This window comes from Gordonia aichiensis (assembly GCF_039946255.1).
In the GTDB taxonomy this organism is placed as follows: Bacteria; Actinomycetota; Actinomycetes; order Mycobacteriales; family Mycobacteriaceae; genus Gordonia; species Gordonia aichiensis_A.
On the sequence record NZ_JBCDWL010000003.1, the window covers coordinates 1 to 113,188 of the forward strand.

The window sequence follows — 113,188 nt, forward strand, 5'->3', positions numbered from 1 at the left end:
CTTCGTCCCACGCGGCAAGTCGAGGTACTCCTCAACAAGCAACTCGATCTCCGCGACCGACAAGTTCGGCTTAGCACTCATCACGTTCCTTCCTGGAACCGACTCACACACAGCTTGGCACGCATTGGAAATGCTGGTACCGGCCAGTAGAACCCGTATCGGGGATTGACTTACGACGCGAGGCGCCCGACTGCGGCGTCGATCCGCTCGTCGGTCCCGGTGAGCGTCATCCGGATGTGCTGCGCGCCGGCAGGGCCGTAGAAGTCGCCGGGGGCGACGAGGATGCCGCGCTGCGCCAGCCACAGCTGGGAGTCGCGGCCGTCCTCACCGCGGGTGGCCCACAGATACAGGCCGGCCTCGGAGTCGTCGATGCGGAATCCGGCACCCAGCAGCGCGGTGCGGAGCTTCTCGCGCCGGACGCGGTAACGCTCGCGCTGGGCCTCGACGTGGGTGTCGTCGGTCAGCGCGGCGACCATCGCACCCTGGATCGGGAACGGCACGATCATGCCCATGTGCTTGCGGACGGCGAGCAGTTCGGCGATCAGCGCACGGTCGCCGGCGAGGAAACCGGCCCGGTAGGACGCCAGATTCGACACCTTCGACAGCGAGTGCACCGCGATGATGCCGGTGTGGTCGCCGCCGCAGACGTCCGGGTGCAGCACCGAGTGGGCCGAGCCCTCCCAGGTCAGCCCGAGGTAGCACTCGTCGGAGACGACCACGGCGCCGCGCTCGCGTGCCCAGTCGACGATGCCGCGCAGCTGCTCGGCACTCTGCACCCGGCCGGTCGGGTTCGACGGACTGTTCAGGTAGATCAGGACCGGTTCCCGCCCACCGATCGCCTCGACGGTGTCGGCACGCAGGACCCGGGCACCGGCCAGCAGCGCGCCGACCTCGTAGGTGGGATACGCGACCTCCGGGATCACCACCGTCTCGCCTGCGGGCACACCGATCTGCGACGGCAACCCGGCGATCGCCTCCTTGGTCCCGATCACCGGCAGGATCGACGCCTCATCCAGGCCGGTGATCCCGAAGCGGCGGGACAGCGCCGCCGCGGCGGCGGCGCGCAGCTCTGCGGTTCCGACGGTCGCCGGGTAGCCGGGGAACTCGGATGCGGCGGCCAACGCCTCGCGGATCAGCGGATCGACCGGGTCGACGGGGGTGCCGACCGAGAGGTCGACGATGCCGTCCGGATGCGCCGTCGCCGCCGCTTTGGCCGCGGCGATGGTGTCCCAGGGGAAGTCCGGCAGGCCGGTGCTCACCGGCGTGAGGCGAGTGTCCGACAGTCGGTGCGCAGCAGCCACGGCAGCGATCAGTCCTCGTCGCCCATCGGCGGCAGCGCCTTGATGAAGGGCGGGTCGAACTCGGTCTTGCCGACCTTGCTGGCGCCGCCGGGCGAGCCGAGCTTGTCGAAGAAGTCGACGTTGGCGCTCACGTACGGTTCCCACTCGTCGGGCACATCATCTTCGTAGAAGATCGCCTCCACGGGGCACACCGGCTCGCACGCACCGCAGTCGACGCACTCGTCGGGCTGGATGTAGAGCATGCGCCCGCCCTCGTAGATGCAGTCGACGGGGCACTCTTCCACGCAGGCGCGGTCGAGGACGTCAACGCAGGGCTCAGCGATGATGTAGGTCACTACACGTTCTCCTTCACTGCACGATCAGCGCTCCGCACCCAGGGCTGATGGACGCAGAGGAATCATGTCGACCCTAAGAGTATCCACTGCGCCCCCGCCGACTCGACTCGCGCCCCGGCCCGGCCGCGCGACCTGGGACGAATATTGCGCAGCCTGAGGAAAATAGGGCGCCGCTCCCGCTCCACCCACCGCCACGTCCACTGCGAGGCACGTCACAACGGCGACAACTACCGACTTGATACCCCCTGGGGTATCGTCGTCTCATACCCCAGGGGGTATCAAGCGAGCAAAGGAGACAGCGAATGAGGATCGTCATCGTCGGCGGCGTCGCCGGTGGAATGAGCGCTGCGGCACGTCTTCGCAGGCGCGACGAGAACGCGGAGATCATCGTCTTCGAACGCGGCGAGCACCCGTCGTTCGCCAACTGCGGCCTGCCCTACTACGTGAGCGGCGAGATCAGCGAGGAGTCGTCCCTGCTGGTGCAGACTCCCGAGTCGCTCAAGGAGTCCCTCGACATCGACGTCCGCATCCGCCACGACGTGATCGGCGTCGATGCGAAGGCGCAGACCGTCCGGGTCCGCCACGACGGTCGAGTCGACGACTGGGAGTACGACGCGCTCATCCTCTCCCCCGGCGCCTCGGCGCTGCGGCCCCCACTGCCCGGCCTCGACTCACCGCGGGTCCAGACCCTGCGGACGGTCGGCGACGCGGTCGCCATGCGCGAGCAGGTCGACGTCGGCGCCCGCCGCGCCGTCGTGCTCGGGGCCGGGTTCATCGGCCTGGAGGCCGCCGAGGGCCTGCGCATGCAGGGCCTGACCGTCGACGTCGTCGAGCTGGCGCCGCACGTGCTGCCGCCGCTGGAGACCGAGCAGGCCGCGCTGATCGAGGGCGAACTCGCCGCGATGGGCATCACCGTGCACACCGGTGTCGCCGCGACCGCCATCGAACCCGAGACCGACCACGACACCGTGATCCTGGCCGACGGCACCCGGATCGCCGCCGACGTGATCGTCCTGTCGGTCGGCGTTCGCCCCGACACCGCGGTCTTCGAGGCCGCGGGCGTCGAATGCGACCGCGGCGCGATCGTCGTCGACGAGCACGGTCGGACCAACCTGGACCGGATCTGGGCCGTCGGCGACGCCACCGTCAGCACCGACGCGGTCACCGGCCTGCGACGCCCGGTGGCGCTCGCCGGTCCCGCCAACCGCGCCGGCCGACTGGTCGCCGACCACATCGTCGACCCGGCGTCGGCGCGTCCGATCCCGCAGCCGGTCGGCACCGCGATCGTCCGGGTCGGCGAGTTGACCGCGGCGATGACCGGCGCCAACCGCGCCGCGCTGACCGCTGCCGGCATCGACTTCGAGACCGTTCACCTGCACCCGGGCAGCCACGCCGGCTACTTCCCCGGCGCCGAACAGATCCATCTGCTGATGCACATGCGCCGCAGCGACGGACTCGTCGTCGGCGCGCAGGCGGTCGGCGCGGACGGCGTCGACAAGCGGATCGATGTGCTCGCGACCGCCGTCCGCAACCAGATGACCGGCCCGGACCTGATGGACCTCGATCTCGCGTACGCGCCGCCCTTCGGTTCGGCGAAGGACCCGGTGAATCTGGCGGGCATGCTCGCCGAGAACGTCCTGAGCGGGTCGCTCGAGCTGTGGCACGCCGACCGGTTCGACGAGCCCGGGTACCTGCTGCTCGACGTCCGCGGCCCCGACGAGCAGGACGAGGACCCCGTCGCCGATGCGCTGTGCATCCCGCACACGCAGGTCCGCGAGCGTCTCGACGAGATCCGCGACGCCGCGGCCGGCCGTCCGATCCGCGTGCTGTGCGCCAGCGGGATGCGCTCCTACCTGGCCTACCGGGTGCTGACCGCCGCGGGCCTGGCGGCGGCCAACCTGTCGGGCGGCCTGCTGACGCTGCGGGCCTACCAGCGCGGCCGCGCCGGAGAACTCACTCCCGCTTAACACCGCCCCGTCCGGGCGCCGACAATCCGCGAAAGACCACGAAGGAGATCCCCATGTGCCAGCAAGCGACCTGCCGAACCTGCGGAAAGACCACCTGGCGCGGCTGCGGCCGCCACGTCGATCAGGTCATGCGCGGGGTGCCCGCCGCCAAGCGCTGCGCCGGACACCCGAAGGAACCGGGCCTGTTCGCCCGTCTCTTCGGCGGGAAGTAGCCCCGGCCGCCGGGAGTCAGGCCAGGCCGACTCCCAGCAGCGGCGCATCGACCGACCCGTACTCGGTGGTCCGCTGTCGCGGATGGCGCCCGATGCCGGTGACGATGTCGTGCAGCTCCGCGACGGTCTTCGCCGACCCGTGCTGACTGCCCGCCATGCGCGAGATGGTCTCCTCCATCAGCGTGCCGCCGAGGTCGTCGGCACCGCCGCGCAGCATGATGCGCGTGCCCTCGACGCCGAGCTTGACCCAGCTGGTCTGCACGTGATCGATCCGGCCGTGCAGCATCAGCCGCGCCAACGCGTGAACGGCGCGGTTCTCCCGCCGGGTGGGTCCGGGCCGGGAGGCGCCCGCCAGATACAGCGGCGACGACTGGTGCACGAAGGGCAGCGGCACGAACTCGGTGAAGCCGCCGGTGCGATCCTGGATGCCGCGCAGCGTGTTCAGGTGTCCCACCCAGTGCCGCGGGGAGTCGACGTGGCCGTACATCATCGTCGAACTCGACGGGATGCCCAGCTCGTGGGCGGTGGTGATGACCTCGATCCACGCCGCGGTCGGGAGTTTGCCCTTGGTGAGGATCCAGCGGACCTCGTCGTCGAGGATCTCCGCGGCGGTCCCGGGGATCGAGCCCAGTCCGGCCTCCTTCAACGCCGACAGCCAGTCGCGGATCGACTCGCCGCCGCGGGAGGCGCCGTTGACGATCTCCATCGGGCTGAAGGCGTGCACGTGCATCGAGGGCACCCGATCCTTGATCGCGCGGACCAGGTCGGCGTAGCCGCCGACCGGCAGCTCCGGATCGATGCCGCCCTGCATGCAGATCTCGGTGGCGCCGTCGACGTGCGCCTCCCAGGCGCGGTCGGCGACCTCGGCGGTCGACAGGGTGAAGGCGTCGGCGTCGCCCTTGCGCTGAGCGAATGCGCAGAACCGGCAGCCGGTGTAGCAGATGTTGGTGAAGTTGATGTTCCGGTTCACCACGTAGGTGACGTCGTCGCCGACCACGTCGGCGCGGATCGAGTCGGCAAGGGCGGCCAGCGCGTCGAGGCCCGGACCGTCGGCTTCGGCGAGCGCCAGATAGTCGTCGTCGGACAGTCCGGCCGGATCGTTCTCGGCGCGCCGCAGGGCCGCCGCGACCTCCGAGTCCAGATGCGCCGGGGCCGACGCGCCCAGGCTGAGCACCTGCTCGCGGATGGTGTCCCAGTCGCCGAAGGCGTTGTCGATGTCGCTGCGGGTGTCGGTGTTGCGGCCGTCGACGTCGATCGCGGAGTTCAGGTCGACGCGCCCCGACGAGGCCCAGTCGTCGTCGGGCTCCTGCCAGGGCAGCCCGGCCGGGATGACGTCGGCGGCCAGCCCGGTGACCGGGTCGGCCAGTGCCGCCACGTGGGCGGCGATCCGCGGATCGATCCACGGATTGCCCGCCTTGACGTACTTCGGTTGCGCGGCGGTCCGCTCCACCAGCCGGTATCCGGCGGCGGCGGTGATCTCGGCGAGCGTGTCGAGATTGGGCCACGGACGCTCGGGGTTGACGTGGTCGGGCGTCAGCGGCGAGACCCCGCCCCAGTCGTCGACGCCCGCGGCGATCAACGCCAGGCACTCGTCGGTCGACACCAGGTTCGGCGGCGCCTGGATCCGCATCCGCGGACCGAGCACCAGCCGGGCGACGGCGATCGCGGCCAGGAACTGCGCCATCTCGGCGTCCGGTGCGCCGCGCATCGCCGTGTCGGGCTTGGCCCGGAAGTTCTGCACGATCACTTCCTGGATGTGTCCGAAAGCCTTGTGTGACTTACGGATCGCGAAGATCGACTCGGCGCGCTCGGTACGGTTCTCACCGATGCCCACCAGGATCCCGGTGGTGAACGGCACCGACAGCCGGCCGGCGTCGGTCAGCACGCGCAGCCGAACCTCCGGATCCTTGTCGGGGCTGCCGTAGTGGCATTCGCCCTTGTCGGTGAACAGTCGCCGCGCGGTGGTCTCGAGCATCATGCCCATCGACGGCGCGACCGGCTTGAGGCGGTTGATCTCCTGCCAGCTCATCACCCCGGGGTTCAGGTGCGGCAGGAGTCCGGTCTCCTCCAGCACCCGGATCGCGGCGGCACGCACGTAGTCGAGGGTCGAGTCGTAGCCGCGTTCGTCGAGCCACGCCGCGGCCTCGGGCCACCGATCCTCGGGCCGGTCGCCGAGGGTGAACAGGGCCTCCTTGCAGCCGAGCTCGGCACCGCGGCGGGCGACGTCGACGATCTCGTCGATCTCCATGTACATGCCCTTGCCCTCGCGCGCGAGCTTGCCGGGCACGGTGACGAAGGTGCAGTAGTGGCATCGGTCCCGGCACAGGTGGGTGATCGGGATGAACACCTTGCGGGAGTAGCTGACCTGCCCGGCGCGGCCGTCGGCCTCCAGACCGGCGTCACGGACCCGGCCGGCGGCGTCGCACAGCGCCGTCAGGTCGTCGCCGCGAGCGGCCAGCAGGACCGCCGCCTCGTCGACGTTGAGGACCGAACCGTCGCGCGCTCGCCGCAGGGCGCGACGCATGGCGGTCGCCGTCGGCGCCGCTTCGGCGGCGCCACCGCGGGCGGGTGGGACATCACTGGGAGAGATCGTCACTTCTCCGATGTTAGCCACGTCGCATTCATCGGGGCGGAGCGGCGCTGCTCAGGAGCCGGTCAGCTCCCGCATGCGCGCATTGGAGGCGTAGAACGCGGGCACGGCGAGTCCGCAGGCCAGCAGCAGCAACAGCCGCCAGTCGCCGATCAGGGCGCCGTTGCCCAGCAGCGGCAGCATCGCGGCGAGGGTGACCGCCGTCCACGCGACGAGCGGTGCGAACCGCCATCCCGAGCGCGTGTACGACGCCGCCAGCTTCAGGATCACCACATTGGCCACGCCGGCGATGACCGCGGTCACCGGAACCGGCCAGCCGCCGACCCTGATCATCAGGAAGGCCGCGGTCAGGATGCCCAGGAGGAGACCGCTGACGGTGAGGACCGCCAGCTCGATGCGACCGGCGACGCTCACCGGCCTGCCCCATCCGATTCGATCCCGTCCGGTTCGGCCCCGCTGAACTCCACCCCGTCGAACAGATCGGTCTCCCGTTCCCCGGCGGTCGCCGGGACATCGGTGCGGATGAAGTACTCGGTCGGCGCGACCGGCGTGACGATATTGTTGCTCAGCGCGTACTCGGTGCCCGACGGTGCGACCGTCACCTGGGTGGCGTGCGCCGCCAGTGCCCGCACCTTGCGCTCGAACACCTCGCTGACGTCGACCGCCGCGGTGATCTGCTCATCGGGATAGCTGGGCAGCTCGCCGTCGGCGGGCATCCGCCACCCGGCGGGCACGTGCGTGATCGCCGCCAGTCCCCGCTCGAGTTCGGAACGCTCGCTGACCGACTCGTAGACCTTGAAGCGCCGGCCGAGACGGTCCTGCGCCACCGGGATCGCCGCGCGCGTCACCTCGTGGACTCGCACATGGTCGGGATGGCCGTAGGTGCCTGCCGCGTCGTAGGTCACGACCACCTGCGGCGCGAACTCGACGAGTTCATCGACGAGGGCGGCCGTCAGGTCCGACAGCGGTGCGCGCGCCAGGGCGCGCGGATGATCCGCGGACGGCGTGCCCGCCATCCCGGAATCGCGCCAGCGGCCCGCGCCCCCGAGGAATCGTGGTTCGGGTCCGGCGACGCCGGGCGGGGTCAGGGCGGCGAGCGCCGCGCGCAGTTCGCCGATCCGATAGCCGCCGAGTTGGTCGGCCCCGCCGTCGGCGACCAGCTGCGCCCACTGGCGGCCGATCACCTCCCCCTGCTCGCCGAGGGTGAAGGTCACCACCCGCACCGCCACGCCTCGTGCCAGGTACGCGGCGATGGTCCCGCCGGTCATGATCGTCTCGTCGTCGGGGTGCGCGTGGACCAGCAGCAGCCGAGCCGGTTCGGTTCGCCCGCGCTGCGGGGTGCCGGGCCCGCTCACGGCAGCACCCAACGCTGGGCGTCGCCGAAGACCGCGACCTGAATCGGCCCGTCCAGACCGACCCCGGTGATCCGGTCGGTGACCGCGGAGAACACGGTGTCCTGGAAGATCGGCAGGTACACCGCCTGCTCGGCGAGCAGTTCCTCGGCCTCCCGCAACTGCGCGGTCGGATCCTCCGAGCGCATGGCCTCGTCGGAGAGGGCGATCAGCGTCGGATCGCACAGTCCGGAGATGTTGCCGGTGTAGCTCTCGTCGGCCGAGACCTTGGTCTCCGGCTTCGCCGAGGTGGTCGTCGGACTGCCCGACGGCGACGTGGGGAGCACGGTCTGCTCCGCCGAGCCGTCGCTGTCCGGCTCGACCGTGTGGGCGCCGGCCTCGGTGCCCTTCGGCGGTGCCTGGCAGGCCACCTGGGAGGCGAGCTCGGTGGCCGGGCTGCCGCCGACACCGGTCCACCCGACGACCAGGTCCACGCGTCCGGAGGTCAGCGCCTGACCGTACAGCTCGGTGTTCGACATGCCGATGACGGCCGCCCGCACCCCGCGCGAGCGCAGTTGGTCGGCCATCGTCTCAGCGGCCGACATGGTCCGCGGGTCGGTGTTGGTCGCACCGATCCGCACCACCAGGTCGGTGCCGTCGGACTGGATCGGCGCCGTGCCCGCCGGGAGGGCGGGAACGTCGGCGGGGACGGGCGCGGCGGACGTCGTCGGCGCGGCGGATGTCGTCGGCGCGGCGCTGTCTGAACTCGCAGGCGGCGGCGCCGGTGCGGGAGACGGCGGCGGGGCCGGCCGATAGCCCGCCGTCGCGAGCAGCGCCAGCACCTCGTCGGCCGACGGTCGCGCCCGATCGACGGGCGTGTACCCGGCGTCGGAGGGCGCGTAGACGGTGTTGGCGAAGGGGGTGACGACGTCGTCGCCGGCGGCCGCCGCGGTGATCAGACGGCCGTCGAGCATTCCGAGGATCGCCGTGCGCACGGACTTCGAGGCCATCGTCGCCGACCGGGCGTTCACGTTCACCGCCAGCGCGCGGGTGGTCGGCAACCGGGTGCTGTGCACGCCCGGGATGGCGCCCAGCTCCGCGGCCGACGCGGGTCCGATCGGCAGGGCGGCGAGCGTCGAGTCGCCGTTGCGGATGGTCTGGGCCATCTGCTGCGGGGTGCCCGCCTTCCGCAGCACCACCTGATCGACCTCCGGCGGCTTGCGCCAGTACCGGTCGTTGCGGATCAGCCGGACCTCTTCGCGGGCGCGGTCGATGGAGTAGATGGAGAACGGCCCCGCGGTGACCGGCTTGCCCTTGTCCATGCCCGCCTGGAATCCGGTCGGGTCCGACCGCAGGGTGTGGCTGGGCAGCAGATTGTCGAAGAGCTGCCGCCAGTCCGGATACTGATCGGTGAAGGTGACGGTGACGACCTTGCCGCCGCCGGAGGTCTGCACGTCGGAGATCGCGCGGTACCCGGCCGGCCGAATGACGTTGGGCTGACGCGACATCTGCTCCCACAGGTAGTGGAAGTCGTCGCCGGTCACCGGCAGCCCGTCCGACCACTGGGCGTCGGCGACGATCTTGTACTCCACCTGGAAGGGCTGATACGAGACCACCTCCGCCGAGGTGAGCAGCGCGTCGTTCATGCGCCACTGCACCCCGTCTGGCGTGTTGACCGGGGTGAAGGGGCTGGGCAGCGTCATCGCGGCGATCGCCGTCGTCACCGTGCCCTGATCGGCGCCCAGATGCGGGTTGAAGCCCGCACCGATCGCGTCGGTCGCGACGGTGACCGTCCGCTCGTCCGGGTACTCGTTGGGCGTGTGCGTCGGCAGCGTCTCGCGCACCGGGGGCGGCGGATCGGCCATGCACGCGGTGGCCGTCACCCCGACCAGTCCAGCCATTGCGATCGCGGCCACACGCGTCCGCACGGTCCTCATCCGCACTTCCCCTTCACTGCTTCACTGCACCGACGGTTTCATTGCTTCACTGCACCGACGGTGCCGACCGGCCCCCGGAGGGGCCGCCGCTCGTCAGGCGTTGGCGTCGCGCGCCTTGGCCCGCGAACGCTCGCGGGCACGGGTCGACGCGTCCAGATTGACCTTACGCACACGGCACACCTCGGGCGTCACCTCGACGCACTCGTCGGCCGCGCAGAACTCCATCGCCGCCTCGAGGTCGAGCTCCATCGGCTTGGCGAGGGTCTCCATGACGTCGGCCGACGACTGACGCATGTTGGTGAGCTTCTTCTCGCGGGTGACGTTGATGTCGAGGTCCTCCTGGCGGGGGTTGATGCCCACCACGTGGCCCTCGTAGCTGTCGTCGCCGGGGTTGACGAAGAATGTGCCGCGGTCGGCGAGCTGGATCATCGCGAAAGGCGTGACGCTGCCGGCGCGGTCGGAGACGAGCGAGCCGGTGTGGCGGGCCCGGATCTCCCCGGCCCACGGGCCGTACTCGTGGAAGACGGCGTTGGCGATGCCGGTGCCACGGGTCTCGGTCATGAAGTCGGTGCGGAACCCGATCAGACCGCGCGAGGGCACCTCGAACTCCATCCGAACCCAGCCGCTGCCGTGGTTGTTCATCTGCTCCATGCGGCCCTTGCGGGCGGCCAGCAGCTGCGTGACCGCACCCAGGTACTCCTCGGGCACGTCGATGGTCAGGTGCTCGAAGGGCTCGTAGGTCTTGCCGTCGACCTTGCGGGTGACCACCTGCGGCTTGCCGACGGTCAGCTCGAAGCCTTCGCGGCGCATCTGCTCGACGAGGATGGCCAGCGCCAGCTCACCGCGGCCCTGCACCTCCCAGGCGTCGGGGCGGCCGATGTCCTGCACGCGCAGCGAGACGTTGCCGATCAGTTCGCTGTCCAGGCGGTCCTTGACCATGCGCGCGGTGAGCTTGTGGCCCTTGATGCGGCCGGCCAGCGGCGAGGTGTTGGTGCCGATGACCGCCGAGATGGCGGGCTCGTCGACCTGGATGCGCGGCAGCGCGACGGCGTTCTCCGGGTCGGCGAGGGTGTCGCCGATCATGATCTCGGCCATGCCCGCGACCGCGACGATGTCGCCCGCGACGGCCTCTTCGGCCGGGGCTCGGTCGACGCCGAGGGTGACCAGCAGCTCGGTGATCTTGGCGCGCTCGACGACCTGCTCGCCGTCGACCTCGCGCATCCACGCCACCTGCTGGCCCTTGCGGAGCCGGCCGTTGTGGATGCGGACCAGGCCGAGACGGCCCAGGAAGGGCGAGGCGTCGAGGTTGGTGACGTGCGCCTGCAGCGGCGCGTCCACGTCGCCCTTGGGGGCCGGGACGTTGTTGATGAGGACGTCGAACAGCGGATCGAGGTTGTCGCCCTCGGGGACGTTGCCGTTCTCGGGCTGCTGGGTGCTGGCGATGCCCGCGCGCCCGGAGGCGAACAGGACCGGCAGGTCCAGGGCCAGCTCAGCGGCCTCGGCGGCCTCCTCGTCGAGGTCGGAGGCCAGGTCGAGGAGCAGATCCTGCGCCTCGGTGACGATCTCGCCGATGCGGGCGTCGGGGCGGTCGGTCTTGTTGACGACGAGGATGACGGGCAGCGACGCGGACAGCGCCTTGCGCAGCACGAAGCGGGTCTGCGGCAGCGGTCCCTCGGAGGAGTCGACGAGCAGCACCACACCGTCGACCATCGACAGCGCGCGCTCGACCTCGCCGCCGAAGTCGGCGTGGCCGGGGGTGTCGATGACGTTGATGACGTACTCGGTGCCGTCCGGCTGCCGACGATGCACAGCGGTGTTCTTGGCGAGAATGGTGATGCCCTTCTCGCGTTCGAGGTCGCCGGAGTCCATGACGCGGTCCACCAGTTCGGCGCGTTCTCCGAACACTCCGGACTGACGCAGCATCGCGTCGACCAAGGTGGTCTTGCCGTGGTCGACGTGCGCCACGATCGCGACGTTGCGGAAGTTGGTGACTGCGCTCACTAAGGTCTCTTTCGTATCTGGTCTGGGTGGTTGCAGCGCCCCTCGGCGGGGCGGGCTGATCAACCCGTTAAGGGTACGGCAAGCCACGGCCCGTCCGCGACGCACTCTTGCGCAACGATGGTTAGCCTGCGCTAAAATCTCGTCATGGGAAAGACCAGCCCGGCGAAGGTCGCAGATCTGAAGCCGAAGAAGAAGTGCTGCAAGAAGTCGACGCGCTGCCTGCGCTGCCCGGTGGTCATCCACCGGATGAAGAAGATCGACTGCGCGCACCTGTCGAAGAAGGACGCCAACAAGGCGCTCAAGAAGGCCCGCGCCGCCTGAGCCGCAGGTCATCGACCATTTCCCGCGCCCAGCCGAGATCGTTGGGCACCACCTCCCCCGCCGCGCACATGGCTTCGATCCGATCGGCGTCGACCCAGCGGAGTGCCCGATGCTCCACCGCGCGAGGCGTTCCCGAGACGATCTCGGCGCGCAGGGCGACCAGGGTCAAGCCGGTCCGCGGCCGCACGATGTCGGCCAGTGGCGCGCCGACGCGAACGACAACGTCGAGTTCCTCACACAATTCGCGCGCGAGCGCCTGTGCGGGCGTCTCGTCCGACTCCACCTTGCCGCCGGGCAGCTCCCACAGGCCTGCGACCTCGGCCGGATAGTCCCGCTGAGCCAGCAGCAGCCGATCGCCGCGCACGAGCGCGCCGGCCACCACCAGCACCTCCGCGCTCATCGGCCGGTCACCGCCAGAGCGCCCGCGTTCAGCGTCAGGCGCACGGTGTCGCCGACGCGCACCGAGCGCGCGCAGACCCCTTCGACGGTCTGCTCGCCCAGCCGGACCCGCACCCGCCACGCCGACACCAGGGCGGCGACCTGCTCGACCACTGCGGTGCCGTCCGGATCCGGCTCGACCACCACCGCCTCCGGCCGCAGGCCCACCCGACACGGGCCCGCCGCCGGGACGCCGAAACCCGCCTCGTCGTCGAGCGGCACCGCGCCCAGGTCGGTGCGCAGCATCCGTCCGTCCACCGCGCCGTCGATCACCGTGCGCGCACCGAGGAAGGCGGCGACCTCCTCGTCGAGCGGTCGGTGCCACAGCCTGGAGGTCGCATCGGTCTGCACGATCGAACCGCCGCGCATCACCGACACCGTGTCGGCCATCAGGGCCGCCTCCCGGTGGTCGTGGGTGACCAGCACCGTCGGGGTGCCCGCTTCGCGGACGATCGCGCCGATCGCCTCGGCCAGCGCCTCGCGCAGCTGCGCGTCGACGGCCGCGAGGGGCTCGTCGAGCAGCAGCAGCCGCGGCCGCGGCGCCAGCGCGCGGGCCAGAGCGACCCGCTGGGCCTGACCGCCCGACAGCGCCGACACCGGCCGGTCCTGAAAACCGCCCAGTTGGACGAGGTCGAGCAGCTCGGCCACCCGCCGCTGCGCCGCCGCACCCCGGATCCCCCGCCGGGCGAGTCCGTAGCCGATGTTCTGCCGCACCGTCCGGCCCGGGAACAGCTGGCCGTCCTGGAAGACGACGCCGAAGTCGCGGCGATGCGGCGCCACGCCGGCCAGGTCGCGACCGTCCCACGAGATCGTGCCCGCGGCAACCGGTTCCAGACCGGCGATCGCCCGCAGCAGCGTCGACTTGCCGCAGCCCGACGGTCCGAGCAGAGCGGTCACCGTGCGCGCGCCGGTGCCGACCTCCCAGCGCACGTCCCGCAGCGCCGTGAAGGCGCCGTACCGGACGATCACCCCGTCAATCGTCAGCATCCGTGTCCGCCCTTCCGTTCCGGCCCTCGCCGATCACCTCGATGGCGGCGATCACCGCCGCGCTGACCACGACCAGCAACACCGACGCCGCCATCGCCGTCGCCAGGTTGACCGCGCCCGGTCGGCTCATCAGCGAGCCGATCAGCACCGGGAGCGTGGTGGTGTCCGCGCGGGCCAGGAAGCTGGTCGCGCCGAACTCACCGACCGCCATGACGAAGGAGAACCCCGCTGCCGCGCCCAGCGAACGAGCGGTCAGGCGGAGGTCGACGGAGATCAGCACCCACCACGGGCCCGCACCGAGGGTACGGGCCGCGTCGCGCAGCCGGCCGGGGACCTGATTGAGCGCCGGGATCATGACGCCCGCCACGACCGGCACCGCCAACAGCGCCTGCACCGCGGGAATCACGAGCGGCGACTGGACCGCCGCGGTCGGCAGTGTGCCGATCACGAGCAGGTAGCCGAAGCCGAGGGTGACGGCGCTGACCCCCAGCGGCAGCACCGCCAGCACCGCGGTCACCCGGCCCGGCAGGCCGCCGCCGCGGGTCACCCCGAGGGCTACGAGCAGGCCGATCACCACGGCCAGGACCATCGCCGCCAGCGCGCTGGTCAGGGAGTAGCGCAGCGCGTCGAGCGCCGACGGGCCATAGGTGTCGTCGGCCAGCGCACGGTAGCCGGCCGCCGACCACGCCCGCCCGTCCGGGCGCACCGACCGCACCGCCAGCGCGATCAGCGGCAGCAGCAGCCACACCACGGCCCAGGCCAGGACGACGAGCACGACCACCCGCACCGCACCGCGCGGGCGCCGCCGGTGTTCGCGACCCAGCACCGGCGGTCTGCTGATCGTGCTGCGACCGGCGACGACGCGTGCGAGCAGCAGGGCGCAGGCCACCACGATGATCTGCAGCACCGACAGCGCCACGGCTTCGGGGATCCGGAAGTAGCCGATCGCCTGCTGATAGATCTCGGTCTCGAGAGTCCGCGCGGTGCCGTCGCCGAGAATGACGATCACGCCGAAGCTGGTGGAGCAGAACAGGAACACCAGGGTCGCGGCGGCGGCGGTCGCCGGCAGGATCCGGGGCACCACCACGTCGATGAAGGCGCGCAGCGGCGTCGCCCCCAGGGTGCGCGCCGCCTCGACCGTCCGCGGGTCGATCTGCCGCCAGGCTGCGGTGACCACCCGCACCACGACGGCGACGTTGAGGAAGATGTGCGCGAGCAGGATCGCGGGCCATCCGCCCCGGATGCCGAGGAAGTCGAGCGGGCCGGTCAGCAGCGCCCGGAAGGCCACGCCGACGACGACGGTCGGCAGCACGAAGGGCACGGTGACCAGGATGCGCAGCAGCGCGCCCCCGCGCAGATGCACGGTCGACAACAACCACACGAGCGGCGCCGCGACCACCACCGACAGCACCGCCGACGCCGCGGCCTGCGCCAGCGTCACCCCCAGCAGGTGCCACCCGTGGGTGCGGGCGAGCAGTTCGCTCGCCCCCGCGCCGTGATCGTCGGTCAGGGCCCGACGCACCAGCGCGATCAGCGGCCAGGCGAACAGGACGACGACGAACCCCGCGGGCACCGCCGTCGCCGCCCGGACCGCGCGTGAGGAACCCGATCGAGCCGACCCCGATCGAGACGACCCCGACTCGGTCATGCTCACCGTTTGACGATCGCGCGCCATTCGTTCAGCCATTGCTCACGATGGTCGTTGATGTACTGCGGCGACATGGTGACCGTCCACGCCGGGACGGGTGCGCGCTGGCGCCAGCCGCTGGGCAGCGCGATGCCCTTCTGCACCGGGTAGACGTACATGGCGGTCGGCAGCGCCGCCTGCACCTGCGGGGTGAGCATGAAGTCGACCAGCTTCTTGGCGCCCTCGGTGTTCGCCGCGCCCCGCAGGACGCCGATGTACTCGACCTGGGCGAAGCACGAGTCCAGCAGGGCACTGGTACCGGGCGTGGCGGCCGGGCTGGAGGCGTAGGAGACCACGACCGGCTTGTCACCGTGCCCGGCGCCCGCGCTGAACATCTGGTTGTAGCCGACTTCCCAGCCCGACACGATCTGGGCGCCGTTGTCGATCATCCCGCGCCAGTAGTCCTCGGCGCGGTCCTTGAAGCGGCCGATCGTCGCCAGCAGGAAGCCCATCCCGGGCGAGGACGTCGACGGGTCGAGCAGGACCGTCATGTCCCGGTAGGCGGGGTCGGTGAGCTGATCGAACTTCGTCGGCGGGGTGATGCCGTGCTTGTCGAACCAGGCGTCGTCGATGTTCATGCAGACGTCGCCGCGGTCGACGGCGGTGAGCTGTCCGGGCGCATCCTTGATGTTGTACTCGGCGGCCCCGTTCGCGGCGGCCGGAGAGACGTACGGCTCGAGCGCCTTCGCCTCGATCGGGCGGGCGGCGAAGGTGTTGTCGATGCCGAAGACCGCGTCGCCCTTCGGCGACCCGGGCGTCAACGAGACGACGGCCGAGAGCGCACCGGCGTCGCCGGAGCGCACGATTTTGAGCTCGAGTCCGGTCTGCCGGGTGAACTCGTCGACGAGGTTCGACGGGAGCTGGAACGAATCGTGGGTCAGCAGGGTCACCGTGTCGGCACTGTTCGTGCCGGACGCGCACGCCGCAGTCGATGCGATCAGGCTCACGGCCAGCGCCGCCACCACCGCTGACCTGCCACGTCGCCAGAACCGGGTTGTCATCTTCGGGTACGTCTCCTCACCTGAGCCGCCCCGAGAATTCGCGTCGGGGGCACCGACTCGTCACTGAGGCGAATCTAACCAGCTGACAGCGGTGTTCCGCATTTCGGTACCCGTCGACGTGTGATCCACGACAATCCCTTCAGTAACAATTGCCACACGCGTCTCAGTAGTTTCTCACAATTGCGGTTACACTCACCTCGTCAACACGATCTTCCGACGACCGAAGAGGACACCAGCTGTGCGACTCGCGCGCTCTCGCCGCACCGCCGCCGCCATCGCCGCGGCAGCAGTGATCACCCCCGCCCTGCTCGTCCCGTCGACCGCCGCGGCCGCTCCCGCCGCCGACGCGCCCTCGACCGCACAGGGTCTGCCGATCCCCGACGCCGAGCACGCGCCCGAAGTACAGCCCGAGGTGCTCGAATCGCTCGGCGCCCTCACCCCGGCGCTGATCGGCTCGGCCGCCACCCGCGACGCCGACGGCAAGGTCAACACCGCACTCCTGGCTCAGGTCCGCAATCTGGCCGACAACCCGGCCGTCCCGGAGCAGGCCCAGGAGGTCTGGCGATCGCTGATCGACTTCCTCGGCGAGCCCGGCGCCAAGCAGGCCGCCAAGACCTTCGAGCTCGAGGCCGCCCCGGCCGCCAAGAAGAGCGACGCGCCGAACATCCCGACCGGCCCGAACAAGCCGCGGATCCAGCAGTTCCTCTACCCGACACTCGGCCTGGGCTGCATGCCCGGCGGCGGCAACTCCGTCGGCATGGCCCTGGTGACCGCGGGCCCGCAGCAGGCCCCCGCCCCCGGCCCCAAGCGCGGCCAGGCCGGGTACGTCTACACGAGCCTGGGCACCGGCCCGGCCAAGAACTCGGCCCTGTTCGTCAGCTGGTTGAACATCGACAACGGCCGGACGGGCCAGCAGACCCTGCGCCCGAACCCGAAGATCAACGCCGAGAAGGGCCCCGGCACCTTCACCGCCATCGCGAACACCGGTCGCGGACGCATCGTGTCGACGATCTACGGCACGGTCACCACGAAGACCGAGGGCAAGGTCATCTCGTGCGGGATCGCCCCGACGATCGGCACCGCGATCATCTGATCGCCACTCTCCTCCGTGAGCCCCGGACCACCGGTCCGGGGCTCACTGCTTTCCATCCGCGCCAGGACGGCTGGCGTTCGAGCCCAACCGTGTTTCCCAGACCCGCCCTCCCCCAACGCATTCGGCGGGCGTCGCGGTGACCGATCACCGACCGGTCGCGTCCCGATAACAACTCGGACTCAGACCTTGCGATCCACCGACAATCGTTCCCATCATTAACTTGAGACACTTCTGTAACACCAGTCACACGCTCGGTGCTGCGCCGACACGATCGTCGGCCGCCCGCCCCGGAGACCACGGGAGGACCGCTTTGACCGCACGTCTGAACCGATCGGCACGAGCCGGGATCGTCGCCCTCGCGGTGTCCACCGCCGCACTCGTCGGCGCCGGCCCGGCCACCGCCGAGCCCGAGACTCCGACCGACCCTGCGGCGACGGCCCCCGCCGCCACCGCGCCGGCAGCGACCCCGCCGGCAGCCGCCCCGCCCGCGACCGCCGAGCCGGGCCAGGCGACGACCGTGCCGACCATTCCCGGCGACGCCGAGTTGGCGGCCCTGCTGCGCAAGCTCAAAGCCGATGGCGGCGCCGAGAAGGCCGTCGCGGCGATCACCGCGATCCTGGCCTCCGACGGTCGTCTGGATCCGGCCGAGTACCTCGGTGATCAAGGCATCCTCGACAGCGTCGGCCTCAGTCAGACCGTCGTCGACCAGCTCGGCCTGAACCGGCTCGGTCTGGACTCGCTCGGTCCGGGTGCGGCGCCGACCCACCCCGCGCCCGCCGTGCCCGCGCCGACCCACGCCTCCGCGCCGACCCACGCCTCCGCCGACGTCCTCGGCGTCCTCCAGAAGGCCACCGGCACCAACCTGTTGACCCCCGCGATCGCCCCGCTGTGCACCGAGTCGACGCCCGACAACCCGCTCGGCCTGGCCACGGCGCCCGCGATGGCCGTCCCCGGCCCGTGGCCCACGCTGAGCGCCCGCGCCCCGAGTGCGCTGTCGGCCTTGATCCCGGCCGACAGCAAGGACCTGCTGACGGCGATCGGCGAGAACCAGACGGCGTTCGCACTCGTGCCGCCGGGCACGCCCGAGTCCGACCAGTTCCGGGTCGCCTGGTTCAACACCTCGACTCTGCGCGGCGGTCTGGCCGACCTCAAACCGTTGTCGGCCATCGCCTCCCCCGGTCCGCTGAAGCAGTTGCTCGCCGGCACCGAGAACTTCCACGGCGTGCGTCTGGCCCGCGTCGACACCGGGAAGGGGACCATCCTGTCCGCGGTCTTCGGTTCGACCACCGACGCCGGCCGCACCTGCTATTTCCTCCCCGCCCTGGGCACCGTGAAGAACTGACGCCCGCTCGGCGACGAACCCGATGCTCGCACTCGCAGGCCACACCGGTCGGCGGGTGCGAGCCCCACTTTGAAGGATCCCGATGATGTTCACCGCCCGGAAGCGGTTCACCCGCACGCTCGTCGCGACCGCGGCGGCCGCCGCCGTCGTCGTCGCAGGCGGTGTCGTCGGCGCCCGAGCACTGGCCGACCCCGCCGTCGACCCCGCGCCCACCGCGACCGGCGGTCAGACCGCAGGCACGGTGTACGCCAACCGCACCGTGCCCGAGGGCCGGCTGGTGCCGGGGGCCGCGGCCGGCCAGCAGTACAGCTACTGGTCAGCCGGCGCCGACGAGCGGATGCACCTGTCGACGGCGGTCCTGCTCGAACCGCGCGGCGCCGCGCCGTCGGCCGGATGGCCGGTGGTGGTGTGGGCGCACGGCTCGGACGGGTGGAGTCAGGCCTGTGCGCCGTCGGTCCGCCGCGACGCCGCTGACGTCGCGGCCGTGTCCCGTCTGCTCAAGCAGGGTTTCGCGGTGATCGCCCCCGACTACGCCGCCGTCGGCACCCCCGGTTCCCCGCAGTACGCGGACTTCACCGCCACCGCGCACAACATCGTCGACGCGGTCCGGGCCGGCTCCGACGTCGGCGCCTCGGCGCTGTCGCCGAAATGGGCGGTCACCGGTCGGGGGCTGGGCGCCTCGGCCGCGGTCGTCCTCGCGGCGAAGGCGACCGCCTGGCAGAGCGGGCCGCTCGACTTCCGCGGCGCCGGCGCCGCGAGCATCCCGGCCGACTACCAGGACGTCGTCGCCGGGCTGAGCCCGTCGTCGGCGGCGGTGCCCACCGCGATGGTCGCCGATGTCCTGTACACGTTGGCCTCGCAGCCGGCCGACGCGCTGGAGTCCATTCTCTCCCCGCGCGGCTCGGCGCTGGTGACCAAGGCGCGCACGCTGTGCACCGACGCATTGATCAAGGAGATCGGCGGCACCGGTCTCGCCGATCTGGTCTCGCGCCCGCTGTCGTCGAATGCGACGCTGGCCTCGTCGTTGCGCAAGTCGCTGGCGATCCCGACCCGGGGCTTCAACCGCCCGATCCTGATGAGCCAGCGTCTCACCGACGACGCCGTCGTCGTGCCGAACTCCCTGCGATATGTCGCCGAAGCCCAGCTCAGCAGCAACAAGGTCAAGATGAGCACCTATCTGACGGGCAGTGAGGCCGACGCCGAGCGACAGGAACAGGCGGCGGTCGACGCCTTCCTGGCCGGCCTGTTCTGACCGGGCCCGCGGCGCGCGGCGGCAACTACCATGACCTCATGGGAAAACTCCAGATCGCCCAGGACCCTGTCGCCGACGAACTGCTGTCGACCGATCCGTTCGCCCTGACCGCGGGCATGCTTCTCGATCAACAGTTCCCGATGGAGCGGGCCTTCGCCGGTCCGGCCAAGATCCGCGAGCGGTTCGGGACGCTCGATCCGGCCGCGATCGCCGACGCCGAACCCGAGGCCTTCGCCGACCTGTGCGCGACCCCGCCGGCCGTGCACCGCTACGGGCGCTCGATGGCGGGCCGGATCCAGGAGTTGGCGCGAGTCGTGGTCGATCAGTACGACGGCGACACCGCGGCCATCTGGACCACCGCCAAGACCGGTGAGGAGTTGTACGCGCGGGTGCGCGCGCTTCCGGGCTTCGGCGACCAGAAGGCCGCGATCTTCGTCGCCCTGCTGGCCAAACAGCTCGGCGTGAAGCCGCGCGGTTGGACCAAGGTGACCGGTGATTATGGACGCAAGGGGTACCGCTCGGTGGCCGACGTCACCGATCCGGAGTCCCTGCAGCGGGTTCGCGACTTCAAGAAGGCGGCGAAGGCCGCGGCGCGAAAGTAACCCCCGCTACAATCTACGACCATGAATAATGGGGCGAAGGAAGTACGCGCAGCCGTCAAGATTCCGCTGCGAATCGGCTTCGCGACCGCCGGGATCGCACTGTCGACCGTCGAGTCGGTGCTCAACGTCGCCCGGCTCACCGCCGAGAGCATCGAGAGCGAAGTCAACTCGATGGTCGGCATCAACGACAACAGCGAGATCGCGACCGTGCGGGCACCGCTGACGATCCTGAGCCAGGTGGCCGACCTCCTCAGCCCCGACCGTCCCTTCGGCCGGATCCTGGCCAACGGCGGCCCCCTCGATCGACTCATCCAGCCCGGGGGTGTCATCGACCGGCTCACCGCTCCCGACGGACTGCTGGAGAAGCTGACCGAGCGCGGCGGACTGCTGGATCAGATGACCGACGAGAAGGGCATCCTGATGCGGGTCGCGGCCAAGGACGGCCCGCTCGACAGGCTCACCCGCGAGGGCGGCGTCGTCGACCAGTTCACCGAGAGCGAGGGCATCCTCGAACGTCTGACCTCCGAGGGCGGCATCGTCGACAAGCTGACCGCTCCCGACGGCGTGCTGGAGAAGCTGGCTCAGCCCGACGGGGTCCTCGACCGCGCAGCCAGCGACGACGGCCTGCTCGACCAGCTGCTCGGCGCCGACGGCGCACTGGAGAAGCTGATCGCGCCCGGCGGTCCGCTGGACAAGTTCACCGAACTGTCCGAGACCCTGGCATCCCTGCCGCCGAATCTGGCCGCCATGCAGGAAACCGTCGATCACCTCAACGAGGTGGTGGAACTGCTCAACGCCTCGGTCGCACCGATCGGCGGACTGGCCGACCGGCTGCCCAAGCGGCTCACCCGGGGAACGTACCCGGGCAACAGCGGCAACACTCCGGCGCCGGTCCGCCCGCAGTTGCCCGGCGACCCGAGCGACGACGCGGCCAGCCGCTACCCGGGCCGGTGATCGCCTCGCCGATCACGAGGTGAGGGCGGCGCGCAGGGCGGCCGCGTAGTCGTCGATCGTCTCGGCGGCGGCGCCGCGCGCAGCCACCGACACGGTGACCGTCTCGCCGATACCGTGCACGCCGTGGGTGAGTCCGTGCACCGGCGACAGCGCCGGAAAACCCGCCGTGAACAGCACCTGACCGCCGGCCAGCGTCAGGTCGGCGGGGCCGCGGTCGACCGACGAGACCACCGTGGCGCCGGCCACCAGCGGCGGCACGGGGGCAGCCGCGGCCAGCCGCACGCCCCACGACTCCACTATCGCCGGCGCCCACGCGGTGGCCCGCCGGGCGGCGCTCCGGCCGGGCAGTGCGTCGCGTCGCCGCGCTTCGGCGAGGGCGTCGGCCAGCACCGTGGCCCGCTGGTCGCGGCCCAGGTCGGACCGCAGGTCGATTCCCGCGGTGAAGAAGCTGTTGCGCTCACCGCCCGACCCGGGGCGCGCCAAGGTCACCTCGGCGACGGTCCGACCGTCGGCGCTCGCTCCCCCGAACTCCGGCAGCACCTCGGCGATCCGGACCAGCGCGCCGACGGTGACCGTCATGCCCGGTCGGCGAACCGACTCGCGGTCGACGGTGATCGTCTGCAGACGGATCGGACCCGAGCCCGGGCGATTGAGCTCGGTGGGCTCGATCGGCGCAGTCGGGGCGGTGGCAGTGAGGGCGGCGGTGGTCGAGTCGGCACGCCACGCCGCCGTCCCCACGGCGATCGCGGTCGCGAGCCGCAGCGGCGTCGTCAGCGCTCCGCGCAGCGCGGTTCGCAGCCCCGGCGGCGGTCCCGGGGCGGGCGCGTCACCGATGGCGCCGGTGTCCGACAGCAGTCGGCGCGCGATGGCCGAGACCGTTCGGCCGTCACCGAGCGCATGTGAGATCTGCAGGACGACGACGTGCGCGCGACCCCCATCCGTACCCGGTACGCCGACGAGCGAAGGGTGCAGGTGCACGCGCCACAACGACCCGGACTCCGGCAGCGCCCCGGACTCCCGCAGCGATCCCGGTCCGGCATCGTCGGCCGCCATGAGCGTCGCCAGATCGGCCAGGACCTCGTCCCACGTCTGCGCGTCCGATCGCCGGAACTGGTCGTCGGCGGCGGGGCGCGCACACCAGCGCGGATAGTCGAGGTCGCCGGGCACCCGCGCGATCGCCAGGTGCAGGTCGGCGATGCCTGCCGCGCGGCGCCGCAGTTCGGCCATCGGATCGCCCACGGACGCCGCCGTCGCGGCGAAGGCGTACACCAGGAACTGGTCGTTGCGGCCGACCAGGGATCGCCAGTACATCGCGGCGTCGGGTCCGCTCAGCGCACTCACCGGACGTCCTTGACATCGACCAATGGCAACGTGGGCATAATGCCTGAAAACGCAGATGCCGCGGGTGCGGCATGGAGAGGCGGCCGACGTGCCCAGTGATTCGACCCTCGACGGACTCGATCCCACCACCCCGGTCATCGTAGGCGTCGGGCAGGCGGCCCAGCGCATCGACGACGCGGACTACGAGCCGCTCGGCGAAGCCGACCTGGCGGCGCAGGCGGTGCGCGCGGCCCTCGCCGACACCGGCACCGACGTCGCCGAGCTCGCGTCGACGATCGACACCGCGGTGGCGGTGCGCTCCTTCGAGCGCTCCAGCCCGGCGTCGTCGTCGCCCTTCGGGCGCCCGGACAACATGCCGCGGGCCGTCGGGCGCCGCACCGGCATCGATCCGCGGCGCGCCGTGGCAGAGGTGACCGGCGGACAGAGCCCCCAGCACCTGGTGAACGAGTTCTGCGGCGAGATCGCCGCCGGGCGGAGCTCGTCGGTCGTGCTGTTCGGCGCCGAGGTGATGTCGACCGTGCGGCACGCGATGAAGAACGGTGCGCACCTCGATTTCGCCGAGACCGTCGGCGGCCAGTTGGACGATCGCGGCTACTCGATCGCCGGCCTGACCTCCGTGGAAGAGGTTCGGCACGGGGTGGTCCTGCCGATCGCGCAGTACTCGATCGTGGAGAACGCACGCAGGCACCGGCTGGGCATGTCGGCACCCGACTACGCGCTGTCGATGGGCGAATGGTTCGCCCCGATGACGGCGGTCGCGACGCAGAACCGGTTCGCCGCGGCACCCGGGATCCGGACCGCAGCCGAGCTCGCGCTCGCCGGCGACGGCAATCGACGGGTCTCGGTCCCCTACCCGCGGCGGCTGGTCGCCCGCGATCACGTGAATCAGGCGGCCGCGGTGATCCTGATGTCGGTCGGGGCCGCCCGCGCCGCCGGGGTGCCCGCCGACCGCTGGGTCTTTGTGCACGGGCACGCCGACGCCGTCGAGAAGCCGCTGCTCGCACGCCCCGACCTATCCCGGGCTCCAGCCTCGGCGGCCGCGGTCCGCGAGGCGCTGCAGATGGCGGAGCTGAGCGTCGACGACCTCGCCGACCTGGACTTCTACAGTTGCTTCCCCGTCGCGGTCTCGCACGTGTGCGACGAGTTGGGATTGGCCCCGGACGACCCGCGCGGACTCACCGCGACCGGCGGCCTGCCCTACTTCGGCGGTCCGGGCAACAACTACTCGATGCATGCGATCGCCGAGATCGTCGCTCGCGCCCGCCGCACGCCGGGCACCTTCGGTCTGGTCGCGGCCAACGGCGGCATCCTCAGCAAGTACTCGGTCGGGGTGTACGGGACCGCGCCCGCGCCGTGGCGCCGGTCGACGTCGGCCGACTTGCAGCGCGAGCTCGACGCCACCGGATCCGTCGCGGTGAACCGACACCCCGACGGTCCCGCGACCGTCGAGTCGTTCGTCGTGGTCGACCCCGACGGACCGCGACCGGCGGGCACAGTCATCGGCAGGCTGCCCGACGGCGCTCGCTTCGTCGCGGCGGTCGACGGCGCCGACCGTGCACTCCTGGACCTGCTCTCCGGAGACGACGATCCAATCGGGACACCGGTTCACGTTCGCGCAGGCACCGACCGCAATCACGTCGCCCTGACGCGACGCGATCTCGACGCGCGGCACCCGAGGCCTGCCGTCAGTTTCGCCGACCGCTACGAGCACCTCCTGGTGCGCCGCGACGGTCACGTACTCGAGGTCACGATCAATCGCGCCGAGGCGCGCAATGCGCTGAACGCGGCGACCAATGCCGAACTGGACGCGGTGTTCGACGCGTACTTCGCCGATTCGGAGCTGCGGGTGGCGATCCTGACCGGCGCCGGCGACCGAGCGTTCTCGGCGGGCAACGACCTCGCCGCCGGCCCGATGGCCGCCGGGCTCTCGGTTCCCGCCAACGGTCTCGGCGGTCTCACTTCGCGCCGGTCACTGCCCAAGCCGGTGATCGCCGCGGTCAACGGATGCGCCCTCGGCGGCGGCCTGGAGGTGGCACTGGCCTGCCATGTGGTCGTCGCGGACGCGGATGCCACCTTCGGGCTGCCCGAGGTCGGGATGGGTCTGGCCGTCGCGGCGGGCGGGCTGGTGCGGTTGCCCCGGACCATTCCTCCGGTGCTGGCGAACGACATGGTCCTGACCGGCCGCCGACTCGATGCGACCGAGGCCCTGGCCTGCGGATTGATCTCGCGGATCGCTCCGGCCGGCGGGGTGCTCGGGACGGCGCGATCGGTCGCCGCCGCGATCCTCGCGGGGTCTCCGGTGGCCGTGCGGGCTTCGCTGGCCGCCATGGCCGCCACCCGGTCCGAACCCGACGTCGTCGCCGCCGTCGGCGAGAGCGCCTCGGTGCTCGACACGGTGCTCGTCTCGACCGATCTCCACGAGGGCATGGCGGCCCTCGCAGAGAAGCGCGAACCGCGATGGGAGGGTCACTGATCCGGAACCCACCGCGCTGACCTGCATGGACAGGGAGATCCGAATAGAACCTTGAATTACTTGGACATCCAAGTATATCGTGGTTCGCGTCACCCCTCGGATGCCTCTGGAAGGATCTCGCATGACTGCGTTGCGGACCATCGATCACTACTTGAACGGCGCTCACGTCGCGGCGAGCGGCGCCACCGCCGACGTCTTCGACCCCAGCACGGGCCTGGTCCAGGCCACCGTTCCGCTGGCCACCGCCGACGAGGTCGACAAGGCCGTCGCCATCGCCGCCGAGGCGCAGAAGGTGTGGGCGGCGTTCAACCCGCAGCGCCGCGCCCGCGTCCTGATGAAGTTCATCGACCTGGTCAACCAAAACATGGACGAGCTGGCCGAACTGCTCTCCAGCGAACACGGCAAGACCCTGGCCGACGCCCGCGGCGACGTGATGCGCGGCCTGGACGTCATGGAGTTCGCCGTCGGCATCCCGCACCTGCTCAAGGGCGAGTACACCGAGAACGCGGGCACCGGCATCGACGTGTACTCGATGCGCCAGCCGCTCGGCGTGGTCGCCGGCATCACGCCGTTCAACTTCCCGGCGATGATCCCCCTGTGGAAGGCCGGCCCCGCACTGGCCTGCGGCAACGCCTTCATCCTCAAGCCCTCAGAGCGCGACCCGGGCGTCCCGGTCCGCCTCGCCGAACTCTTCACCGAGGCCGGCCTGCCCGACGGCGTCTTCCAGGTGGTGCACGGCGACAAGACCGCCGTCGACGCGCTGCTCGAGAACCCCGACGTCAAGGCAGTCGGCTTCGTCGGGTCCTCGGACATCGCGCAGTACATCTACGAGAACGCCGCCAAGAACGGCAAGCGCAGCCAGTGCTTCGGCGGCGCCAAGAACCACATGATCATCGCTCCCGACGCCGACCTCGATCAGGCCGCCGACGCCCTCGTCGGTGCCGGTTACGGTGCCGCGGGCGAGCGCTGCATGGCGATCTCGGTCGCCGTCCCGATCGGCGACGCCACCGCCGACGCGTTGCGCGCCAAGCTGGTCGAGCGCGTCCAGGCGCTGCGGGTGGGCCACAGCCACGACCCGAAGGCCGACTACGGTCCGCTGATCACGGCGGCCGCCCGCGACCGCGTCCTGGACTACATCGAGCAGGGTGTCGCCGCCGGCGCCGAGGTCGTCGTCGACGGCCGCGGCAAGGGCTCGACCGACGCCGAGTTCGAGGGCACCGACCTCTCCGGCGGCTACTACGTGGGCCCGACCCTGTTCGACCACGTCACCAAGGACATGTCGATCTACACCGACGAGATCTTCGGACCGGTGGTCTGCATCGTGCGCGCCCACGACTACGAAGAGGCCCTGGCGCTGCCGACCGAGCACGAGTACGGCAACGGCGTCTCGATCTTCACCCGCGACGGCGACACCGCCCGCGACTTCACCTCGCGCGTCGAGGTCGGCATGGTCGGCGTCAACGTCCCCGTCCCGGTCCCGGTGGCCTACCACACGTTCGGCGGCTGGAAGCGCTCCGGCTTCGGCGACCTGAACCAGCACGGACCGGCGTCGATCATGTTCTACACCAAGACCAAGACAGTGACCTCTCGATGGCCGTCGGGCATCAAGGAGGGCGCCGACTTCGCCATGCCGCAGATGCACTGACCGACCCGACCAGACAGCAGGACCGACACAGACACGGCAGACAGAAACCATGCCCTACCCGAAATTGTCCGACGACGACCGGATCGTCGTCGAAGCGGCCAGGGATTTCGCGCGCAAGCGGCTGGCCCCGTTCTCCCTCGAGTGGGACGCCGCCGCGCACTTCCCCGTCACGGAGATGCGTGAAGCGGCTTCGCTCGGAATGGCCGGCATCTACACCCGCGAGGACGTCGGCGGCTCCGGCCTCCGACGCCTCGACGGCGTGCGGATCTTCGAAGAACTCGCCAAGGCCGATCCGGTCACGGCCGCGTTCCTGTCCATCCACAACATGTGCACCTGGATGGTCGACCGGTACGGCACCGACGAGCAACGCAAACGCTGGGTGCCGAAGATGGCGTCGATGGAGTACATCGCCAGCTACTGCCTCACCGAGCCCGGCGCGGGCTCGGATGCGGCGGCGCTGTCGACGTCGGCCCGCCGCGACGGTGACGAGTTCGTCCTGCGCGGCAGCAAGCAGTTCATCTCCGGCGGCGGCGTCTCGGACGTCTACGTGGTGATGGCCCGCACCGGGGACGCCGGGGCTCGCGGCATCTCGACCTTCGTCGTCGAGAAGGGCGCACCCGGGCTCTCGTTCGGTCCGCCCGAGGCCAAGATGGGCTGGCACAATCAGCCCACCGCGCAGGTGATCTTCGACGACGTCCGGGTTCCTGCCGATGCGATGCTCGGCGGCCCGGAAGGCGAGGGCACCGGGTTCTCGATCGCCATGAACGGGCTGAACGGCGGCCGACTCAACATCGCCGCGTGTTCATTGGGCGGCGCTCAGGCCGCCTACGACCAGACGCTGCAGTACACGACCGAACGCGAGGCCTTCGGCAAGCCGCTGATCGCCGAGCCGACGATCGCGGCGACCCTGGCCGATATGGCGATCGCGCTGGAGGCCTCGCGCCTGATGCTCTGGCGTGCGGCGGAGGCACTCGACGCCGACGACCCGGACAAGGTGGAGCTGTGCGCGATGGCCAAGCGTTTCGTCACCGAGAGCTGTTTCACGGTCGCCGATCAGGCGCTGCAGTTGCACGGCGGCTACGGCTACCTGCACGAGACGGGTATCGAGAAGATCGTCCGCGACCTGCGGGTGAATCGCATCCTTGAAGGAACCAACGAGATCATGCGGATGGTGATCGGCCGCGCACAGGCGCAGCGTGCCACCGCCACGAAGAAGGGCACACGATGAGCACTATCGCTTTCCTCGGGCTCGGCCACATGGGTGGGCCGATGGCGGCCAACCTCGTCAAGGGCGGCCACGAGGTGGTCGGCTTCGACCTGATCCCCGAGCTGCTGTCGGCCGCTGTCGAGTCGGGTGTGCGCCCGGCCGACTCGGCTGAGTCCGCGGTGGCCGGCGCCGACGCCGTCATCACCATGCTTCCCAGCGGCGCTGCGGTCCGCGCGGTGTATGAGGCGGTGATCCCGCACGCCACGCCCGGCCAGCTCTTCATCGACTCGTCGACGATCTCGGTGGAGGATGCGCGCGCGGTGCACGAGCTGGCGGTCGACGCCGGTCTCATGCAGCTCGATGCTCCCGTCTCGGGCGGCGTCAAGGGCGCCACCGCGGGTACCTTGGCGTTCATGGTCGGCGGCGACGACGTGGCGCTCGCAGCGGCCCGCCCGATTCTGGCGCCGATGGCGGGCAAGGTCGTCGCATGCGGCGGTCCCGGCAACGGTCAGGCCGCCAAGCTGTGCAACAACATGATCTTGGCGGTCCAGCAGATCGTCGTCGGTGAGGCCTTCACCCTCGCCGAGAAGCTCGGCCTCGACGATCAGGCCCTGTACGACGTGGTCACCGGGGCGACCGGAAACTGCTGGGCGCTGCAGGCCAACTGCCCGGTTCCGGGTCCGGTCGAGGGGGCGCCGTCGGGCAACGGCTTCCAGCCGGGGTTCGCGACGTCGCTGATGAACAAGGATCTGCACCTGGCCATGGACGCGGTGTCGAAGACTGGAGCGAATGCTCCGCTGGGCACGCATGCCGCCAAGATGTACGACGAGTTCGCGGCCGAGCACGGCGGCCTCGACTTCAGTGCGATAATCGAAACCCTGCGCTGACGTCCATGCGGCGCAATGACTGTCGATAGGAGTGGCGTGGCCGGGGTTGATCATGAGTCGAGCGAGCACGACCCGATCGCCCTGGCCCGCCGCAATTGGGAGGACGCCGGATGGGGCGGTGACGTCGCAGACGGCATGGAGGCGGTCACCTCGGTGATGCGCGCGCATCAGATCATGTTGGCGCGCGTGGAACAGGAGCTGAAGCCCTTCGGCCTCACCTTCGCCCGGTTCGAGCTCCTGCGGCTGCTGGCCTTCACCCGGCAGGGGGCGCTGCCCATCTCGAAGGCCAGTGACCGCCTGCAGGTCCACGTCTCGTCGGCCACCCACGCGATCGGCAGGCTCGCCGAAGCAGGCCTCGTGGAGCGTCTGCCCCACCCCACGGACGGTCGGACCACGCTGGTCTCCATCACCGGCGACGGCCGCGAGTTGGTTGAGAAGGCCACCGCAGTTCTCAACAGCAGCGTGTTCGCCGATGTCGGAATGTCGGTGAATCAGTCACGGCAACTGGTCGACGCGATCCGCAGTCTGCGCCACGCGCACGGCGACTTCTGAGGCCCGACCGGTCAGTCCGGGCTGCCGATCTCGACGCCGAATTCCAGGAAGCGCACCGATCGTTGCGGGTCGGTGTTCCCCTGATTGGCGCGCAGCGCGTCCAATTCGGTGGCGAACACTCGCTCCACGCGCACCGCACCACTCGCGGTGTGAACGATGCCCCACACCCCGGGCTCCGCGTCGATCACCTCGGGTTCGCGCCGCGGCTCGGTCCGTGCCCGGGCGGCCGAGGTCGCGAGGTCGGCCCAGGTGGCGGTGGCTCGCGGGTTGTCGAGAGCCTGCTTCAACAGCTTGCGCAGACCATCGCCCGCCTCTCGCGCGAAGCGGTCGAAGTCGTCGGGGCCGAACTCACCTGTGGTTCCCATGCTCACCATGGTCCGCAGATTCCGGTCGGCGCGCCACCGGGTGCCCGCCCGTCTGCGCTCATGCGGCGGCGGTGGGTGCGGTGGTCATCGTGCGGCGTGCGTTGGAGCGGATCGGTTCCCGCGAACCCACCGGACGCGACGTGTCGGCCGGTGGCCGGAACCAGGGATGCCGGTCGTGGCCGATGAACACCTCCCAGCCGGTGTGATGGACGACGGTGTGGTGCATCCGGCACAGGAGCACACAGTTGTCGACCGCCGTCTCACCACCGGCCGACCAGGGCACGCAATGATGCGCATCGGTCCACGACACCGGCCGCCCGCACCCGGGGAACGCACACCCGCGATCACGCGCCTCGAGGGCCTTACGCAAAGCCACCGTCACCAGGCGATGCTCGCGGCCCACATCCAACGGCGCCGACTCCCCATCGAGCACGACCCGCCGCATCGCCGCCTCACACACCACCAACCCCACCGTCGAGGGCGAGACCGGCCCCGCGAACCCAAGCGAAGCCACCGACGACGCGGTGCTGGACACCGCAGTCGGCTGTCCACCCGTCTCGGTGCGGGCGGTCTCGGTGTGGGTGGGGACGATCAGCGTCACGTGCGGCAACACCCCACCCGAGGCGGTCGGCCGGTCGCGGCCGGTCAGGTAGCCGCGCACGATCTGCCCGAACGCCTCAGCCCGCCGCTGAGTCACCGTCCGCGGATCCCGCGACCCATCCGGCAGCGGCACCGGCCGACACAGCGGATCAAGCGCCTGATGCAACTCCTCCCCAGACAGCGCGTCCAGATCGAGCGTGGCGGTGGTGCGGCCATCAGCGCCGGTGGTCAGGGTCATCTCGTTGAGCTCGGACCTCTCAGCTACCGGCACCACCTCCGACTCTGGATCGGTGGGATCGGGGGCGGGCGCCCATTCGAGGGCGAGCTCGCGGGCTCGGGTGTCGACGTCGGCCGGCGTCACCTGCACGATGAGCCTGCGCGCCAGATCCTGCCGGGCCGGTTCGTCGAGCGGGACCCGCCTGCTCACGAACGCGACCCCACGCCCGACCGCATCACCATGCTCAAGCGAAACACCACCGGTCCGGGCCTGCCGCGACAGGTCCGGAAGAGAGGCCGCGGCCGCGCCGACCCGCGAGAGTCGGTAGGCGACGGCCGGTGGGTGCCCGAGTTCGCGCAGCAGATCGCTCGCGCGCTTGACGCGCTTACGGGCCGGGACCCCGGCCCGCTCGGCCGCCTCCGTCGCCGCAGCGAGGGTGGTGGTGCACAGGTTGAGCAGCCTGGTCACCTCCACCAACACCGCCAGAATCAGCCGATCATCGGCGCCCGTCGGCGACGGGGACGCGAACACCCGGGCCAATTCCCCACCCGAGGCGCCCGGTGAACCCGCCGACTCCGGCGGATCGAGTGCGTCACTGAGCAGGTCAGCGACGTCGGTGACAGCATCAACCACGGTCCTGGACATCGTCATGGTCATGACTCCCCCTCTCCACGACCCGGTCACGAACAGTTTCGGGATCGCCGAAAGCTGTTGGTGGCGGGCGTGATTCCGGTCTTTGAACTCCCCACAGGCCGGCGTGCCGGTCACCGACAACACCGTCTGCGAGGCGAAATACGGTTGAACGACAAAGCAGTTGGAAATACAGCTGTGCGTGGTCCGTCACCCGGATGTCAGACCGCCGCCGCCTCCGCGGGAAGGCACCTCGCCCCGGGGTCTCGATACGTCCTCGGCTAGCGCCTCGGACTACTCGACCACCCTAAAAAGGAGCGACCACCCAGCCCGAGAGTCCCTCCAGAGCCGGCGGCGGTCTGACATTTGCCGCCGCGTACCCACCCTTGCGCCCTCAGCGGTGCCGTGGGCGTAGTTGGTGTCGCCAGGTACGCGACGCGCTATCAAATTCTCAAAGAACGAGAAGCAATCCCTGAGGGCCACTCCAATCGATCATGTGTTCTATGATACACATCACATTCAACTAGGACAAGGGGCCGCTCGGGTAGAGTTCGCCGCGAAGCCCCTCCGGGGCTCCCGGACGAGCCCGCCGTACCCGGACTGCGACAAGACGGTGGTTCGGGAGCAACCATGCATTGGCTCGTCCTTGTCGTCTCCGGCGTGCTCGAAGCCGTCTGGGCCAGCGCGCTGGGCAGGTCGGAGGGCCTGCACCGCCTCACGCCGACCGTCGTCTTCTTCGTGGCGCTGGTACTCAGCATGGGAGGACTCGCCTACGCGATGCGCGAGTTGCCCACGGGCAGTTCTTATGCGGTGTGGGTCGGCATCGGCGCGACCGGCGCCGTGGCCTACGGCATGCTCACCGGCGCCGAAGCGGCGAGCCTGGCCAAGGTCCTCTGCATCATCGCGATCGTCGGCGGCGTCATCGGACTGAAGCTCGTCGGCTGACCGTCCGGCTCAGTCAGACGTTGCCCCGCGCGATGACCGCCACGGCCGAATCGAGTTGGTCGAACAGGTCGTCGTAGGCGATCAGACCCATTCCCGCCTCCAGCAGCGCACCGGAGAAGGCGAAGGTCAGCGTGCGAAGCAGGTCGGGCCGGGCCGCCTCCCCCAGCGCCTCCTGGAACAGCGCGTACCAGTGGCGACCGATCTCCACCCGGATCCGGGCGACATCGGGGTCGGCGGAGAGCAGGCTCTTGGTGGCGGCCTCGGTGACGGTCGGCGTCTGCCCGACCATGTCGGCGATGTATCGGACCGTCTGCCGCAGGCGGTCCGACACGTCGCCGGACAGATCGGGTCCAGGCGCCTGCGTCACCTGCCGCCAGAACAGGGAGGCGAACAGGTGATCCTTGGACGAGAAGTAGGTGTACGCGGTGGCCGGCGAGACTTTTGCCGCTGCGGCGACCAACCGCAGGGTCAGGTCCTCGTAGACGGCGTCGGCCAGCAGATCGGCACCGGCGTCGAGGAGCTTCCCGACCGTCTCGAGTTGGCGTGCGTTGAGGCTGCGGCGCGGCAGCGTGGACCCGAGACTGTACATGGATCCAGTCTAGAAGCCGCCCGCAACCCGACCTCCGGACGATCACCACGGAATGCGAGAAGGCCCGCACCTTTCGGTGCGGGCCTTCTCTTCTAGTAGCGGGGGCAGGATTCGAACCTACGACCTCTGGGTTATGAGCCCAGCGAGCTACCGAGCTGCTCCACCCCGCGTTGCACCACCAACGTTACACACCGATGAACACCCCACGCAAATCGGTTCGGCTTCAACGTGATCGGCAACCGCGTCGCGGATCGCGGTCAGCGCGGCCGCACTCCCATCAGCTTCGCAAGGCTGCTCGCGAGCGGATTGAGGTTCAGCTTGTCCGGGTCCTTCTTCGCCGCATCGTCCCACGGCTGGGCGATCGCCGGGTTGCCGAGGGCGGCATTGTTCGCGCCGCGGACGGCGGTCGGATTACCGGTCGGCACGGTGCATCGGGCATCGACGTTGAACGGGAAGTCGTCGTAGTTCACATCGAACCCGGGGTCGCGCTGCTTGATCCGCGCGAGCATCGCCGAGGTGGACTCGTAACCGCGCGTGCAGCTGGGCGGATTACCCGTCTCCAGCACGATTCCGAAGCGGATGGTGCCGTCGGGCGAGGACGGTGAATGACTGCCCGCGGCCAGCAACGACAGCATGGCGAAGGTCATCCCGGTGGCGTACGACGCGGGCGCGGCGGTGTGCACGGTGCCGCCGAGCTGACCGACGAGCGTGCTCGCGTCGTCGGCGTTGTCGCGAAGGAACTCCGACAGCGCGCCGGCCGCGCGGGGACCGTCGGTGAGGATGCGCCGCACGGCGGGATCCGCGGCCGCGAGCTGCGCGGTCACCGCATCGAGGCCGCGCGACCACGCGAGGATCTCGTCGGACTGAGCCGCCTGGGTGGCCAGGACCGTGTTGGATCGTCCGATCAACGAGATGGTCTGGTCGAGGCTGTCAACGCCGTCCTTGGACAGTCGCCCCAGCGAGTCGACCAGTCGGCTGAGATCGTCGCCGCGACCGTTGAAGGCCTGACCGAGCTCCTGGACGACGGTCCGCAGTTGGTCGACCGGGATCGTCCGGGTGAGGTCGATGGTGGAGGCCACGACGTCTTGCACCGCGGGCGGCAGTTGCGCCCCCTCGATCTCCGAACCTTCCCGCAGGAACGGGCCGGCGGCCGACGGCGGTTGCAGGTCCAGGTACTGCTCGCCGATCGCCGATCGGTTGGCGACCACGGCGACCGCCGACGCCGGGATCTGTCGACGATCGGATTCGAGGGTCAGTTCCACGTCGACCCCGCCGGGAACCAGCCGCATGTCGCTGACCCGACCGGCCGCGACTCCGCGATAGGTGACCTCGGCGTCGGTGAAGGTGCCGCCGGCCTCGGGCATGTGCACGACGACTCGATAGGCGCCGACGCCGAGCGCCTGATCCATCCGGGCATACCGGATGCCGGCGAAGATGGACGCCGCAAGCCCCAACAGGACCACGACGACCAACTGAATCCGGACCATTCTGCTGAGCGGCGGCACGCGAAGCCTTCCTACACGACTGACGGATTCGAGACGATCCGCCCCGTGAGGGTAAGTCGCGCCACGTGCACTCCGCGATTCCAGAGGCCCTCATGTGGCAAAGCCACTAGTCACATTTGCCCTGTGATCTTTCTCACCGACTGAGGTACGGTGAAAGTACACCAAAGGTGTCCTACCAGGTATTTCTCTGGTGATCCGACGCATGAGGAGGAGAGATGAGTAACCATTCGACCAAGAGGGAGGGCCACGGTAACCACTGGATGGGCATGGTGGCGTTCATCCTGTTGCTCTCGGGAGGCGCGTTCTCGGCACTGTGGCTCATCACCCTGGCCGACCTCCCGGCGAACAAACCCACGAACATCACCTACGGCGTCCTCGCCCTCGGCTGCCTGGTGTTCTCGGTGATGATCTTCAGCGCCCTCGTCCGGGAACTGCGTCATTCACCGGTGATGCCCGACAACACTCCGGCTGAGATCAAGCGCTACCTGTCGAAGGTCCGCCCGTCCTGACACCCGCCACCGACTGAACGAACCGGGGCCGACGATCGAATCTCGATCGTCGGCCCCGGTTCTCCTGTCTGGCGGGTTCTCCTGTCCGGCGGGTTCTCCCGCGTGGCGCCTGGGTCAGCCGCCGAGCGACTCGTACTTCTTGACGGCCTTGTCGAGACGGTCGAGCGCATCGCCGTAGGCCTTGAAGTCGCCGCTGGTCTGAGCCTTCCGAACCTCTTCCAGAGCCGCGCCGAGTTCCTTGACCGCCGCATCACGCGCCGGACTGTCCGGCGACGACTGCTGCGGCTGCTGCTGCTCCGGCTTGGCCGGGGCCGGCGACGTCGGGACGGTCTGCGCGTCCGGTTCGGTGGCCGCGCCCGGATCGATGCCCACCTGTCGCAGCGCCTCGGCAACGGTCGGCGCATAGCCCGCGTTGGCGCGCTTCTCGCCCGCCGCGGCGTTGTAGTAGGTCAGCACGCGGTACAGCTTCGGAATCGCCGAGTCGCCGCCCTTGGCCTGGTTGTACATCGGCTGCACGTACAGGATCCCGTTGTCGCCGACCGGCAGGGCCAGCAGGTTGCCGTAGGTCACCTGGCTGGAGTTCTCCACCAGCTGCCGGTCTCGGGTACCGGCCGGGCTGTTCTTCATCGCCTCGGTCGCCTGCTGCGGACCCACCGACTGGGTGGCCGTCGGCAGCGTCTTCACGGTGATCTTGCCGTACCCGTCGGGGTCGGAGTTCGCCGTCATGTACGCGGCCAGGTTGGGCCGAGCCAGCGCCGTCATCACCGAGGTGAGCTGGAACTGAGCCAGCGACTGCTTGCCGGGCGCCGACGCGGTGAAGAAGTACGGCGGCTGCGGCGCCGTCGTCTTGTCGACGGTCGGATCGGCGGGCACGGTCCAGAAGTTGCTCGACTTGAAGAAGGTCGTGCCGTCACCGACGTGGTACTTGGTCAGGAGCTCGCGCTGCAGCTTGAACATGTCCTCCGGATACCGCAGGTGCGCCCGCAGGTCGGCGCGCTTGTCGAGCTCCGCCTTCGGCTTCACCGTTCCGGGGAACGCCTTCATCCAAGTCTTGAGCACCGGATCGGTGTCGTCGGACTGATACAGCTCGACCTTGCCCGTGTACGCGTCGACGGTCGCCTTGACCGAGTTCCGGACGTACGAGACCTCCTCGTCGACCTGCGCGCGGCCCGTCGGCCCGGCATTGGACTGGCGGGAGTCCGCGGTCGCGGCCTGCAACGCCATCCGCTGCGCGTACGGGTAGTTCTTCAGCGTCGTGTAGCCGTCGACGATCCACTTGATGGAGCCGTCGCCCATGACCGCCGGGTACGTCTTGGAGTCGGTGGTCAGCCAGGGTGCGACCTTCTTCACGCGGTCGCGCGGGTCCCGGTCGTACAGGATGCGCGACTGGTCGGTCACCGCGCTCGACAGCACGAAGTTCCGCTCGCCGTATTTGAGCGCGTACAGCAGTCGGGTGCCGATGTTGCTCAGCGGCACACCGGAGTCGGCACGGTAGCGGTAGTTCTCGTTGTCGCCGTCGTACTCGCGTCCCTGGTCGCCGTCGCCGGTGCCGACGATCGCGTAGTCGGGGTTGACCTTCGCGATCATCTCGCCGAAGTAGATGCGCGGCTCGGTCACCTTGATCGGCGCCGACGCCTTGTACTCGGGGGTGTTGACCGTGTCGACGTCGGAGACGAGGAAGACCGGGAGTCCGCCGGAGTCGGAGTTGGTGTCGCCGGTGGGCGCCTCGTCGACCTTGTTCGCCTGAGCGGCGATGAACCCGTTGCCGTGGGTGAAGACGGTGTGTTTGTTCAACCAGTTGTTCTGGTTGCCGCTCAACCGCGACGGATCCAACTCGCGCGCGGCGACGATGAAGTCACGCTGTGCGGTCTTGCCGTCCTTGTCGGTCACCTCGTAGCGGTCGACGGCCAACTGCGACGGGAAGCCGTAGACGTTCTTGAGCGCCTGCCGCTGGAAGAACGCCGTCGACATCACGGCCGGATCGAGGATCCGGATGTTCGACAGGGTCGCGGCGTCGGAGTTCACGGTGGCCGGATTCGCCTCGCTGCGAGCCCAGTCGTTGTCGTAGAACACGTCCTTGCCGTTGCGGATCCGGTAGGCGTCGGTGGTCGCGGCGATGTTCCGCTCGATGTACTCCGCCTCCTTGGTGTCGGCGCTCGGTTTCACGGCGAACTGCTCCATCGCCGCCGGCCACGCCACCCCGATGATCAGCGCCGACAACAGCATCAGCACCGCCGCGAGCGCCGGGATGCGCAGATCGCGCAGGGCGATGGCCGCGAAGAAGGCCAGCGCGCACACGATCGCGATCGCCATCAGGATCAGCTTGGAGGGCAGCACGTAGTTGATGTCCGTGTACGTGCCGCCGGTGAAGATGTCACCGCGGCGGTCGCTGCTGAGCAGGTCGTACCGGTCGAACCAGTAGCCGACGGCCTTGGCGAGCATGAACAGTCCGGCGATCACCGCCAGCTGGATGCGCGCCGCGCGGGTCAACGAGCCCTGTCGGCCGCCGCCGCCCAGTCGGAGGCCGCCGAAGACGTAGTGCGTGATCAGGTTGCCGACGAAGGCGATGACCAGCGCGATGAACACGATGTCGAGGATCATGCGGTAGAAGGGCAGCGAGAAGGCGTAGAAGCCGATGTCGAGCCCGAACTGAGGGTCGGTGGTGCCGAACGGTTCCCGATTGAGGAACATCTGCACGGTGGTCCACGACCCCTGCGCGATCAGACCGGCCATCAAGCCGATGAAGACCGAGGGCAGCAGGAACGACAGTTTGGGTCGCATCCCGATCGCGGTGCGGTAGCGGGCCAGGGGGTCGGTCGGACTCGACAGCATCACGAAGTCCGGCCGGACCCGGTAGGCGGCGAAGATCGCGCCGAAGATGATCGCCGCCACCAGCAGGGTGACCACTGCGAAGATCACCACCCGGGTGCTGATCATCGTCGACATCACCTCGGAGTAGCCGAGGTCGGAGTACCAGAGCCAGTCGGTGATGAGCGAGACCACCCGGGGGCCGACCAGCAGCAGGATCAGAATGCCGACGCCGATCCCGATCAGGATCTTCGCCCGACGCGATAACGTCGGCCGATTGCCCGACCCAGTCATACTCACCACGTGTCTTAACTCCCTGACTCGTCACCTGCGCGCGCCCGTGCGAACACAATGCCGACCAGCTTACCGATTCGTCGTGGTCGCCTCAGTTCCGCGCACAGACCGGCCGGACGGCACAATGGTCCCGTGACGTCATTCCCTGATTCTGCGGGGTCGAGCGGTTCCCAGGCCGACCTCGGCAATGCGCTCGCCCAGTGCCTGACCTACGCCGCCGACCTGCCGTGGGGGTCGCAGCCGACGCTGTTCGCGCTGGTGCCGACCGCGGTGCTGGCCGCGCAGGCCCCGGGGCTCGTCGATCCGGACGACGATTCAGCGCTCAGCCCCGTCGTGCAGGAGACCGACACCGACGACCTGGAGCAACTGCTGACCACCGTGTCGTGGCCGCCGCAGGTGGTCGGCTGCGCCCTCGTCACCGAGATCACCCTCCTGCCGCCGGACGCCGAAGCCGATCTCGACGCGGCGCTCGAACCGCTGCTCGCCGATGCCGACGCCGCCGACGAGGCCGCCCGTCGTGCCGCCCACGCCCACCCGGACCGTCGCACGGCCCGGCTGGCCGCCGGCGTGCTCCGCAACGGGAAGCGGGTCGCGCTGCTGGCGCTGCGGGAGGGCGACGCCCAGGCGGCCGATCTGCAGACCCACCCGGACCTGGCACCGAACCTGCTCGACTCGCTCGCCGAGACCCTGCACGCCTGACCGACCGTCGGCCCGCCGCCGTCAGCAGTGCGGGCGGGGCGCCCCGGTCCGCAGGTCGCCGAGCGCGTCGACGGCCTGGGTCAGCGTGTCGACCTTGACCAGTTCGATCCCGTCGGGCGCATCCGCGCTCGCCGCGGCGCAGTTGCCCGCGGGGACGAGGAAGACGGTGGCGCCCGCGTCGCGGGCGGCCTGGATCTTGTGCGGGATTCCGCCGATGGTGCCGACCTTGCCCTGCGGGTCGATGGTGCCGGTGCCCGCCACGAACTTGCCGCCCGAGAGGTTGCCGGGCGTCAGCCGGTCGATGACCGCCAGCGTCAACATGAGGCCGGCCGACGGTCCGCCGATCTCACCGACGTTGAAGTCGATGTTGATCGCCGGGTCGGCGGCCATCATCGCGGGCGTCACCCCCAGATAGGCGCGCGTGCGGTCATCCGGGCGCGCCCCCAGGGTGATCTCCTCGGTCACCTGCTGCGGCCCGCGCTGCACGGTCACGGCGATGCGGTCCCCCGGCCGACGCTTGGCGAGCATCTCGGCCAGCGCCTTCGGATCGGGCACCGGCGTGCCGTCGACGCTCACCAGCCGATCGGCCGGACGCAGCTTGCCCTCGGCCGGACTCTTGGTTCCGACCTCCTCGACCCCGACCGCCAAGGGCTTGCGCAGATAGTTCAACGCCGCCATGGTCGCGTTGGTCTCGGAACTGCTCATCTGCGCGGTGTTCTGCTGCTGAACCTGCTCCACCGTCTGGTCGGGCGGATAGTAGAGCTCGCGCGGCTGCAGTTCGTAGTTTGTCGACGCCCACATGCCGAGCGCCTGGAACAGCGTCAGACCATCGTGGAGCGAGACCGTCGTCAAGTTGAGATGCCCGGTCGGATGGGGGTCGACGGCGCCGCTGACCTGCACCACGGGCTTCCCGTCGACGTCACCGAGGGTGTTGACGGTGGGTCCGGCCCCCAACGCGACGTAGGGCACCCGCAGCGTCATCCCGGCAACGAGGAAGGCGACGAGCACCACCACGCCCACGGTGATCGTGGCGATGCGGCGATGGGCTGGCTTGATGGTCACTCGGCCCAGGATAATGCAGCCGCCTGTGACATTCCCGCACCCAGCCGCCGGTGACGGGCCACCCGCAGCCGCCCGCGGCCGGTACCGTTGAGGGTATGAACGATCTGCCATTCGGCTTCTCATCGTCCGACGACTCCAACGATCGCGACAAGGGGAAGGGCAAGGACAACGGCGCTGGCGGCGACGGCGCTCAGGGCGGCCCCGGTCCGGGCAATCCGTTCGGCTTCGCGATGGGCGACGGCGGCGCCATCGACCCCTCCCAGCTGGGGCAGCTCTTCAGCCAGCTCGGCAACATGTTCAGCGGGATGGGCTCGGGCATGGCCTCAGGCGGTTCCGGCCCGGTGAACTACGAGGTGGCGGCCAACCTGGCGCGCCAGCAGATCGGGGCGTTCACCCCGATGCTCGAGAAGGAGCACCGGGCCGTCGCCGACGCGGTCCGCCTGGCCGAGGTGTGGCTCGACGAGCAGACCACCATGCCCGCGGGGATCACGACCACCGCGGCGTGGACGCCGGTCGACTGGCTGGAGAACTCGATGCCGACGTGGCGCCAGCTGTGCGATCCGATCGCCGAACAGATGGCCAAGACCATGGACACCGGCCTCCCGGAGGAGGCCAAGGCCTTCGCCGGCCCGATGATGGCGATGATCGGCCAGCTCAGCGGCACCATGTACGGCACCCAGCTGGGTCAGGGCCTCGGCCAGCTCGCCGGCGACGTCCTCACCTCCACCGACATCGGGCTGCCCCTGGCCCCCGACCGCACCGGTGTCCTGCTGCCCCAGGCGATCGCGAAGTTCGCCGAAGGCCTCGACCTGCCGGCGCAGGAGATCGTCGTCTTCCTCGCCGCCCGCGAGGCCGCGCACATCCGACTGTTCAGCCACGTTCCGTGGCTCAAGCAGCGGCTGCTGGCCACCGTGGAGGAGTACGCCCGCGGCATCCGCATCGACCTCGGCGGCCTGCAGGACATGGCGACCGGCATCGACCCTCAGGAACTGCTCACCAACCCGGGCAAGATCGAGGAGCTCATGGGGTCCGCCGCCTCCTTCGAACCGGAGACGACCCCCGCCCAGCAGGCGGCGCTCAGCCGGTTGGAGACGCTGCTCGCGCTCATCGAAGGGTGGGTGGAGCTGGTGGTGTCCAATGCGCTCGGCGACCGCATCCCCAGCACCGCGGCGCTCACCGAGACGATGCGCCGCAGGCGCGCCTCGGGTGGTCCCGCCGAGCAGACCTTCGCCACGCTCATCGGCATGGACCTGCGCCCCCGCAAGCTCCGCGAGGCCGCGGCCCTGTGGCGGTCGCTGACCGACGCCTCCGACCTCACGGTCCGCGACGGCATGTGGGGCCATCCCGACCTGCTGCCCGACGCCGACGACCTCGACAACCCGGCGGGCTTCATCGACCGGGTCATCGGCGGCGACGTCTCCGGCATCGACGACGCGATCGCCGAGTTGGAACGACAGTTCACCGACCGGGACGAGAACGACGGTGACAAGAAGGACGGCGACAAGAAGGACGGCGACAAGAAGGACGGCGACACGGGCGACGACGACGCCTGACCGGGCCCGGTGCCGGGCGGGCTGTGGATAACGTGTTCGCGCCCGACCCGCCCGCGGTGCGAGCGTGGACGGCATGCCCGCACGCGAGACCCTGCCGATCCTGAATGCCGGCACGCCGGTGCTCGTCCGCGCGGGCAACGGCATCCACATCGGATCCGATCCGCGCACCGCGCTGACCCTGGACTTCGCTCCGCCGGTCAGCGCCGCGCGCCTCGTGCGGGTCCTGCAGCGGCTGCGCTCACCGCAGCGCTACCCGCAGGTGCGTCGGGAGGTCCGCGCGGCAGGTATGACGGCCACCGCATTCTGGGCGCTGCTCGACAGTCTGGTGGCGGCCGGCAAGGCGACCGCACCGGCCGACGACCGGCGGCGGGCGCTCCGCGTCGGCGTCGTCGGGCACGGCGAGCTCGCCGAGCTGCTGCTGGCGGGGCTGCCGGCCGACGGACACCGGACCGCAGCCTGTGACCCGCGTGGCCCCCTCGGTCCACTGCCCGGGCGCCCCGACCTGGTCGTCATCGCCGACCAGCCGGTCGCCGACCCGGCCATGTGGCGGCCCCTCATGCAGGCGGGTGTCCCGCACCTGAGCGTTCACGTCGACGACGACGTGGGGATCGTCGGCCCGCTGGTACTGCCCGGGTTGTCGAGCTGCCTGCAATGCATCGAGCATTTCCGCACCGACCGCGACCCGCAGTGGCCGGTGCTTGCCGCCGCGCTGCAGGGGGTGGCGGGCGGAGCGAGCGTCGCCACCAGGCTGTCCACGGTGGCGCTGGCGCACGCTCACCTCGCCGACATCGCCGAACGGCTGCGCGCCTCGTCCCCGGTGCCGCCGACGACGGTGAACACCGTCATCGAGTTCGGTCGACGACCGTGCGTGGTCCGCAGCGTTCCGGCGCCGATTCATCCGCGATGCCGGTGCGTACCCGGCCATCGCGGTGAGCCGGTCGCAGCCGGATCCTCTATTCTCGAACTCGCGGCGAAAGGACACAATTGAGCGAGATCACACGAGGCCAGGGCCGTCGCAACGCCAAGCTGGCCACCCTCCCGCTGGGTGTTGCCGGGCGAGCAGCAGCAGGCCTCGGAAAACGGATCGCGGGCAAGAGCCGAGAAGAGGTCAGCGCCGAGCTGATGAACAAGACGGCCGAGCAGTTGTTCGCGGTGCTCGGCGAGCTCAAGGGCGGCGCGATGAAGGTCGGCCAGGCCCTGTCGATCATGGAGGCCGCGATCCCCGACGAGTTCGGCGAGCCCTTCCGCGAGGCGCTCACGAAACTGCAGGCCGAAGCGCCGCCGCTTCCCGCCGCCGCCGTCCACAAGGTCCTCGACCAGCAGCTCGGCACCCGCTGGCCCGAACGGTTCCGCGAGTTCAGCGATGCCCCGGCCGCGTCGGCGAGCATCGGTCAGGTGCACCGGGCGGTGTGGTCCGACGGCCGCGAGGTGGCCGTCAAGGTCCAGTACCCGGGCGCCGATCACGCCCTCAAAGCCGACCTCAAGACACTGCGCCGCATGTCGGGGCTGATCCAGAAGCTCTCGCCCGGCACCGACGTCAAGGCGATGGTCGACGAACTCATCGATCGCACCGAGGACGAACTCGACTACCTCGCCGAGGCCGACAACCAGCGGGCGTTCGCGCGCGCCTTCGACGGCGACCCCGACTTCCTGGTCCCGAAAATCGTGGCCAGCTCCCCGAAGGTGGTGGTTTCGGAGTGGATCGACGGCATCCGCCTCTCGCGCCTCATCACCGAGGGCACGCAGGAGCAGCGCAATGACGCCGCCGCGAAGATGACCACCTTCGAGATCAGCTCGCCGGCGCGGGTGGGCCTGCTGCACGGCGATCCGCATCCGGGCAACTTCTACGTCCTCGACGACGGGCGGTTCGGCATCCTCGACTTCGGCGCCGTCGGCCACTACCCGAACGGTCTACCGAGCAAGACCGGCCCCATTCTGGCGTTGGCGCGCGATCGCCGCTACGACGAGCTGCGCGCGATGATGGTCGAGGCCGACTTCATCCGTGCCTCGCACGCCGACCGGGTGAGCGCCGAAGATCTGGCGAAGTACCTGCAGCCGTATGTCGATCCGCTGTACACCGATACCTTCCACTTCACGCGGAAGTGGCTGCAGCGTGCGGCGGGCATGGCGACCGACTTCAACGGCGACGTCTACAAGACCTCGCGCAATCTGAACGTGCCACGCGAGTACGTGATGGTCTTCCGGGTCCTCATCGGCTGCGTCGGCATCGCCGCGCAGCTCGACGCCGAGGCCCCGTACCGGTCGATCCTGAACGAGTGGGTGCCCGGCCTCGAGGACTGACCGGCCGGGCACCTCACGCGACGGCGTTCTTCCGCGGACGGCCGCGCGGCCGCTTGCGGGCGATGACGACCCCGCCGGAGAAGATCTCGCCGCCCCAGACGCCCCAGGGTTCTTCGCGTTCGATCGCGTTCTGCAGGCAGGGATCTCGCAGCGGGCACTGCTTGCACAGGGCCTTGGCCTCCTCCAGCTGCTGCGGTTGGTCGGCGAACCACAGATCGGCGTCCGTCTCGGACTCTCGGCACGGGGTCTGGATTCGGGGAAGTGTTGATACAGACAAAACAGGTCGGCTTTCTCGTCGCAGATTCAGATCTCTGGTGAACCCGGGCCGGCCGGTCGTACAGACGAAGAAGGCCACGGGTCCGCTTTCGCGATTCGCCGTGGCCTTACAGGTTTCCGCTGGTCTCTAAGATCGAGAACTTCGGGTGGACGTGGGAACGTCCGTGCGGGCCACGGGGAATCGCAGGCGCGCTCGCGCCGCGGGTGCTGCTGCTGCAGCGTGATGTACGGTCTGCCAGTTCACTGTCCGATTCCCTTCTCTCGTTCGGCTCGCACGGCGCAGCCCGAAGCTGCACCGCGTGAAGTACTCTGCCAAGGCTATGCGCAGCGACGGTCTCGCACAACTTATTTTCTACCTGCGGTTTTGTCAGCCTCGCCGCTGTGCGACGGCGTCGCCGACCACCCGGAGGATCTGCGAGCCGATCCGGTCGGCGTTCTCGGCGCCGAAGCCGCGCACTCGCGCCAGTTCCTCGATCGAGGTCGGCACGACCGTCGCGATCGACCGGATCATCGGCTTGCTCATGACGTTGCCCGGCGTGATCTCCTCGGCGCGGGCGAAGTCCTCCCGCCAGGCCGTGAGCGCCTTCACCACGTCGGGATCGGGATCGGAGCGCTCGGGCATCGGCGCCAGTTCGGCGCGCGTCTGCGGAACCAGGCCGTCCAGGAAGCGGGAGCGGCGGCGTTTGGCGCCGCGGCCCTCCCCGCGCGACAGACTCCACGACAGGTGCAGGTGCTCCCGGGCGCGGGTGATGCCGACGTAGAACAGCCGCCGCTCCTCCTCCACCTCGTGCGTCGACTTGCTCGCACGTCCCAGCGGCAGTGACCCCTCGTGCAGCCCGGTGAGGAAGACCGCATCCCATTCCAGGCCCTTCGCCGCGTGCATCGACGACAGGGTGAGGCCGCCGCCGACCGGGGCGTGGCGCATCCGGGCGCGGTCCTCCAGCGCGGCGATCACCCCGGCGAAGTCGCGGTCGGGTTCGGCCGCGGCGATCGTCTCGACCAGTTCGACCAGCCGGAGCAGCTGCTGCCAGCGAGAGCGCGCGTTGGCGCCCTTCGGTTCGGCTTCGGTGAGCCCCACCGGATGCAGGGCGTGCCGGACCGCGTCGACCGGTGACATCTGCGGGGCGGGGCCGGCGGCGAGCGTCGTGAGCCGGCGCATGGCGGCCACGATCTCGGGGCGTTCGAAGAAGCCCTGCGCACCGCGGACCTGGTAGTCGATGCCCGCCTCCGACAACGCCTCCTCGTACGCCTGCGACTGTGCGTTGACCCGGTACAGCACCGCGATCTGCGCCGCGGGGACACCCGCGCGGATCAGCTTGCGGATCTGCGCGACGACGCCGACGACCTCGGAGATCTCGTCGTCGAAGCCCGCGAACACCGGCTCTGGCCCGGGGGGACGCTGCCCCACCAGCTTCAGTCGGGTGCCCGCGATCCGTCCGCGCGCCTTCTCGATGGCGGCGTTCGCCAGGCCGACCACCTCGGGCGTCGACCGGTAGTCGCGCTGCAGGCGCACCAGGGTGGCCTCGGGATAGCGGCGGGTGAAGTCGAGCAGATACGACGGGGTGGCGCCGGTGAAGCTGTAGATGGTCTGGTTCGCGTCGCCGACCACCGTGAGGTCGTCGCGACCGCCCAGCCAGGCGTCGAGCAGATCCTGCTGGATCGGGGTGACGTCCTGGTACTCGTCGACCACGAAGCTGCGGTACCGCGTCCGGAACTCCTCGCCGATCGACGGATCGGACCGCAGGATCGCGGTGGTGAAGATCAGCAGATCCTCGAAGTCGAGCAGGCGGTCGCCGTTGGGCGCTACCTTCGCCGCCTCGTAGGCGGCGAACACCTCCACCATCTTGCGGGGGTCGAGCGGCGCATCGCGGCCGACCTCGCGGGCCCGTTCGGCGTACTGGCCCGGACCGATGCCCGAGGACTTGGCCCATTCGATCTCCGAGGCGAGGTCGCGCAGCAGATCGCGGTCGGAGACGTCCAAGTGCAGCTCGCGCGCCACCCGACCGACCATTCGGAACTTGTGCTCGAGCAGCTCCCACCGGCGCTCCCCCATCGCCATCGGCCAGAAGTAGCGCAGTTGGCGCATGGCCGCGGCGTGAAAGGTCTGGGCGGCGACCCGATTGCCCGGCCCCGACACGCCGAGCACCGACAGTCGTTCGCGCATCTCGGCCGCCGCCCGGGCGGTGAACGTGACGGCCAGTACCTGCTCCGGATTGACCTGCCCGGACTCGACGAGGTGGGCGATCCGGCGGGTGATGGTCCGGGTCTTTCCGGTGCCCGCACCGGCCAGGACGCACACCGGGCCGCGCGGAGCGAGCACCGCCTCGAGTTGTTCGGGGTCGAGTCCGTCGGTGGCTGTCATGGCATCCACGTTCTCATGCCCCTCAGACAGGCGCGCCGAGCGATCAGAGCTTGCCGAGCTTGCTCATCACTTCGCCGACCGACGGATTGGTCGCGGTCGAACCGTCGGCGTAGCGCACGGTCGGCACCACGTGGTTGCCGCCGTTCACGCTGCCGACGAACTCGGCGGCCTCGGGCTGGTCCTCGATGTCGATCTCGGTCCACTCGATGCCGTTACGCTTCAACCCGGTCTTCAACCGGATGCAGAACGGGCACCACGAGGTGGTGTAGAGGGTCAGTTCCGGCTCGGCTGCCACATCACTCATGTCGCCATTTCAGCACAACTGCGCCGACCGCGTCGTCCCGGGCCGAGGTCAGCGACCCCCGGCGCGCGCCCAACCCGTGATCAGCCCGCGGGCGATGGAGATCGAGCCCGGCAGCATGAGCGGCGCGTCGGGGGCGTCGGCACCCCAGTCGTCGTCGCGCGCCAACGCGTCGAGGACCTCCTCGCGGTGGAACCACCGGGCCTCGCCCAGTTCGCCGTCCCGCAGGACGAGCGGCTCGGACGGGTCGCCGATCGCCTCGAAGCCGAGCATCAGCGATCGTGGGAAGGGCCACGGCTGCGAGCCGAGATACTGCGGCGAGTGCACCCGGATGCCCGCCTCCTCGAGCACCTCGCGGCGGACGCACTGCTCGAGCGACTCGCCGGGCTCGACGAACCCGGCCAGCGTGGAGAACCACCGGTCGGGCCAGACGGTCTGCCGACCGAGCAGCACCCGGTCGGCGCCGTCGTGCACCACCATGATCACCGCCGGGTCGGTGCGCGGATACTCTTCGGCACCGGTCGCCGGATCACGACGCAGCCAGCCGCCCTGCACCAGATCGAGCGGGCGGCCGTCGACGGGCGAGAACTTCGCGGTGCGGTGCCAGTTGAGGACGCCGAGCGCGGTCGCGAGCAGCCCGGCCTCGTCGGCGGGCAGCCGATGCGCCCCGGTGCGGGGCTCGCCGACGGGCGGGGCGAGGTCGTCGACCCGCAGCGCCCACGAGTCGACCTGTCCGACGCCGAGGAAGACCGCCCCGGCCACGGGTTCGGGGCCCAGGTCGGCGGCGGGCACCCAGCGCAGGGTGCCGCCGTCGGTGACCGCGTACCGGCCGCGCTGGTCGATCAACAGGACCCGCGCGGTGGGCCAGCCCGCGATCAGCCGCTGCGGATCCTTGCGGACCAGGTCGGCGCGGTCGAGGTAGGCGCGCGAGAGCAGCGGCGGTTCGAAGAGTTCGAAGGAGGCGGGCATCAGGCCGGCCCGCCCTGCCGCACGTACAGCAGTCGGTCGCCGGCTTCGATCGCCTCGACCTCCTCGTCGCCGACCCGGTACAGCTTGCCTTCGCGGACCACGCCGAGGACCAGGTCCCTGGTATGTGCCGGGGACCCGCCGGTCTCGGACGGCTCCACCTCTCGCTCGGCGATCGCGTAGCCCTCTTCGGGGCTGAGCAGGTCTTCGACGATCTCCACCACCGACGGGGTGATGGTCGCGATGCCGAGCAGGCGACCGGCCGTCTCGGACGAGACGACCACCGAGTCGGCCCCCGACTGGCGCATCAGGTGGGTGTTCTCGGACTCGTTGATCGCGGCCACGATCTTGGCGCGCGGATTGATCTCGCGGGCGGTCAGGGTCGCGAGCACCGCGGTGTCGTCGCGGTTGGCCGCCACCACGATCGCCGAGGCGTGCTGCACGCCCGCCAGCCGCAGGACGTCGGACTTGGTGGCGTTGCCGCGCACGGTGACCAGACCGTGCGCGCCCGCCGAGTCGAGGGCGGTCTGGTCGATGTCGACGACCACGATCTCCGAGGGCTTGCCGCCGTCGGCGATCACCGCGTCGACGGCGGTGCGTCCCTTGGTGCCGTACCCGATGACGATGGTGTGGTTGCGCACCCGGTTCCTCCAGTTCTGGATCTTGATCGCCTGCCGCGAGCGCTCGGTCAGCACTTCCAGGGTGGTGCCGATGAGCACGATCAGGAAGAGGACGCGCAGCGGCGTGATGAAGATGATGTTCACCAGTCGGGCGGACTCGGTGATCGGTGTGACGTCGCCGTAGCCGGTCGTCGACAGGGTGACGGCCGAGTAGTACAGCGCGTCGATGTAGGTCATCTCGCCCTCTTTGGCGTCGATGTACCCGTCCCGGTCGAGATAGACGACGATCGAGCAGACGATGAGCGCGGTGAGCGCCCACAGCACCCGGCGGCCGATGGCGCGCGCCGGACTCTTCTCGCTCTCCGGAATCCGGACTATGCCGACGAGGGCGTAGTCCGGCTCGTCCACCAGTCCCCCGCCGCGACGACGGCGCAGGTGCCTACGCACGTCGGGTCCGGGGTGCGCACTGAGATGTCGACATCACATTTTGGAGGCTACTTCATGGGTGTGACCGCCACCGCCTCAGCGGTCGGTGAGGATGGCCGCGAGCTCGTCGGGGCCCGGCAGGTGATCCGGTTCCAGGGTGAAGTCGTGCCGCACGTAGACGAATGCCGCGCGAACCCTCTCCAGCGGCAGCCCGGACAGCTGCGACCACGCCACCCGATAGGCGGCGAGCTGGATGAACAGCGGCTGGCGCCGAGCCGGTTCCGGTACCGCGCCCGTCTTCCAGTCGACGACGAGCGCGCCGTCGCCGTCGGCGAAGACCGCGTCCATCCGACCCCGAACCACGGTCTCGCCGATGACCGTCTCGAAGCCGACCTCGACCTCCATCGGGGTGCGGTGCGCCCACGGGGAGGCCAAGAACTTGCCGCGCAGCAGATCGAGGTCCTCCTCGGCGGCCCCCGGCACCGCGTCGGCGGCCCCAGGCAGTTCGTCGACGTCGAGCAGCCGGGTGGCGCCGAATCGGCGCTCCACCCACGCGTGGAAGGCGGTGCCGCGCCGGGCCATCGGGTTGGGCCGGTAGGGCACCGGGCGGCGCAGCCGGGCCGCGAACGACTCCTCGTCGGCGTCGAGCTCGACCAGCTGGCTCACCGACAGGTGATCGGGCAGTTCCACCGACACCGTCGTCTCGCCTGCCCGGGAACGCTCGTCGAGCAGCACCCGCACCTCCCGCTGCCATTCGCGGGCGTCGGGGTCGTCCGGATCGGCGTCGGCGATCGCGAACAGTGCCCGCTCCGCGCGCGCGGCGTCGACGAGCTCGGCGGCCGCGACCATCGGGGCGCGGCGCTCGCCCAGCAGGTCCACCGGCCACGGCACGCTGAGCTGCTGCTGGGTGAGCGGGTTGACCGCATCGGGTTCGGGGGCGGGTGCGTCGACGTCGATGCGCATCCCCGCGGGGTCGACGCCGTCGACCCCGCCCGCGGCCGCCTCGGCGACCAGCGCCGCGAGTTCGGTGTAGAACTCCGAACCGCCACGCGGCTTGTCACCGGTCTCGGACCAGTGATGCGCCGACACCAGCAGGGTCTGCTTGGCGCGGGTCAGCGCGACGTACAGCAGTCGCCGGTCCTCCTCCAGCCGGCGCTGAGCGATGGCCTCCTTGTGGTCTTCGATGGCGGTCTCGAGCTCCTTCCGGTCGCCGACCTCGGTCAGGTCGAGCGGCGGGAAGCCCTCGTCGCCGTCGCGCGAGAGGTCGCCGCGCAGGTCGGCGGGCAGCTCGCGCGCCGAACCGAGCCAGGTGGTCTCGGCCTTCCCGCTGGGGAAGATGCGCTCGGCGACGTGCGGCAGCGCCACCACATCCCATTCGAGTCCCTTCGCGGCGTGGACGGTGAGGATCTGCACCCGCTGCGCGGCGACCTCGACCTGACCGGCCTCGAGCCCCTTCTCGACCGTCTCGGCGGCATCGAGGAAGGCCAGCAGCCCGGGCAGGCTCGCCCCCGACCGGTCGGCGTAGTGGGTCACGTACTCGGCGAAGGCGTCCAGATGCTCCCGGCCGGTCACCTCGCTGCGCATGCGGCGCGCCCGGATCTGCGCCTCCACCGCCACGCCGATCGTCTGCTCCACGTCGGCCACCAGCTCCGGCAGCGGCTGGCCGAGTCTGCGGCGCAGGCCCTCCAACTGCTTGCCGAAGGTGCTGATCCGCTCGAATCCCGCCGCGCTGTACCGGCTCGGGTCGCCGGGATCGGCGAGGGCGTCGCATACGCCGGCCGAGTCCACCGATTCTCCGGGCAGTGCGGCGTCGAGCGCCTCGTCGAGCGCCTCACGGCTGGTGACCGCGCCGCCGGTCGGGTTGCCCGAGCCCGCGGCGAGCTCTCGCGCCCGTCGCCACAGGGCCGCCAGGTCGGCGGCACCGAGCTGCCAGCGCGCGCCGGTCAGCAATCGCATGGCCGCGGTCCCGGCCATCGGGTCGGCCATCAGCCGCAGGGTCGCGACGATGTCGGTGATCTCGGGAACGTGCAACAGGCCGCCGATGCCGACGACCTCGGCGGGGATGCCGCGCCGTTCCAACTCGGCCGCCAGCGGCGCCGAGTCCTCGTTGCGTCGCACCAGGACGGCGGTGGTGGGCGGCGCCGTCTGATCGCGTTCGGCGGCCCGGTAGTAGTCCTCGATGCGGTCGGCGATCCACTCGCGTTCGTCGATCACGGTGTCGGTGAGCGCCAACCGCACGGTGCCCGCGGGCGCGTCGGGCCGCGGGCGGAGCACGCTGACCGGGACGCCGCGCCGTCGGAGCTCCTCGGACGTCTGGTTCGCCAGATGCAGCGCACCCACGCAGTTGCGCCAGCTGGTGAGCAGTTCGCGCCGGTGCGCGTCGCGGCTGTCCGGGCGCGGGAAGTCGCGGGCGAAACGCGGCAGGTTGGCCGCCGACGCGCCTCGCCAGCCGTAGATCGACTGGATCGGGTCGCCGACCGCGGTGACCGCGATCGGCCGCCGCCCGCCGATGGTGTGTCCGCCGAACAACGAGGACAGCAGGATGCGTTGCGAGTGTCCGGTGTCCTGGTATTCGTCGAGCAGGACGGCCCGGATCCCGGCACGTTCGGCGTCCACGACCTCCGGGTGGCGTGCCACCAGTCGCGCCGCCAGCGACATCTGGCTGCCGAAATCGAGGGCGCCCTGCGCCGCCATCGCCTCCCGGAGCGCCAGGACGAGCGGAATCAGCTCCCGCCGTTCGTCGATGACGTGCTGGTAGCTGCGCAGCTTCGCGCTGGGCTCGGCACGCTGGCCCGGCCCGCGCGGCAGCGTGTCGATCATGCGGTACAGATCGGTTCCGGCGGCTTCCAGGTCCTCGACGTCGACGAGGTGCTCGGCCATCTCCGAGTACAGCCGCAGAACCGCCTCGGTGACCGAGGACGGCACCTTGGTGGTCTTCAGCTCGCCGGGCCACGCGGAGACGACCGAGAAGGCCAGCTGCCACAGTTCGGTCTCGCTGAGCAGCGTGGCCGTCGGTTCCACCGGCAGCAGCAGGCCGTAGTCGGCGATCAGCCGTCCCGCATAGGCGTGATACGTGCTCACCTCGGCGTCGGCGCTGCGCAGTCGGCTCGCCAGCTCCCCGCCCGGATCCCATTCCAGCAGCGCGGGACTGCCCGCGAGCATGGCGAGCCGGCGACGGATGCGGGCCGCCAGTTCGCTGGCGGCCTTGCGGGTGAAGGTGAGGCCGAGCACCTCTTCGGGGCCGACGAGCCGGTTGGCGACCAGCCACACCACCCGCGAGGCCATGGTCTCGGTCTTGCCCGCGCCCGCGCCCGCGACCACCAGCATCGGCTCCAGCGGCGCCTCGATGACCTCGACCTGCTCCGGGGTGGGCGAGGGCAGACCGAGCGCCGCGGCCAACGAACGTGCGCCGATCAACCCCGCCGCGCCTGCGGTCGGGCCTTCGTGGTCAGTCATCGATGACCGCCTTTCCACGCAGTTGGGCCGGACACGAGCGGATCAGCCCGCAGTGCCCGCAGCCGCTGTTCGGGGTCGCCGCGAACACCGGGCCGATGCTCGCGCGAGCGGCTTCGCGGACCACGGTGATCCACTCGTCCACCTGCTCGGGGGTCAGCGGTGACTGCACCCGCTGAGCGGCGCCGGTGGTCTTGTTCGCGTTGGCGACGTACACCAGCCGGCCGCCGCCGGGTTCGGCGCCGCCGAGCTGCAGCGCCAGCTGATACGACGCGAGCTGCGCGTGGTTCTGGGCGTCGACCGCCCGGATCGGGGTCTTTCCGGTCTTGACGTCGACGACGACCGGTCGGCCCTCGCTGTCGGTCTCGAGACGGTCGATCCGGCCGACGAGCCGTACCGGAAGCAGGGCGTTCCCCTGCTCGTCCACCCCGCCGGGCAGGGTGGCGTCGACCGACACCTCGACGCCGGCCTCGGTGAGTTCGGTGCGCGACATCCGCAGCCAGTCCCGGAAGTTGGTCAGCATGCCTTCGGCTCGTTCGAGTTCGCGAGTGCTGTACCACTGGGCGGGTGAGGCGACTCGACCCCACACCTCGTGCAGGGCGGCGTTGACCTCGGCACGATCGAGGCGACCGGCGACCGCCTGCACCAGCGTGTGCACCAGGGTTCCGGTGACTGCCTGCTCGGCGTCTCCGTCGCGCCCGCCGTGTCGTTCCAGCACCCACCGCAGCGAACAGGTGGTGAGCGCCTCGATGTTGGACGGCGACAGCGTCCGCGGCCCCTGCTCGGGCGTCCACAGCGGCGCGTCGGTGCTCGGTCCCACCAGCCCGAACCAGTCGGCAGGCGCGGCGCCCGGCACGCCCGCCTGCGCGAGGTCGGCCAGCAGCGCGGCCGCGACCCGGGTCCGTTCGTCGGGGTCCTGCGCGCCGGCGACGGTGACGGCGCGCAGTTCGGCGACCAGCGAGGGCAGCGACAGGACGCGGCGCACTCCGGCGTCGAGCGGGATCTCGTCGGCGGTCTCGGGCTCGGTCTCGTCCCCGTAGCCGCCGAGCGCCTCGGCGATCTCCGGGACGAACCGCGACGGCGAGGCGTCGCCGCTGCCGTCCTCGACCGCGGTGACCAGCAGGCGGCTGCGGGCCCGGCTGCACGCGACCAGGAGCAGGCGGCGTTCGTCGGCGAGCATGACCGAGCCGCGGGCGATCGTGTCGATCGCGTCGGCGCCGATGCCGTCGAGCAGATCCATCAGCGCCGGTGTGCCCAGGATGCTGCCGCGGCTGCGCAGGGACGGCCACAGTCCGTCCAGAACGCCGGGGACCGCGACCACCTCCCATTCGCGCCCGGTGGCGGCGTGGGCGGAGACCACGACCACCGAATCGACGCCGGCCGTCGCCATCCGCGACTCCCGCGGAATCTGCAGCTGACCGAGATAGTCGATGAACGCCAGGGTGCCGGCCGCGGGCAGGTTGTCGGCGAAGGTTCCCGCCGCCTCGAACATCCCCAGCATCGCGTCCAGGTCGCGGTCGGCTTGATCGCCGCCGCGTCCCCCGCGCAACGACTGCGCCGTCCACCGTCGTTCGAGTCCGCTGGCACGCCAGGCCCGCCACAGGGTCTCTTCGACCCCGACGCCGCCGGCGTGCGCGGCACGCGCCGCCTCGATCACCTTGCGAACGTGCTTGAGGGAGGCGGCCTCGAAGTCGGTGAGGCCCGCGAGATAGATCGCCATCAGGTCGGCGTCGCCGAGAGCGGCGGCCAGCGACTGCAGGGAGTCCGTGTCGTGCCCGCGCGCCTCGTCGATCCGCCGGACGCCGCGGCGCAGGCGACGCAGGTTGGTCGGGTCGGTCGCGCCGATCGGGCCGCTCAGCAGCTCGATCACATCGTCGGGTTCCAGCGGCCGGCCACCGGCGGCCACGCGCAGCACGAGGGTGAACGCCTGCACCGCGCGTTGCCGGTGGATCGGGATGTCGCTGGTGGGCGTCGCCATGGGCACTCCGGCCGAGGAGAAGGCGCGGCGCAGCGCGGGCAGCGCCCGCGGCACCGATCGCACGATCACGGCCATCTGCGACCAGGGGACGCCGTCGAACAGGTGGGCGCGTCGCATCAGGTCGGCGACGGCCGTGGCCTCCTTCGCCGGCGACGAGAACACCCGCACCTGTGCTCGGCCGGTGTCGGCGGCGTCGGGTTCCGGGTAGGCGTGCGGGCGGGCGCCGGGCAGCCGCCGGGCCAGGGCCGCGCCCACCCGGTTGACGGCCGGCAGCCCGCGATGGTCGACGGTCAGCTCGACGTCTCGGTCGGGGTCGGGGTCGGTGCCCGCGGGCGCGTCGGCGAACTTAGGGTCGGCGCCGCGGAAGCCGAACACCGACTGGTCGGTGTCGGAAGCGATGATCGCCGAATCCGCGCCGGTCCCCACCAGCCGCACCAGGATCGCGGCCTGCGGATCCAGGTGCTGGGCGTCGTCGACGAGCAGGTGCCGGATGCGCCGGCGTTGACCGCGCAGCACGTCGGGGTCGGTGGCGAAGGCCGACAGCGCCGATCCGATGAGCTCGGCGGCGTCGACGGCGCTGACGCTGGCCTCCGGGGCGTCGACCCCGACGGAGCTGCGCAGCGCCATCCCCTCCTCGTACTGGCGGAGGGCGTGCGCGGCGGCGACCCATTCGGGACGACCGTGCTCGTGCCCGAGTGCGGCCAGATCGTCGGGGCCCAGGCCGCGCTCGGCGGCACGCATCATGAGGTCGCGCAGGGCTTGCGCGAAGCCGTCGGTGGTCAGCGCCGGGCGCAGTGACGCCGGCCAGTAATGGGCGCCGTCCTCCACGTCGCCCGCCAGCAGCTCGCGCAGGATCACGTCCTGCTCGGAGCCGGTGATCAGGCGGGGCGGCGGATTGCCGTGCGCCGACGCCTGCAGTCGCAGGACCGCGAAGGCGTACGAGTGGACCGTCCGCACGAGGGGTTCGCGCAGCGCGCCGCCCAGACTGCCGCCCGCCGACAGGACCCGTCGGGTGATCTCGGCGCGCAGGTCGGTGGCGGCCCGGCGGTTGGCGGCCAGGACCAGCACCGACTCGGGAGCCACGTCCGGATCGAGGATGCGGGCGACGGCGGCGTCGACCAGCAGCGCCGTCTTCCCGGTACCCGGCCCGCCGTGCACCCGCCACGGCCGCCAGGGACGCTGAGGGTCGGCCCGATGGCCGCCGGCGACGAGCGCCGCAGCAGCCTCGGGCCACCGGCGGTCCGCATCGGCGCGTGGCGCGGCGGCGATGAGTCGGGTCCCCGGTCTGGTCATGCCCCCATCGAAGCACGCCCCACCGACAGGGCTCCTCCCCCGGCCCGCACTACAGTCGAGGCATGCCACGACCGACCGCGGGCGCACGTGCGCTGCACACCCATCTGTTCGGCCCCGCCACCGGCGGGGTGCCGCACGTGTTGGCCGTGCACGGACTCACCGGACACGGAAAGCGTTGGGAGCGGCTGTCCCTCGATCACCTGCCCGGGGTGCGGGTGGTGGCGCCCGATCTGCTCGGGCACGGTCGCAGCCCGTGGGAGCCGCCGTGGCGGATCGACGACCACGCCGCTGCGCTCGCCGAGGTCCTGGACCGACACGTGGCGGCCGACGACCGGCCGGTCGTGGTGCTTGCCCACTCGTACGGATCGGCGGTCGCCCTCGCCCTGGCCGAACGTCGGCCCGCCGACATCGCCGGACTCGTCCTGCTCGATCCGGCCCAGGGGCTCGAGCCGACGTTCGCCGGGACCGTCGCCGAATCCGCGATGACGCACTGGGGCAACACCGACGCCGAGGACGCCAAGGCCGCCAAACGGATGGAGGGGTGGGGTGCGGTACCCGCCGACATCCTCGAGCGGGAGGTCGCCGAGCATCTGATTCCGGCCCCCGGCGGCGGTGTCAGATGGCGGGTCAGCGCGCCCGCCGCGGCGACGGCGTGGAGCGAGATGACCGGCGCCTTCCGGCTGCCGCCGCCGGGCGTGCCGACACACGTGGTGGTCGCCGACCGCGTCGACCCGCCCTTCGTCCGGCCGGAGTTCCTGGCGGCCTGCGCCGCCGACCGCGCCGACTCGGTGACCGTGCACCACGTCGACACCGAGCACATGGTGCCCTTCCTGGTTCCCGAGTTCTGCGCCGAGCTGGTCCGAGAGCTGTTGGCCCGATGCCCGCGGTGACCGAGGATCAGGTGGAGCGGGTGCGGGCGCTGATCGCGGCGATCCCGCCCGGACGGATCCGCACCTACGGCGACCTCTCGGCGCAGGTCGGCCTGTCCAGTCCGCGCATCGTCGGGTGGATCATGCGCACCGACTCGGCCGATCTGCCCTGGCATCGGGTGGTGCCCGCCTCTGGCCGGCCCGCCGCGGGTCTGCGCGAGCGCCAGTTGGCGCGCCTGCGCGAGGAGGGCGTCCGCGTCGTCGACGGTCGGATCGACCTGCGGGCGCACCGGATGTAGCGAGCGGTTCGGTTGCGCTACACCATCATTCGGACCAGGTCGACGACGCGCAGCAGCCCCGGGAGGGCGCCGGCGGTCGACCGCGGGTGCATGGCGTGGACGGCCAGCCGGAACATCACCGCGCGCAGCAGCATCTGCGGCCACTCGGGATGGTCGGACCAGCGCTCGATCAAGTCCTCGCCGGCCCCTCCCCACGCGAGCGCGTCGACGACGACCACCGCCGCCGCCCACGACGCGGGACGCCAGTAGGGCACGATGTCGGTGATCGCCGGAGCCGCGGCGCCGGCGAACAGCACGGTGCCGAACAGGTCGCCGTGCACCACCTGTTGGGGCAGGTCGACGGGTTTGCGCAGGCCGCCGAGGATCTTCAGTTCCGCCGCACTGCGCTCGCTGCTCTCCCCCTCCGGGTCGGCCATGCCCGCGCCGCGCGCGGTGCGCAGCGGCGTCGCCTCCCAGGCGGCACGGTCGGCGGCGACGAAGACGTCGACGTCGGTGAACGGCGGGGCGGGCGGCTGCAGAATGAAGCGGGGCCGCTCCAGCTTCGCGGTCGCGCGGTGCAGCCGGTCGGCCAGGGCGACGATCTCGTCGTAGCGCGGTTCCGGACTGCCCGCGACGTAGGTGTCGGCACGCCAGCCGGAGACCACATATCGGCCGTCGGAGGCGCGGATCGGCCGGGCGATCCGCATGCCCTCCACGTACAGGTTCTCGCGGGCGGACGCCGACCAGGCGGCGCGCGCGTGATCGGGGACCAGCGTCAGCACCACCTCGCCGACCCGCCAGCCCGCCGAATCCATCGCGATCGGCGGGTGCGCGGTGAGCCCGAAGGTGGTCAGCACCTGCTCCGGAGGCTCGACAGTCATGGTCACAACCGTCAGATTACCCAGTCGGCGGCCCTGTGCCGGGCAGCGACACCGCCGTCACAGGGCGGCGACGGCCGCCGCGATGAGCACGGGCACGGCGCAGCCGAGCGCCATGCCGAGTGGGAACACCGCAGCCACCATCCGACCGGCCCCGCTCAGTTTGAGGCCGATCACCACCGCGGACACCACCACCAGCAGACCGCAGACCGCCGGGTACGCCCACGCGGGCAGTCCCATCGGCGTCGTCGACCGGGTGAGCAGCCACAGCGGTGCCGCCGCGGCCACACCGGTCACCGTTCCCGTCGCGCCCGTGAACGCGAGCGCCAGGAAGGTCGGCGCGAGTGGAGGCTGGGTTCTCGGCATGCGTGGATTGTGGCAGGTCCGGGTCAGTACATCGGCATCGCATGGTCGAGTTGGGCGGCCCACGCCACGATCCCGCCCTGCAGGTGCGCGGCGTCGGCGAAACCCGACTTCTTCAGCGACGCCAGCGCCTCCGCCGAACGGATTCCGGTCTTGCAGTACAGCACGATCGGCCGGTCGTGCGGGAGATCGCCGAGCGCCCGCCCGGAGACGATCTCGCCCTTTGGGATCAGCTGGGCGCCGTCGATGCGATTGATCTCGAACTCGACCGGTTCCCGCACGTCGATCAGCGCGGGCGGCCGGTCCGAGTGCAGTGCGGAATCCACCTCGGCGGGCGTCAGCGTCGATCCGACCGTCGCCGCCGCGGCCTCGTCGGACACGATCCCGCAGAACTCCTCGTAATCGATGAGCCGGGTGACGGCCTCGCCTGCGGGGTCCTTCCGGACGGCGACCGTCCGGTAGCTCATCTCCAACGCGTTGTACACCATCAGCCGCCCCAGCAGCGGTTCGCCGATACCGCAGATCAGTTTGATCGCCTCGGTGCCCATGATGGAACCGATCGACGAGCACAGGATGCCCAGGACGCCTCCCTCCGAACACGAGGGCACCATTCCGGGCGGCGGGGCCTGCGGGTACAGGTCGCGGTAATTGAGGCCGCGGCCGTCGGGGGCGTCCTCCCAGAACACCGAGACCTGGCCTTCGAACCGGTAGATCGATCCCCACACGTAGGGCTTGCCCGCCAGGACGGCCGCGTCGTTGACCAGGTAGCGGGTGGCGAAGTTGTCGGTGCCGTCGAGGATCAGGTCGTACTGCGCGAACAGGTCGACGGCGTTGCCCGGGTCGAGCCGAAGGTCGTGCAGGCGGACGTCGACGAACGGGTTGATCTCGTGGATGGAGTCGCGGGCGCTCTCGGTCTTGAGCCGGCCGACGTCGCCGGTGCCGTGAATGATCTGCCGCTGCAGATTCGACGCCTCGACCACGTCGAAGTCGACGATCCCCAGGGTGCCGACGCCGGCGGCCGCCAGATACAGCAGGGTGGGCGAGCCGAGGCCTCCGGCCCCCATCACCAGGACCTTCGCGTTCTTCAGCCGCTTCTGCCCGGTCATTCCCAGGTCGGGAATGATGAGGTGACGGCTGTAACGGGCCACCTCGGCGCGGGACAGTTCTGCTGCGGGTTCCACCAGAGGTGGCAACGGTGACATTCCAACGACCTTCCGAACGCGAGGGTTCATCGACTGAAACTGCGGCGCTCCCCGACGATATTCCCACGCCGGGCACCGGGCGGTGCCGGTCCGCGGTGAGTCAGTTTCCGGGGTAGGGCCACGCATTCGGTTTGCACACCAGCGTGCGATCGGCCTTCATGTCCGGGTCGAGCGCCAGAATCTGCGCGTTGGCGGTGCCGAAGCTCTGCTGCATCATGATCGGTGCGAGGGCGCCGTCCTCCTTGCACGGTTGATGCTTCTCGTAGCCGATGCCGTGCCCGACCTCGTGGTTGACCAGATACTGGCGGTAGGTGAGATCGTCGCCCGCGAAGGCGATCGCGCCGCGCACCCAGCGCGCCTCGTTCAGCACGACCCGATGGTCGGGCGGGTAGTAGCACGAGGTCTCGAGCTTGATCTGGTAGCCGCACAGTTCTCGGGTCGTGTCGGTCGACGACAGCGAGATCCGCAGGTCGGGCTCGCCCCGATCGATCCGCCGGAAGGCGACCTTCCCGTCACCGATCCAGCTCTTGGGATTGGCCAGGGTCGCGTCGACGAGCTTCGCGAAAGTCCGGTCGCCGCCGTAGTCCTGCGGATTGACGCCGTTCTCCACCTCGACGGTGTAGGTGAACACCTGCGAGCCGGTACCGACCTTGCCGGTCGTCCCCCGCACCGCGTGATAGGTGCGCTCACCCTTGGTCGTGAAGGGGCCGCCCGCGGGAAGGGTCCCGGCCGGCAGCGCGGCTTCCTGGATCGGTCCGGTGGGCGCGCCGATCGGCGTCGTCTCGTCTTGCACGTGCGTGTTGCGGACCTGTTCGCCCGCCGCCGCGACGCCCGGTGAGGAGTCACCGCCTCGCACGGTCAGGATGAGCAGGACCACGGTCAGCACGGCCAGCACCGGGATCGCGTACGCGCGCCAACCGTAGGTGCTCACGAACCGGCCGACGGCGCTGCGCTTGCGCCGCTCCACCCGTTCGGAGCGGGCCCTGCCGCTGTCGGCGATCGGATCCCAGCGGGCGCGCAGCGGCTGGTCGGGCCGCGGACGGCGGGGACGCTGCATCCCAGGAGCTGGTGTACCGGTCACCCGTCAACTTTCTCACAGATGCCCCGCGACCCCGGGCATCCACCCCGGTCGGCGGCGTCCTGATGGGTGTGACGCGTTGCGCTCCGAGTAGGATTCAGGAATGTCGTCTCCCAGTTCTCCGACGTCGACGCCGACCGGCGGCGGCCGTACCAGCACCCGTCTGCCGCGAAGTGCTCGGCGCCGTCAACTCCTCGATGCGGCCAGCGAGATCTTCGTCGAACGGGGCTACCATTCGGCCGGAATGGATGAGATCGCGATTCACGCGGGCGTCAGCAAGCCCGTCCTCTACCAGCACTTTCCGTCCAAGCTCGACCTCTACATCGCGGTGGTCGACTCGCATGCGGAAAAGCTCGTGTCCGATGTGAACCGCGCGCTGCTGACCTCCAGCGACAACCGCATCCGCGTGCAGGCGGCGGTCGAGGCCTTCTTCGACTTCATCGATGACGACAACTCGGGTTATCGGCTGATCTTCGCCTCCGACGCCCTGGATCCCGCGGTGATCCGGCGTGTCGACGGCGCGACCGAAGCGTGCGTCGACGCGGTCTACGGCCTGGTGATGCAGGACTCCGGCCTGGATCCGTACCGCTCGCGGATGCTGGCGGCCGGGCTGGTGGGCGCCAGCGTGATGAACGCCCGCTACTGGGTCGACGCGAGTCGGCCGATCGACAAGGCCAGCGCGGTCGATACGACAGCAGCCCTGCTGTGGGGCGGTTTGGCCGGCGTCCCGCGCCAGGACCCCGAAGACGGCCGCTGAGCCCTCGACAGCAGAATACTTGCGTCGCAAGTTCGTTTCCCAGGCCACAAGATCCGACGCAAATCTTGCGAGGTCTCGATACGCTCGCTCACTTCGTTCGCGGGCTACTCGACCACCCTGGAAGCAAGCCGAAAAGGCGCACACGCAGCACGGCCGATCGCGAAGCGACAGCCCGTACAGGCTGCCGAAGCGCAAGCCCCGTTCAGGCTGGTCGAGTAGGCCGAGGCGCTAGCCCCTTCAGGCTGGTCGAGTAGGCCGAGGCGCTAGCCGAGGACGTATCGAGACCACCGCACCAGGCCTCGATACGCTCGCTCACCCTGGAAGCAAGCCGACGAGGCGCACACGCAGTACGGCCGGTCGAAGAAACCCATAGCTCCGGCCCCCTCAGGCTGGTCGAGTAGGCCGAGGCGCAAGCCGAGGACGTATCGAGACCCCGCACGAGGTCTCGATACACTCGCGAACTCCGTTCGCGGGCTACTCGACCACCCTGGAAGCAAGCCGACGAGACGCACACACGCAGCACGGCCGATCGCCCCTCAGGCTGGTCGAGTAGGCCGAGGCGCTAGCCGAGGACGTATCGAGACCACCGCACGAGGTCTCGATACGCTCGCTCACTTCGTTCGCGGGCTACTCGACCACCCTGGAAAGCGCTCACGTCGGCCACCCTGGAAAGCGCTCACGACCACCCTGACAGACGCTCAGGCGGGTCACGACCACTCGCTCGGGCGGTCAGGCGGCGCTTCGGTAGGCCGCGGTTTCGAAGTCGAGGTAGGCGCGCAGGGCGACGGGGTCGGCGAAGGGCAGCAACTGGGTGGCCCAGATTCCCGCGAGGTCGGCGGTGCGGTCGATCCAGAAGTACACGTTGGCCAGCCCCGCCCAGCTCAGGGAGCCGGCCGAACGCCCGGTCGGCGCCGTTTCGTCGTTGACCATGAACGAATACGCCCACGACTTGCGCTGACCGGGGAAGAACTCGCAATCGGCGCTCACCACGGGATCGACGCTGCGCAGCGCGGTGACGCCCTGCTGCGGCGACAGGCCGCTGCGGACGGCCCACGCGATCGTCTCGGGAGCCAGAACCGAACCGCCCTCCCCGACCCCGTCGCGCAACCACATCCGCAGGAAGCGCAGGTAGTCGGGCACGGTCGAGTACAGGCCCTGTCCGCCCATCTGGACCTCCGGGTCCTGCGGCATGACGATGCCGGTCGCCTTGAGGGTGCCGTCCGGGCGACGCAGGTGCACCGCGGCCCGCACCGCCTTCATCGCGTCCGTCAGCCCGAATCCCGAGTTCTCCATGCCCAGCGGCGCGAAGACGCGGTCGGCCAGGACATCGCCGAGCCGGGCTCCGCGAACCGCCTCGACGACCAGTCCCGCCCAGTCCATTCCGCTGCCGTAGTTCCAGCGGGAGCCGGGCTCGAACAGCAGCGGCGTCATCAGCGAGGCCCTGGTGGCGGTCGCCACGTCGGGAGCGTGACCGTCGCGCACCAGGCGCCGGTAGTCCGCGTCGAAGAACGGGTACGCGAAACCTGCGGTGTGCAGCAGCAGCATGCGCGTGGTGATCGGCGTGCGCGGCGCCCGGACACGCGGGGCACCCGCCTCGTCGTATCCGTCGAGGACGCCGATCTCGGCGATCTCCGGCACGTAGCGGGAGGCGGGCGCATCCAGGTCGAGCAGTCCCTCCTGCACGCATTGGAGCACCGCGGTCGCGGTCAGCGCCTTGCTGGCCGAATACAGGGCGATCACTGATTCGGAGGTCATCGCCTCGTCGCCGCCCGCCGCCCGGACACCCGCGCAGCCGGTGTACACCGGCCCGTCGGAGGTGGTCAGAGCGGCGACGACCCCCGGCACCCGATCGGCGTCGGGCCCGACAGTCGCGAGGCGGAGCAGCTCGTCCAGGAGTCCGGTGTCAGTGCGGTTCACGGTCCGCTCAGGCCGCGCCGAATCCCACGCGACGGCTCTCGGCGCTGCCGACCTCGACGTAGGCGATCTTGGCCGCGGGCACCAGCACGCGCGCACCCTTGTCGTCGGTCAGGGCCAGCACCGAATCGGTTCCGTCCAGGGCGCGCCCGGCGGCCGCGTACACCTCGTCGGCCGACTGTGCGGACGCGAACGCCAGTTCGCGCGGGCTGTTCTCGATACCGATCTTCACATCAACGCTCATAACTGAAGAATCCTACTCGTCAGCCGAGACCGAGATCGGTCATGCGCTGTCCGTGGCGAGCCGCCATGTTGTCGAAGAAGCCCGCGGCGTTGGCGAGGGTCGCCGGCCCGTCGAACAGCAAGGTCATCACGTCCTCCTCCTCGGCGAGAACCCACTGCATGTGGGTGATGGCCTCACCGAGCAGACGACGGCCCCACAGCGACAACGGCCCGACGAGTGCCGGGTCGGCGGCGACCGCGGCCCGCACCTGATCGACCGCGAACTGCGACGAGCCGGTCTCGGCCATCACCGACTTCATCGTGGGTCGGACCTCCTCGGGCATCACATCGGCGACCTCCGCGTAGAAATCGGCGGCGAGCCCGTCGCCCACATGCATCTTGACCAGCACTTCCAGCCACGTGGCGGGCATCGTCATGCGGTGGTACTCGTCGAAGACCCGGCTGTGGGCGGCGACGGCGGCATCCGGATCACCGCCCTGGGTGCGGATCTGTTCGGCGAGGACCTCGAAGTGGCCCATCTCGGCCGCGATCAGTCGTGCGATCGCCACCCGGTCGGCGATCGACGGGGCCATCGACGACTCGTCGATCAGGCGATAGCAGGCCGCGAACTCCCCGGCGAGGAGGACTTCGTACAGCTTGCGGACGGCGGCGGCGTTGTTCGACATGCAAGCCAGAGTAGGCAAGGCGGTACACTGGCCACCAGACGTGTGGCCGATCCGCCCCGCCGATGGCATCGCAAGACGCGAAGACCCCGGCTCGGGACGGCGATTGCGAGCGGCACGTCGGACATTGAGCGCGCACCTGCGATCGGCCTCCGGGCCTGCCCGCCGAGGGTCCGTCCCATCCTGGACCCCGTGGTTTCTCTTGTGTGCGTGCGCGAACACCTTGACGCGAACACCTTGAGAGGCTTGAACTGCATATGACCACGAATTCCCCGGTGGCCGACGCCGCCGACGGCGATGTCCAGACGACGATCGTGCCCGAGGACCACACCTCCCCCACCTTCGCCGAGCTGGGCGTCGATCCGGCGATCGTCGCCGCGCTGACCGCCGACGGCAAGACGCACACCTTCGCCATCCAGGAACTGACCCTGCCGCTGGCGCTGCGCGGCTCGGACCTCATCGGCCAGGCCCGCACCGGCATGGGCAAGACCTACGGCTTCGGCATCCCGATGCTGCACCGCCTCCGCAACGCCGAGGCCAGCGGCATCCGCCCGCTCGACAACACCCCCCGCGCCCTGGTGATCGTGCCCACCCGCGAGCTGTGCGTGCAGGTGACCGAGGACCTCGAGACCGCGGCCAAGGGCGTCGACGTGACGCTCGCCGACGGCACCGTCCGCCCGTTGAAGATCACCTCGATCTACGGCGGTCGGCCCTACGAGCACCAGATCGAGGAGCTCCAGGGCGGCGTCGACCTGGTGGTCGGCACCCCGGGCCGCCTGCTCGACCTCGCGCAGCAGGGCCACCTGGTGCTCGGCAAGGTGGCGGTCCTGGTCCTCGACGAGGCCGACGAGATGCTCGACCTGGGCTTCCTGCCCGACATCGAACGCATCATGGGCGCGCTGCCCGCCGACCGGCAGACCATGCTGTTCTCGGCGACGATGCCCGGTCCGATCGTGACCCTGGCCCGCACCTTCCTGAATCGTCCGACCCACATCCGCGCCGAGCACGCCAACGATTCGGCCGTGCACGAGCGGACCACCCAGTACGTGTACCGCGCGCACGCCCTCGACAAGGCCGAGATGACGGCCCGCATCCTGCAGGCCGAGGGCCGCGGCGCGACGATGATCTTCACCCGCACCAAGCGGACCGCGCAGAAGGTCGCCGACGACCTCGCCGAGCGCGGCTTCTCGGTCGGCGCCGTGCACGGCGACCTCGGGCAGGTGGCGCGCGAGAAGTCCCTCAACCGCTTCCGCGAGGGCAAGATCGACGTGCTGGTCGCCACCGACGTCGCCGCGCGCGGAATCGACGTCGACGATGTGACCCATGTGATCAACTACCAGTGCCCCGACGACGAGAAGACCTACGTGCACCGCATCGGCCGGACCGGCCGCGCCGGGCGCACCGGTGTCGCGATCACCTTCGTCGACTGGGACGAGCTGCATCGCTGGGAGCTGATCGACAAGGCCCTCAAGCTCGACATGCCCGAACCCGTCGAGACGTACTCGACCTCCGATCACCTGCGCGAGGAGCTCGGGATTCCCGAGGACGCGAACGGCCGGGTGGGTGCTCCGGCGCGGTCGGAGGAACGACGGGAACCGCGGGCACCGCGTGCCGACCGGCCGAAGCGGGAACGGCGCCGCACCCGCGGCGGCAAGACCGTCTCGAGCGAGCAGACGCCCGCCGACGCCGCGGCCCCGGCAGCCGACGGCGCCCCCGCAGGCGAGGAGTCGGCCGCGGCCCCGCGGCCGCGTCGTCGTCGCCGCCGTCGCAGCGGCACCTCCTCCGCCCCGGCAGCGGCAGCCGAGTAATTGGCCCGGCAGGCTCCGGAACGGCGCACCCGCACCGACCTGATCGTCACCGCGTTGATCGCGGCGGCGGTGGTCGCTGCGGGTGTCGCGGTCTGGTGGACGGCCCCGGCCCGACACACCGAGTCGCTCACCGCGACCGGTCCGGCGCCGGTGCAGCTGCCGGCCGAGAACGTCCCCCGCGAACTCGCCGTCCGCTGGTCTGCCCCTTCCGCCGTCACCTCGGTGCCCCAACTGACCCGGGACTCGATCGTCTCGGCGAACGGCGGCGCGGTCGTCGCGCATGAGGTCGACGACGGTCGGACGCGATGGAGCTATCGGCGGGATCTGCCGCTGTGCGCGGCCGCCGCGGGCTGGTCGGGCGGCGACAACAGCGTCGTGGCCGTCTACCGCGATTCCCGCGGTTGCAGCGAGGTCACCTCACTGCGGGGCGCCGACGGTGGCCGACACGCGGCCCGCACGAGCGACGCGGACGCCGAGGTGCACCTGTCGATCGACAGCGACTACGCGCTGCTGTACGGACCGACCCGCCTCGAGACCTGGGGCTCGAACCTCGTCCGCGGCATCGAGTACGGGCGGGTTAGCGCACCGGTGAACCCCGGCGTCGCCCCCGACCGCACCGACTGCCGCCTGTATTCGGCGGCCTCGGGCGCCGACCGGGTCGCGATCGTCGAACGCTGCGACGGCGACGCCGGCTATCGGCTGACCGTCCTCAGCTCCAATCTGACCGGCGACGAGAAGATCCGGCAGTGGGGATCGACGCTGCTGACCACGTCGGCGCACGGACCGCCGCCGCGAGTGGTGGCCGCGACCGACTCCACGATCACCGTCTACGACGGCGGCGGCGATCCGTCCGGGGCCGTCGACGCCCCGACGGGTCCGCGGCTGCGCCTGTTCACCCCGCAGGCCGAGGTGCGCAGCGAGCATCCGGTGGCGGGCGACGCGGCGGCGCCGGCGCGCAGCGAGCCGATCACCGACCAGGGCGTGATCTCGTTCTGGACCGGTCAGGCGACGGTGGTCCTCGACGCCGCCAACGGCAGTCCGGTCTTCCAGGTCGCCGACGCGATCGGTCCGGGTTCGGTGATGGCCGGGCAACTGCTGGTGCCGATGCCCGGAGCGATCAGCGTGCGCCGCACCTTCGACGGCCACGAGGAGTTCCGCATCCCGGTCGACCGGGGCGCGGTCACCGGACCGGTGTCACTGCGCGTGCTCGGCACCACCGTCGTCGAGCAGCGCGGGAACGAGATCGTCGCGCTGAGCTGAGGCGCTCAGGCCTCGGCCTCGTACGTGCGGAGCTGTCCGCCGTTCCACGAGTTCCACAGGTTCTCCGACAGTTCGCGGTAGGCGGTGGCACCCTTGTTCTTCCGCCCGCGCATCACGGTCGCCCCGGAGGCCGACGCCTCGGCGAACCGCACCGTCCGCGGGATCGGCGGATCGAGCACCGGCAGGTCGTAGCGGTCGGAGACGTCGGAGAGGACGTCGCGACTGTGCGTGGTGCGTGCGTCGAACAGGGTGGCGACCACGCCGAGCATCGTCAGCTCGGGGTTGGTGATCTGCTGCACCTCGGTGACGGTGCGCAGCAGTTGTCCGACGCCGCGGTGAGCGAGGGTCTCGCACTGCAGCGGAACCACCACCTCGTCGGCGGCGGTCAGCCCGTTGAGCGTCAGCACGCCGAGCGAGGGCGGGCAGTCGATGAGGATCACGTCGTAGTCCTGCGCCACCTCGGCCAGCGCGCGTTTGAGCGCGTACTCGCGGCCGGGCCGCATCAGCAGCAGGGCCTCCGCGCCCGCCAGGTCGATGGTGGCGGGCAGGAGGGTCACGTTGTCGCCGGTGTCGAGGAGGACGTCGGCGATCTCCTCGGTGCCGATCAGCACGTCGTGCACCGATTTGCTGAGCTGGTCGGGATCGTGGCCGAGCGAGAAGGTGAGGCAGCCCTGCGGGTCCAGGTCGACGACGAGAACCGACACGTCCCGGTCGGCCAGCGCTGCACCGACGGACGCGGTGGTCGTGGTCTTGGCCACGCCACCCTTCTGATTCGCGATGGCTAGGGTGCGCGTCATGGCCACCACCATACGGTGGCGTCGGTCATGGCTCCGGGGCAGGCGTCGGGTCAGGCGTCCGGCGGGAGGTCGTCGGCGTTCAGCCAGGTCAACGATGCGGGTGCGAACAGCAGGGCCAGGATCGCCAGCGCGACGATCGCGACCGGGACACCGATCACGGCGAGCCCGCTGCCGGTGATCAAGGTGTAGGCGACGGGCAGCAACAAGATCTGCGCCATCAAGGAAAGTGCTCTGCCCCAACGCTTTCCGCGGGTGAGCGCGATACCTCCCGCGCAGACGCCGCCACCGATCACGGCGAACCAGACGGCGGTGCCGTAGCCGCTGATGGCGGCCTCGTGATGTCCGGCGGCCTCGCGGATGACCAGGATGACCGCGACGATCAGGCCCAGGGCACCCTGGACCGCCGTTCCGTACCCCGCCCAGCGGAGGGTGCTCGGAACGCTCGGGAGGCTGGTGGCGGGATCGGAACTGCTCATTACTCCAGGGTATTGCCGAACACCCCCGAGTCGTGAATCGGGCTCACGCCCGATATCGTGGTGCCTCGTGCGTGTCATGCTCATCACCAATCCGTTCGCCACCTTCACCACCCCGGAAGGACGCGACGCGCTGGCCAACACGCTCGATGCCCGATTCCACGTCGACGTGGAGCGCACCGCGCACCGCGGGCACGCCGGCGAGCTCGGCGCCCGCGCCGTCGCCGAAGGCTACGACGCGGTGGTGGTCCACGGCGGCGACGGGTCGGTGAACGAGGTCGCCAACGGCATCCTCGGCTCCCCCGACGCACTCCCCCGCGATCCGGCGAGCCTGCCCGCCTTGGGCGTGGTGCCCGGCGGCAGCGCCAACGTCTTCGCCCGCGCCCTCGGCATCAGCCGCGATCCCCTCGTCGCCACCGCCCAGTTGATGGCGATTCTGGACCGCCGCGAACGTCGCACGATCAGCCTCGGGCACACCGTCGGCCGCTGGTTCCTGTTCAATGCGGGAATGGGCATGGACGCGATCGTCGTGCGGCGCATGGAGGAGTTGCGCCATCGTGGTCGCAAGGCGACGGCCGGCCGCTACTTCCGGACCACCCTCGGCTCGTTCTTCCGGCCGTCGGTGACGCCGCCGGTCTTCACCGTCGAAGTGCCCGACCACGACCCCATCGAGGGCGTCCGGTTCGGGTTCGTGAGCAACACCGGGCCGTGGACGTACTTCGGCACCCGGGAGATCCGCACCAACCCGCACACCGACTTCGATCACGGGCTCGGGATCTTCGCAGCCACCTCCGTGTCGGTGCCGCGCAATATCGTGCTCGGGGCACGCCTGCTGGCAGGCACCGAACCGAAGGCCCGGCACCTGTACCGCAACGACGATGTGGAATGGGTCCGATTCACTTGCGCCGAACCCGCGGACGTCCAGATGGACGGCGACTACCTGGGCCTTTACCAGAAGATGGAGTTCGGCTACCGCCGCGGAGTCCTCGACGTGCTGGCCGCGACGAAGGGCGCGTAACCTGCTCGCTACTGGCTGGTAAGCATGACTTCGGCCAGATGCCAACCCCTTGTGATCTATCCGGCATTTCCCCGCCAGACTCTAGCCACAGGTAGTCACACAGTAGTACAACGGTTGATGACGCAATCACCCACCCCTGCCAAGCGACGTCCTGCGCCCCAAGCCAGGTGAATTCGGTATTGCACCCAAGTCAAACTGACGACGATGCAAACGTGCGTTGACCACGCCGCAAAAAGCTTTGAAGGAGTACGTAATGGATTGGCGCCACAAGGCCATCTGCCGCGACGAGGACCCGGAGCTGTTCTTCCCGGTCGGCACGTCCGGACCGGCGATTGCCCAGGTCGCGGACGCCAAGCTCGTTTGCCAGCGCTGCCCGGTGACCGCCGACTGCCTGGCCTGGGCCCTCGAGACCGGCCAGGACGCCGGCGTCTGGGGCGGCATGAGCGAGGACGAGCGTCGCGCGCTCAAGCGCCGCAACGCGCGCACCCGCGCCCGCAGCGCCGTCTGACACCCGCTGCACACTTCTCCGCGAGCCCCGGTCCCTCGGACCGGGGCTCGCGGCGTTCAACGCAGCGGGATGTCGAGCTGGACGCGGGCGCCCTCGCCGCCGGGACCCGCGGTCATCTCGATCCGGCCCGACAGATCGTTCGACACCAGCGTCCGGACGATCTGCAGTCCCAGCCGATCCGAGCGCGCCAGGTCGAATCCGTCGGGCAGCCCGCAGCCGTTGTCGGTGACGCAGACCTGCAGGCCCCGCACGTCCCGGACGGCGCTAATGACGATCTCGGCACCGTCCTGACCCGGTGAGAAGCCGTGCTCGATCGAGTTCTGGATGACTTCGGTGAGCACCATGACCAGGGGCATCGCCAGATCGGCGGGGAGCACGCCGAGGCGGCTGTCGCGCCGCACGCTCACCCGGGTGGCGCCGTCGGGCAGCCAGACGTCGACCAGGGAACTGCCGAGTCGGTCGACGACGGTGTCGAGGTCGACCTCCTCGTCGACGCTGCCCGAGAGCATCTCGTGCACCAGGGCGATCGACGACACCCGCCGGACCGCCTCGCCGAGCGCGGTGATGGTCTCCGGATTGCCCGACCGCCGTGCCTGCAGGCGCAGCAGCGCCGAGACGCTCTGCAGATTGTTCTTGACACGGTGGTGGATCTCGCGGATCGTCGCGTCCTTGCTGATCAGCGCGAGGTCGCGTCGGCGCACCTCGGTCACGTCGCGGATGAGCAGCACCGCCCCGCTCGACCGTCCGGCCGAGCGCAGCGGGACGGCCCGCAGCAGGACGGTGGCTCGGCGGGCGTCCAGTTCCATGCGCAGCGCCATGTCGGGGGCGGGCATCGCCGACTCCCCGACGCCGCCGGCCGCGGCCGCGATCATCGCTCCGGCGTCAGCCGATTCGAACGGATCGGTCAGCAGGGCCGCCAGAACCTGCGCGACGTGCGAGCCGCCGAGGTCGGTGGTCCAGCCCATTCGATGCACCGCCGACAGCGCATTGGGGCTGGCGTAGGTGACCGCGCCGCCGGCCGCGATGCGGATGAAGCCGTCGCCGGCACGCGGCGTCGACAGGCCGAGGGTGTTCGCCTCGTCGAGGGGGAAGGTCCCCTCCACGACCATGCGGCACAGCGCCTCCGCGGCGTCGCGGTACGCCGACTCCAGCGGCGACGGCGGTCGGGTGTCGGAGGCGTCGCCCGCCCGCCCCAGCACCGCGATCACCCGCCCGTCGAAGGTAACGGGAATGGCGACGCGCTCGATGAGCAGGCTGCCGAATCGGGTGGCGAGCGGCTCTCGCTCGATGGCTCCGGAGGTCAGGGCCGCGGCCATCAGCGGATTGGCGCCCTGCGCGCTGGCGGGCCGGTCGACGCGATGGCCGACCTCGTCGCGGGGGAACACCGTCGAGGCGGTGTTGGGCCGCACCTGGGCGACGTAGACCAGCCGGCCGTCCTCCCCGGGGACGGCGAGCAGGTAGTCGGCGAACGACAGGTCCGCGAGCAGCTGCCATTCGGCGACCAGCCGCTGCAGATGCTCCGCGGCGGCCGCCGAGAGCGTCGTGTGTTCGGCGAGCAGATCAGTCAGCGTGGCCATGGGCGCCGATCAGCGGGTCATCCGGCGAGGTCAGTCCTGCTGGTAGCTGGCGATCACGTCGCCGGCCTGGACGACGTCGCCGACGTGGACCTTGACTTCGGAGAGCACGCCCGCGTCTTCGGCCAGCACCGGGATCTCCATCTTCATCGACTCGAGCAGCACCAGGGTGTCGCCGACCTCGACGCGCTGGCCGGCTTGTGCCGACACCTCCAGAACAGTCGCAACGATTTCATTCACCACGTCTTCGGCCATGGCGACAATCGTAACCGAGCACACATCGGCGGGCCCGCGGCGGCGGCGTGATTACCACCGGTGCGCGCCGACGTGAAATACTCGATGCCGCACGTGACCCGCACGATCGAAGGAGATCCGTCATGAGCAAGCGCGGACGTAAGAGGCGCAGTCGTAAGAAGAACGCAGCCAACCACGGCAAGCGTCCCAACGCCTGAGCCTCGGCATTCGGCTAACGACGAAGCGGCCCGGTCCCCCATTCCTGGGGAACCGGGCCGCTCTGCTCTCTCGCCCGGGCGGGCGGGGACTCAGTCGGACTCGAGCCGATAGGTGGTCTGCTGCACGGTGACCGTGCGCCGCAGCTCGATCCGCAGCCGTTCGCGGAGACCGTCGGGGGCGTGCTCGCCGCCGCACTTGCGGCCGATCAGCGCCTTGATCTGCTGCTGGATGCCGTAATGCTCCAGGCACGACGGGCACTCGGTGACGTGCCCTTCGAGTCGGCTGCGTGCGCCGGCGTCGCACTCGTTGTCGAGCAGCAACCAGATGTCGGCAAGGACGGCCGAGCAGTCGAGGCTCTCGAACTCGGCCGAGCCGTCGTTTCTCCCACTCATTTGCTCACCTCGCTGGTCCGGCCGATGCCCCGTTCGCGGGCGACGTCGGCGAGCAGATCACGCAGTTGCTTGCGGCCGCGGTGCAGCCGCGACATCACGGTGCCGATCGGGGTGTCCATGATCTGGGCGATCTCCTTGTACGGCAGACCTTCCACGTCGGCGTAGTACACGGCCATCCGGAAGTCTTCGGGAAGCTTCCCGAGCGCGTCCTTGATCTCGTCGTCCGGGAGGGCGTCGAGCGCCTCGATCTCGGCCGACCGCAGGCCCGTCGACGAGTGTTCGGCCGAGGCCGCCAACTGCCAGTCGGTGATCTCGTCGGTCGGATACTGGGCGGGTTGGCGCTGCTTCTTCCGGTACGAGTTGATGTAGGTGTTCGTCAGGATCCGGTACAGCCACGCCTTGAGGTTGGTGCCTTCACGGAACGACGCGAACGCCGAGAAAGCCTTGATGTAGGTCTCCTGAACCAGGTCTTCGGCGTCGGCCGGATTGCGCGTCATGCGCAAGGCCGCACCGTACATCTGGTCGAGGAGCGGCAGCGCGTCGCGCTCGAAGCGCTCGGTGAGCTGCTCGGGCGTCTCGACCGCTGCTGGACTCTCAGATGACACGTACTTCCCTTCGCTGGAAATGTGCTCTACCAAGTCTAGCGATCGTCGTCCCGAACCGACGTCCGTCGGCCGCCTGCGCACCGACGCGGTGCGAGAGAGGGTTGCTGCGGCCACCTGGTGCCACCTCCTGGATCTTCGACCTGCCCGGTTCGCCGAATCCGTTTCCACAGATCCCCTGCCCGGTTTCCTCGCCCCGGTCAACAACCTCGGTGCGGTGTTTGTTCCGGCGGCCCGCACCCGGACATGCCAGCATCGACTCCATGTGCGGACGCTATGCGGTGACCACCGACCCGGCCCGGTTGGCCGCCGAGATCGACGCGATCGACGAGGTGCCCGCCGACGCGGTGCGCGAATCGTACAACGTCGCGCCCACCACGACGGTGATGGCGGTGGTGACCCGACACGAGCACGGCCACCCCGACGACGTCGCCGCCCGCCGGATCCGCGCCATGCGATGGGGGCTGGTCCCCTCGTGGACGAAGGAGCTGGGCAAGGGGCCGCTGCTGTTCAACGCCCGCGCCGAGACCCTGGCCGAGAAGCCGGCCTTCCGCGGCTCGCTGGCGGGTAAGCGGTGTCTGATCCCGATGGACGGCTGGTACGAGTGGCGACCGGGGCCGCCGGGGCCAGGCGGCAAACCCACCAAGATTCCGTTCTACATGTCGCCCGTCGACGGCACCCGCCTGTTCATGGCGGGTCTGTGGGCGGCGTGGCGACCGGCAGCGGCCCGTGCCGCGGGCGACGACTCGCAGTGGGTGTCGAGCACGACGATCATCACCGTCGACGCGGTCGGCGAACTCTCGACGGTGCACGATCGGATGCCGCTGATCATGCCGGTGGAGCACTGGCACGCCTGGCTCGACCCCGACGCCGCACCCGATCGCGCGCTGTTGGCCCCGCCGGCACGCGAGTTGGTCGACGCCATCGCCATCCGAGAGGTCTCGCCGTTGGTCAATCGCGTGGCCAACGACGGTCCCGAGCTGCTGCGAGCGGCCGAATCCCCATCGTAGGGCCGCTCATGCCATAGTCAGTGGTCATGAGTGCACAACGTCCCGGGTTCGGCCAGAAGATCGGCTACCTCCTCGGTCGCTCCCTGCCCGCGTCGATGCAGGACTGGGTGATCGAAGACCTGACCGGTCCGGGCCACCTGCGCCGCTATCTGATTCGCGGCATCGTCCCGATCCTGCCGCTGTTCCTGATCTTCGCCTTCATTCCCGGCGGGATCTGGGTGAAGCTGGGCATGATCGTGCTGCTGCTGATCCCGTTCGTCTACTTCCAGCTCGCCCTCGGTCACATCTACCGCAGGCACCTGATGGTGAACAACGGTCTCGACCCCGCCCTGCTCGAGACCGCCAAGGTGGTCCGCGCCGACGCCGTCCGCAACGAGTACCGGGACCGCTACGGCAAGTAGGCGGTGCGGTCAGCCGACCGCGGCGTCGCCGTAACGGTAGTCGTCGAGCGGGAATCGCCCCTGTTCGCGCAGTGCGGTGAGGGTGGCGTTGGGCCGCAGCAGCGTCGCCTCCCCGTGCTGGTTGAAGTAGTAGCTGCGGGCGCCCGCGCAGTCGCCCGCGTAGAACACCGACGACGCCAGATTCTCGGTCATCCGAGCGAGGAACCGCGCGTTGGCCTCGTCGGTGATCTCGAAACGGTCGGCGCGCAGGTCCCGCAGCCGGCCGAACAGCCGCCCGATGTGCCGCATCTGGCCCTCGATCGTGGTGAAGTACGACAGCCCGCTGTACGAGTACGGGCTGTTCAGGGTCAGGAAGTTGGGGAACTTCGGCACGGTGATCCCCTCATATGCCTGGAACCGACCCTCGCGCCACCAGCGTCCGAGGTCGCGCCCGTCACGACCGATGATCGGAAAGGCCGGGAAGTTCACGTCCCACAGGTTGAAGCCGGTGGCCAGCACCAGCGTGTCGATCTCGATCTTCGTCCCGTCGACGGTGACGATGCCGTCGGCCTCCACTCGCGCGATGGTTCCGGTCTCCAGCCGCACGTCCGGTCGGTTGAAGACGCGGAAGTAGCTGTTGGAGAAGGTGGGCCGCTTGCAGCCGAAGTCGTAGTGCGGGGTCAGCGCCCTCCGGGTGGCGCGGTCGCGGACCTGAACGCGCAGGTGGGCCTTGGCCAGCAGCGCCGCGGCCCGGTTGCCGGGCTTGGCCTGCCGATAGTGCAGGACGCCGAAGACCATCAGCACCTCCAGCAGCGAGGTGTTGACGACGCGGGCGGCGCGCTGGGTCAGCGGAACCCGGGCGAAGAGCCCCCGATCCCGCGCGCGGGATCGGGAAGTCGATCTTCGGCACCACCCAGATCGGCGTGCGCTGGAACACGGTGAGTTCCCTTGCGGTGCGGGCGATCTCGGGGATCAACTGGACCGCGGTCGCCCCGGTCCCGATGACGGCGGCCCGCTTGCCCGCGAAGTCGTAGCCGTCCGGCCAGGCGGTGGTGTGGATGACCTCGCCCGCGAAGGAGTCCATGCCGGGGAAGTCCGGGGTGTGCGGCTGCGAGAGGAAGCCGGTCGCGGTCACCAGGTACCGCGCCGTGCGAGCGGCGCCGGATGCGGTGTGGACCGTCCAGCGACCGGCGTCGTCGTCCCATTCGGCTCGCTCCACCGCGACCCCGAACTCCATGTGGCCGCGCAGGTCGTAGGCGTCGGCGACGTGCTCGGCGTACGCCTTGAGCTCGGCGCCCGGCGCGAACAGTCGCGACCAGTTCGGGTTGGGTTCGAATGAGTACGAGTAGGTCACCGAGGCGATGTCGACGGCCAGGCCCGGGTAGTGATTGACGTGCCAGGTGCCGCCGAGATCGTCTTCGCGCTCCAGGATCACGATGTCGTCGATCCCGAGCCTGCCGAACTCGATGGCCGCCCCCATCCCGCCGAAGCCCGCCCCGACGATGATCACCTCGTGATCGACCGGCCGTGCCGGCCGCGCGTGCTGCTGGTCCATCGTCTCCGCCTTCGCCCCAGATGAGTGTGACTTGTGAGTGTGACCTGCGGTACACCCTAATCCGACGGGGGCGGTCGGGACGGCGGTCAGCCGAAGATCGCGCCGGGATTCAGCATCCCGGTCGGGTCCCACGCCGCACGGACGGCCGCCATCATCGCGCGGTCGGTCTCGTCGCGCCCGAGCAGGAGCCAGGCCCGTTTGGCGCGCCCGATGCCGTGCTCGGCGCTGACGCTGCCGCCGAGACGGTCGACGGACCGCAGCACCTCGTCGGTGAGCCGTGCGGCCCGATCGACCGGGACGTCGAGCAGATTCACGTGCACATTGCCGTCGCCGAGGTGACCGAACAGGATCGGGCGGGCGCCGGCGCCGAAGGCCAGCGCGGTCGCCTGGTCGACGAGGTCGCCGATCCGGTCGAGCGGCGCGGAGACGTCGAGCTTCACGATCGGGGTCGAGGTGGCGCGGGCGATCGACTCGGTGTGCTGTTCCCGGACCGCCCACAGTCGACGCGCCGGGCCCGCCTCCACCGCCGCATCGCGTACGACCGGGCAGTCCGACAGGGTCTGCGACAGTCCGTCGACGTCCGTGGCCGCCTCGACGAGGACGACGAACGGGGTGGCGGCGGTCAGCGGGCTCCGCGGTCGCCCGTCCGCGGTGACCAGGGCGATCCCCGCGGCCGTCATGAGCTCGGCGGCCTCCAGCGGCGCCCCGGACCGCTCCACCGCGTCGACGACCCGCTGCGCGTCCGGCACCGAATCGACCGCGACCATCGCCACCGCCGTGCGCGCGGGCGGCACCACCAGCCGGAGCAGCACCCGGGTGATGACCGCGAGGGTGCCCTCGCTGCCGGCGAGCAGCCCCGGCAGGTCGTAGCCGACGTTGTCTTTGCGGAGCGGACGCCAGCGGCGCAGGACCGCGCCGGAGGCGAGGACCGCTTCGATGCCGACGATCTGCGCGCGCATGTCGCCGTGCCGGATCATCCGGATCCCGCCCGCGTTGGTCGCGACCATTCCGCCGATCGTGGCCGAGTCGCGCGCGGCGAGGTCGACGCCGAACTCCAATCCGGCGGCGGCCGCGGCGCTCTGCACGGCTGCCAGGGCGGCGCCGGCGCCGGCGGCCACGCACCGATTCACCGAGTCGACCCGACCCACGTCGTCCAGGCGCCGCAGCGAGAGGATCACCGAGTCGCGCGATGGATCCGGCTCGGGCTGCGAACCGCCGACCAGCCCGGTGTTGCCGCCCTGCGGACTCACGCAGGCCCCGAGGTCGCGGCACAGGTCGAGCACCGCGGCCACCTGCTCGGTGTCTGCGGGCCGCACCACGATCGCGTCGGCGGCATGCCAGGCGCCGGTCCAGTCCGTCCGGTAGCCGTCGGCGACGGCGGCGTCGGTGAGCACGTGCGCCCGTCCGACGATCTCCGTCAAGCCGCTGACCAGTGCCGCGGTCGGTGGACGCGGAGCAGTTGGCATGATGGCCTCCAAGAGTGGACGGTAGAAGTCGGTCGGTGCGAACGTCTTCGACGCTACGCAGCGCGCCCGGTCGGAGCCGATCCTGTCGGGGCGATCCGGCCGGGACCGTACACGAACAACATAGAGAGTCGGTGTCTGAAGACCATGGCCAGAAAGCTCATCGCGACCGCCTACGGCGAGCCGTCAGACGTCCTGGAGGTGGCGGAGGTCGACGTGCCGCGAGCGCGCCGCGGCGCCGTCGTGGTGCAGGTGCGCGCCGCGGGCCTGAACCCGTACGACGTGAAGGTCGTCCGCGGCCAGATGGGTGCCGATCCCGACCGTCTGCCGCTGTCGGTCGGCGGCGAGGCGGCGGGCGTGGTGCACGCCGCCGGTCCGGACTCCGGATTCCGCGTCGGCGACGACGTGGTCGTCTACCCGGCGTCGGGGGCGCTGGCCGAGTACGTGGTCGCCGACGCCGCGAACGTGCACCGCAAGCCTGCGGGGCTGGGCTTCGCCGAGGCGTCGTCCCTGCTGTTGGCCGGGGTCACCGCGGTCGACACCCTCGCCACCCTGCAGATCGACGAGGACGACGTCCTGCTGGTGCACGGCGGCGCGGGCGCAGTCGGGTCGCTGGTGGTCACCGAGGCCGTCGCGGCGGGGGCGACGGTGATCGCGACGGCGTCACCGCGCAACCACGACTTCCTGCGCGGACTGGGTGCGGTGCCCGTCGCCTACGGTGAGGGGCTGTCGGAGGCGATCGCCGCGGCTCTGGACGGTGCTCGGCTGACCGCGGTGATCGACACCGTCGGCACCGACGAGGCCATCGACGTGTCGTTGGAGCTGGTCGCCCCGCACCGCATCGTCAGCGTCGCCGCGTGGGGCCGCGGCGACGACGGGATCGTGCTGCTGTCGGGCGGCAGCGAACGCAGTCGCCACTACCGGCGGGCGGCCGTCGAACCGCTGCTGACCGACGCGGCGTCCGGCCGCATCGCGGTGACGATTGCGCGCCGCTTCGGGTTCGACGACGCCGCCGACGCCTTCGACGAACTGCTCGGCGGGCACCCGCGCGGCAAGATCGTCTTCGAGCCGCGCTGACGCGCGGCCGCGGGCGTCGCCGGTGTCGGCAACTAAGACTTCTTGCCGCCGAACAGGAGGACGCCCGCGCCGACGACGGCGAGCCCGATGAGGACGAGCCAGAAGGCCGCCTTGAGCAGCGGGCCGATGATGGACAGGGCGATCAGGACGGCGATGACGATCAGGACGATCTTCCAGATCGACGCGCTGCCCGACTTACGAGGTTGAAGGTCTGTACTCATGCCTCTACCGTGCCCTGTGCCGTTCGGGATGTCACGTGCCGAGTGTCCGAATAGGGGGAAGATCAGGGTCCTCCCCCACTGCTGGTCGAGGCTGGTCCGGGAACCGCTGGAATAGCGGGGGCCCGTTGTTCGGTTGAACCACTCATGGCTGAGAACACCGTTCCGGAGATCCCGCTCAACAACGGCGTCCGCATCCCCCAGTTGGGGTTCGGCGTCTACCAGATTCCGCCCGCCGAGACCAAGGCCGCGGTGCTGACCGCACTCGAGGCCGGCTACCGACACATCGACACCGCGCAGATGTACGGCAACGAACGCGAGGTCGGCGAGGCCGTCCGCGAGTCGGGCCTGGACCGCGGCGAGGTCTTCGTGACCAGCAAGCTCAACAACGACGCCCACGATCCGCAGGTCGCGCGCGAGGCGACGGCACGCAGCATCGACGCCCTCGGCATCGGCCCGATGGATCTGTATCTGGTGCACTGGCCGATGCCCGCGGTCGGCGACTACACCGAGACCTGGCGGGCGATGGAGCGTCTCTACGAGGACGGACACGCACGGGCGATCGGCGTCTCCAACTTCCACATCCCGCACCTGCAGCGACTGTTCGCCGAAACCGAGGTGGTGCCCGCGGTCAACCAGATCGAGGTGCACCCGTATCTGACGCAGGAACCGCTGCGGGCGTTCAACGCCGAACACGGTATCGCGACGGAGGCGTGGGCACCGATCGCGCAGGGGCAGGTGCTCGACGATCCGGTGCTCGTGGCACTCGCCGCCGAGGTCGGGCGGAGCGTGGCGCAGGTGGTGCTGCGCTGGCACATTCAGCGCGACAACATCGTCTTCCCGAAGTCGGCGACCGCGTCGCGGGTCGCCGAGAATCGCGACATCTTCGACTTCGCGCTCTCCGACGAGCAGCTCGCGCGCATCGACGCCCTGAACGCCGACCGGCGCCGCGGCCCGAACCCGGACGAGTTCAACCTGATTCCGGGCTGAGGTCCGGCCGGCGACGAATCGTCGCCTGCGGCGGGCGGGACCCTGCGGGGCCTCGCCCGCCGCGTCGTCGAACGTTCGGTCAGCGGCGGCTGACGTGGTAGAGCTCGACCTTGCGTGGGGAGTTCAGCGGCCCGTAGACCTTGGCGCCCGACCACGCGCCCGGCTTGCTCGCGGCGCGGTCGAGGGAGCGCTGCACGCCCTGGCCGAGGGTGAGCCGCTCGCCGTCCAGCCGGCGTCCCGGCAGCAGCGTGTCGACGACGGGCGCGGCGATCCGCGCGTTCGCGAGGGCGACCGTCTCCCCTCGGTTGAGCTGGATGTTGTTGCCGCCGGCGATCGGCTGCACCGACAGCGCCGACGACTCCCCCGCGCCGAACGCGATTGCCGCCCCTGCTCCCGCAGCCACGACCGCGATCTTCAGCGAAACCTTGATGGCGCGCATGTGCCATCCCCCTTCTCGACGTGTCCGCCGACTCTCGGCGGCCCCACCCCAGGCCACCACACTCAGCTAACCGCCAGCAAACCGGCAAACCGGATTCGTGGCCGACCCCACACCCGCCTACCATCGACGCCATGAAGTTCTCGCGCCGCGCCGACGCCGTCACCCCCTTCTACGCCATGGAGTTCGGCAAGCACGCCGCAGCGCTGGAGGCTCGCGGCGTGCACGTGGTCAAGCTCAACATCGGCGAACCGGACTTCGGCGCCCCGCCCGCGTTCCTGCGGGAGGTCCGGCGCATCAGCGACGGCCGTCCGATGGCCTACACCGGAGCCCTGGGCCTCGATGCCCTGCGCACCGCGATCGCCGAGTTCACCGCCACCAAGTTCCGCGCCGAGATCGCCCCCGAGCGCGTCGTGGTGACCACCGGAGCCTCCGCGGCGCTGCTGCTCTCGTGCGCGGCGCTGATCGACCCGGGCGACGAGGTCCTCGTCGCCGATCCGTCCTACCCGTGCAACCGGCGGTTCGCCGAGAGCTTCGGCGGTCGGGTCCGGTTGATCGAGACGACACCGCAGACCCGGTTCCAGCTCGATGCCGCAGCCGTCGCCGACGGCTGGAGCGAGCGCACCCGCGGCGTGATGGTGGCGACGCCGTCGAACCCCACCGGCACCTCGCTGGCCTACGACGAGTTGCGCGAGCTCTGCTCGACGGTCGCCGACCGAGACGGCTGGCGGATCGTCGACGAGATCTACCTGGGTCTGGCCGACGACGGCCCCGACGGCGCGCCGCGCAGCATCGCCGCCGACGATCCCGACGCGATCGTCATCAACAGCTTCTCCAAGTACTTCGGGATGACCGGCTGGCGCCTCGGCTGGGCGGTGGTGCCGGAGGAGATGATCCCGGTCGCCGAACGACTGGCGCAGAACTACTACATCTGCCCGCCGACGCCGTCGCAGATGGCGGCGCTGACCTGCTTCGAGCCGGAGACCCTGGCGGTCGCCGAAGAGCGGCGCGCCCAGTTGCGCCGCCGCCGCGAACTGGTGCTCGACGGGCTCGATCGGATCGGCCTGAACGTCCCGGTCCGCCCCGACGGCGCGTTCTACGTCTATGTCGATGTCACCGAGACGGGCCTGACGTCGACCGAGTTCTGCGAGACCGCGCTGGAGCAGGCGCATGTGGCGCTGACCCCGGGCAAGGACTTCGGCGACGCGGGCGCCGAGCGGTTCGTCCGCCTCAGCTACGCCGCCTCCGAAGCCGACCTCGCCCTCGCGATCGACCGGCTCGGAGCCTTGCTGAACCGCCTCTGACGCCCCGGCAGGCTCACGACTCGGCGAGGCGGTCGACGAAGGCCGCCTGCGCCGGGTTCAGCTTCACGCGCGCCTCGTCGAGCGAGAACCACTGCGCGCGATCGACTTCCGGGAACTCGCGGGTCTGCCCCGACCGCGGCGGCCACACCATTTCGAAGGTGTTGCTGACGATCGTCGCGGCGTCGAGGTCGCCTTCGACGGCGAATCCGAGGACGCGTTTGCCGCTGCGCAGACGCACGTCACCGAGGTCGATCGCGGCGCCGTCGGGCGCTCGATGCCCGGTCTCCTCCGCGAATTCTCGGCGCGCCGCGACGAGCGGCTCCTCGTCGGCGTCGAGCAGCCCCTTCGGGATCGACCAGGCGCCGTCGTCCTTGCGGGCGAAGAACGGGCCGCCCGGGTGCACCAGCAACACCTCGAGACCGGCGGCCCCGCGGCGGTAGAGCAGGAGTCCGGCGCTGGTCTGGGCTTTCGGCATACGCCCAGCGTAGCGGCGGGCGGCTACGGTGAAGACATGGAGATCCTGTCGAGCCGCACCCTGTTGATCTCACGCGATCCGGCCGCGCTGACGGACTTCTACCGGAACCGGCTGGGCCTGGCGGTGGCGCGCGAATACCCGGGCGGCATCGTCTTCCACGCCGGCGCGGGATTCTTGGAGATCCCCGCGCACCTGTCCGCCGAGGCCGCCGAGGCGGCCCCGCCCGATGTGCTCTGGCTGCAGGTCCGCGACGCGGCCGCGGCGCGCGCCGAGCTCGCCGCGGCCGACGTGGCGATCCTCGCCGAGCCGGAGGTGAAGCCGTGGGGGCTGATCGAGATGACGGTCGCCGACCCCGACGGCCGCCGGTTGATCGTGGTCGAGATCCCCGCCGACCACCCGTTGCGCCGTGACGTGCGCGAATAGCGGCATGAGAGACTGGAAGTCATGAGCAACTGGGTCGCGCCGTTCCCCGACAGTCCCGTCGACGCCACCGTCGAGGTCCCCGGATCCAAGTCCGTCACCAACCGCGCGCTGATCCTCGCCGCGCTCGCCGACGGCCCCTCTCTCATCACCGGAACTCTGCGCTCGCGCGACACCGACCTCATGCTCGACGGCTTGGCCGCCCTCGGCGTCGGCGTCGCCTACGACTCCGACGATCCGACCGTCGTGGACATCACGCCCGGACCCCTGCACGCCGGGACCGTCGACTGCGGCCTGGCCGGCACGGTCATGCGCTTCCTCCCCGCGGTCGGTGCGCTGGCCGACGGCGACGTGCACTTCGACGGCGACGAGCAGGCCCGCCACCGTCCCCTCGACACCGTGCTCGACGCCCTGCGCACGCTGGGTGCGCGGATCGACGGCGACGGTCTGCCCTTCACCGTGCACGGAGTCGGCTCGATCGCCGGCGGCGAGGTGACCATCGACGCCTCGGCGTCGTCACAGTTCGTCTCCGGGCTGCTGCTGTCGGCCGCCCGATTCGCCGACGGCGTGCACATCACGCACGTCGGCGACCCCATCCCGTCGATGCCGCACATCGACATGACCGTCGAGATGCTCGAGAGCGCCGGGGTGCCGGTGGTCTTCGATGCCGCGACCACCAGCTGGCGGATCGCTCCCACGACGATCGCGGCGGTCGACTGGGCGATCGAACCGGATCTGTCCAATGCGGCCGCCTTCCTGGCCGCCGCCCCCGCGACCGGCGGCCGCGTCAGCGTGCCGCGCTGGCCGTCGACCACCACGCAGCCGGGTGCGGCGATCGTGGCGATCATGGAGCAGATGGGGTCGGTCGGCGAACTCGGCGCCGACGGACTGCTGACCGTCCGCGGTCCGCAGCGCCTGTCGCCGCTCGACATCGACCTGCACGACGTCGGCGAGCTGACCCCGACCATCGCCGCGCTGTGCGCGCTCGCCGAGGGCACCTCGACCCTGCGCGGCATCGCGCACCTGCGCGGCCACGAGACCGACCGGCTCGCCGCGCTGAGCGCCGAGATCAACCGGATCGGCGGCGACTGCCGGGAGACCGACGACGGCCTGGTCATCGTCGGCGACGGCGGCGCCTCGCTGCGGCCGGCGCTGTGGCACTCGTACGCCGACCATCGGATGGCGACGGCCGGATCGATCCTCGGGCTTCGCGTGCCGGGCCTGCAGGTGGAGAACGTCGAGACCACCGCCAAGACGCTGCCGGACTTCGTCGCGATGTGGGAGACCATGGCGGGGTCCGCGTCTTGAGCCGGCGTGCCGGGACGGTCGGCGGCCGCACCTACGACGAGTCCGATGTCCGCATCCGACCCGGCAAGGGCAGCAGGCCGCGCACCAAGAACCGTCCCGCGCACGAGGACGCCGAGACCGCCATGGTGGTCTCGGTCGATCGCGGCCGCTGGGGCTGCGTGCTCGACGGCGACCCGGAGCGCCGCGTGGTCACCATGCGGGCCCGCGAGCTGGGTCGGACGCCGATCGTCGTCGGCGATCAGGTGGGTGTGGTCGGTGACCTGAGCGGCCGGCGCGACACGCTCGCCCGCATCGTCCGCGTCGAGGAGCGCAGCACCGTGCTGCGCCGAACGGCCGACGACACCGATCCGTTCGAGCGGATCGTCGTCGCCAACGCCGACCAGCTGCTGATCGTGACGGCCCTCGCCGACCCGCCGCCGCGCACCGGTTTCGTCGAACGGGCCCTGGCCGCCGCCTACGCCGGCGGCCTCACCCCGATCCTGTGTCTGACCAAGTCCGACCTAGCCGCGCCCGACGAGTTCGCCGCACACTTCGCCGACCTGGACCTGCCGGTCGTCACCGCGGGCCGCGACGACGATCTGAGCGAACTGTGGTCGGTGCTCGACGGCCGGTTGACGGCCCTCATCGGGCATTCGGGGGTCGGGAAGTCGACGCTGGTCAACCGCCTCGTCCCCGACGCCGACCGGGCGACCGGCGTGGTCTCGGGCGTCGGGAAGGGCAGGCATACCTCGACCCAGTCGGTGGCCCTGCCGCTGCCCGGTGCCGAGGCCGGCGACCCGCCGCGCGGATGGGTCGTCGACACCCCCGGCATCCGCTCGTTCGGGCTCGCCCACGTGACGCCCGAGCAGATCATCGACGCCTTCGACGACCTGCGCGAGGCGATCGACGACTGCCCGCGCGGCTGCACCCACCTCGGGCCGCCCGCCGACCCCGAATGCGCGCTCGACGCGTTGACCGGCAGTTCACATCGCCGGGCGATGGCGGTGCGAGTCCTGCTCGCCTCGGTCTCGGCCACCGGAACCGACGACACGCCGACCGACGCCAGGGACGACACGCTCTGACGCAAAGAGCTCGACCGTCGAGCATCGACGCCGCCGGAGCGTCCCGTCAGCTCGTCGGATCGAGTCCTCGGTCTGGTTCGCTCAGGAAGCGCCGGCCGTCCGGCGACGTCGCCGCCGGTTCGCGCGACGTCGTTCCCGAACCTGCACGAGCGCCGTCTTCAATCCCCCGCCGCGGCGCGGGAGGCCGTCGAAGCGGTGCTCAGACGCGGTTTCCGGGGCGTCGTCGCTGGTGTCGATCAGGAATCGGTCGGGCAGCGCCAGCTTGTTGATGGTCCGCAGGGTCTGCAGATACTGCACGGGCAGCGACCCGGTGTTGTATGGCAGGTCGTACTTCTCGCAGAGTTCGCGCACCCGCACCGCGACCTCCGCCATCCGGTTGCTCGGCAGGTCCGGGTACAGGTGATGCTCGATCTGGTAGCAGAGGTTGCCGCTCATGAAGGCCAGCGCGGGACCGGCGTCGAAGTTCGCCGAACCCAGCATCTGACGCAGGTACCACTGGCCCTGCGTCTCGTTCTCGAGGGTCTCGGGGGTGAACTTCTCGGTGCCGTCCGGGAAGTGCCCGCAGAAGATGACCACGTACGCCCACAGATTGCGCACCAGGTTGGCCGTCAGGTTCGCGGTCAGGGTATGCCGGAAGTTGGGGCCGGTCATCACCGGGTACAGCACGTAGTCCTTACCGAGCTGACGCGCGACCTTGCGGGCGAAGAGCTTGATCTCCGGCCGGGCCTGCTCCATCGGCTTGCGGCCCGCGATGACCTCTTTGAGCTCGAGGTCGTGGAGGGCGATGCCCCATTCGAACGCCGCGGCCAGCACGATGTTGAGCACCGGCTGAAACAGCCGTCGCGGCTCCCAGGGATCGTCGCGGGTCACCCGCAGCGCCCGGTAGCCCACATCGTGATCCATCTCGAGCACGTTCGTGTACTTGTGATGGATGTAGTTGTGCGAGTGCTTCCAGTGCGGCGCCGCGCACACCATGTCCCACTCCCACGTCGTGGAGTGCACCTCGGGATCGTTCATCCAATCCCACTGGCCGTGCATCACGTTGTGGCCCAGTTCCATGTTCTCGATGATCTTGGCCGCGGCCAGGGCGCCGGCCCCCAGCAGCCACAGCGGCCTGCGGTGACTGCCGAACAGCGCGGCCCGGCCGAGCACCTCCAGCCCCCGCTGGGCGTAGATGGTCCGCCGCAGGTAGCGGCGGTCCTTCTCGCCCAGGCTCGACTCGATCTGCCGGCGCAGCATGTCGAGTTCGGCGCCCAACGCCTCGACGTCGGCGTCGGTCAGGTGCGCGTACTCATTGATATCGGAAATGGCCATCGGTCACATTATGCCCGCGCCGGTGACCGACGGCTCCGCCGCCGGTCGCGCAGTCCCGTGATCGCGGTCTTCAGACCGTTGCGACGACCGGTGACCGGGTCGACGGTCGACACCAACCGCGCCTCGGGTGCGTCCTTGAACCGCTGCTCGGAAGCGGTCTCCGGCGCGTCGTCGACGGTGGCCGTCAGGTACTGGTTCGGCAACGACAGCTTGGCGATGGTCCGCCACGACTTCGCGTACTGCAGCGGGAACGAACCGGTGGTGTACGGGAGGTCGTACTTCGCACACAGCGCCTGCACCCGCACCGAGATCTCGGCGAGCCGGTTGCTCGGCAGGTCGGGGAAGATGTGGTGCTCGATCTGGTACGAGAGGTTGCCGCTCATGAAGGCGAGCGCCGGACCCGACCGGAAGTTGGCGCTGCCCAGCATCTGCCGCAGGTACCATTCGCCGCGCGATTCGTTCTCCATGTCGCGCTTGGTGAACTTCTCGGCGCCGTCCGGGAAGTGCCCGCAGAAGATGACGGCGTTGGTCCAAACGTTGCGGATCACGTTCGCCATCAGGTTGGCGGTGGCCGCCTTGCGGGCGGCGCGCCGGGAGCCGGTGGCCGCACCGACGATCGCCGGGTAGACGACGTAGTCCTTGCCCGCCTGGCGGCCGATCTTGAGGCCCACGTCGCGCAGGTCCTTGCGGAACTCGTCCTTGGCCTCCTGCGTCTTGCGCTTCTTGCCGAGCTCCAGGTGCTGAGCGGCCACCCCGTACTCGAAGCCGAGCGCGAGCAGCGTGTTGTAGAAGACGTTGCCCAGGTAGAAGGGCTTCCACCGCTGATCGCGCGTGACGCGCAGCAGCCCGTAGCCCACGTCGTCGTCCATGCCGAGCACGTTGGTGTACTTGTGATGAATGAAGTTGTGAGTGTGCTTCCAGTGGGCGCTGGGACCGGTGTTGTCCCATTCCCAGGTGGTGGAGTGCACCTCGGGATCGTTCATCCAGTCCCACTGACCGTGCATCACGTTGTGGCCGAGTTCCATGTTCTCGACGATCTTCGCCACCCCGAGGGTCGCCGCGCCGGCCCACCAGAGGCTGCGCTTGCGGGCACCGAAGGTGAGGGCCCGGCCGGTCAGCTCCAGGGTCCGCTGGAAGCGGATGGTGTTGCGCAGGTAGCGGGCGTCGCGCTCACCGCGCGAGGCCTCGATGTCGGCGCGGATCTGATCGAGTTCGGCGGCCAGGGCCGCGACGTCGTCGTCTGTCAGGTGTGCATATTCGGGGATGTCGGAGATCGCCATACCATTCCTCGTTGCCTGCGACTCATTAACTTACGCAAGCGTAGGTTACGGATCCGTAGCTTGTCTAGTCCCGCGGGCGGTGGCCCATGTCACCGCCGCCGATCACACGTCGAGCGTGCAATCGCCCGCCGCCGCGCTCACGCAGGTCTGGATGCGTTCGCCCTCCACGTGCTCGACACCGGTCCGCAGATCGCGCACGCAGCCCTTGTCGAGCATGACCACGCAGCTCTGGCAGATGCCCATGCGACAGCCGAAGGGCATCAGCACGCCCGCCTGCTCGCCCGCCTCCAGCAGCGTGGTGGCACCGTCGACCTCGATCTGCCGGTCGGGGGTGCCGAAGGTGACGACGCCGCCCTCGGCGCCGACCGCGCCGCGTTCGAGAGCGAAGCGTTCGATGTGCAGATGCTCGGTCCGCCCGGCCTCCTCGAACTGCTCGGCGAGCATCTCCAGGAAGCCGCTCGGCCCGCACGCCCAGGTCTCCCGCTCGGCCCAGTCCGGGCACAGCGCACGCAACTGCGCCGGAGTCACCTTGCCGTCGACGCGGGTGAACTGCAGGTGCAGGTCGATCAGCCCCTCGGCGGCCATCGCCCGCAGCTCGTCTCCGAAGAGCAGGTCGGCGTCGGTGGGCACCGAGTGGATCACGCGGACATCGATCCGCTGATCGCGGCGGCGCATGCTGCGCAGCATCGAGATGATCGGCGTGACGCCGCTGCCCGCGGTCGCGAACAGGACCTTGGCGGGCAGCGGTTCGGGCAGCGTGAACTCGCCGGCGGGGGCCGCCAGTCGGACCACCGTCCCCGGCTCCAGACCGTTGACCAGGTGCGACGACAGGAATCCTTCGGGGTTGGCCTTGACCGTGATCGCGACCGTCCGATCGGCCCGCGAAGCCGCCGGCGCCGAGGTCAGCGAATACGACCGCCACGTCCAACGCCCGTCCAGCAGCACGCCGATGCCGATGTACTGGCCCGCGTGATAGTCGAACGAGAATCCCCACCCCGGGCGGATGACGATGGTCGCGCTGTCGGCCGCGGCCGGCGTCACGGACACGACCTTGCCTCGCAGCTCACGTGCCGACCACAGCGGATTGGCCAGGTGCAGGTAGTCGTCGGGCAGCAGCGGAGTGGTCACGCGGGCGAGCGCGGCGCGCAACCAGGTGGCTCGCCTGCCTCGCGCCGCGACGCCGGCCGCCGGTGCCTCGAATCGTTCGCGCCACGCCATCTCGTCGTCTCCTCCGCCGGTCCCGGATCGCCCCGAGACACCTAACTTACGATTCCGTAGGTTAGCGCCTCGAGGCGTCCGTGGCGAACGGAGTGTGACGCATTTCAGGCCAAGAGCGTGCCCGGCGCCGCGGTGTACGGCGTGAAGAACCGGTTCGCCGGGGCTCCCGCGAGGGACATCACCAGCGCGGGCACCGACTGCCCGTCGATCTGCTCGCGGATGATGTCGGCGTGCCCGGCGTGACGGGCGAACTCTTCGACCTGGTGGCCCATGAAATAACGGTTCTTCATCGGCCGCGGCTCGTTGATCCCGGCCCACGGCGCGGGCGGCGCCATCGCATCGGCGTCCGGATCGCTCGCCCGCATCGCCGCGAGGAACTCGGCGCGCACCTGATCGAACTCGGCGATCACGCCGGCCGCGGTCTCGTCGTCGGTGAGGGCGAAACTCCCCATGTACGCGGCGAAGGCGGCCTCGTCGAGAACGAACTCCCCGCCCGTTCCCTGCAGCTGCGACACCGCCCCGCGCATGCCTCGAACGATGTGCTTGATGATCCCGCCGATCGAGAGCTCACTGCGGCACGGCCGCAGGCGGGCCTGTTCCTCGGTGAGTCCGAAGCTCGCCGCGCGGATGGCGTCGAGCTGCTGATCGGCGTAGTTGACGAGTCCGGTGAGTTCGTCGTCGCGAGCGGGTGCGTACATGGTGGCCTCCAAGAATGGTTCTGGTTCCTTGCCCCATCAGCCTCGCAACCGTTCCGGTCAGATCCTGTCCGGAATGGATTCTTCCCTCGAGAATCCGCTTGGGAAGCTCAGCGTCAGAGCAGTTCCAACAGAAAGGGCAGCTCCTGGGTCGCGTACCACCCGAGGTCGTGGTCCTCGACGTCGCCGATCGTCAGTTCGCTGTCCTCGTCACCGAGATCGGCGTGGTCGACGGCGTCGACCGCCGCCTTCACCGCCTCTTCGGCGTCGGCGCCGTCGACGTGCACCGCGACGATGTCGGCGTGCGGAATCGAGCCGACGACCTTGACGACGGCGTCGTCGAGGTCTGGCCGCGGGGTGGCGTCGGCGTCGACGACCACCACCACGCGCCGCACCGGGAGATCGGACGAGTCGACCGCGAGCAGGCGCAGCGAGGCGCGCGCCGCCTCCCGCAGGGCGACCTCGGCGAGCTCTTCGTCGTCGCCGGAGGAATAGGCCTCGCGAAGCGCCGGGGTGAGGGCGAAGCCGGTCCCCCCGACCGGCTCGAAGGCGCGCCCCGGTTCGGCGACCAGGTGCTCGATCATCGACAGCGTTGCCGGCAGGTAGACGCGCATGAGGTCCTTCTCCATCAGTGGTCTCGATCGTATGATTGGCCGCTCGCGAGCAACTCGTCGAGGGACTCGGTCACGTACTCGGCCATCGCGGGCAGGTCGACGACGACGGCCCGGTCGGCGATGAACGCGAACTGCACCTGGTTGGCGTACTCGTTGACGCTGATCGCGAGGGCTCGCTGAGCCGCCAGCGTCGGAATGGTGAAGACGCCGGTGACCGGCACGCCGCCGACGAACTTGCGGCCGATCCGCTGTGAGCTCATCGAGATCGGCACGTTGTACGCGCGTTGGAACAGCCCGGCGAAGGCCCGGGTCGACAAGTCGGCGAAGGGCACCAGCCCGATCTCCGGCAGCAGCGGCCGCATGCCCTGCGACATCCGCCGCACCGACTGCGAGTAGCGGTCGGCCAGCCCCGCGACCTGCATCAGCCGTACCGCGGGCGCGTCCTCGCCGATCGGCAGGTCGGTCACGAACTCGGTGCCGCCGACCACGATCCACACCCCGGAGGGTTCGGGCTCCACGGTGGCCGGGTCACGCGCCGCCAGGGGCAGCGTGGCGCGCATCGTCGCACCGTGGCCGACCGAGTCCTTGACCGACATCGACCAGCGCCGCAGCACTCCGGTGAGGATCGCCAAGACCACGTCGTTGAAGGAGCATTCGAAGCGGTCGGCGACCTTCTCCAGATCGCGCCGCGAGACCGAGGAGAAGGCGAACAGTCGCGCCGAGGTGGTCACGGTGTTGAGCGGACTGTCGGGCGCGGCGTTGACCAACTGCGTGACCGCTCCGCCGACCATCCGCACCGATCGGTCGGCGACCGACCACAGGTCGGCCACCGGGCCGTTGCCGCGGATCAGCGAGTCGAGCAGTTCGCCCGGTCGGGCCATGGCCTCGGCCAGTGCGCCCGCGGTGAGTGCCGCCGCACCGGGCGGGCGTCCGGGCATCCACAGGTCCTCGGCCAGCGGCGCCGCCTCGGCGATGTCGTCGCAGATCACCTCGCTGATCTCGGGATTCCCCGGTCCCAGCAGGCAGCGATGCGTCCGGGTGAGAATCACCGAGCGGCCGCCGAAGAAGCCCTCGATGAGGTTCATCTCCCACAGCGGTCGGCTGCGGTCCAGCGGCCGCGACATGACCCGGGCGATGAGTTCTTGCAATTGCTCGACGCTTCCCGGGTGCGGCAGCGCCGACAGTCGCACGTGGAAGTTGATGTCGAAGTCGTGGTCGTCGACCCACACCGGCCGGGCCAACCCGAGCGTCACTTCGGCGACGGTCTGCCGATACCGGGGCGCCACCTGCAGCCGGTTCTCCACCAGCGAGACGAGCGAGTGGTAGTCGAGGACCCGCGACTGGCCCTTCGGGAGCTTGCCCGGGTCGAGAATCAACAGCGCCCCCAGGTGGGTCGATGTTCCCGTCCCGTCCAGGAAGTAGTACATCGCCTCGTCCGGCGACAGCCGATTCACCATGATGCGGTCGAGTCTAGTTCAGCGACTCGCGATGACGCGCTGCGCCGGCCCTTGCTCACACGATGGACAGCTCCACCAGAACCCACCGTTCCACACGGCGGCGCGTGCGATCGGACGCGGGCGGCGGCACCGCTCGGACCTCGACGCGGCCGGCGACGGCTCGCACTCGCTCACCGCGGACGAAGGTGCCGAAGTACTCGGCTCGGCGAGGGCCTGCGAACTGCAGGTGCACGCGCCGCAGCCGAGCGGCCTCGGTGCCGCCCGGCCGACCGGGAACGGGTCGGGCCCGCTGCCCCACCAGCACCGTGACTTGCGCGAAGACGTCCTCGGTGACCACCCGCAGGAGCTGTTCGACGGGTCGGCGTCCGTCGAGCACCTCCATCACCAGTTGCAGGATCTGGATCGTCGACGATCGGGCCCGCGCCGTCGCCTCGATCCGCGCGGTGCGCTCGGCCTCCGGCCCCGGCGGGCCGTCGCCTGCTCGCCTCCCGCCCTCCGCTCGTGTCCCGTCGGATGATCGCGCCCCGACTTCCACCCCCGCCACCGTGATCACCGTCATACAAGTACAGACGCAGCGGACGGCGTTTCGGTTCCACGACTCGCCGAGATCCACTGCGATCGACGACAAGCGCCGCCTCGGCGGCCACGCAACCTCCTGCAACCCCTTGTCGTGCGGGCCGCCGCGGAGGATCGTCGACCTCGGTGATCTGGGTCACCGTCGTCATCCTGCCCCGCCAGCGAAGGAGTCCCCATGCGCGCCGCACGCTTTCATGATCGAGGAGACGTACGAATCGAAGAGGTCGACGAGCCCGTCGTCGGCCCGGGCACCGTCGGGATCGCGGTGGCGTGGTGCGGGATCTGCGGCACCGATCTGCACGAGTACCAGGACGGGCCCATCTTCATCCCGCCGGCCGGTCATCCGCAGCCGCTCAGCGGCGAGAGCGCGCCGGTGACCATCGGCCACGAGATGTCGGGCGTCGTCACCGCCCTGGGTGAGGGCGTCACCGATCTGGCGGTCGGCGACCACGTGGTGGTGGAGCCGTACATCGTCGCCGACGACGTCGACACCGGACCGCACAGCCGCGATTACCACCTCTCGGCGAACATGAACTTCATCGGACTCGGCGGCTGCGGCGGCGGACTGGCCGAGAAGATCGTCGTGAAGCGACGCTGGGTTCACCGGATCGATCCGAAGGTGCCGCTCGATCAGGCAGCACTAATCGAGCCGCTCGCCGTCGGCTTCCACGCGGTCGAGCGCAGCGGCGCGAGCGCCGGGGCGACCGCCCTGATCACCGGTGCGGGCCCCATCGGCCTGCTGACCGCCGCCATCTGCCGGGCCCGCGGCATCACGGTGATCGTCAGCGAACCGAGCCCGCTGCGCCGGACCAAGGCCGTCGAGACCGGCGTCGCCGACCACGTCGTGGATCCGAGCGTCGACGACGTCGCGAGCCGCGTGCGCGAGCTCACCGGCGGGCGCGGCGCCGACGTCGGCTTCGAGTGCACCTCGGTGCAACCTGCGCTCGACGCGCTCCTGGACGCGCTCAAGCCCACCGGCGTGTTGGTGGTCGTGTCGATCTGGGGCAGCCCGGCCTCCGTCGACATGCAGAAGCTGGTGCTGAAGGAGATCGACATGCGCGGCACCATCGCCTACGTCAACAGTCACCCCGCGACGATCGCCCTGGTGGAGAGCGGCGAGATCGACCTGGCCCCGTTCATCACCGGCCGCATCGCCCTCGACGATCTGATCGCCGAGGGCTACGAGACCCTGCTGCACCGCAACGAGACCGCGGTCAAGATCCTCGTGTCACCGTCGGGGGCCGGCCTGTGACGCAGGCCCCGTGAACAACGGTCCGGCCCCGCGGCGCACTACGCGCCACGGGGCCGGACCGGGATTCGACTGTTCGACTACCGCTTCTTCTTGCGGGCCTTGGCGGGCCGGTCGGCCGAGGCTCCGGCGCCGGCCTTGGCACCCGAGCGGGCCGCGGCGCGACGCTCGCGTCGGCTGCCGCTCATGACCTCCGACGGGGTCCCCGACGCCAGCTCTTCGATCGAGGAGAGCACTTCGGCTTCGCCGCTCTCATCCGGACCGCTGTAGGTCACCGCGGCATCGGACTCCTGCTCGCCGCCGCCGAAGGCGGCACCGGCCAGCATGTCGGTGACCGAGGTGCCGAGCGCCGGAGCCGGCGCCTGGGTCTCCACCTGGGCGTTGAAGATGTACGAGACGGTCTCCTCCTTCATCGCCTCGAGCATCCGCATGAACATGTCGTAGCCCTCGCGCTGGTACTCGACCACCGGGTCGCGCTGCGCCACCGAACGCAGGTGGATGCCCTCGCGGAGGTAGTCCATCTCGTAGAGGTGATCGCGCCACTTGCGGTCCATCACGTTCAGCAGGATCGACCGCTCCAGCTGACGCATCGCGCCCTCGCCCGCGATCTCGGTGAGTTCGGCCTCGCGGCGGTCGTAGGCGGCGAGCGCATCCTCGACCAGCACCTGGCGCAGTTCCTCCCGCGACACGTCGTCGCGCTCCCCGAACTCGTTCTCGCCGAGGGCCTTCTTCGGGTCCAGGGAGATCGGGTACAGGTTGCCGAGCGCCTCCCACAGCTTGTCGATGTCCCAGTCCTCGGCGTACCCGAGCTCGGTGGCGCCGTCGGCGTAGGCGCCGACCACGTCGACGACCATCTGTCGGACCTGCTCGTGATGGTCCTCGCCTTCGAGGATCTCGCGGCGCTCGCCGTAGATGACCTTGCGCTGCTCGTTCATCACCTCGTCGTACTTGAGGACGTTCTTGCGGATCTCGAAGTTCTGCTCCTCGACCTGCGTCTGCGCGCTGCGGATGGCACGGGTGACCATCTTGGCGTCGATCGGCACATCGTCGGGCAGGTTCAGGCGCATCATGATCGTCTCGAGCGCCGCGCCGTTGAACCGCCGCATCAGCTCGTCGCCGAGCGAGAGGTAGAAGCGGGACTCGCCCGGGTCGCCCTGGCGCCCGGAGCGTCCGCGCAGCTGGTTGTCGATGCGACGGGACTCGTGCCGCTCGGTGCCGAGCACGTACAGTCCGCCCGCCTCGCGGACGTTCTCGGCTTCGGTGGCGGCGTCGTCGCGGGCGATGACGATCGCCTCGTCCCACGCGGCCTCGTACTCCTCCGGGGTGTTCACCGGATCCAGGCCCGCCTTGCGCAGCCGGGTGTCGGCGATGACGTCCGGGTTGCCGCCGAGCACCACGTCGGTACCGCGGCCGGCCATGTTGGTCGCGACGGTGACCGCGCCGAGCCGACCGGCCTCGGCGACGATCTGCGCCTCCTGCTCGTGGAACTTGGCGTTCAGGACGGTGTGCTTGACCTCGCGCTGCGTCAGCAGGTTCGACAGGTACTCGGACCGTTCGACGCTGGTGGTGCCGATCAGGACCGGCTGACCCTTCTCATGGCGTTCGACGATGTCGTCGACGACCGCGTTGAACTTCGCCTCTTCGGTCTTGTAGATGAGGTCGGTCTTGTCCATGCGCAGCAGCGGCCGGTTGGTCGGGATCGGGACCACACCGAGCTTGTAGATCTGCTGGAACTCGGCGGCCTCGGTCTCGGCGGTACCGGTCATGCCCGACAGCCGGCTGTACAACCGGAAGTAGTTCTGGAGGGTGATGGTGGCGAGAGTCTGGTTCTCCGCCTTGATCTCGACGCCCTCCTTGGCCTCGATCGCCTGGTGCAGGCCCTCGTTGAACCGGCGGCCGTCGAGCACACGCCCGGTGAACTCGTCGACGATCATGACCTCGCCCTTGCGGACGATGTAGTCCTTGTCGCGGTGGAAGAGCTCCTTGACCTTGATCGCGTTGTTCAGGTAGCCGACCAGCTGCGAGTTCGACGGCTCGTAGAGGTTGTCGATGCCGAGGCGGTCTTCGACGAAGGCGACGCCGGCCTCGTGGACGCCGACGGTCTTCTTCTTGATGTCGACCTCGTAGTGGACGTCCTTGTCGAGGAGCGGCGCGATGCGCGCGAACTCGGAGTACCACTTGCTCGACGAGTCGGCCGGGCCCGAGATGATCAGCGGGGTCCGCGCCTCGTCGATGAGGATCGAGTCGACCTCGTCGACGACGGCGAAGGCGTGCTCGCGCTGCACCAGGTCGTCCAGCGAGTGCGCCATGTTGTCGCGCAGGTAGTCGAAGCCGAACTCGTTGTTGGTGCCGTAGGTGATGTCGGCGGCGTACGCCTCGCGGCGCTGGTCGGGCGACATGCCCGTCAGGATCACCGCGGTCTCCAGGCCGAGGAAGCGGTGCACCCGGCCCATCCACTCCGCGTCGCGCTTGGCGAGGTAGTCGTTCACGGTGACCACGTGCACGCCCTTGCCGTTGAGCGCGTTCAGGTAGGCGGGCAGCACACAGGTCAGGGTCTTGCCCTCACCGGTCTTCATCTCGGCGATGTTGCCGAAGTGCAGCGCCGCGCCGCCCATGATCTGCACGTGGAAGTGCTTCTGGGCGAGCACTCGCCAGGCCGCTTCGCGTGCGACGGCGAACGCCTCGAGCAGCAGGTCGTCGAGCGTCGCACCGGCCTCGAGCCGCTCGCGGAACTCGAGGGTCTTGCCCCGCAGTTCGTCGTCGGAGAGCTTCTCCATCTCGTCGGAGAGCGCTTCGACGCTGGTCGCGATAGCGTCCAGGCGCTTGACCATGCGGCCTTCGCCCAGTCTGAGCAGCTTGTTGAGCACCGGCAATCCTCTGGGTTTCGCGTATCTGTTCACCTGCCCGTCTCGCCGTCAACCGGTTCGACAGACAGAACTCGGTCCATGGTACGGGTTTGTCCCGCCGATGCCCCACCGAGACTCTTCGGCCGACACACAACATCGTCGCCGTCACCCTCGACTCCAGCTCGTCAACCATTGTTGACGGCACGCATTCCGTCAACCTAAGATGACAGCCATGAGTGAGACGGCGATCGACTCGGCCTCCGGCGACGACTCCGTGGACGCGCTGCGGGCGCTGCGGGCGATAGCGCAGGAGCGCGAGGACCTGGACCGGCGCGAGTACTTCCTCGTCCTGTCACTGCGCGAGATGCACGTGAGCTGGGAGGCGATCGCCGCGGCCCTGGGCGTCAGCCGCCAGGCAGTGCACAAACGGTTCCGCCGGAAGATGGTCGGCGACGCCCGCTGACCCGCCCGACCCGCGACGCCGACGACCGCCGAGCCGCCACACGACTGTGGCCGACACCCCGATCGGGGCGCCGGCCACAGTGCGCAGACCTCAGTACTCAGGCGAGTCTGATGAGTCCGTAGTCGAACGCGTGCCGACGGTAGACCACCGACGGCTTGTCGGTCTCGCAGTCATGGAACAGGTAGAAGTCGTGCCCGACGAGTTCCATCTCGTAGAGCGCCTCGTCGACCGACATCGGTGCGGACGGGTGGTCCTTGACGCGAACCACCTGACCCGGCTGATGGTCTTCGACGGTGTTCTCGAAGGGATCGGCCGACGGCTCCGGCGTCGGAGGCATCAGATGCGGTGCATCGGCTGCCGCCTCGGCCAGCGAGGTGGGACGGTGCATGCCGTCCTTGCGGATCCGCTTGCGGCTCTTGGCCCGGCGGAGACGCTTGTGCAGCTTGTCGAAGGCGAGTTCACTGGCGGCGTAGAAGTTCTCGCCGGCCGCCTGGGCGCGGACCACCGGGCCGCGTCCACGGCCGGTGATCTCGACGATCTCGGCGCTCTTGGCCTGGCGCGGGTTGGGCTCGTGGTAGAGCACCACCTCGAACCGGAAGATCGACTCGTCGAAGTGTTCGAACCGGGCCAGCTTGCTGCTCATGTAGACGCGGAAGTGGTCCGGGATCTCGACGTTGCGTCCACTCATGGTGAGGTCCGCCGTCAACTCGCCGGCATTCGACGTGTCCACGGTGGGCGGAAGCTCGAAAGCAGCTTTGAGGTCGAGACGTTCAGCAGGCACGGCTTTCGACTCACGCTGGCCCTTGCGATGAACGACCGTCATATCGACATCCTCCTCAGGTTGCGCTCGTCCGAACACCAGATTCGGATCGAGGTACCAATTCGCTTGTCGCACAATCACTTATCGATTGGTGATTCGGTGCGAGGACAGTGATCCGCTGTAGCCGAAGCGGAGGATTCCAGTACGCGCACGACGACATCGGCGCGGTGGAAAAGGCTTTGTCACCTCCCGGCACTCGATGTTCATCACTGCCACTTCCGAAGGTATCCGCAAACTCGTCTTCCGGCCACGTTTTGCCGCATCAGGCACCGGCCAGAACCACGACGGCCGCCACGTGCGCCCCCGCTCGGCGCAGGACGCGGGCGGCGTGGGCCGCGGTGGCGCCGGTGGTCAGCACGTCGTCGACCAGGATCACCGGGACCCGGGCCCGCTTCAGCGCCTCGGGCAGGGGCCGACGCAGCCGTACCGCACCGGCCAGATTCGCATGTCGGGCACCGGCTCCCAGGGCTGCCGAATCGCGGGTCAGCGCCGCGGTGGCGAGCAGCGGGGTCACCCGGACCGCAGGTCCGAGCACGGCGGCGGCCTCCGCGGCGACCGCCGTCACCGTGTCGCCGCCGCGGACCCTGGCGGCCAGCATCCGGGTGGGCGCGGGCACCAGGGTCAGCCGGGCCGACGACGGCAGGTCGCCCCAGCGCGCCAGGTCCACCAGTCCGTCGGCGAGCAACCGACCCAGCACCGGCGCCAGGTCGCGTCGTCGGTGCTCCTTGAGGTCGATCACCGCCGACGCCATCGGTCCGCCGTATCGGCCGATCGCCCACACCGGCACCCCGGGATCGATCCGCGGGGCCAGCAGTCGGGGCACGTCGCGGAGCCCGGCCGCACAGCGGTCGCACCAGCGGACGGCCGGACGTCCGCATCCGCCGCATTCGACGGGCGCGACGAGATCGCCCAGCGCCGCCCCCACGGCCCGGACCCCGAACCGGTCCCCCGTCATGTCCGTCGATTGTCCGCGCCCGGTCGGCCGCTGTCACCGCCGGTGTCCCCAGGGCGCCGCCCGCGCCCGTCAGGCGCCCGGGATCACCGGCACGGTCCCGGGCCCGGCGTCGGGTCCGACCGCCGTCCAGTACTGATCCGGGCGGACCTGCGCGGTGCCCAGCTGCTGCACGCCTCGACTGTCGGAGACGTAGACGGCCGTCGGCGAGGCCGCGATGTCGACGACCGGCGGCTTGAGGTTGCCGCTGACCAGCTCGATCGGCTGGGTGCCGACGATCGAGGTCTTCCACACCGGCACGTCGACGGCGAGCCGCGCCACGTACAGGGTCTTCGCCGTCGCCCAGGCCACCCCGACCGCCGCCCCGTCGGCGCCGGGGGTGAGCGGGTACACCCCGGTCAGTGAGCCCGCACCGACGTCGTTGACCGAGATCACCGCCAGCATCGTCCGACCGCCGACCACCAGCGCCACCCGGACTCCGTCGGGCGAGACGCGCAGGTCGGTGATCGGCCCGGGCGCGACCGCCGCCACCGCGCTCGCGTCGACCGGAATCGACCGGGCCGTCCCGCTCGCCTGGTCGTAGACCCACTGCATCGGGCGGCCGTCCACGACGACGTAGCCGGAGTCGGCGTCGGTCCCGAAGGTCGGCTCGGTCATCGACGTTCCGGTCACCGCGGCCACCGGCGTCCCGCCGTAGGGGCCGACCATCAGCGTCCGCTGCCCGTCGCGCACCACGACGGCGGCCACCCGGGTCAGATCGGCGGAGACGGCCGCCGACTCCACGTCGTGCCCGGCGCCGAGCTCGCCGCCGACCGGGACCGCTCGATTGCCGGTGAGCCGGGTCAGCGCGCCATCGCGGACCAGGTGCACCGAGTCCGCCGACCGCGGCGCCGAATCCGGCTCGACCGCGCTCACGTCGGCCGGCCGCCAGCCCGCCTCCCGACCGGCGACCAGCGGCGCACCGTCCGCGGTGATGCGGTAGGTGCCGGAGATCCCGGCGTAGTCGAGCGTCCAGACGATCTGCGCGGCCAGCATGGTCCGGTGTCGTTGATCGGCGTCGCCCACGTTCCCCAGGGGGATCGAGACGGTGTCGCCGGAAGTCGTCGCCGGCCCGGTCAGGGTCGCGCCGCGCGCGGCGCCCAGCGCCACGGCCCCTTCGAGACCGGACGACGGTCCGCCCAGCAACCGGTTGACCAGGACCGACGCATCCGGTTCGGCGCCGAAGAACCAGCGCGGGTCGGCGATCAGTCGAGTCAGGGTCCGATCCGGGAAGAACAGGTCGGCCTGCCGGTAGGCGGTCAGGAACTGGGAGGTGTCGGTGACCGCCCCCGGATGCAGGTCGCCGTTGATGCGCCAGGACCCGTTCTCGCGCGTCAGCGACAGCGCGATGATCTCGGGGCCGGCCGCGGGCCGGAGGCTGCCGTCCGGGGAGAGCACACCGGTCTTGGTGGCGCTGACGCGGAGCCGGACCGCGGTCTCGGTGCGTTCGTCGATGACGACGCCGACGTCGCGGACGATGGTCAGATCGCCCTGATCGTCCCAGCGTTGACTGGCGCCGGCGGTGAGAAACTTGCGCGCCGACCGGTGCCCGGCCGTCGGATCCGACATCGCCTTGAGCAGGTTGCGCGCCACCGTCTCCGGATCGTCGCCCCGGCGCGGCGCGGGCACGATGTTGGTCGGCCGCTTCCGGTCGAAGGCCTGCAGCGGCTGCGGCGGCGACGACACCGGGATGTCGACGCAACCGGTCAGCACCAGCGCGGCCGACAGCAGCCATGCCACCAGCACCGTCACCCGCTTCATCGCTTGCCCTCCGCGATCGGTTTGAGCGGCAGCGGACTGCCGAGCAGCTTGTGGCCCCGCACCAGCGGCAGCGTCAGCCGGAAGCAGGAGCCCTCGCCGGGCTCGCCCCATGCCTCCAGCCGTCCCTGGTGCAGCCGCGCGTCCTCGATGCTGATCGCCAACCCCAGGCCGGTGCCGCCGGAGCGACGCACCCGCGACGGGTCCGACCGCCAGAACCGGTTGAAGACCAGCTTCTCCTCCCCCGGCCGCAGACCGATGCCGTGGTCGCGCACCGTGATCGCGACCGCGTCACCGTCCGAGCGCATGGTGAGGGTGACCGGCTTGTGTTCGCCGTGGTCGATCGCATTGGCCAGCAGGTTCCGCAGGATCCGCTCCACCCGCCGCGGGTCGATCTCGGCGAACACCGGTTCGGCGGGCAGGTCGACGATCAGATCGCTGCCGGTCTCGGCCGCCAGGTGAGCGACGGTGGAGACCGCGGCGTCGACCGGGACCGCCATGTCCATGCGGTCGGCGACCAACTCGGCCATGCCGGCGTCGTGCCGGGAGATCTCGAGCAGCTCGGTCAGCAGCGTCTCGAACCGCCCGAGCTCCTTGTCCAACAGCTCCACCGAACGCCGCTGCACCGGGTCGAGGTCCTCGCGCCCGTCGTAAAGCAGGTCGGCGGCCATCCGCACGGTCGTCAGCGGGGTGCGCAGTTCGTGGCTCACATCGGAGGTGAACTGGCGTTGCAGGCCGCCGAACTCCTCGAGGTGGTTGATCTGTCGGGACAGGCTCTCGGCCATGTCGTTGAACGCGACCGCCAGCCGCGCGAACTCGTCCTCGCCCTGGACGGGCATCCGCTCCGACAGCCTGCCGTCGGCGAACCTGACGGCGATTCTCGTCGCCGCGCGCAGCGGCGCGATCACCTGGCGCGTCACCAGCCACGCGATCGCAGCAAGCAGTCCGAGGAGCACCACGCCGCCGGTCAGCAGGGTGCCCCGGACCAGCGAGACGGTGTTCTGTTCACTGCCCAGCGGGAACACCAGATACAGTTCCAGCCCCTGAATGGGGCTCTCCACCGGGCTGCCGATGATCAGCGCGGGCACCGAGTCGCCGCCCTGATCGATCGAGGTGTACTGGAAGGCGATCTGGCCGCCGGCGACCATCTTCCGGAGCGCGGCGGGCACATCGTGCACCGGCCCGACCGCGACGTCCTGATCGGCGGCCGTGTCCGGGGGAACCACCAGCACGCTGTCGAACGAGCCGGCCACCGAGGCGCCCTGCGTCGATTCGGTGTCCTGATCGGTCAGCAGCGACCGCGCCCGCGCCAAGCGGTTCTGCACCGCGGTGTTCGACTCGGCACTGCTCAGCACGCGTTCGACGACCGACCGCATCCGCGCGATCTCCTCGGAGGCGACCTCCTGTTTGGCGTCGAGCAGCCGACCGGTGATCTGGCTGATCAGCACGAAGCCGAGGATGAGCAGCACCACGAACGACAGAGCCAGGGTCGACACGATGACCCTGGTCTGCACTGATCGGCGCCAGATCTGTCCGACGATCCGCGCGACCGCGGCGGCGCCGCGCCGGATCAGCGCCAGGAATCGGTCGATCAGCCCCCGGTTGATCCGGCGGCCCCCGATCACGGCGGCCCGGCCTTGTAGCCGACCCCTCTCACGGTGAGCACGATCTCCGGATTCTCCGGATCGATCTCGACCTTCGCCCGCAGGCGCTGCACGTGCACGTTGACCAGGCGGGTGTCGGCCGGGTGCCGGTAGCCCCACACCTGCTCCAGCAGGACGTCGCGAGTGAAGACCTGGCGCGGTTTGCGGGCGAGCGCCACCAGCAGGTCGAACTCGAGCGGCGTCAGCGAGATCTGCACCCCGTCGCGGGTCACCTTGTGCGCGGGCACGTCGATCTGCACCGGCCCGATCGCCAGCAGCTCGGCCGGATCGTCTTCGGTCCGGCGCAGTCGGGCGCGGATGCGGGCGACGAGCTCCTTCGGCTTGAAGGGCTTGACCATGTAGTCGTCGGCGCCCGACTCCAGGCCGAGCACGACGTCGACGGTGTCGGTCTTGGCGGTGAGCATCACGATCGGCACGCCGGAGTCGGCGCGCAGGACGCGGCACACGTCGATGCCGTTCATGCCAGGGAGCATCAGGTCCAGCAGCACCAGGTCGGGGCGGATCTCGCGGACCGCGGTCAGGACCTGCGTGCCGTCGCCGACGACGAACGGCTCGAAGCCCTCGTTCTTCAGAACGATGGTGAGCATCTCGGCGAGGGCAGCGTCGTCGTCGACGACCAGGATGCGCGGCTTCATGCCTGCCATGGTGTCACCTCGCGCCCGAATCCGCCGGTGCGACACGCCTTCACCGCCGGACGAGGCATCTCCAGACGTCTCGGAGGCGACTGAATAGACTGTCGGGCGTGGGCATTCTGGTGGCCGTCGAAGGCCTCGACGGAGCAGGCAAGAGGACCATCGTCGGCCGTATCGAGCAGGCCGTCGCGCAGCGCGGCGCGTCGGTGACGACGCTGGCCTTTCCCCGGTACGGCGAGTCGATCACGGCCGACATCGCGGCCGAGGCGCTGCACGGCAGGCACGGAGATCTTCGCGACAGCGTGTACGCGATGGGATTGCTGTTCGCGCTCGATCGCGCCGCGGCGCGGTCGGCCCTGCGCGCGGCGGTCGCCGAGCACGACCTCGTGCTGTGCGACCGGTACGCGGCCTCGAACGCCGCCTACAGCGCCGCCCGGTTGAACGAGGGCGCCGACTCCCCCGTCGTCTCGTGGGTCGCCGACCTCGAGTTCGGGCGCTTCGCGCTCCCGGTCCCCGACCACCAGCTGCTGCTCGGGGTCCCGCCGGAAGTGGCGATGAGCCGCGCCGCCGGTCGTGCCGAGACCGACGCCGACCGACCCGTCGACGCCTACGAGCGCGACGCTGATCTGCAGCGCGCCGTCTACCGCGTGTACGGCGAACTGGTGGAGAGCAACTGGATGTCGACGTGGACCTGGGCCGACGGCGACGCCGCCGTCGACTCGGTGCTGGCGCAGTTGGGCTGACCGGAAGCGAGAACCGCCGGGGCGACGATGCGATCGTCGCCCCGGCGGCCTGCGGTGGTCGGGAGTCAGTACCGGTAGTGCTCCGGCTTGTACGGGCCCTCGACGTCGACGCCGATGTACTCGGCCTGGTCCTTCGTCAGCTTGGTCAGCGAACCGCCGAGCGCCTCGACGTGGATCCGCGCGACCTTCTCGTCGAGGTGCTTGGGCAGGCGGTACACCTCGTTGTCGTACTCGTCGCCCTTGGTCCACAGCTCGATCTGCGCGATCACCTGGTTGGCGAAGCTGTTGCTCATGACGAACGACGGGTGGCCGGTCGCATTGCCGAGGTTCAGCAGACGTCCCTCCGACAGGACGATGATGCTGTGCCCGTCGGGGAAGACCCACTGGTCGACCTGCGGCTTGATGTTGATCCGGGTCATGCCCTCGGCCGATTCCAGGCCGGCCATGTCGATCTCGTTGTCGAAGTGGCCGATGTTGCCGAGCACGGCCTGGTTCTTCATCTTCTTCATGTGCTCGAAGGAGATGATGTCGAGGTTGCCGGTGGCGGTGATGACGATGTCGGCGTTCGCGATGGCCTCGTCGACGGTGACGACGTCGTAGCCGTCCATCAGCGCCTGCAGGGCGTTGATCGGGTCGATCTCGGTGACCTGAACGCGCGCGCCCTGACCCGCGAGGGACTCCGCGCAGCCCTTGCCGACGTCGCCGTAACCGCAGACCAGCACCTTCTTGCCGCCGATGAGGACGTCGGTGCCGCGGTTGATGCCGTCGATCAGCGAGTGGCGGGTGCCGTACTTGTTGTCGAACTTGCTCTTGGTGACCGAGTCGTTGACGTTGATCGCCGGGAAGTCGAGCTCACCGGCAGCGGCGAACTGGTACAGGCGCAGCACGCCGGTGGTGGTCTCCTCGGTGACGCCCTGGACGGACTCGGAGATCGCGGTCCACTTGCCCGGGTCGGCGGCCAGCGAGCGGCGCAGCAGCTCCAGGAAGACCTTGTACTCGGCGGGGTGACCGGCGTCGGCCGGCGGCACGACGCCCGCCTTCTCGAACTCGGAACCGCGCAGCACCAGCATGGTGGCGTCGCCGCCGTCGTCGAGGATCATGTTGGCGTGGCACGGCTGACCGTCGACCTCGGGCCAGGTCAGCATCTGCTCGGCCGCCCACCAGTACTCCTCGAGGCTCTCGCCCTTCCACGCGAACACCGGCACGCCCCGCGGCTCTTCGACGGTCCCGTACGGGCCGACGACGACTGCGGCCGCCGCGTGGTCCTGGGTGGAGAAGATGTTGCACGACGCCCAGCGCACCTGCGCGCCGAGGTCGACGAGCGTCTCGATCAGGACCGCGGTCTGGACCGTCATGTGCAGCGATCCGGAGATCCGGGCGCCCTTGAGGGGCTTGACGTCGGCGTACTCGCGGCGCAGCTCCATCAGCCCGGGCATCTCGTGCTCGGCCAGACGGATCTCCTTGCGGCCGTAGTCGGCCTCGGAGAGGTCGGCGACCTTGAACTCGACGCCGTTGCGGATTTCGGTGGTCAGAGCGCTGTCGGGCGCGGTCATCTGGTCCCTCTCGATTGAAAGTCAAAGATCTTCGAACGACGGTACCGGTCGCCGTCGCGGCGACCGGTACCGTGTCCTGGTTCTCTTACGCTATCGCGCTCACGTGACGGCGGTCGGGCCGCCGCCCGGCGCGTCGTCGACGGTCGCGAACCCGGGCAGTTCCTTCCGCTCGCGCATCCCCAGCACGGAGTGCTTGACGCCGTACGAGAGGTAGACGACGATGCCGATCATCATCCAGACGACGAAGCGGACCCACGTCTCGATCGACAGGTTGATCATCAGCCAGAAGCAGGCGATGACCGCCAGGATCGGAACCAGCGGGACGAGCGGCACGCGGAAGCCGCGCTTGAGGTCGGGCCGGGTGCGCCGCAGGACCACCACGCCGATGCACACCAGCACGAAGGCGAACAGCGTACCGATGTTGACCATCTCCTCGAGCGTCCCCATCGGGAAGACGAAGGCGAGCAGCCCCGACACGAAGCCTACGATGACGGTGATCCGCACCGGAGTGCCCCGGCTGCCGGTGTGCGCGAGCCCGCGCGGCAGCAGGCCGTCGCGCGCCATGGCGAAGCCGACGCGGGTCTGGCCGAGCAGCATCACCATGACGACCGTGGTCAGGCCGGCGAGGGCGCCGATGTTGATGGCCCACTTGGCCCAGTCGATGCCGTGTGCCGCGAAGGCCGTCGCGAGAGTCGACTCGTCGCCGGAGAGCTGCTTGTACGGGACCATGCCGGTGAGCACCAGCGAGACGCCGACGTACAGGACGGTGACGATGGCCAGCGATCCGAGGATGCCGCGCGGCAGCGCCTTCTGCGGATTCTTGGTCTCCTCGGCGGTGGTGGCGACCACGTCGAAGCCGATGAACGCGAAGAACACCAGCGAGGCAGCCGCCAGCAGGCCGTACCAGCCGAAGTTGCTGCCCTCGCTGCCGGTCATCCACGAGAACAGCGTCTGGTGGATGCCGGTGCCCGCACCGCTCTTGGCCGCTTCGGCGGGCGGGATGTACGGCGTGTAGTTCTTCGTGTTGATGTAGAACGCGCCGACGATGATGACCAGCAGGACCACGGCGATCTTGACCGCGGTGATCACCAGCGAGACCCGCGAGGACAGCTTGGTGCCCAACGCCAGCAGGGTGGTCAGCGCGACGATGAGCACCAGGGCGCCCCAGTCGAAGGTGTGACCCCACAGGACAAAGGTGTTGTGGCCCTGCCCGATGATGTTGCCCAGGTACAGCGACCAGCCCTTCGCGACCACCGAGGCGGCGAGCGCGAACTCCAGGATCAGGTCCCAGCCGATGATCCAGGCGATGAACTCGCCGAAGGTCGCATAGGAGAAGGTGTACGCCGACCCGGCGACCGGGACCGTCGAGGCGAATTCGGCGTAGCAGAGTGCGGCGAGCGCACAGGCGACGGCGGCCAGCACGAAGGCCAGCGAGACCGCCGGGCCCGCCACGTTGCCCGCGGTACGGGCGGTGAGAGTGAAGATGCCGGCGCCGACGACGACGGCCACGCCGAAGACCGTGAGGTCCCAGGCGGTGAGTTCTTTCCGGAGTTTGCTGTCGGGTTCGTCGGTGTCAGCGATCGACTGCTCTACCGACTTCACGCGACCGAATGGATTACCCACGAATGTGCTCCCTTACTGAAAGGATGCGGGTTCGCCGCTGAATTGATGTAGGGGTGGGTGTGGAGGGGATGGACGGATCGACCCGCGTCAGGTGTCGCGAGTGGGGTGGGGTTCGGCCGCCCGACTCACGTCGTCGGCGAGCATCGCCGCATCCTCGTCGGGCAGATCGGTGACCTCCGGGTGCGTCGACAGGAAGACGATGCTGGCCAGCAGGCCGCCCCACACGACGATCGCGGCGACGACGAGCAGCACGATGGCGGTGGCGGTCATCGCACGCCCTCCTTCGCCGGCTCGACCCGTTCGGCGTCGGCGCCCACCGGGGGCCACGGAGTGAACCCGGGATCGTCGCGCCCGTTCCAGCGAATCGCGGTGAAGACGGCGGCGAAGACCACCAGCAGGGCCACGGTGCCCCACCCGAAGACGCCGACGTACCAGGCCGGATAGCCTTCGTAGCCGTTCTTGATGAGGTCGTAGACCTTCTGGACGAGCATGATCCCGAGGAAGACCGGCGCGTACAGGCCGATCACCGGGATCCACCAGCGCCCGACCTTGAAGGTCGAGACCGCGTTGAGGTGCCCGCGCAGTGTTTCGACGGTGCGCGCCAGCCACACCACGATCACGCACATGGCGATCGCCGAGACGACGATGCCGATGTTGTTGGCGAACTGGTCGACGGTGTCGAGCGCGATCAGACCGGTGGTCGTGGAGAACAGCCCGAACGACACGATCGCGGTCACCACGCCGACGCTGACCGACGCGGTCTCCTTCGACAGGCCGAACTTCTCCTGGAAGGCCACCGAGACGCCGAGCATCAGCGAGATGAGCGAGGTGAAGCCCGCGATGGCGAGCGAACCGAAGAACAGGGCGCCGAAGAAGGCGCTGCCGGGCATCTCGGAGATCACCTTCGGGAAGGTGATGAACGACAGCGTGGGCCCGGTGATCCCCTCGAGTTCCCCGACCGACTTGCCCTGCTCGTGCGCCAGGAAGCCGAGCGTCGAGAAGACGCCGATGCCCGCGAGGATCTCGAACGAGGAGTTCGCGAAGCCGACGACCAGTCCGGAGGAGGTCATGTTCGCCTTGCGCCGCTGGAACGAGGCGTAGGAGATCATGATGCCGAAGGCGATCGACATCGAGAAGAAGATCTGGCTGTAGGCGGCGATCCACACGTTGAGGTCGCTCAGGGCGCCCCAGTCCGGGGTGAACAGCGCATTGAGGCCGTCGGAGGCGCCCGGGAGGGTCAGGGCCTTGATGACCAGCGCGGTGAAGCCGAGCACCAGCAGCGGCAGACCGACCGCGTTGAGCTTCTCGACGCCCTTCGCCACGCCCAGCGCGAGGATGACGATGATGAGCACCCACACGATGATCAGCGGCCAGGCGACGCCGCTCACGAGTTCGCCCGAGACGCCGGGGTCGCCGACTTTCAGGTACTCGCTGAGGAAGAACGTCTTGGAGTCGTCGCCCCACTTGGTGCCGAACGAGAAGTAGAAGTAGCTGAGCGACCACGCGATGATGACCGCGTAGTAGGTGGAGATGACGAACAGGATCGCCGTCTGGAACCAGCCGAGCGCTTCGGCCCTGCGCCACATGCGGCGGAAGGCGAGGGGTGCGGCGGCCCGGAACCGATGGCCGACCGCGTAATCGAGGAAGAGGATGGGGATGCCCGCCGTGACGAGCGCGATGAGGTAGGGAACCAGGAAGGCGCCGCCGCCTCCCTCATAGGCAACACCCGGGAATCGCCAGATGTTGCCCAGACCCACTGCGGACCCGATCGCGGCAAGGATGAAGCCGCGGTTACTGGTCCACGTCTCCCGCCCTTCTGGGGCCGGCGACTGAACTGTGGTCACTGAAGTGACTCCTTTCACATTTCTGCTGACGTGTGACGACGCTAGCGCATCGGCGCGCCCGCGGAGGTCGCATCGGCGTCAGTTGATCTTCAGGAAAAGTTTCTCGCCGCGATCGATGTCCGGTTCGAGATAAATCACCCGTGCCTGCGGCACCGCCGCCCGCATCCGCGCTTCGGCGCCGTCGATGGCGACCGCGATGGCGACGGCATCACTGCCTGGGGCGATCGCGATCTTGGCGGCCACGAGGAGCTCCTCGGGCCCGAGATACTGGGTCTTCATGTGAATGACGCGATCGACGGTCTGACCGGGGATCGCCGCACGCAACGCCGCCTCCTCGGCCTCGGTGGCGCCCTCGCCGATCAGCAGACTCTTCATCTCCACGATCAGCACGGCCGCGATCAGGCCGAGCAGGACGCCGATCGACAGGGTGCCGACGCCGTCCCAGATCGCGTTGCCGGTCAGCATGGTCAGTCCGACGCCCGCCAGGGCGAGCACCAGGCCGATCAGCGCACCGGTGTCCTCCAACAGAACGACCGGCAGCTCCGGGTTTCGCGAGGTCCGGATGAACCGCCACCATGAGGCGTCCCCCTTGAGCGGCGCCGACTCCTTGCGCGCGGTGTGGAAGCTGTAGCTCTCCAGGCAGATCGCCACGACCAGGATCACCACTGCGACCAGGGGCGAGTCGAGCCCGTGGTCGCCGGCGTGGCGGATCTTCTGCACTCCCTCGTACAGCGCGAACAGCGAACCCAACGCGAAGATGACCAGCGCGACGACGAACGAGTAGAAGTAGCGGCTGCGCCCGTAGCCGAAGGGGTGCAGCCGATCGGCCTTGCGCGTGGCGCTGCGCTGGCCGAGGAGCAGCAGCCCCTGGTTCGAGGTGTCGGCCACCGAATGGACGCCTTCGGCGAGCATCGACGACGAGCCGGTGATCGCGAATCCGACGAATTTGGCGACGGCGATGCCGGCGTTCGCCGCCAGCGCGGCGACGATGGCTCGCGTCGAACCTTCTGTGGACATGGTTGAGGGCCTTCCGGATTCGACAGTGGTCTGCGGACTTGCGGTGCGCAGGAAAAGACTAGTCGCCACGGCCCGCCGACCTCGGGAGGGCCGGACCGGGAATTAACCGGACCGCAGTCCGGTTATGCTGGGTGACAACCACCGCGTGAGCGGCCAGAGGACCTAAGGAGCGAGCGATGCAGTTCGGCATCTTCAGCGTCGGCGACCTGACCACCGACCCCACCACCGGCACCACCGTCAGCGAGCACGAGCGCATCGAGGCGATGACCGCCATCGCGCTCAAGGCCGAAGAGGTCGGCCTGGACGTGTTCGCGACGGGCGAGCATCACAATCCCCCGTTCGTCCCCAGCTCCCCGACGACCATGCTCGGCTGGATCGCGGCCAAGACGCAGAAGCTGCGGCTCAGCACTGCGACCACGCTGATCACGACCAACGATCCGGTGAAGATCGCCGAGGACTTCGCGATGCTGCAGCACCTGTCGAACGGGCGCGTCGACATCACCCTGGGGCGCGGCAACACCGGCCCGGTGTACCCGTGGTTCGGCAAGGACATCCGACAGGGCATCCCCCTCGCGGTCGAGAACTACCATCTGCTCCGCAGGCTGTGGCGCGAGAAGAACATCGACTGGGAGGGCCGCTTCCGCACGCCGCTGCAGGGCTACACGTCCACCCCCGCACCGCTCGACGACACGCCGCCGTTCGTCTGGCACGGATCCATCCGCTCGCCGGAGATCGCCGAACAGGCCGCGTTCTACGGTGACGGCTTCTTCCACAACAACATCTTCTGGAACACCGAGCACACCGAGCAGATGGTGCGGCTGTACCGGCAGCGCTTCGAGCACTACGGGCACGGCGCCGCCGACCAGGCGATCGTCGGACTCGGCGGTCAGGTCTTCATGGCCGAGACCGAGGCGGAGGCCAAGCGCCGCTTCCGGCCCTACTTCGACAATGCGCCGGTGTACGGCCACGGCCCGTCGATGGAGGACTTCACCGAGATGACTCCGCTGACCGTCGGCACCCCGGAGATGGTGATCGAGAAGACCCTCTCGTTCGCCGACTACGCGGGCGACTACCAGCGCCAACTGTTCCTGCTCGACCATGCCGGACTGCCGCTGAACCAGGTCCTCGAGCAGGTGGAGATGCTGGGCACGCTCGTCGTCCCGGTGCTGCGCGCCGAGTTCGAGCGGCGCCGCCCGGCCCACGTGCCGTCGGACCCGCCGACCCACGAGAGCTTGGCGGCCGCCGGCGCCGACGCACCGCACCGCCTGGTCACCCCCGCGCAGGCCGGGGCGACCGCAGCGGCCGGAGGTCGGTGACATGGCACGGAAACTGCTGGTGATCAGTGCGGGCGTGTCGACGCCCTCGTCCACGCGGCTGCTGGCCGACCAGCTCGCCGACGCCGTGGTCGCGGGAGTCACCGCCCGTGGCGAGTCGGTGACCGTCGAGGTCCTGGAACTGGCGCCGCTGGCGGCGTCGTTGGCCACGACGGTCACCTCCGGAGTCGCCCCCGCCGAGGTGACCAGGGCCCGCGACGCGGTCGCTGCGGCCGACGGCGTGATCGCGGTGACGCCCGTCTTCGCGGCCTCGTTCAGCGGATTGTTCAAGATGTTCTTCGACGTCCTCGATCCCGACGCGTTGACCGGTGTGCCCGCGCTGGTCGCCGCGACCGCCGGCACGCCGCGGCACAGTCTGGTCCTCGACCATGCGCTGCGACCGTTGATGAGTCATCTGCGCGCCGATACGGTCCCGACCGGAGTGTTCGCGGCGACCGAGGACTTCGGCACCGCCGAGCTCGGCCGTCGCGTGCGCCGGGCCGCCGCCGAGTTGGCTCAGCGGCTCGTCGGGACGGCCGCGGTCGCCGGCTTCGGCGGCCCCACCGAGCTCGACGCCCCACGTCGTTCGAACGGCGCGCTGGACCTGGGCGAGGTGACGCCCTTCGCCGAACTGCTTCGCGGTCACACCGGCGAGTGACCCGCCCGCACGACCGTGCCCCTCGCGCCGCCGGGGGCACGGTCGCGGTCCGGCGTCGGCCCGGTCAGCCCGAGAAGGTCTTGCCGACGCGCAGGTCGGTCTCCCTCATGTGCGTGGCCGCCTTGTCGACGCCGACCCCGAGCGCGTCGAGCCGGCCACGGGCGTCGAGGAACACCCGGTCCCAGGCGGCCTGCGCCTGCTGGTACTGCGCGGCCGCGCCCGAGTCCCAGTGCGACGACAGGGCCGCCACCTGCCGTTTCAGCTGACCGGAGAGTTCCTCCAATCGCTGGAAGTGTCCGCGCAGATCACTCGACAGGGTGCCGAGGTTCGCAAAGTCGTAACGAATGAGCCCACCGCTCATGTTCTCCCCCTTGGTAATTCGTGAATTGAGCTGATCCGGTGCCGGACTGTCGCAGCCCGGTGGCCGCCTCGGCCGGGACTACAGCGACAGCCCGCCCTGCATCCCGGTGAAGGTGCCGGCCACCGTCGCGTCTTCGTCGTCGTAGCCGCGGAAGCCGGTGGTCAGCCTGGTCTCGATGTCGTTGAGCGCGGCCTGCAGCTTCACCGCGATCGCATGCCAGTCGGTGTGCGTGCTCTCGAACGCCGTCGACGCCCGGCCGTCCCAGCCGGACCGGCCGCTGACCGCCGACTTCTGGATCTGCCCGATCGTCCGCTGCATGTCGTCGACCACCCCCTTGATCGATGCGGCCGAGGCCTGACCGGCGGCGATGTCGAGTCTGAGTCCCTGCATGGTGTCGTCCGTCCTCTCATTGGTGCTCTTCGTGCTTCTCTATCCACCACCGGATCACGCCGATCCGGTGAAGTCCTGGTCGCCGAGTCCGAGGGCGAGCGCCACATCGAAATCGAGGGAGTCCGCCGTCGCGGCGGCCAACCAGTCGGGCGTTGCCGCCGTCGCGGGCGGCGCCGCGGGAGCGGCCGCGGCGACGATCGACGCGCGCGGTCCGTCGTCGCCTCCCCTCGTCGCGACCGGGGCGAGTGGCGGCGCCATCACCGATGCGGCGGTCGCCGGATGCGACAACGACGCGGTCACCGCGCTCGGTGTCGGCGATGCCGCCGACGCGTTGGTGGTGGTCGGCCTGTCCGCGAGCGGCGCGGGGTCGGCGGCGACGCCCGCGGTCGCGGCGACGGCCGGGCCGACCGCGGCGCCCGCCCCTGCGGTCGACATCTTGGCGCTCACCGACCCGGAAGCACTCGCCCCACCCGAAGCGCTCGACGCACTGGACGCGCCCGCCCCGCCGGCGGCGGGCGTTCCTGGCGTGCCCGGCGGAGCGGTCGGCGGAGTGGTCGGCACTGCGGTCCGCTCACAGGTCGGTGCACAGGCCCCGGCGGTACCCGCGGGAACCGGAGCGGCCGGCGGCGGCGCGTCGTGCTCCGCCGTGAGGCCGGTGCCCGAGAGCAACGACGTCGCCAGGCCCGTACCGGCCTGCACGAAGGGCAGCGCCGATTGCAGCAACTGCGCGGCGAGACCGAAGCCCGCATCGTCGGCTCCCCCGGCCGGAATGCCGGGCAGTCCGGTGACCGGCACCGGCCGCCCGTTGGCCGCCATGTGCGCGGTCGGTCCGGCCAGTTGCGCACGGGTCGCCGCCACGACGCCGAGCCCCTCGGCCAGCCCTTCGGCGGCCACCCCCACCGCGGCGAGCTGCCCGGGCGGAGTCGCCAGCGTCGGCGCCATCGCCGTCAGCAGGCCCGCGGTCTTGGCGATCACGCCGTGCAGTTGCGCCGCACCCGTGGCGACGATGGCCGCCGCGGCCTGCAGATCGGCCGACATCCCGGCGCCCTGCGCCGCGAGCAGTCCCGCCTCGCCCGCCGTGCGGAGCGCGGCGGTCACCGCCGCGGCCGCCCCCTGCCCGGTCCAGACTCCGTCGAGTGCCCGCGTCGCGCTCAGCAGTCGATCGACCCCGCCGTTGATGACCCCGGTGATCTGCTGATGGACATGGGCCGGATCACCCGACCCGCCCGCCTCCGGGCAGCCGGTCCCGAAGACCTCGAGGAGATCGGTGATCGGTCTGACCAATGCGGTCGGATCGATCGACGGCAGCACCGGGAGTGCGGGCAGCGGCGGAATCTGCAGATGCAGCGGCGCGGGCACCGGTGGGACGCCGGCCGCCTCCGGCTGCCCTCTGACCGTCTCCGGTGGGCATTCGGTGCCGACGACCGAGCGGCTCATCACACCCCGATTCCGCCGGCGCCCGCACCGTCGGTCTCGGCGAAGGCCGCCAGGCCCCGGGTCGCGGCCACCGCGGTGGCCGCATGGGCCGCCGCGAGTCGTCCGACCCCGTGCAGATGATTCGCCTGAGCCACCGCGTAAGCCGCGGCGAACTCCTGTCCGATCAACCCGAAGACCGCGGTCACCGCCGCTCCGACCGCCACGGTGTCGACAGCGCCGACGGCTCCCGTGGCGGTGCCCAGTGCCGCGGCGGTCGCACCGAAGGCCTGCACCTCTTGCGGGTGCACCGTCATCTGATTCATCTTCTCCCCCTGTGTCGAAACGACGATCGGACCTGCGGTCCGGCCGTCAGAAGTTTGGACGCACGCCGGCGCTGTTCGGTTCCATCGACATGCCGGGAGCCCCGGCGAGCGCCTCGAACTCGGCGAAGAACTCCTGCATGATCGCGGCCCGGTCGGTGAAGACGTCGGTGGCGGCGCGGACCGCGGCACCGACGATCTCGTCCGACAGCCGGGCCGCCTTCCCTCCGCCCGCTCCGGCCTGGATCTGCAGGTCGACGAGGGCGCCGTTCCCGTTGACCGTCACGCGCACGCGGCCACCGTCGCCGACGCCGGCGGCCTGGAGGGACTGCAGGCGCC

The 113,188-nt window shown here is 70.1% G+C and carries 106 protein-coding genes, 1 tRNA gene, 1 pseudogene and 1 riboswitch (1 of these 109 cut by a window edge); of the genes and pseudogenes, 41 read left to right on the top strand and 67 right to left on the bottom strand.

Annotated elements, in window-relative coordinates; all coding sequences use genetic code 11:
- Positions 1-170: 170 nt before the first annotated feature.
- Both dapC and fdxA read right to left on the bottom strand, forming a co-directional pair.
- Positions 171-1,301 carry a succinyldiaminopimelate transaminase gene (dapC, locus tag AAFO60_RS05080; RefSeq protein WP_347955093.1) on the bottom strand — a complete coding sequence of 377 codons (1,131 nt, stop codon included), beginning with the start codon at positions 1,299-1,301 and terminating at the stop codon, positions 171-173.
- Between the two features lie 8 nt (positions 1,302-1,309).
- Complete coding sequence (fdxA, locus tag AAFO60_RS05085) at positions 1,310-1,636, bottom strand: ferredoxin (protein ID WP_347955094.1); 327 nt, start codon at positions 1,634-1,636, stop codon at positions 1,310-1,312.
- A 302-nt stretch (positions 1,637-1,938) separates the two neighbouring features.
- On the opposite strand from fdxA, the gene AAFO60_RS05090 reads away from it, so the two are divergent.
- Both AAFO60_RS05090 and AAFO60_RS05095 read left to right on the top strand, forming a co-directional pair.
- Positions 1,939-3,603: an FAD-dependent oxidoreductase gene (locus tag AAFO60_RS05090; RefSeq protein WP_347955095.1), complete on the top strand. Its 1,665-nt coding sequence runs from the start codon at positions 1,939-1,941 to the stop codon at positions 3,601-3,603.
- Between the two features lie 53 nt (positions 3,604-3,656).
- Positions 3,657-3,815 carry a hypothetical protein gene (locus AAFO60_RS05095; RefSeq protein ID WP_347955096.1) on the top strand — a complete coding sequence of 53 codons (159 nt, stop codon included), beginning with the start codon at positions 3,657-3,659 and terminating at the stop codon, positions 3,813-3,815.
- A 16-nt stretch (positions 3,816-3,831) separates the two neighbouring features.
- On the opposite strand, the gene AAFO60_RS05100 is transcribed toward AAFO60_RS05095, so the two are convergent.
- From AAFO60_RS05100 to typA, 5 genes are all read right to left on the bottom strand, one after another.
- Positions 3,832-6,411, bottom strand: a complete 2,580-nt coding sequence (locus AAFO60_RS05100) for a bifunctional FO biosynthesis protein CofGH (protein ID WP_432211691.1) — start codon at positions 6,409-6,411, stop codon at positions 3,832-3,834.
- Positions 6,412-6,459: 48 nt separating this feature from the next.
- Positions 6,460-6,819 carry a hypothetical protein gene (locus AAFO60_RS05105; protein ID WP_347955097.1) on the bottom strand — a complete coding sequence of 120 codons (360 nt, stop codon included), beginning with the start codon at positions 6,817-6,819 and terminating at the stop codon, positions 6,460-6,462.
- Positions 6,816-7,760 carry an N-acetyl-1-D-myo-inositol-2-amino-2-deoxy-alpha-D-glucopyranoside deacetylase gene (gene mshB, locus AAFO60_RS05110; protein ID WP_347955098.1) on the bottom strand — a complete coding sequence of 315 codons (945 nt, stop codon included), beginning with the start codon at positions 7,758-7,760 and terminating at the stop codon, positions 6,816-6,818. Before mshB ends, AAFO60_RS05105 begins: the two co-directional genes overlap by 4 nt.
- Positions 7,757-9,673: an ABC transporter family substrate-binding protein gene (locus AAFO60_RS05115; protein ID WP_347955099.1), complete on the bottom strand. Its 1,917-nt coding sequence runs from the start codon at positions 9,671-9,673 to the stop codon at positions 7,757-7,759. Before AAFO60_RS05115 ends, mshB begins: the two co-directional genes overlap by 4 nt.
- 93 nt (positions 9,674-9,766) lie before the next feature.
- On the bottom strand, positions 9,767-11,674 hold the full coding sequence (typA, locus tag AAFO60_RS05120) for a translational GTPase TypA (protein WP_347955100.1): 1,908 nt from the start codon (positions 11,672-11,674) through the stop codon (positions 9,767-9,769).
- Positions 11,675-11,818: 144 nt separating this feature from the next.
- On the opposite strand from typA, the gene AAFO60_RS05125 reads away from it, so the two are divergent.
- Positions 11,819-11,995 (top strand): hypothetical protein, encoded by a 177-nt coding sequence (locus tag AAFO60_RS05125; protein WP_347955101.1) that lies wholly within the window; start codon positions 11,819-11,821, stop codon positions 11,993-11,995.
- Here AAFO60_RS05125 and AAFO60_RS05130 read toward each other — a convergent pair.
- Genes AAFO60_RS05130 through AAFO60_RS05145 form a run of 4 tightly spaced genes read right to left on the bottom strand, consistent with a single transcriptional unit; the run spans position 11,973 to position 16,108 of the window.
- Entirely contained in the window at positions 11,973-12,395 is a 423-nt protein-coding gene (locus AAFO60_RS05130; RefSeq protein ID WP_347955102.1) for a (deoxy)nucleoside triphosphate pyrophosphohydrolase, read from the bottom strand. The two genes, AAFO60_RS05125 and AAFO60_RS05130, sit on opposite strands and share 23 nt — an antisense overlap.
- A complete protein-coding gene (locus AAFO60_RS05135; RefSeq protein ID WP_347955103.1) occupies positions 12,392-13,420 on the bottom strand; it encodes an ABC transporter ATP-binding protein in 1,029 nt (342 codons plus the stop codon). The genes AAFO60_RS05130 and AAFO60_RS05135 overlap by 4 nt, the downstream gene beginning before the upstream one ends.
- Positions 13,407-15,107, bottom strand: coding sequence for an ABC transporter permease (locus AAFO60_RS05140; RefSeq protein ID WP_347955104.1), 1,701 nt, complete (start codon positions 15,105-15,107; stop codon positions 13,407-13,409). Before AAFO60_RS05140 ends, AAFO60_RS05135 begins: the two co-directional genes overlap by 14 nt.
- Positions 15,071-16,108 carry a thiamine ABC transporter substrate-binding protein gene (locus tag AAFO60_RS05145; RefSeq protein WP_347955105.1) on the bottom strand — a complete coding sequence of 346 codons (1,038 nt, stop codon included), beginning with the start codon at positions 16,106-16,108 and terminating at the stop codon, positions 15,071-15,073. Before AAFO60_RS05145 ends, AAFO60_RS05140 begins: the two co-directional genes overlap by 37 nt.
- Positions 16,109-16,346: 238 nt before the next feature.
- Between AAFO60_RS05145 and AAFO60_RS05150 the strand changes: the two genes are divergently transcribed.
- The 5 genes from AAFO60_RS05150 to AAFO60_RS05170 all read left to right on the top strand — a co-directional run bounded on the left by AAFO60_RS05150 (position 16,347) and on the right by AAFO60_RS05170 (position 21,351).
- Complete coding sequence (locus tag AAFO60_RS05150) at positions 16,347-17,201, top strand: Rv1157c family protein (RefSeq protein ID WP_347955106.1); 855 nt, start codon at positions 16,347-16,349, stop codon at positions 17,199-17,201.
- Positions 17,202-17,511: 310 nt separating this feature from the next.
- Entirely contained in the window at positions 17,512-18,543 is a 1,032-nt protein-coding gene (locus tag AAFO60_RS05155; protein WP_347955107.1) for a hypothetical protein, read from the top strand.
- An 82-nt stretch (positions 18,544-18,625) separates the two neighbouring features.
- A complete protein-coding gene (locus AAFO60_RS05160) occupies positions 18,626-19,795 on the top strand; it encodes an alpha/beta hydrolase family protein (protein WP_347955108.1) in 1,170 nt (389 codons plus the stop codon).
- 38 nt (positions 19,796-19,833) lie between these two features.
- Positions 19,834-20,397 (top strand): HhH-GPD-type base excision DNA repair protein, encoded by a 564-nt coding sequence (locus tag AAFO60_RS05165; RefSeq protein ID WP_347955109.1) that lies wholly within the window; start codon positions 19,834-19,836, stop codon positions 20,395-20,397.
- A gap of 21 nt (positions 20,398-20,418) precedes the next feature.
- On the top strand, positions 20,419-21,351 hold the full coding sequence (locus AAFO60_RS05170; RefSeq protein WP_347955110.1) for a hypothetical protein: 933 nt from the start codon (positions 20,419-20,421) through the stop codon (positions 21,349-21,351).
- A 12-nt stretch (positions 21,352-21,363) separates the two neighbouring features.
- On the opposite strand, the gene AAFO60_RS05175 is transcribed toward AAFO60_RS05170, so the two are convergent.
- Positions 21,364-22,692: a hypothetical protein gene (locus AAFO60_RS05175; protein WP_347955111.1), complete on the bottom strand. Its 1,329-nt coding sequence runs from the start codon at positions 22,690-22,692 to the stop codon at positions 21,364-21,366.
- Positions 22,693-22,747: 55 nt separating this feature from the next.
- On the opposite strand from AAFO60_RS05175, the gene AAFO60_RS05180 reads away from it, so the two are divergent.
- The 5 genes from AAFO60_RS05180 (at position 22,748) to AAFO60_RS05200 (ending at position 29,456) form a co-directional block, all read left to right on the top strand.
- A complete protein-coding gene (locus AAFO60_RS05180; RefSeq protein WP_432211692.1) occupies positions 22,748-25,165 on the top strand; it encodes an acetyl-CoA acetyltransferase in 2,418 nt (805 codons plus the stop codon).
- Positions 25,166-25,286: 121 nt separating this feature from the next.
- Positions 25,287-26,810 (top strand): CoA-acylating methylmalonate-semialdehyde dehydrogenase, encoded by a 1,524-nt coding sequence (locus AAFO60_RS05185; RefSeq protein WP_347955113.1) that lies wholly within the window; start codon positions 25,287-25,289, stop codon positions 26,808-26,810.
- A 49-nt stretch (positions 26,811-26,859) separates the two neighbouring features.
- Positions 26,860-28,038 carry an acyl-CoA dehydrogenase family protein gene (locus tag AAFO60_RS05190; protein WP_347955114.1) on the top strand — a complete coding sequence of 393 codons (1,179 nt, stop codon included), beginning with the start codon at positions 26,860-26,862 and terminating at the stop codon, positions 28,036-28,038.
- Positions 28,035-28,904, top strand: coding sequence for a 3-hydroxyisobutyrate dehydrogenase (gene mmsB / locus AAFO60_RS05195; protein ID WP_347955115.1), 870 nt, complete (start codon positions 28,035-28,037; stop codon positions 28,902-28,904). The genes AAFO60_RS05190 and mmsB overlap by 4 nt, the downstream gene beginning before the upstream one ends.
- Positions 28,905-28,919: 15 nt before the next feature.
- Positions 28,920-29,456, top strand: a complete 537-nt coding sequence (locus AAFO60_RS05200; protein WP_347955116.1) for a MarR family transcriptional regulator — start codon at positions 28,920-28,922, stop codon at positions 29,454-29,456.
- A gap of 11 nt (positions 29,457-29,467) precedes the next feature.
- Here AAFO60_RS05200 and AAFO60_RS05205 read toward each other — a convergent pair whose 3' ends face one another.
- Together AAFO60_RS05205 and AAFO60_RS05210 are read right to left on the bottom strand one after the other, a co-directional pair.
- A complete protein-coding gene (locus AAFO60_RS05205; RefSeq protein ID WP_347955117.1) occupies positions 29,468-29,821 on the bottom strand; it encodes a hypothetical protein in 354 nt (117 codons plus the stop codon).
- A 58-nt stretch (positions 29,822-29,879) separates the two neighbouring features.
- Positions 29,880-31,289, bottom strand: coding sequence for an HNH endonuclease signature motif containing protein (locus tag AAFO60_RS05210; RefSeq protein ID WP_347955118.1), 1,410 nt, complete (start codon positions 31,287-31,289; stop codon positions 29,880-29,882).
- Positions 31,290-31,824: 535 nt separating this feature from the next.
- A riboswitch (guanidine-III (ykkC-III) riboswitch) is annotated at positions 31,825-31,888 on the top strand.
- A gap of 10 nt (positions 31,889-31,898) precedes the next feature.
- On the opposite strand from AAFO60_RS05210, the gene AAFO60_RS05215 reads away from it, so the two are divergent.
- Entirely contained in the window at positions 31,899-32,213 is a 315-nt protein-coding gene (locus AAFO60_RS05215; protein WP_347955119.1) for a DMT family transporter, read from the top strand.
- Positions 32,214-32,226: 13 nt separating this feature from the next.
- Here the strand turns inward: AAFO60_RS05215 and AAFO60_RS05220 are convergent, their stop codons facing one another.
- The 3 genes from AAFO60_RS05220 to AAFO60_RS05230 all read right to left on the bottom strand — a co-directional run bounded on the left by AAFO60_RS05220 (position 32,227) and on the right by AAFO60_RS05230 (position 34,307).
- Positions 32,227-32,802 (bottom strand): TetR/AcrR family transcriptional regulator, encoded by a 576-nt coding sequence (locus AAFO60_RS05220; protein ID WP_347955120.1) that lies wholly within the window; start codon positions 32,800-32,802, stop codon positions 32,227-32,229.
- A gap of 96 nt (positions 32,803-32,898) precedes the next feature.
- Positions 32,899-32,972: transfer RNA gene (locus AAFO60_RS05225), tRNA-Met, on the bottom strand.
- Positions 32,973-33,059: 87 nt separating this feature from the next.
- The gene (locus AAFO60_RS05230; RefSeq protein WP_347955121.1) at positions 33,060-34,307 is read right to left on the bottom strand and encodes an MlaD family protein; all 1,248 of its coding nucleotides are present in this window, start codon (positions 34,305-34,307) and stop codon (positions 33,060-33,062) included.
- A gap of 215 nt (positions 34,308-34,522) precedes the next feature.
- Here AAFO60_RS05230 and AAFO60_RS05235 point away from each other — a divergent pair, with 215 nt between their 5' ends.
- Complete coding sequence (locus AAFO60_RS05235; RefSeq protein WP_347955122.1) at positions 34,523-34,816, top strand: hypothetical protein; 294 nt, start codon at positions 34,523-34,525, stop codon at positions 34,814-34,816.
- Positions 34,817-34,930: 114 nt separating this feature from the next.
- On the opposite strand, the gene AAFO60_RS05240 is transcribed toward AAFO60_RS05235, so the two are convergent.
- Positions 34,931-37,918, bottom strand: coding sequence for a UPF0182 family protein (locus AAFO60_RS05240; protein WP_347955328.1), 2,988 nt, complete (start codon positions 37,916-37,918; stop codon positions 34,931-34,933).
- Positions 37,919-38,050: 132 nt separating this feature from the next.
- Between AAFO60_RS05240 and AAFO60_RS05245 the strand changes: the two genes are divergently transcribed.
- A complete protein-coding gene (locus tag AAFO60_RS05245) occupies positions 38,051-38,617 on the top strand; it encodes a PPA1309 family protein (protein WP_347955123.1) in 567 nt (188 codons plus the stop codon).
- Positions 38,618-38,638: 21 nt separating this feature from the next.
- Here the strand turns inward: AAFO60_RS05245 and AAFO60_RS05250 are convergent, their stop codons facing one another.
- Positions 38,639-39,679 carry a YlbL family protein gene (locus tag AAFO60_RS05250; RefSeq protein ID WP_347955124.1) on the bottom strand — a complete coding sequence of 347 codons (1,041 nt, stop codon included), beginning with the start codon at positions 39,677-39,679 and terminating at the stop codon, positions 38,639-38,641.
- A gap of 95 nt (positions 39,680-39,774) precedes the next feature.
- Here AAFO60_RS05250 and AAFO60_RS05255 point away from each other — a divergent pair, with 95 nt between their 5' ends.
- The 3 genes from AAFO60_RS05255 to AAFO60_RS05265 all read left to right on the top strand — a co-directional run bounded on the left by AAFO60_RS05255 (position 39,775) and on the right by AAFO60_RS05265 (position 43,533).
- Positions 39,775-41,232, top strand: coding sequence for a zinc-dependent metalloprotease (locus AAFO60_RS05255; protein ID WP_347955125.1), 1,458 nt, complete (start codon positions 39,775-39,777; stop codon positions 41,230-41,232).
- Between the two features lie 73 nt (positions 41,233-41,305).
- Positions 41,306-42,220, top strand: a complete 915-nt coding sequence (locus tag AAFO60_RS05260) for a hypothetical protein (RefSeq protein WP_347955126.1) — start codon at positions 41,306-41,308, stop codon at positions 42,218-42,220.
- Positions 42,217-43,533: an ABC1 kinase family protein gene (locus tag AAFO60_RS05265; protein WP_347955127.1), complete on the top strand. Its 1,317-nt coding sequence runs from the start codon at positions 42,217-42,219 to the stop codon at positions 43,531-43,533. Before AAFO60_RS05260 ends, AAFO60_RS05265 begins: the two co-directional genes overlap by 4 nt.
- A 13-nt stretch (positions 43,534-43,546) precedes the next feature.
- On the opposite strand, the gene AAFO60_RS05270 is transcribed toward AAFO60_RS05265, so the two are convergent.
- The 7 genes from AAFO60_RS05270 to AAFO60_RS05300 all read right to left on the bottom strand — a co-directional run bounded on the left by AAFO60_RS05270 (position 43,547) and on the right by AAFO60_RS05300 (position 55,208).
- The gene (locus tag AAFO60_RS05270) at positions 43,547-43,810 is read right to left on the bottom strand and encodes a WhiB family transcriptional regulator (protein WP_347955128.1); all 264 of its coding nucleotides are present in this window, start codon (positions 43,808-43,810) and stop codon (positions 43,547-43,549) included.
- A gap of 366 nt (positions 43,811-44,176) precedes the next feature.
- Positions 44,177-46,171: an ATP-dependent helicase gene (locus tag AAFO60_RS05275; RefSeq protein WP_347955129.1), complete on the bottom strand. Its 1,995-nt coding sequence runs from the start codon at positions 46,169-46,171 to the stop codon at positions 44,177-44,179.
- 43 nt (positions 46,172-46,214) lie between these two features.
- Positions 46,215-46,475, bottom strand: coding sequence for a mycoredoxin (locus AAFO60_RS05280; protein WP_347955130.1), 261 nt, complete (start codon positions 46,473-46,475; stop codon positions 46,215-46,217).
- Between the two features lie 48 nt (positions 46,476-46,523).
- The gene (gene nudC, locus AAFO60_RS05285) at positions 46,524-47,441 is read right to left on the bottom strand and encodes an NAD(+) diphosphatase (RefSeq protein ID WP_347955131.1); all 918 of its coding nucleotides are present in this window, start codon (positions 47,439-47,441) and stop codon (positions 46,524-46,526) included.
- On the bottom strand, positions 47,441-48,505 hold the full coding sequence (locus AAFO60_RS05290) for a potassium channel family protein (protein ID WP_347955132.1): 1,065 nt from the start codon (positions 48,503-48,505) through the stop codon (positions 47,441-47,443). The genes nudC and AAFO60_RS05290 overlap by 1 nt, the downstream gene beginning before the upstream one ends.
- A gap of 75 nt (positions 48,506-48,580) precedes the next feature.
- Entirely contained in the window at positions 48,581-51,940 is a 3,360-nt protein-coding gene (locus AAFO60_RS05295; protein ID WP_347955133.1) for a UvrD-helicase domain-containing protein, read from the bottom strand.
- Positions 51,933-55,208: an ATP-dependent helicase gene (locus AAFO60_RS05300; RefSeq protein WP_347955134.1), complete on the bottom strand. Its 3,276-nt coding sequence runs from the start codon at positions 55,206-55,208 to the stop codon at positions 51,933-51,935. The genes AAFO60_RS05295 and AAFO60_RS05300 overlap by 8 nt, the downstream gene beginning before the upstream one ends.
- 62 nt (positions 55,209-55,270) lie before the next feature.
- On the opposite strand from AAFO60_RS05300, the gene AAFO60_RS05305 reads away from it, so the two are divergent.
- Complete coding sequence (locus AAFO60_RS05305; RefSeq protein ID WP_347955135.1) at positions 55,271-56,098, top strand: alpha/beta fold hydrolase; 828 nt, start codon at positions 55,271-55,273, stop codon at positions 56,096-56,098.
- Complete coding sequence (locus AAFO60_RS05310) at positions 56,086-56,376, top strand: MGMT family protein (protein WP_347955136.1); 291 nt, start codon at positions 56,086-56,088, stop codon at positions 56,374-56,376. The genes AAFO60_RS05305 and AAFO60_RS05310 overlap by 13 nt, the downstream gene beginning before the upstream one ends.
- A gap of 17 nt (positions 56,377-56,393) precedes the next feature.
- Here AAFO60_RS05310 and AAFO60_RS05315 read toward each other — a convergent pair whose 3' ends face one another.
- The 4 genes from AAFO60_RS05315 to AAFO60_RS05330 form a co-directional block, all read right to left on the bottom strand.
- Positions 56,394-57,236, bottom strand: a complete 843-nt coding sequence (locus tag AAFO60_RS05315; RefSeq protein WP_347955137.1) for a TIGR02569 family protein — start codon at positions 57,234-57,236, stop codon at positions 56,394-56,396.
- Between the two features lie 57 nt (positions 57,237-57,293).
- A complete protein-coding gene (locus AAFO60_RS05320; RefSeq protein WP_347955138.1) occupies positions 57,294-57,599 on the bottom strand; it encodes a hypothetical protein in 306 nt (101 codons plus the stop codon).
- Between the two features lie 23 nt (positions 57,600-57,622).
- A complete protein-coding gene (gene moeZ / locus AAFO60_RS05325) occupies positions 57,623-58,798 on the bottom strand; it encodes an adenylyltransferase/sulfurtransferase MoeZ (protein ID WP_347955139.1) in 1,176 nt (391 codons plus the stop codon).
- A 100-nt stretch (positions 58,799-58,898) separates the two neighbouring features.
- Positions 58,899-59,855, bottom strand: coding sequence for a DUF3152 domain-containing protein (locus AAFO60_RS05330; protein ID WP_347955329.1), 957 nt, complete (start codon positions 59,853-59,855; stop codon positions 58,899-58,901).
- A gap of 124 nt (positions 59,856-59,979) precedes the next feature.
- Here AAFO60_RS05330 and AAFO60_RS05335 point away from each other — a divergent pair, with 124 nt between their 5' ends.
- Complete coding sequence (locus AAFO60_RS05335; protein ID WP_347955140.1) at positions 59,980-60,633, top strand: TetR/AcrR family transcriptional regulator; 654 nt, start codon at positions 59,980-59,982, stop codon at positions 60,631-60,633.
- A 729-nt stretch (positions 60,634-61,362) separates the two neighbouring features.
- Here the strand turns inward: AAFO60_RS05335 and AAFO60_RS05340 are convergent.
- The 3 genes from AAFO60_RS05340 to AAFO60_RS05350 are packed head-to-tail and all read right to left on the bottom strand — an operon-like array spanning position 61,363 to position 63,455.
- Positions 61,363-62,550, bottom strand: coding sequence for a serine hydrolase domain-containing protein (locus AAFO60_RS05340; protein ID WP_432211693.1), 1,188 nt, complete (start codon positions 62,548-62,550; stop codon positions 61,363-61,365).
- Positions 62,551-62,557: 7 nt separating this feature from the next.
- Positions 62,558-62,791 carry a DUF3107 domain-containing protein gene (locus AAFO60_RS05345; protein WP_347955141.1) on the bottom strand — a complete coding sequence of 78 codons (234 nt, stop codon included), beginning with the start codon at positions 62,789-62,791 and terminating at the stop codon, positions 62,558-62,560.
- A gap of 19 nt (positions 62,792-62,810) precedes the next feature.
- Positions 62,811-63,455 (bottom strand): ferritin-like fold-containing protein, encoded by a 645-nt coding sequence (locus AAFO60_RS05350; protein ID WP_347955142.1) that lies wholly within the window; start codon positions 63,453-63,455, stop codon positions 62,811-62,813.
- Between the two features lie 254 nt (positions 63,456-63,709).
- On the opposite strand from AAFO60_RS05350, the gene AAFO60_RS05355 reads away from it, so the two are divergent.
- On the top strand, positions 63,710-65,260 hold the full coding sequence (locus AAFO60_RS05355) for a DEAD/DEAH box helicase (RefSeq protein WP_347955143.1): 1,551 nt from the start codon (positions 63,710-63,712) through the stop codon (positions 65,258-65,260).
- Positions 65,261-66,520 carry an Rv3212 family protein gene (locus tag AAFO60_RS05360; RefSeq protein WP_347955144.1) on the top strand — a complete coding sequence of 420 codons (1,260 nt, stop codon included), beginning with the start codon at positions 65,261-65,263 and terminating at the stop codon, positions 66,518-66,520. It abuts the gene before it with no gap.
- A gap of 5 nt (positions 66,521-66,525) precedes the next feature.
- On the opposite strand, the gene AAFO60_RS05365 is transcribed toward AAFO60_RS05360, so the two are convergent.
- Positions 66,526-67,317: a ParA family protein gene (locus AAFO60_RS05365; protein WP_347955145.1), complete on the bottom strand. Its 792-nt coding sequence runs from the start codon at positions 67,315-67,317 to the stop codon at positions 66,526-66,528.
- Positions 67,318-67,367: 50 nt separating this feature from the next.
- On the bottom strand, positions 67,368-67,793 hold the full coding sequence (locus AAFO60_RS05370) for a hypothetical protein (protein WP_347955146.1): 426 nt from the start codon (positions 67,791-67,793) through the stop codon (positions 67,368-67,370).
- 67 nt (positions 67,794-67,860) lie between these two features.
- Between AAFO60_RS05370 and AAFO60_RS05375 the strand changes: the two genes are divergently transcribed.
- Both AAFO60_RS05375 and AAFO60_RS05380 read left to right on the top strand, forming a co-directional pair.
- On the top strand, positions 67,861-68,808 hold the full coding sequence (locus AAFO60_RS05375; RefSeq protein ID WP_347955147.1) for a diacylglycerol/lipid kinase family protein: 948 nt from the start codon (positions 67,861-67,863) through the stop codon (positions 68,806-68,808).
- A gap of 253 nt (positions 68,809-69,061) precedes the next feature.
- A complete protein-coding gene (locus AAFO60_RS05380; protein WP_009679257.1) occupies positions 69,062-69,316 on the top strand; it encodes a WhiB family transcriptional regulator in 255 nt (84 codons plus the stop codon).
- Positions 69,317-69,372: 56 nt separating this feature from the next.
- Here AAFO60_RS05380 and AAFO60_RS05385 read toward each other — a convergent pair whose 3' ends face one another.
- Complete coding sequence (locus AAFO60_RS05385) at positions 69,373-70,893, bottom strand: sensor histidine kinase (protein ID WP_347955148.1); 1,521 nt, start codon at positions 70,891-70,893, stop codon at positions 69,373-69,375.
- A 30-nt stretch (positions 70,894-70,923) separates the two neighbouring features.
- The gene (locus AAFO60_RS05390) at positions 70,924-71,145 is read right to left on the bottom strand and encodes a biotin/lipoyl-binding carrier protein (RefSeq protein ID WP_347955149.1); all 222 of its coding nucleotides are present in this window, start codon (positions 71,143-71,145) and stop codon (positions 70,924-70,926) included.
- A gap of 122 nt (positions 71,146-71,267) precedes the next feature.
- Between AAFO60_RS05390 and AAFO60_RS20975 the strand changes: the two genes are divergently transcribed.
- Positions 71,268-71,342, top strand: a complete 75-nt coding sequence (locus AAFO60_RS20975; RefSeq protein WP_372434446.1) for a 50S ribosomal protein bL37 — start codon at positions 71,268-71,270, stop codon at positions 71,340-71,342.
- Positions 71,343-71,432: 90 nt separating this feature from the next.
- On the opposite strand, the gene rsrA is transcribed toward AAFO60_RS20975, so the two are convergent.
- Positions 71,433-71,735, bottom strand: a complete 303-nt coding sequence (gene rsrA / locus AAFO60_RS05395) for a mycothiol system anti-sigma-R factor (protein WP_347955150.1) — start codon at positions 71,733-71,735, stop codon at positions 71,433-71,435.
- On the bottom strand, positions 71,732-72,373 hold the full coding sequence (locus tag AAFO60_RS05400) for a sigma-70 family RNA polymerase sigma factor (RefSeq protein WP_347955151.1): 642 nt from the start codon (positions 72,371-72,373) through the stop codon (positions 71,732-71,734). Before AAFO60_RS05400 ends, rsrA begins: the two co-directional genes overlap by 4 nt.
- Positions 72,374-72,600: 227 nt before the next feature.
- Here AAFO60_RS05400 and AAFO60_RS05405 point away from each other — a divergent pair, with 227 nt between their 5' ends.
- Positions 72,601-73,347, top strand: coding sequence for an SOS response-associated peptidase (locus tag AAFO60_RS05405; RefSeq protein ID WP_347955152.1), 747 nt, complete (start codon positions 72,601-72,603; stop codon positions 73,345-73,347).
- A 26-nt stretch (positions 73,348-73,373) separates the two neighbouring features.
- Positions 73,374-73,748, top strand: a complete 375-nt coding sequence (locus AAFO60_RS05410) for a DUF5313 family protein (protein WP_347955153.1) — start codon at positions 73,374-73,376, stop codon at positions 73,746-73,748.
- 9 nt (positions 73,749-73,757) lie between these two features.
- On the opposite strand, the pseudogene AAFO60_RS05415 reads toward AAFO60_RS05410, so the two are convergent.
- Positions 73,758-75,207, bottom strand: a pseudogene (locus AAFO60_RS05415) (flavin-containing monooxygenase).
- Between AAFO60_RS05415 and AAFO60_RS05420 the strand changes: the two are divergent.
- Positions 75,121-75,306 (top strand): hypothetical protein, encoded by a 186-nt coding sequence (locus AAFO60_RS05420; RefSeq protein ID WP_347955337.1) that lies wholly within the window; start codon positions 75,121-75,123, stop codon positions 75,304-75,306. The pseudogene AAFO60_RS05415 and the gene AAFO60_RS05420 sit on opposite strands and share 87 nt — an antisense overlap.
- A gap of 62 nt (positions 75,307-75,368) precedes the next feature.
- Here the strand turns inward: AAFO60_RS05420 and AAFO60_RS05425 are convergent, their stop codons facing one another.
- Positions 75,369-76,748 (bottom strand): FAD-binding oxidoreductase, encoded by a 1,380-nt coding sequence (locus AAFO60_RS05425; RefSeq protein ID WP_347955154.1) that lies wholly within the window; start codon positions 76,746-76,748, stop codon positions 75,369-75,371.
- 144 nt (positions 76,749-76,892) lie between these two features.
- Between AAFO60_RS05425 and AAFO60_RS05430 the strand changes: the two genes are divergently transcribed.
- On the top strand, positions 76,893-77,822 hold the full coding sequence (locus AAFO60_RS05430) for a quinone oxidoreductase family protein (protein WP_347955155.1): 930 nt from the start codon (positions 76,893-76,895) through the stop codon (positions 77,820-77,822).
- A gap of 32 nt (positions 77,823-77,854) precedes the next feature.
- On the opposite strand, the gene AAFO60_RS05435 is transcribed toward AAFO60_RS05430, so the two are convergent.
- On the bottom strand, positions 77,855-78,043 hold the full coding sequence (locus tag AAFO60_RS05435) for a hypothetical protein (RefSeq protein ID WP_347955156.1): 189 nt from the start codon (positions 78,041-78,043) through the stop codon (positions 77,855-77,857).
- Between the two features lie 144 nt (positions 78,044-78,187).
- Here AAFO60_RS05435 and AAFO60_RS05440 point away from each other — a divergent pair, with 144 nt between their 5' ends.
- The gene (locus AAFO60_RS05440) at positions 78,188-79,030 is read left to right on the top strand and encodes an aldo/keto reductase (protein ID WP_347955157.1); all 843 of its coding nucleotides are present in this window, start codon (positions 78,188-78,190) and stop codon (positions 79,028-79,030) included.
- Positions 79,031-79,109: 79 nt separating this feature from the next.
- Here AAFO60_RS05440 and AAFO60_RS05445 read toward each other — a convergent pair whose 3' ends face one another.
- On the bottom strand, positions 79,110-79,469 hold the full coding sequence (locus AAFO60_RS05445) for a hypothetical protein (RefSeq protein ID WP_347955158.1): 360 nt from the start codon (positions 79,467-79,469) through the stop codon (positions 79,110-79,112).
- Between the two features lie 131 nt (positions 79,470-79,600).
- Here AAFO60_RS05445 and AAFO60_RS05450 point away from each other — a divergent pair, with 131 nt between their 5' ends.
- On the top strand, positions 79,601-80,770 hold the full coding sequence (locus tag AAFO60_RS05450) for a pyridoxal phosphate-dependent aminotransferase (RefSeq protein ID WP_347955159.1): 1,170 nt from the start codon (positions 79,601-79,603) through the stop codon (positions 80,768-80,770).
- A 13-nt stretch (positions 80,771-80,783) separates the two neighbouring features.
- Here the strand turns inward: AAFO60_RS05450 and AAFO60_RS05455 are convergent, their stop codons facing one another.
- On the bottom strand, positions 80,784-81,245 hold the full coding sequence (locus AAFO60_RS05455; RefSeq protein ID WP_347955160.1) for an NUDIX domain-containing protein: 462 nt from the start codon (positions 81,243-81,245) through the stop codon (positions 80,784-80,786).
- A 36-nt stretch (positions 81,246-81,281) separates the two neighbouring features.
- Here AAFO60_RS05455 and AAFO60_RS05460 point away from each other — a divergent pair, with 36 nt between their 5' ends.
- From AAFO60_RS05460 to rsgA, 3 genes are read left to right on the top strand one after another with little or no spacing between them, the layout of a single operon-like run.
- Entirely contained in the window at positions 81,282-81,668 is a 387-nt protein-coding gene (locus AAFO60_RS05460) for a VOC family protein (RefSeq protein ID WP_347955161.1), read from the top strand.
- Positions 81,669-81,689: 21 nt separating this feature from the next.
- The gene (gene aroA, locus AAFO60_RS05465) at positions 81,690-82,973 is read left to right on the top strand and encodes a 3-phosphoshikimate 1-carboxyvinyltransferase (RefSeq protein WP_347955162.1); all 1,284 of its coding nucleotides are present in this window, start codon (positions 81,690-81,692) and stop codon (positions 82,971-82,973) included.
- The gene (gene rsgA / locus AAFO60_RS05470) at positions 82,970-84,034 is read left to right on the top strand and encodes a ribosome small subunit-dependent GTPase A (RefSeq protein WP_347955163.1); all 1,065 of its coding nucleotides are present in this window, start codon (positions 82,970-82,972) and stop codon (positions 84,032-84,034) included. Before aroA ends, rsgA begins: the two co-directional genes overlap by 4 nt.
- Before the next feature lie 81 nt (positions 84,035-84,115).
- Here the strand turns inward: rsgA and AAFO60_RS05475 are convergent, their stop codons facing one another.
- The 7 genes from AAFO60_RS05475 to AAFO60_RS05505 form a co-directional block, all read right to left on the bottom strand.
- Positions 84,116-85,348, bottom strand: a complete 1,233-nt coding sequence (locus tag AAFO60_RS05475; protein ID WP_347955164.1) for a fatty acid desaturase family protein — start codon at positions 85,346-85,348, stop codon at positions 84,116-84,118.
- 8 nt (positions 85,349-85,356) lie between these two features.
- Positions 85,357-86,628 (bottom strand): fatty acid desaturase family protein, encoded by a 1,272-nt coding sequence (locus AAFO60_RS05480; protein WP_347955165.1) that lies wholly within the window; start codon positions 86,626-86,628, stop codon positions 85,357-85,359.
- A gap of 102 nt (positions 86,629-86,730) precedes the next feature.
- The gene (locus AAFO60_RS05485; protein ID WP_347955166.1) at positions 86,731-87,846 is read right to left on the bottom strand and encodes a ferredoxin reductase; all 1,116 of its coding nucleotides are present in this window, start codon (positions 87,844-87,846) and stop codon (positions 86,731-86,733) included.
- 104 nt (positions 87,847-87,950) lie between these two features.
- On the bottom strand, positions 87,951-88,544 hold the full coding sequence (locus AAFO60_RS05490) for a DUF664 domain-containing protein (RefSeq protein WP_347955167.1): 594 nt from the start codon (positions 88,542-88,544) through the stop codon (positions 87,951-87,953).
- A gap of 113 nt (positions 88,545-88,657) precedes the next feature.
- On the bottom strand, positions 88,658-89,155 hold the full coding sequence (locus tag AAFO60_RS05495) for a DUF6912 family protein (protein WP_347955331.1): 498 nt from the start codon (positions 89,153-89,155) through the stop codon (positions 88,658-88,660).
- Between the two features lie 14 nt (positions 89,156-89,169).
- Positions 89,170-90,612 (bottom strand): wax ester/triacylglycerol synthase domain-containing protein, encoded by a 1,443-nt coding sequence (locus AAFO60_RS05500; protein WP_347955168.1) that lies wholly within the window; start codon positions 90,610-90,612, stop codon positions 89,170-89,172.
- A 55-nt stretch (positions 90,613-90,667) separates the two neighbouring features.
- Positions 90,668-91,171 (bottom strand): Rv3235 family protein, encoded by a 504-nt coding sequence (locus AAFO60_RS05505; RefSeq protein WP_347955169.1) that lies wholly within the window; start codon positions 91,169-91,171, stop codon positions 90,668-90,670.
- Between the two features lie 192 nt (positions 91,172-91,363).
- Between AAFO60_RS05505 and AAFO60_RS05510 the strand changes: the two genes are divergently transcribed.
- Entirely contained in the window at positions 91,364-92,440 is a 1,077-nt protein-coding gene (locus AAFO60_RS05510; protein WP_347955170.1) for a 2,3-butanediol dehydrogenase, read from the top strand.
- A 77-nt stretch (positions 92,441-92,517) separates the two neighbouring features.
- Here the strand turns inward: AAFO60_RS05510 and secA are convergent, their stop codons facing one another.
- Complete coding sequence (secA, locus tag AAFO60_RS05515; RefSeq protein ID WP_347955171.1) at positions 92,518-95,304, bottom strand: preprotein translocase subunit SecA; 2,787 nt, start codon at positions 95,302-95,304, stop codon at positions 92,518-92,520.
- A 211-nt stretch (positions 95,305-95,515) separates the two neighbouring features.
- On the opposite strand from secA, the gene AAFO60_RS05520 reads away from it, so the two are divergent.
- A complete protein-coding gene (locus AAFO60_RS05520; protein WP_347955172.1) occupies positions 95,516-95,746 on the top strand; it encodes a hypothetical protein in 231 nt (76 codons plus the stop codon).
- Positions 95,747-95,843: 97 nt separating this feature from the next.
- Here the strand turns inward: AAFO60_RS05520 and hpf are convergent, their stop codons facing one another.
- The 5 genes from hpf to mtrA all read right to left on the bottom strand — a co-directional run bounded on the left by hpf (position 95,844) and on the right by mtrA (position 101,623).
- Positions 95,844-96,569, bottom strand: a complete 726-nt coding sequence (gene hpf / locus AAFO60_RS05525; RefSeq protein ID WP_347955173.1) for a ribosome hibernation-promoting factor, HPF/YfiA family — start codon at positions 96,567-96,569, stop codon at positions 95,844-95,846.
- A gap of 259 nt (positions 96,570-96,828) precedes the next feature.
- Complete coding sequence (locus tag AAFO60_RS05530) at positions 96,829-97,521, bottom strand: ComF family protein (RefSeq protein WP_347955174.1); 693 nt, start codon at positions 97,519-97,521, stop codon at positions 96,829-96,831.
- A 69-nt stretch (positions 97,522-97,590) separates the two neighbouring features.
- Entirely contained in the window at positions 97,591-99,318 is a 1,728-nt protein-coding gene (locus AAFO60_RS05535) for an LpqB family beta-propeller domain-containing protein (RefSeq protein ID WP_347955175.1), read from the bottom strand.
- On the bottom strand, positions 99,315-100,940 hold the full coding sequence (gene mtrB / locus AAFO60_RS05540) for an MtrAB system histidine kinase MtrB (RefSeq protein WP_347955176.1): 1,626 nt from the start codon (positions 100,938-100,940) through the stop codon (positions 99,315-99,317). The genes AAFO60_RS05535 and mtrB overlap by 4 nt, the downstream gene beginning before the upstream one ends.
- A complete protein-coding gene (mtrA, locus tag AAFO60_RS05545) occupies positions 100,937-101,623 on the bottom strand; it encodes an MtrAB system response regulator MtrA (RefSeq protein ID WP_347955177.1) in 687 nt (228 codons plus the stop codon). The genes mtrB and mtrA overlap by 4 nt, the downstream gene beginning before the upstream one ends.
- Before the next feature lie 98 nt (positions 101,624-101,721).
- Between mtrA and AAFO60_RS05550 the strand changes: the two genes are divergently transcribed.
- Complete coding sequence (locus tag AAFO60_RS05550; RefSeq protein WP_347955178.1) at positions 101,722-102,354, top strand: dTMP kinase; 633 nt, start codon at positions 101,722-101,724, stop codon at positions 102,352-102,354.
- 65 nt (positions 102,355-102,419) lie between these two features.
- On the opposite strand, the gene ahcY is transcribed toward AAFO60_RS05550, so the two are convergent.
- The 5 genes from ahcY to AAFO60_RS05575 form a co-directional block, all read right to left on the bottom strand.
- Entirely contained in the window at positions 102,420-103,907 is a 1,488-nt protein-coding gene (gene ahcY, locus AAFO60_RS05555) for an adenosylhomocysteinase (protein WP_347955179.1), read from the bottom strand.
- 99 nt (positions 103,908-104,006) lie between these two features.
- The gene (locus AAFO60_RS05560; protein WP_347955180.1) at positions 104,007-105,530 is read right to left on the bottom strand and encodes an amino acid permease; all 1,524 of its coding nucleotides are present in this window, start codon (positions 105,528-105,530) and stop codon (positions 104,007-104,009) included.
- Between the two features lie 87 nt (positions 105,531-105,617).
- Positions 105,618-105,800 carry a methionine/alanine import family NSS transporter small subunit gene (locus AAFO60_RS05565; RefSeq protein ID WP_347955181.1) on the bottom strand — a complete coding sequence of 61 codons (183 nt, stop codon included), beginning with the start codon at positions 105,798-105,800 and terminating at the stop codon, positions 105,618-105,620.
- Positions 105,797-107,374: a sodium-dependent transporter gene (locus tag AAFO60_RS05570; protein ID WP_347955182.1), complete on the bottom strand. Its 1,578-nt coding sequence runs from the start codon at positions 107,372-107,374 to the stop codon at positions 105,797-105,799. The genes AAFO60_RS05565 and AAFO60_RS05570 overlap by 4 nt, the downstream gene beginning before the upstream one ends.
- A gap of 78 nt (positions 107,375-107,452) precedes the next feature.
- Positions 107,453-108,391 (bottom strand): cation diffusion facilitator family transporter, encoded by a 939-nt coding sequence (locus AAFO60_RS05575; RefSeq protein ID WP_347955183.1) that lies wholly within the window; start codon positions 108,389-108,391, stop codon positions 107,453-107,455.
- A gap of 176 nt (positions 108,392-108,567) precedes the next feature.
- On the opposite strand from AAFO60_RS05575, the gene AAFO60_RS05580 reads away from it, so the two are divergent.
- Complete coding sequence (locus AAFO60_RS05580; RefSeq protein ID WP_347955184.1) at positions 108,568-109,707, top strand: LLM class flavin-dependent oxidoreductase; 1,140 nt, start codon at positions 108,568-108,570, stop codon at positions 109,705-109,707.
- A gap of 1 nt (position 109,708) precedes the next feature.
- Positions 109,709-110,362, top strand: coding sequence for a CE1759 family FMN reductase (locus AAFO60_RS05585; protein ID WP_347955185.1), 654 nt, complete (start codon positions 109,709-109,711; stop codon positions 110,360-110,362).
- Between the two features lie 64 nt (positions 110,363-110,426).
- Here AAFO60_RS05585 and AAFO60_RS05590 read toward each other — a convergent pair whose 3' ends face one another.
- The 5 genes from AAFO60_RS05590 to AAFO60_RS05610 form a co-directional block, all read right to left on the bottom strand.
- The gene (locus AAFO60_RS05590) at positions 110,427-110,723 is read right to left on the bottom strand and encodes a WXG100 family type VII secretion target (RefSeq protein WP_347955186.1); all 297 of its coding nucleotides are present in this window, start codon (positions 110,721-110,723) and stop codon (positions 110,427-110,429) included.
- A 78-nt stretch (positions 110,724-110,801) separates the two neighbouring features.
- Positions 110,802-111,113 carry a WXG100 family type VII secretion target gene (locus tag AAFO60_RS05595; RefSeq protein WP_347955187.1) on the bottom strand — a complete coding sequence of 104 codons (312 nt, stop codon included), beginning with the start codon at positions 111,111-111,113 and terminating at the stop codon, positions 110,802-110,804.
- Positions 111,114-111,167: 54 nt separating this feature from the next.
- On the bottom strand, positions 111,168-112,550 hold the full coding sequence (locus AAFO60_RS05600; RefSeq protein ID WP_347955188.1) for a hypothetical protein: 1,383 nt from the start codon (positions 112,548-112,550) through the stop codon (positions 111,168-111,170).
- Entirely contained in the window at positions 112,550-112,852 is a 303-nt protein-coding gene (locus AAFO60_RS05605; RefSeq protein WP_347955189.1) for a type VII secretion target, read from the bottom strand. Before AAFO60_RS05605 ends, AAFO60_RS05600 begins: the two co-directional genes overlap by 1 nt.
- Before the next feature lie 46 nt (positions 112,853-112,898).
- On the bottom strand, positions 112,899-113,188 hold the 3' portion of the coding sequence (locus AAFO60_RS05610) for a YbaB/EbfC family nucleoid-associated protein (RefSeq protein WP_347955190.1). Its footprint extends 70 nt past the window's final position; 290 of the gene's 360 nt are visible here — the last part of the coding sequence; its start codon lies off the right edge, out of view; it ends in the stop codon at positions 112,899-112,901.

Bases quoted from the DNA above. Each gene is read 5' to 3' on its own strand.
- AAFO60_RS05495 (WP_347955331.1), bottom strand. From the start codon at position 89,155: ATGCGCGTCTACCTGCCGGCAACGCTGTCGATGATCGAGCACCTGGTC.
- AAFO60_RS05320 (WP_347955138.1), bottom strand. From the start codon at position 57,599: ATGCCGAGAACCCAGCCTCCACTCGCGCCGACCTTCCTGGCGCTCGCG.
- AAFO60_RS05520 (WP_347955172.1), top strand. From the start codon at position 95,516: ATGAGTGAGACGGCGATCGACTCGGCCTCCGGCGACGACTCCGTGGAC.
- AAFO60_RS05605 (WP_347955189.1), bottom strand. From the start codon at position 112,852: ATGAATCAGATGACGGTGCACCCGCAAGAGGTGCAGGCCTTCGGTGCG.
- AAFO60_RS05435 (WP_347955156.1), bottom strand. From the start codon at position 78,043: ATGAGTACAGACCTTCAACCTCGTAAGTCGGGCAGCGCGTCGATCTGG.
- mmsB (WP_347955115.1), top strand. From the start codon at position 28,035: ATGAGCACTATCGCTTTCCTCGGGCTCGGCCACATGGGTGGGCCGATG.
- AAFO60_RS05210 (WP_347955118.1), bottom strand. From the start codon at position 31,289: ATGACGATGTCCAGGACCGTGGTTGATGCTGTCACCGACGTCGCTGAC.
- AAFO60_RS05505 (WP_347955169.1), bottom strand. From the start codon at position 91,171: ATGACGGTGATCACGGTGGCGGGGGTGGAAGTCGGGGCGCGATCATCC.
- AAFO60_RS05305 (WP_347955135.1), top strand. From the start codon at position 55,271: ATGCCACGACCGACCGCGGGCGCACGTGCGCTGCACACCCATCTGTTC.
- AAFO60_RS05490 (WP_347955167.1), bottom strand. From the start codon at position 88,544: ATGTACGCACCCGCTCGCGACGACGAACTCACCGGACTCGTCAACTAC.
- AAFO60_RS05240 (WP_347955328.1), bottom strand. From the start codon at position 37,918: ATGACTGGGTCGGGCAATCGGCCGACGTTATCGCGTCGGGCGAAGATC.
- AAFO60_RS05565 (WP_347955181.1), bottom strand. From the start codon at position 105,800: ATGACCGCCACCGCCATCGTGCTGCTCGTCGTCGCCGCGATCGTCGTG.
- AAFO60_RS05595 (WP_347955187.1), bottom strand. From the start codon at position 111,113: ATGCAGGGACTCAGACTCGACATCGCCGCCGGTCAGGCCTCGGCCGCA.
- AAFO60_RS05260 (WP_347955126.1), top strand. From the start codon at position 41,306: ATGCCCGCACGCGAGACCCTGCCGATCCTGAATGCCGGCACGCCGGTG.
- AAFO60_RS05330 (WP_347955329.1), bottom strand. From the start codon at position 59,855: ATGCAGCGTCCCCGCCGTCCGCGGCCCGACCAGCCGCTGCGCGCCCGC.
- AAFO60_RS05125 (WP_347955101.1), top strand. From the start codon at position 11,819: ATGGGAAAGACCAGCCCGGCGAAGGTCGCAGATCTGAAGCCGAAGAAG.
- mtrA (WP_347955177.1), bottom strand. From the start codon at position 101,623: ATGGCAGGCATGAAGCCGCGCATCCTGGTCGTCGACGACGACGCTGCC.
- AAFO60_RS05095 (WP_347955096.1), top strand. From the start codon at position 3,657: ATGTGCCAGCAAGCGACCTGCCGAACCTGCGGAAAGACCACCTGGCGC.
- AAFO60_RS05130 (WP_347955102.1), bottom strand. From the start codon at position 12,395: ATGAGCGCGGAGGTGCTGGTGGTGGCCGGCGCGCTCGTGCGCGGCGAT.
- AAFO60_RS05445 (WP_347955158.1), bottom strand. From the start codon at position 79,469: ATGCGCGCCATCAAGGTTTCGCTGAAGATCGCGGTCGTGGCTGCGGGA.
- AAFO60_RS05190 (WP_347955114.1), top strand. From the start codon at position 26,860: ATGCCCTACCCGAAATTGTCCGACGACGACCGGATCGTCGTCGAAGCG.
- AAFO60_RS05205 (WP_347955117.1), bottom strand. From the start codon at position 29,821: ATGGGAACCACAGGTGAGTTCGGCCCCGACGACTTCGACCGCTTCGCG.
- AAFO60_RS05385 (WP_347955148.1), bottom strand. From the start codon at position 70,893: ATGGCCACGCTGACTGATCTGCTCGCCGAACACACGACGCTCTCGGCG.
- AAFO60_RS05500 (WP_347955168.1), bottom strand. From the start codon at position 90,612: ATGGTGAATCGGCTGTCGCCGGACGAGGCGATGTACTACTTCCTGGAC.
- AAFO60_RS05575 (WP_347955183.1), bottom strand. From the start codon at position 108,391: ATGTCCACAGAAGGTTCGACGCGAGCCATCGTCGCCGCGCTGGCGGCG.
- AAFO60_RS05180 (WP_432211692.1), top strand. From the start codon at position 22,748: ATGCCGCGGGTGCGGCATGGAGAGGCGGCCGACGTGCCCAGTGATTCG.
- AAFO60_RS05460 (WP_347955161.1), top strand. From the start codon at position 81,282: ATGGAGATCCTGTCGAGCCGCACCCTGTTGATCTCACGCGATCCGGCC.
- rsrA (WP_347955150.1), bottom strand. From the start codon at position 71,735: ATGAGTGGGAGAAACGACGGCTCGGCCGAGTTCGAGAGCCTCGACTGC.
- AAFO60_RS05380 (WP_009679257.1), top strand. From the start codon at position 69,062: ATGGATTGGCGCCACAAGGCCATCTGCCGCGACGAGGACCCGGAGCTG.
- AAFO60_RS05215 (WP_347955119.1), top strand. From the start codon at position 31,899: ATGCATTGGCTCGTCCTTGTCGTCTCCGGCGTGCTCGAAGCCGTCTGG.
- AAFO60_RS05450 (WP_347955159.1), top strand. From the start codon at position 79,601: ATGAAGTTCTCGCGCCGCGCCGACGCCGTCACCCCCTTCTACGCCATG.
- AAFO60_RS05405 (WP_347955152.1), top strand. From the start codon at position 72,601: ATGTGCGGACGCTATGCGGTGACCACCGACCCGGCCCGGTTGGCCGCC.
- AAFO60_RS05345 (WP_347955141.1), bottom strand. From the start codon at position 62,791: ATGAGCGTTGATGTGAAGATCGGTATCGAGAACAGCCCGCGCGAACTG.
- AAFO60_RS05355 (WP_347955143.1), top strand. From the start codon at position 63,710: ATGACCACGAATTCCCCGGTGGCCGACGCCGCCGACGGCGATGTCCAG.
- AAFO60_RS05370 (WP_347955146.1), bottom strand. From the start codon at position 67,793: ATGAGCAGTTCCGATCCCGCCACCAGCCTCCCGAGCGTTCCGAGCACC.
- AAFO60_RS05185 (WP_347955113.1), top strand. From the start codon at position 25,287: ATGACTGCGTTGCGGACCATCGATCACTACTTGAACGGCGCTCACGTC.
- AAFO60_RS05430 (WP_347955155.1), top strand. From the start codon at position 76,893: ATGGCCAGAAAGCTCATCGCGACCGCCTACGGCGAGCCGTCAGACGTC.
- AAFO60_RS05310 (WP_347955136.1), top strand. From the start codon at position 56,086: ATGCCCGCGGTGACCGAGGATCAGGTGGAGCGGGTGCGGGCGCTGATC.
- AAFO60_RS05455 (WP_347955160.1), bottom strand. From the start codon at position 81,245: ATGCCGAAAGCCCAGACCAGCGCCGGACTCCTGCTCTACCGCCGCGGG.
- AAFO60_RS05585 (WP_347955185.1), top strand. From the start codon at position 109,709: ATGGCACGGAAACTGCTGGTGATCAGTGCGGGCGTGTCGACGCCCTCG.
- AAFO60_RS05440 (WP_347955157.1), top strand. From the start codon at position 78,188: ATGGCTGAGAACACCGTTCCGGAGATCCCGCTCAACAACGGCGTCCGC.
- AAFO60_RS05160 (WP_347955108.1), top strand. From the start codon at position 18,626: ATGATGTTCACCGCCCGGAAGCGGTTCACCCGCACGCTCGTCGCGACC.
- AAFO60_RS05170 (WP_347955110.1), top strand. From the start codon at position 20,419: ATGAATAATGGGGCGAAGGAAGTACGCGCAGCCGTCAAGATTCCGCTG.
- AAFO60_RS05235 (WP_347955122.1), top strand. From the start codon at position 34,523: ATGAGTAACCATTCGACCAAGAGGGAGGGCCACGGTAACCACTGGATG.
- AAFO60_RS05590 (WP_347955186.1), bottom strand. From the start codon at position 110,723: ATGAGCGGTGGGCTCATTCGTTACGACTTTGCGAACCTCGGCACCCTG.
- hpf (WP_347955173.1), bottom strand. From the start codon at position 96,569: ATGACGGTCGTTCATCGCAAGGGCCAGCGTGAGTCGAAAGCCGTGCCT.
- AAFO60_RS05115 (WP_347955099.1), bottom strand. From the start codon at position 9,673: ATGAGGACCGTGCGGACGCGTGTGGCCGCGATCGCAATGGCTGGACTG.
- moeZ (WP_347955139.1), bottom strand. From the start codon at position 58,798: ATGTCACCGTTGCCACCTCTGGTGGAACCCGCAGCAGAACTGTCCCGC.
- AAFO60_RS05410 (WP_347955153.1), top strand. From the start codon at position 73,374: ATGAGTGCACAACGTCCCGGGTTCGGCCAGAAGATCGGCTACCTCCTC.
- ahcY (WP_347955179.1), bottom strand. From the start codon at position 103,907: ATGACCGCGCCCGACAGCGCTCTGACCACCGAAATCCGCAACGGCGTC.
- AAFO60_RS05475 (WP_347955164.1), bottom strand. From the start codon at position 85,348: ATGGCCATTTCCGATATCAATGAGTACGCGCACCTGACCGACGCCGAC.
- AAFO60_RS05145 (WP_347955105.1), bottom strand. From the start codon at position 16,108: ATGACAACCCGGTTCTGGCGACGTGGCAGGTCAGCGGTGGTGGCGGCG.
- AAFO60_RS05295 (WP_347955133.1), bottom strand. From the start codon at position 51,940: ATGACTGACCACGAAGGCCCGACCGCAGGCGCGGCGGGGTTGATCGGC.
- AAFO60_RS05365 (WP_347955145.1), bottom strand. From the start codon at position 67,317: ATGACGCGCACCCTAGCCATCGCGAATCAGAAGGGTGGCGTGGCCAAG.
- AAFO60_RS05485 (WP_347955166.1), bottom strand. From the start codon at position 87,846: ATGGCGTGGCGCGAACGATTCGAGGCACCGGCGGCCGGCGTCGCGGCG.
- aroA (WP_347955162.1), top strand. From the start codon at position 81,690: ATGAGCAACTGGGTCGCGCCGTTCCCCGACAGTCCCGTCGACGCCACC.
- AAFO60_RS05280 (WP_347955130.1), bottom strand. From the start codon at position 46,475: ATGAGTGATGTGGCAGCCGAGCCGGAACTGACCCTCTACACCACCTCG.
- AAFO60_RS05335 (WP_347955140.1), top strand. From the start codon at position 59,980: ATGTCGTCTCCCAGTTCTCCGACGTCGACGCCGACCGGCGGCGGCCGT.
- AAFO60_RS05220 (WP_347955120.1), bottom strand. From the start codon at position 32,802: ATGTACAGTCTCGGGTCCACGCTGCCGCGCCGCAGCCTCAACGCACGC.
- AAFO60_RS05600 (WP_347955188.1), bottom strand. From the start codon at position 112,550: ATGAGCCGCTCGGTCGTCGGCACCGAATGCCCACCGGAGACGGTCAGA.
- AAFO60_RS05510 (WP_347955170.1), top strand. From the start codon at position 91,364: ATGCGCGCCGCACGCTTTCATGATCGAGGAGACGTACGAATCGAAGAG.
- AAFO60_RS05135 (WP_347955103.1), bottom strand. From the start codon at position 13,420: ATGCTGACGATTGACGGGGTGATCGTCCGGTACGGCGCCTTCACGGCG.
- AAFO60_RS05255 (WP_347955125.1), top strand. From the start codon at position 39,775: ATGAACGATCTGCCATTCGGCTTCTCATCGTCCGACGACTCCAACGAT.
- AAFO60_RS05275 (WP_347955129.1), bottom strand. From the start codon at position 46,171: ATGACAGCCACCGACGGACTCGACCCCGAACAACTCGAGGCGGTGCTC.
- AAFO60_RS05390 (WP_347955149.1), bottom strand. From the start codon at position 71,145: ATGGCCGAAGACGTGGTGAATGAAATCGTTGCGACTGTTCTGGAGGTG.
- nudC (WP_347955131.1), bottom strand. From the start codon at position 47,441: ATGCCCGCCTCCTTCGAACTCTTCGAACCGCCGCTGCTCTCGCGCGCC.
- AAFO60_RS05165 (WP_347955109.1), top strand. From the start codon at position 19,834: ATGGGAAAACTCCAGATCGCCCAGGACCCTGTCGCCGACGAACTGCTG.
- AAFO60_RS05425 (WP_347955154.1), bottom strand. From the start codon at position 76,748: ATGCCAACTGCTCCGCGTCCACCGACCGCGGCACTGGTCAGCGGCTTG.
- AAFO60_RS05300 (WP_347955134.1), bottom strand. From the start codon at position 55,208: ATGACCAGACCGGGGACCCGACTCATCGCCGCCGCGCCACGCGCCGAT.
- AAFO60_RS05090 (WP_347955095.1), top strand. From the start codon at position 1,939: ATGAGGATCGTCATCGTCGGCGGCGTCGCCGGTGGAATGAGCGCTGCG.
- AAFO60_RS05535 (WP_347955175.1), bottom strand. From the start codon at position 99,318: ATGAAGCGGGTGACGGTGCTGGTGGCATGGCTGCTGTCGGCCGCGCTG.
- AAFO60_RS05580 (WP_347955184.1), top strand. From the start codon at position 108,568: ATGCAGTTCGGCATCTTCAGCGTCGGCGACCTGACCACCGACCCCACC.
- AAFO60_RS05350 (WP_347955142.1), bottom strand. From the start codon at position 63,455: ATGTCGAACAACGCCGCCGCCGTCCGCAAGCTGTACGAAGTCCTCCTC.
- AAFO60_RS05480 (WP_347955165.1), bottom strand. From the start codon at position 86,628: ATGGCGATCTCCGACATCCCCGAATATGCACACCTGACAGACGACGAC.
- AAFO60_RS05315 (WP_347955137.1), bottom strand. From the start codon at position 57,236: ATGACTGTCGAGCCTCCGGAGCAGGTGCTGACCACCTTCGGGCTCACC.
- AAFO60_RS05140 (WP_347955104.1), bottom strand. From the start codon at position 15,107: ATGGCTGAACGAATGGCGCGCGATCGTCAAACGGTGAGCATGACCGAG.
- AAFO60_RS05200 (WP_347955116.1), top strand. From the start codon at position 28,920: ATGACTGTCGATAGGAGTGGCGTGGCCGGGGTTGATCATGAGTCGAGC.
- AAFO60_RS05530 (WP_347955174.1), bottom strand. From the start codon at position 97,521: ATGACGGGGGACCGGTTCGGGGTCCGGGCCGTGGGGGCGGCGCTGGGC.